The following is a 112,753-nucleotide window of genomic DNA, read 5'->3' as shown; positions in this document are numbered from 1 at the left end:
TGTCGACCTTACGGCGCAGGTAGGACATGTACGACTCGACCACGCCGGCGTCTCCGGCGAAGTCGTAGTTCCAGACCGCGGACAGGATCTGGCCCTTGGACATCACCCGCTCGGCGTTCTCCAGCAGGCAGCGCAGCAGCTTGAACTCGGTCAGCGAGAGCTGGACCGCCTGACCACCCTTGAACACCTCGTAGCTGTCCTCGTTCAGTTCCAGATCGGCATAGCGCAGTACGGCGGCCTCGGTGGTGGTCTGCTCGCGGTGACCCGACCGGCGCAGGAGTGCCCGCACCCGGGCGACCAACTCGTCCAGACTGAACGGCTTGGTGACGTAGTCGTCGCCACCGGTGTGTAGGCCGAGGACCTTGTCCTCGACCGCGTCACGGGCGGTGAGGAACAGCACCGGCACATGCCTGTCCTCACCGCGCAGCCTGCGGACCACTTCGAATCCGTCCAGGCCCGGCATCATCACGTCGAGGACGACCAGGTCGGGCTCCACCTCACGAGCCTTCCGCAGCGCCTCGGCGCCGTGGGTCGCCGTGGTCACGTCGTACCCGGCGAAACGCAGACTCGCGGACAGCAACTCGACGATGTTCGGCTCGTCGTCGACCACCAGCAGATGCGGACTCATGCCCCACAGTCTGCCGCTGGTACCCGTGTGAACCCTGGAGGGTTCCTGGCAATCAGCTGTGAGTTGTCAGCGCGGCCCGTGCTTGAACCCCCATTTCTGACCCGCCGCGTCGCGGGCGGTGCCGTCGTTGATCGTGGTCGCGGTCGCGGTGTTGTTCGCCACCACGGCACTGACCGACACCTTGCTGCCGGTCTTGATCGAGGCGATGCCGTCGCGGGCCGAGTTCACCAGGGTCTCCGCCGCGACGGTGTAGGTGCGGCTGTACCCGTCCGCACTCTTCACGGTGATCGAGTCCGTGCTGACCGCGGTCACGTCACCCTGCTGGGTGGCGATGGTCTGATAGCCGCCGCCGTCCTTCGGGACCACGAACTCGCCGTGCAGCGCCCCACCGTCACCGAACTCGCCGCGATGCCCGAACCCGCCCTTGCCCGGTCCGCCGGGCTGCTGCTGGTTCGGCGTGGACGGTGTCGACGGCGACGCCGAGGGGGACGGCGTGGGGTCCGCGTTGGTCGCGGCCCAGGCCACCCCGCCTGCGGTGGTGGTCACGGCGACCGCGGCGACCGTGCCGAGGATCCGCCACCGCTTCTCTGATAGCTTCATCCTGCTCTGCCTTCCGAACTGCGTGCCAGGCTGACCTGCCACTTGGTCTTCCCACGCTGCACCGCCGAACTGAGACGGGGCTCCGGTGCGGCTGAGAAAACCCTGGCAATTCAGACGACGAAGAGTACGGCGGCCAGCCAGACCGCCGCAGCCAGCGACGTGCCGATGAGCTCGATCAGGATCGACACCCCGGTCTGCCGCAGCGCATGCTTGGTCGACGTCCACGCGCCGGCGTGCGTGCGCTGCCGCTGGACCTCGGACAGGTAGACACCGATCGGGAAGCCGACGAACATGCCGACCACCGGGATCACGAAGAACCCGACGATCCCGAGCAGGACGCCGACGAGCATGGACCGGCGGGGCACTCCGGCTTCCCGGAGCCGTCGCTCCGGTACGACGTACTTCACCACCTGACTCGCACCGATCAAGGCCCCGGTGATCGCGAACACGATCCAGCCGGTCGCGCTGTGCGTCAGGATCGCCCAGACCAGGATCGCCGCCAGACTCAGGAGGGCCCCGGGCAGGATCGGCACGACGATCCCCACGATCCCGACGAAGATCGCGACGCCGACCAGGAGGGTCACACCAGTTTCCACACCGACACTCTGCCGCAAAAGCAGCCCTTTAGGGTGGAGCCATGTCCCAGCTGCACGAACTGGTCACCGCACTCGCTGCTCCCTGGGTGGTCCTGTCGCCACGATCCGGGCAGCTCACCGGCTCCGGCGCCGAGGGGGTGTACGCCCGCGACCGGCGCATCCTGTCCCGGCTCAGGGTCACGATCGACGGCCGGGAGCCGATCCCGGTGCACGCCGTCGAGCGCTCCGCGGCGGCCCACGAGTACGTCGCGATGGTCGAAGGACTCGGTGACACCCGGCACGATCCGACCGTGATGCTGTACCGCACCCGGGAGGTGGACAGCGAGGGCCTGACCGAGCGGATCACACTGGTGAACCGTTCCCGCGCGGCGATCGCGTGCCGGCTGGATGTTGCCCTGGGCACCGATCTCGCCGGGACGGCCGCGGTCCGGAGCGGAGCGGCCGCCGAGCTGCCCGACCTGACGCCACTGCCGACCAGGGCGGGGGAGTCGGGTTGGCTGCACTGGGAGAAGGCTGGGACCCGGGTGAGCGTGAGTGCCGATCCCGGAGTCGCCACCATGCCCCGGCTCGAGCCGGGGGAGGAGTTCACTATCACCCTGCGCGTCAGGGCTGACTTCCCGACATCGACCACCGGCTTCTCGATCGAGCCGCCCGCGGACAGAGCGCCGTACGGCGTCGGCCTGAGCTGTGACGACAAGCGGGTCGAGCGTTGGCTGCAGCGCTCACTCGACGACGTGCTCGCGCTGCAGTTGGCCGTCGGCGCCGATCGCTATCTCGGCGCCGGCCCGCCGTGGTATCTCACGCTCTTCGGCCGCGACTCGCTGATCTCGTCCGGCATGCTGATCCCGGTCGACCCAGGACTAGCCGCCGGAACCCTGCGAGCGCTCGCCGCCTGGCAAGGCACCAAGGTCGACCCGGACTCCGCCGAGCAACCCGGCAAGATCCCGCACGAGCTCCGCGCCGAGGTCGCCGACCACGGCGGCGGTCTCGTCCTGCCCGCGGCGTACTACGGAACGCATGACGCGACCCAACTCTGGATCACCACCCTCCACAAGGCTTGGCGCTGGGGCATGCCGGCCAAAGAGGTCAGCGACCTGCTACCGAACCTGCGCCGCGCACTCGGTTGGATGAAGGACTACGCCGATCCTGACGGCGACGGCTTCCTCGAGTATGTCGACGAGTCCGGCCACGGACTGGCCAACCAGGGTTGGAAGGACTCCGCCGACGCGGTGCAATGGCCGGACGGCACGCTCGCCACCGCACCCATCGCGCTGTGCGAGGTGCAGGGCTATGCGTACGCCGCGGCGGTCAGGGGAGCCGAGCTCCTCGAAGCGCACGGTGAATCCGGCGACGAATGGCGGCAGTGGGCGGCCGCTCTGCAGGAGCGGTTCCGCTCCGCGTTCTGGGTCGACGGTTACCCGGCGATCGCGCTCGACGGCGCCAAGGACCCGGTCGTCGGGCGCGCGTCGAACATGGGTCATCTGCTCGGCACCGGTCTGCTCGATGCGGACGAGGAGCAGGCGGTCGCCGACGTCCTGGCCGGCGCGGAACTGAACAGCGGCTTCGGGTTGAGAACGTTGTCCACGGCAATGACTCGGTTCAACCCGCTCGGCTATCACACCGGCAGTGTCTGGCCGCACGACACCGCGATGACGATCCAGGGCCTGTACGCATCAGGTCACGGGGCGGTGGCTTCGTCGTACGTGGACGGTCTGATTCGTGCCGCGGAAGCCTTCGGCTATCGGTTGCCCGAGTTGTACGGCGGTCGCGGTACGGACGAGGAGAACACGCCGACGCCGTACCCGTTGTCCTGCCGGCCGCAGGCGTGGGCCGCCGCATCGGTCGTCGCGGCGGTGGTTGCGGCACTGGGCATCGAGCCGGATGTTCCTGGTGAGACGCTGATCGTGAACCCGGCTGAGGCGCCGTGGAATGCACTCGAGGTCAGAGGGCTTCGGCTCGGTGACGAAGTACTGTCCGTGCGCGTCGACGACGGCGTCCTGACCGTGCTGGAAGCGCCTCAGAACACGCTGATGAGGGCGAATGCCGACAGCGCGAAGTAGATCGTGGCAACGACCAGGTTGCGGCCGCGGTTCGTGGTACGGACCGAGCGGAAGCGCCGGCCGATCGCGTCCGCGCCGACGGCGTAGCAGAGGTCCAGTGCCAGACCGATCAGCATCGCGCCGGCGCCGAGCAGCAACATCTCCCTGCGGAGCTGGTCGGGTCCGGCGTCGCGGGTGGTGAACTGCGGAAGGAACGCCAGGAAGAACAGCGCGGCCTTGGGGTTGAGCAGGTTCACCAGGACGCCGTCGCGGAAGACGCGGCCGAGGGGTGCCGCCGGGACGCCACCGGAGTGCTCGGTCGCGCGGACCTTGACGAGCTTGAGCCCGAGATAGGCGAGGTACAGCGCGCCGGAGACGGTGATCGCGGTGAACAACGCGGGGGAGGCCTGCACGAGCGCCGCAAGGCCGAGCGCGGTGACGACGATGTAGACGAGCGTGCCGGTCTCGATCGCCAGCGCGGAGACGACCCCGGCGCGGCGTCCCTGGGTCAGGCTGCGCAGCGAGATGTAGAGGTTGTTGGGCCCGGGCATGCCGACCAGCACCACCGTCGCACCGGCGAACCCCAACAGCTGCCCGATCCCCATGATCCCGCCTTCCACTCGAACTGGACTGGTTGCCGGTACTAGCCTGGCGGCGCGAGAAGCAGTCCACCCGAGCCAATAAGGGGAGAAGTGGACCGTTCCGGAGACCCAGCCGCTTTGGCCGACCTGATCGGTCACCGGCTGACCGGCCGCGCCGGCGGCTTGTACCGGCGATTGGCCGACGCGATCGCGGCCCTGATCGGCTCGGCCGAGCTCCCGGTCGGCGCCCGCCTCCCGGCCGAACGCCGGCTCGCCGAGTCCCTCGCGATCAGTCGCTCCACGGTCGTCGCGGCGTACGACGAACTCCGTGCCCGCGGGCTCGTCGAGAGCCGGCGCGGCAGCGGTACGACCGTCGCACGGGCGGCGGGGCGTGGTCGTTCACGAGCGGACAAGCAGGTGCCGGCCGGGTACGGCGAGTCGTTGTTCCATCGGATCGCGGTCGGCCCAGGAGAGGTCATCTCGCTCACGTACGCCGTCGACCCGGGATTGCCCGAACTCGCCGAGGAATTGATCGACCTGGCGTCCGGCGACCTCCCAGCGTTGCTCGACGACGTCGGCTACCACCCGCGCGGGCTGTCGGTGCTGCGGGAGCGGATCGCCGAGCACTTCACGTCGTCGGGGTTGCCGACCGAGGCCGACGAGGTGGTGGTCACCACGGGTGCACACCAGGCGATCGCTCTGGTGACGCAGATGTATCTGCGCACCGGGGCCACGGTGGTGATCGAGCAGCCCAGCTGGCCCGGGTGCTTCGACCTGTTCGGCGCGGCCGGCGGGCGGGTGGTCGGCGTACCGCTGGATGACGCCGGCATCCGGCCGGACCTGCTGACGGCAGCGTTCGCCGAGCATCAGCCGGCGATGCTGTTCGTGATGCCGACGTTCCACAATCCGACCGGTCGGCTGATGTCAGCGAACCGGCGACGGCAGGTCGCCGAACTGGCGGCCAAGTACGGCGTTGTGGTGGTGGAGGACAACGCGTATTCGGCCTGGGATCCGGCCGGACCGTCGATCCCGCCACCGTTGGCTGCTTACGCGCCGGACGGGGCCGAGGTGCTGACGATCGGGTCGGTGTCGAAGGCGGTCTGGGGCGGACTGCGGATCGGGTGGATCCGTGCGTCACGACCGCTCGCGGAACGGCTGGCACGACACAAGGCGCTGGCTGACCTCGGGAGTCCGGTGATCGATCAGGCACTCACGGCTCGGCTGCTGCCGCGGCTGACCGAACTGACCGCGCAGCGAGCGCGGGTGTCGACTGCGCGGAAGAAGCTGATGGGGCAGTTGCTGACGGAGCGACTGCCCGACTGGGAATGGTCTCCACCGGTCGGTGGGTCCGCGCTCTGGATCCGGCTGCCAGAGACCGACGCCCGGGTGTTCGCCCAGGTCGCACTGCGGCACGGTGTCGAGGTGGTGGCGGGTCATGCGATGGATCCGACCGGCGAGCACGACGACTATCTCCGGGTGCCGTTCGCCTACTCCGAGCAAGTGCTTGATGATGCGGTCGCCCGGCTGGCCCGGGCCTGGCACGAACTCCGCCGGCACGGCCCGGCTCCCGCCGTACCTGTCGTGTGAACGGAAGGATGGCGGCCACCCTTGCGGGTGACCGCCATCGAAGCCTGTATGACTTTGGCGCCGCCGTTGGCGCGTTTAGGAAGTCAGGTCCTTACCGATCCTCGTCCGTGGCGATGGTCGGGGTCGCTTCGAGCCGTCCCGTCTCGTCGTGGATCGTGATCGCGATATTGCGCAGCTTCTCCGCGTGCTCCCGGCCGTGGTGGGCGCAGAACAGAAGCTCCCCACCGCTGGTCAAGGTGACACGAACGTAGGCCTGCGCGCCGCAGCGATCACAACGGTCCGCAGCCGACAGGGTCGAGCTCGGGGCGAGTGCTGTAGTCATTGAGGCCTCATCTCATCTAGTTCCGTACTCACCAGATACCAACATCCTGACAGACGGATCGCTTCCCGGGTGGGGCAACGTGTCCGTATGTGAGACGAACCACCTGTTCCCGTATGACGCATCTTGACGAGGAATCGTTTCGGGGAGGGTCGAATTGTTGTTTCCGGCGGGTATCGGGCGTGTCTTCTCTCACTGTGCGCCATGGTGCGGTCACAGTGCGCTGAAGATCGGAGTGTCGAACACCACTCCCGGATCGAGTCCAGATCGATACCTGCCGCAGCACGTATCTCCAGTACCCATCACCGTCCACGCACAGCCCTGCCTGCCACGATTTGGGGGTGTGGCCGCATAGGCTGTCAGCATGCGTTCGGAGCCGATCCGGTCCCGGACGTGTGCAGGTGGATTGTGAACCAGTGAAGGAGCCAAGTGGCCGCCCCGACGCCTCGCAGTACCGAGCTCGACCCGACGTACAACGCCCGCAACCTGCTCGTCCTCGAAGGTCTCGAGGCCGTCCGGAAGCGCCCCGGCATGTACATCGGGTCCACCGACAGCCGCGGCCTGATGCACTGTCTGTGGGAGATCATCGACAACGCCGTCGACGAGGCCCTGGCCGGGCACGGCGAGCGGATCGACGTGGTGCTCTACAAGGACGGGTCCGTCGAGGTCCGTGACCGCGCCCGCGGCATCCCGGTCGACATCGAGCCGAAGACCAAGCTCAGCGGCGTCGAGGTCGTGTTCACCAAGCTGCACGCCGGCGGCAAGTTCGGCGGCGGGAGCTACAACGCCTCGGGTGGTCTGCACGGTGTCGGCGCCTCGGTGGTGAACGCGCTGTCCGCGCGGCTGGACGTCGAGGTCGACCGCGGTGGCGTGATCTGGACCACGTCGTTCCGGCGCGGTGCCGCCGGTGAGTTCGACGGCGAGGGCGCGAACGCGCCGTTCACGCCGGCCAAGGGTCTGCGCAAGGCCGGCCGGGCGAAGAAGGGCGTCACCGGCACCCGGATCCGGTACTGGGCCGACCGGCAGGTCTTCACCCGCGACGCGACCTTCAACTACGACGAGCTGGTCACCCGGGCGCGGCAGACGTCGTTCCTGGTGCCGGGGCTCGAGCTGGTGATCCGGGACGAGCGCGGCGACGAGATCACCGAGGAGACCTTCAAGCACGACGGCGGGATCAGTGAGTTCTGCGAGTTCCTCGCCACCGACCAGAAGGTGACCGAGGTGGTCCGGCTGACCGGCACCGGTCACTTCACCGAGACCGTGCCGATGCTCGACGACGCCGGGCACATGACGCCGACCGACGTCGAGCGCGATCTGGAGGTCGACATCGCGGTCCGCTGGGGCGACGGGTACGAGACCGAGGTCCGCTCGTTCGTGAACATCGTGGCCACGCCCAAGGGCGGCACCCACGTGGCCGGCTTCGAGCGCGCGCTGTCGAAGAGCTTCACGAACGCACTCGACGGGACCCGCCTGCTGAAGAGCGGCGAGGAGATCATCAAGGACGACGTCCTCGAAGGCCTGACCTCGGTGGTGACGGTCCGGCTGGCCGAGCCGCAGTTCGACGGCCAGACCAAGGAGGTGCTCGGCACGCCGGCCGCGTCGCGGATCGTGGCGAAGGTCGTGCAGAGCGAGCTGGAGGCGTTCCTCACCTCGAACAAGGCTGCCCAGAAGGCGCAGGCGCGCGCGGTGCTGGAGAAGGTCGTCGCCGCGTCCCGCACGCGGGTGGCGGCTCGTCAGCACCGCGAGCTGCAGCGGCGGAAGACCGCACTGGAGTCGTCGGCGCTGCCGGCCAAGCTGGCCGACTGCCGCAGCAACGATGTCGACCGCTCCGAGCTGTTCATCGTCGAGGGTGATTCGGCTCTGGGTACGGCGAAGCTCGCGCGGAGCTCGGAGTTCCAGGCGCTGCTGCCGATCCGGGGCAAGATCCTGAACGTGCAGAAGGCGTCGGTCGGCGACATGCTGAAGAACGCCGAGTGCGCGTCGATCATCCAGGTGGTCGGCGCCGGGTCGGGCCGGACGTTCGACCTCGAGCAGGTCCGCTACGGCAAGATCATCTTCATGGCCGACGCCGACTCCGACGGCGCCCACATCCGCTGCCTGCTGGCGACGCTCTTCTTCCGGTACATGCGGCCGCTGGTCGACGCCGGTCGCGTCTACACCGCCGTACCGCCGCTGCACCGGTTCGAGCTGACGAACCCGAAGAAGGGCCAGGAGAAGTACCTCTACACCTACAGCGACGCGGAGTACCAGCGGAAGACGGCCGAGCTGATGAAGAAGGGCGTCCGCTGGAAGGAGCCACCGCAGCGCTACAAGGGCCTCGGTGAGATGGACGCCGACCAGTTGGCCGAGACCACGATGGACCCGCGGCACCGCACGCTGCGCCGGATCACCGTCGACGACGGCGAGGCCGCCGCGAACGTCTTCGACCTCCTGATGGGCAACGACGTCGCCCCCCGCAAGGAATTCATCGTCCAAGGCGCCTACGACCTGGACGAGAACCGCATCGACGTCTGATGCCCCGGTTGGCGTGCTTCGATCTCGACAACACGTTGATTGATCGGGACGGGGCGTTTCTGGCGTGGGCTCGGTGGTGGGTCGGTCGCGCGGGGCTCGGGGCGGACGCGGTCGACTGGTTGGTTGCCCATGACAACGGTGGGTTCACGCCGCGGCCGCAGTTGTTCGCCGGATTCCGCGAACGCTTCGGGGTTGCTGTCTCCGTCGACGAGTACGACCGGGAGCATCCGTCGTTCACCTGGGTCGACCAGCCGGTGCTCGACGGGCTCGCTTCCTTGCGTACGGCGGGTTGGCGGGTTGCCGTGGTCACGAACGGCGGCGTGGTCCAGCAGAGCCGCAAGCTCGAGCACACCGGGATCGCCGAAGCGGTCGACTACTGCTGCATCTCGGAGGCAGCCGGCGTGCGGAAGCCCGACGCGCGGATCTTCGCGATCGCAGCCGAAGGCGCGGGGGCGACCCTGGTCGATGGGTGGATGGTGGGGGACCATCCGTCGTACGACATCGCCGGCGGGATCAACGCCAACCTGAGCACCATCCGGATCGGCCACCGCCACGACGCGCCGACGCCGATCGCGGACCACGACCTGAATTCGGTCCAGGGCGTATTCCCCATCATTCTCGCCAGCTGAATCCAGGGGTTAGCTCAGGGCGTCGACCAGCGCTTCCGGGCCGCCGACCACCGGGATCACCAGTGAGCTGTGGGCAAGGTCGAGGGTCAGCCGCGTGCCGGCGGGAGGCCGGATCGTGAAGTCGCGGTCGCTCGACACGACCATCAGCGCGAGCCTGTTCCCAGCCGGTACGACGGTGTCCTTCGGCTGCAGGTCGACGTTCATCCGGTACAGCTTGCCCGGCTGGACGGGAGCGTCGGCCCAGTCGGAGAGACGGTTGGCCGGGTCCATCCAGCCACGCGTGAGGATCGTGCCGTTGCCGGTCGGTGGGTAGCTGACCAGCGCCACGGTCAGGTTCGCTTTCGACGCGCTGAAGGCGATCTGCAGCGCGGCCGACGGCGTACCACTGATGCGGACGGGCTTGGTGAGCGGCGGCGTCTGGTAGACCAGCCGCACGTCCGAAGTGGCAGCGTTCGCCGACGTGACGGCGGCGATCGACGCGTCATCGGTGAGCGTCTCCGTCGCGGTGCCGGCCGCGGTCGGAGCGAAGGTCAGGCCACCGCGTGCCGGGGCTCCCGGCGTGAGGTGGAGACCGGCCTGACCCGAGGCGGGATCCGGCCACTCGGCGTACGGGGTCGGGTTGGCGTTGCTGCATTGCAAGCTGACGGTCGCGCCATCGGCCACCTTCTGACCGGTCGCGGTAGCCACCGCTGACGCCAGCACCAGATGGGTCGGGTCAGGGATCCTCGCGATCAGCCGGGTGGTGGTGGTGATCGTGCCGTCGGCGTTGGTCTGCGGCACGGTGAGGGAGAAGCCGATCCGGAACGGGGTGGTGTCGGCCACGGCCAGCGTTGCCGTGTTCGACTGGTCTCCGCTGACAGCGGTCTGGCGAGGTGGACAGGAGGCTGCCTCGCGGACGACCCACGACCGTGGCAGCCGCTCGACTCCGTTGGGTACGCCGTACAGGTACCGCGTGAACCAGTAGTTCACCAGCACGTCCGGCGGTGGGCCGCCGTGGCCACCCTGGTGGAAGTAGAACATATGCGGCACGTGCTGCTTCTTGAGCGCCGCGTAGAACTGCGCCGCGTTCTTCGTCATGACGTTGAAGTCGTTATTGCCATGGGCAAGCAAGGTTGCGGCGTGGACGTTGCGCACGTCCTTCATGTAGTTGCGCTCCTGCCAGAAGCCGCTACGGTTCCCGGTGGCGCGATCGATGTGGTGCTCGAGGTCGTCGATCACCGGCTGGCAGATCTTCCGTTCGCCGGTCTCGTCGAGCCGCGAGTACACGACGTCGGCCAGCACGTCCAGGTCCTCGCCCTGGAAGGCATTGTTGTTGCCGGACGGGTTGGATGACGAATGCGGTGCCCGCACCATGCCGTTCGCCCGGTAGTAGTCGTACCAGTCGGAGATCGCCGAGATCGGTACGATCGCCTTCAGGCCGTCCACCCCGGTCGTCGCGACAGCCTCCGGCAGGGTGCCGTTGTACGACGTGCCGATCATGCCGACCTTGCCGGTGGTCCAGCCGGCCACGGCCCGGGTCGAGCCGTCCCTGGACGTGTACGCCCGGGCGCGACCGTTGAGCCAGTCGATCACCGCCTTGCCGGCCAGCGTCTCGTTCCTGCCGCCCGACGTCGGGCAACCGTCGGAGTGGCCGGTGCCTGGTGACTCCGCATGGACGACGGCGAATCCGCGCGGCACCCAGGTCGACTCGAGGCTGGTGCTGATCACCGGGCTGGTGTCGAAGGCCGTCCAGAACGGCGCCCGCGGCCGGAGCAGGGGCGGCGAGCCGAGCGGGTGATCGACGGCCCAGTTGCTGTACGCGTCCGCCGTACCCGCGTAGTACGGGCTGTCCTCGAAGACGACCGGTACTTTCAGCCCCTCGGTGAGCACCTCGCGCGGCGCGGAGAAGTCGGTGTGGATCCGGTCGAGCTCGCCGTCGTGGTCGCTGTCGAACGGCGCCTGGACCCAGACCTCACCGCTGTACCAGTCGGTGGGGTTGGTGGAGAAGACCGCCTGGGCAAGACCGTCGACGAAGGTCGGCGCCACCGGCGCTGGAGTACCGGTCGTCGCGGGTCGTGCCGAGGCAGGACTGGCAACTGCCGCGACCACCAGAACGGTCGTCGCGGCAGCGCTCGCCAGAAGTCGGATTCTCATGTCTGGTCCTCTCCGAGCGTTCGCCTGGCAGATCAAACCTCTGAATCATGCGGCGGGACCTCCCGAATCGCAACAGCTAGGACCGCGGAGGTACGGCGAGGATGGTGCCGTCCGGGCCGGGTGACAGCCGGCGGCCGTCCACGGAGACCTGGCAGTTCTCGGTCGTGATCGTGACGTCGACGGTGTGGCCACGGTAGTTGAGGCCGTGGACGCTGATGTTGCCCGCGGCAACGGGGTGAGGGTGGATGGTGAGGGATCCGTCGGGGTGCGGGCGGATCCCGGCCAGGCCGGTGAGGATGGCCTCGGCGCCGCCCGGCGGGAGGCATCGTTCGGCCGGTCCTTCATGAACACAATACTGATCACCTGAGGCACGGTAGTGAGCACTTTAGTCGTCACGTCCTGCGCCGGATATGCACTTGCCTGCACACGCTTCCCGGGCGGAGGCTTCTGTCTCGGGCTGGTGTCGGCGACGTTGTTCCTGCCGCACGGCTACACGATCATTCCGGTGGCATCGCGACAAGGCGAACTCGGGCGGCCTGATGGTGCACAAGGCCAGCCACCACTTCGATCTGGTGAACTGGTGGCTCGGCGCCGAACCCCGGATCGTCGATGCACAAGGACAGTTGGCCTTCTACGGTCCGGGGCGCCGGCACGGGTACGCGCGGGACTACGTCCGTGCCCATGGATCCGGGGCCGCCCTGGACGATCCGTTCGCGCTGCACCTGGCCGACAACCAGACCTTGCGTGAGCTGTACCTGGACGCGGAAGCGGAGGACGGCTACTACCGCGATCGCAACGTGTTCGCGCCAGGGGTGTCGATCGAGGACGACATGGCGGTGCTGGTGGCCTACGACTCCGGGGCGACCATGACGTATCACCTGACCGCGTACTCACCGGCCGAGGGCTACCGCGTGATGTTCAACGGATCGCGGGGACGGCTGGAGCTGCATGTAGAAGAGTCGACATTTGTCCTGCCACACCGGCGGGTCGAGTCGGCCAGGGGAGCGGTACATGGCGACCTCGCCGCGCCGACGGCCGGACAGACAAGCATCACCCTGCGGCCGCTGCGGTCAGCGCCTGTTGACCACACCGTCGAGCACGATCACGCCGGCCATGGTGGCGCCGACGCCCGCGTACTCGCGGCGCTGCTCGACGACTCGCGGACCGAGGGAGCCGAGGTGGCTGATGCCCGGCAGGCCGCGCTGGCGCTGGTGACCGAGCTGGCGGCGAACCGCTCCTTCGAGACCGGACTGCCTGTTCGAACGGCCGACGTACTGGCTCTTTGAGTGTGCGTCGCCACGCCCTGCCTGATCAGAAAACTGTGCCGAGCGTGGCGATGAATAGTCTTCTGGCTGTCCTGTCGTTTCCGCGAGTACCGGCGGGGACCAACCCCTTCCCGCGGACGCCACTTGGTCAGCCTCATCGCTGGTCGCCACCCCCGGCCGCCTCGCTACCCCGCCCGGCTGCCTGGGTCGGTCACTTTGTGCACGAGATCCGTACGGCGCCGGCCCTCCGCGTACGGATCTGGTGCACAAGGTCGAGCTCTGCTGTGGCCGAAACCGGTTTGGCCGGGTGAGTGGCTCAGGTCCGAACCCGCAACGGTCCCGGGCGAGCGGCGTCGTTTGGCGGGCGGGGGCGCGGACACCGTGTCGGGACCTGAGACACCTCGTGAGCTGTCCTAGGTCCCGACATCTTGTCCCAGGTCCCACCCGCCGTCCGAGAGCCGGCTTTCTGTACTAGCTGAGCGCTGCGCGGAGGATCGCGTGGGCGCCGGTGACGATCGCCTCGCGGTTGGCCTCGTACGTCGGGTCGGTGATGTCGGTCTTGTTGGCCGGGTCGAAGGACAGCACGGGGACGTGCAGGTGACCGGCCGGCATCGACGGGTCGAGCAGGTCGCGCTGCAAGGTGTTGCGGTAGGCAACCTCATTGGAGAGGTACCCGCCGCCGGTGCCCTCCGCGGCGATCGAGCCGGGCGTCGGGCCGAGCGGCTGACGGACCGGCTGGGTCTGGCCGGCCGGGATCTCCAGCACCGACGTGTTGACGCGCGTGCGGAACGGCGTCACGTCGGCCTGCGACATCCGCGCCAGCGGCAGACTCGACGTGATCCACTCGGGTCCCGGCGGCATGCTGGGGGAGACGATCGGAGCGGAGATCGTGCCGCCGCCCCAGAGGCTGTTGTTGTCGCCGATCGAGCTGACCGAACGACGCCGGCCGTTGAACACCTCGAGGTCGAAGATTCCGACGCGCCCCTGGCTGGCCGTCATGACCAGGTCCGCGTGCTGTGGGCCGGGGCGGTAGTGCGGTGCGAGTGCGTTCTCGACCATGTTCTCGTCGAAGTCGGTGTAGCGGACCGGGAACACGACGGTCTGGATCTCGTACGTCGTGCCGTTGATCGTCCAGCGCTGCCCGTCCAGCGTGAGCGCGTTCGCCCCGGACGGGTTGCCGATCCGGATGTCCGCATCGAGCGTGAACGGGTCGAAGCCGGTCACCAGGATCTTCCGTACGCCGGGCGCGAACCGGGTGCTGGTGATGCCGCGCGAGGTGTACTCGAGGGATCGGATCAGTCCGGCGCGTTCCGTCGTACCGAGGCCGAACCGGGGGTGCCATTGTCTCAATGCGAGCGCCATCGAGAGGCGGGCCCAGTACAGGCCGCGGTCGTCGGTGGCGGGTAACGCGTCCGATCCGTTCGGCGTCTGCTGGGCTCGGTGGGTCGCCGTACGCCAGAGGGCTTCGCCTTGCGCGTGCACGAGGGCCGCAGCGGCTTGGCGGTTCGGGATCGAGCAGAGCAGGCGGGTGAACAGGGCGACCTGGCGGTCGAAGCCGGAGCGGCGAAGGATCTCGGCCGGGACCGATGGACCGCCGGCGACGCCGTTGTCGAGACGTTGCTCCTCGACCGTTCCGGTAGCGGACTGGTCGAGGCATCCGGTGACAGGCGGGATGGCGTGGACCGTCGGAGCGCCGGACAGGACTGTCGTGAGGGCGAGGGCGCCGACGAGCAGGGAACGCGAAAATGAGCTGGGGCGGAGTCTCATACGTGGTGTCTACCAGATCCCGGCGCGAGTTCCGAGAGATTCCGAACAACCCCGGGTGATCATCTGGCCGTCACGCGCAGAGTTGGGTGTGGAGGGTTTGGGTGGCCCAGGTGAGCCAGCGGTCGTGGGGCCAGGCTCGGTCTCGGGTGAAGAGGAGGTAGAGCTCGGGGCTCAGGATGCCGTAGAGGAGATCGGCGGCTTCGTCGGCCGTCAGTCCATCGCGAGCGCCGGGCTTGGTGACGAGGGCGTCCGCGGCTGCGCGCTGGACGACGTACCGCAGGTCCTCGTCCTGGGGCCAGAGCGCGGCGACCTCGGGGTCGTTCGCGACGGCCGCTTCGAGGACCCGCATGATCGGGGACACCCGGGCGAGGACGGCGCTCGAGCCGGGGACGTACGCGGCCAGCATCTCCCCGGCGGTGGCGGCGGCGACCGCGTCGGTGAACCACGGGCGGTCCATCGTGGCGACCGGTTCGCTGTCGCCGGCGATCGTCACATCGACCAGCTCTTTCAGGAGAGCCCGTTTGTTGCCGAAGGTGAAGTAGATCGTCTGCACCGCGACGCCGGCCCGGTCGGCCACGTCCTGCAGGTTGGTCGCGCCGTACCCGTCGGCGACGAACAGCTCCCTCGCGGCCTCGATGATGCGCCGCCGGGTCTCCTGCGCCTTCTCCGCTCGGCGGTTGGGCCGCTTGACAACAGTCATGACTAGAGTCTATCTCTAGATTCGTTCGCTATAAGTCAACTCTAGTGAAAGGCGATAGTCATGTCGCTCATCGCAATCACCCGCTTCGAGGCCACCACCGACGACGCCTCCGACATCCGCGGCAAGCACAACGCCCTGGTGGACGCGGTCCGCGCCGCCATCCCAGGCCTCACCGAGGCCCGGCTCGGCCGGCTCCAGAACCAGTGGGTCGGCGTCTGGCGCTGGGAGTCCGCGGACGACCTGAAGGCAGCCCGTGAACTCGCCCCGACCCTCGCAGAGACCAAGGCGGCGTTCGCCCTGGTCCGCGAGGGTACGGCGGCCGTCGACGAGATCGACGTGACCGACGAGCGCTAAGCGCCGGGGAGCGATCGCGGCAGACCGAAGGCCGGGAACACGCTGTTCTCGAACCGGGTCATGGCGGAGATCCGGTCGCCGCTGAGGGTAAGGACGTACAGTCCGGTGCCGTGCCGGACGCCGGCGGCGCCGCGCAGGTAGGCGCCGAACGCCGGCTGACCGTTGGCTCGGGTCGGGACGAGGTCGAATCTCCGGCCCGAGCCGAACAGCATGGCGCAGAAGCCGGCCACGATGTCGCGGCTCTCGTACTCGAACGGCAGCGGCGGCATGGACATGAAGACGTCGTCGGTCAGCAGGGCGAGCAGTCCGTCGATGTCGGCGGACTCCCACGCGCTGACGAACTTCGCCACCATCGCATCCTCGGCGGGTGAGTCGGCGGCGGGAGGCGGTTCGGCGGCCGCCGACTGCCGGCGCTGCAGGCTGACGCGGGCCCGTTTGAGGGCGCTCTTCACCGACTCGATGGTCGTGTCGAGCATGCCGGCCACCTCGTTCGCGCGGAATCCGAGGACGTCGCGCAGGATCAGTACGGCGAGTTGGCGAGGCGGCAGGACCTGAAGGGCGGTCACGAAGGCCAGGGAGATGGATTCGGTCTGCTCGTAGCGGGCCTCGGGGCCGAGCGGCACGGTGATCGCGCCGTCGAGAAGCGCGTCGGGGTATGGCTCGAGCCAGACGACCTCGCCGAGCCGAGTCGGCTCGGGCGGCTCGACCCCGGGGATGTCCCATTCCTTGGCGGGACGCCGGCTGGCTGACCGCAGCGTGCTGAGGCACCGGTTGGTGGCGATCCGGTAGAGCCAGGTGCGGAGCGAGGCGCGCCCCTCGAACCCGCTGAGCCCCTGCCAGGCAGCCAGCAGGGTGTCCTGGAGGGCGTCCTCGGCGTCCTGGAACGATCCGAGCATGCGGTAGCAGTGCACCTGGAGCTCCCTGCGGTGCGCCTCGGTCAACGCCCGGAACGCCTCCTCGTCGCCGGCCCGCGCCCTGCTGATCAGGTCGGCTCTCACCAACTCCACTCCGGCCACCTCTCTGTCGTGTCGCGCTTCCATCCTGTATGGACGCCGGCCGAGGAGCGAAGGGGGCGGTCTGCGGACGCCCCGTTTCCGGACACCGCGGAGTCTCCATCAGCAGTAGTCGCCATCACGACAAGGGAGAACCGACATGGGAAAGCTCATCGTCACCGAGAACATCACGCTCGATGGAGTCATCCAGGACCCGACCGGTGAGGAAGGTCTCGGCCGCGGTGCCTGGAGCCAGATGGGGCCCCTGGATCAGGCTGCGTGGGCCGAGTTCTTCACCGACGAGGCGCTGGACGTCGAGGCGATGCTGCTGGGGCGACGGACCTACGAGTACTTCGCCGGACGGTTTCCGTCCCGGACCGGCGTCTGGGCGGAGAGGTTGAACAGCATGCCGAAGTACGTCGTCTCCGCCACCCTCGAGGCCGCCGAGTGGAACAACTCGACCGTGCTGACCGGCGACATCGTGGACGACGTCTCGAAGTTGAAGGAAACGCTCACCGGAGACCTCGTCGTCTACGCGAGTGGCCGCCTCGTGCCGACACTGCTGGAGCACGATCTGGTCGACGAACTGCGGCTGATGACGTTCCCGTGCGTACTCGGCGCCGGGCAACACCTCTTCGGCGAGACCGGCGAGCAGAAGCCTCAGCGCCTCGTCGGCAACCGGACCATCGGCGACGGTCTCGTTCTGCTCACCTACCAGCGCGCCAACTGAACAGGCGGTAGGCGTCAGTCGATCTGGGTGAGTTGCCCGGTGTCGACGTCGTACATGAAACCGCCGACGAGGATGTCGTCGCCGATCAGCGGATGTTCGCGGACGGCGGCGACATCGCGGCGGAGGGCCTCGAGCTGGTCGGGGATGACCGGGATGGGCAGGTAACCCGCCGGTTTCCCGGCAGCCGCCTCGACCTTCGCGCGCAGGTCGTCCTCCGACATCGCGGCCATCGCGCAGCGGGTGTGCGGGATGATCATGATCCGGCGGACGCCGAGCAGCTGGACGCCCAGGACGAGCCCGGTCAGCGTGACCTCGGTAACCCGGCCGCCGGCGCTGCGCAGCACCTTCGCGTCACCCGGCTTCAGCCCGAGCATCTCCAGCGGCGGGATCCGGGAGTCCATGCAGGTGACCACGCCGATGCCGGCGTGCGCGATGCCGTCGAACCCGCCGTAGTGGAAGTCGGCGACGTAGTCGGCGTTGGCGGCCAGGACATCCTCGAAACCGGTACTCAACGGACCTCACCAGGCTCAGGGGTTCCGGGGTGCAGGATCGACATGGCGAAAGGCTCCTTTCCGCAGGACTCCGGACGGGGTGGATCGGCGGGTGCGCTGGTCACCGGCACGGTCCAGGACCGGCCGTCGACATGCCGTACGGCGACGGCCTCGAGGTCTTCGCCCACGACACTGAGGGCATCCAGCGCGAGCTCACCGACAAGACGGCGTACGGCGATCTCCGCGGCCTGACCGCGTTTGGTCCAGGTCGAGCGGCCGCGCAGCCCGGTCAGCACGATGTCACCACGACCGGCCGCGTCCAGCACAGCCGTGGCGGTCTCGACAGTCAACTGGCCGTGCATGGTGCCGGCCGGCAGGAAGGTCGCGGTCGGCGCGAACCGGTGACCGCCGAGGTGGTTCGCCTCCCAGACCCGGCCCGGCGCGAGCTTCTCCAGCGCGGAGACGAGCGGGCGGCCGAGGAGTGCGCAGCACTCGTCGCGCTTGCCGTTCGTGCAGACCAGCACAACGGGCTCGTCGATCGGGGCCAGCGACGGCAGCGACGCGAGTACGGCGGTCCGGTCGCCGCGACCGACCGCGTCGAGGTCGAGTTCCTTCAGTGCGGCGGGATCGTCGACACAGGCACCAAGCAACCACGTGCGCCCCGGGAGGGTCGAGGCGACGTACACCTGGTGCGAGCGCTCGACCTCATCCGGGTGGCGGCCGGGGGAGCGGATCAGCCCGAAGCGGACATCCACCTTCTTGCACGCCTCGTCGAAGGCGCCGCCGAAGGCCGGGTCCAGGTGACTCTGCGTCGGCGCCTTCGCGCCCCACGGCCCCGGCTGCTCGACAACCACCCAGCCCACGGCCACAACCGCCGTACCGGCGAGGGGCTCACGCAACTCCCGGCAGAAGGTCGAACACAAACCGGCACGACCGGTGGCGTCGAGACGATGGGTCACAGCATCACCGTACGCGAGGTGAGACGGCTGTCCCTCATGATGATCAGGATGTGTGCACAACGCCACGTCGGCCGAGCAGGAGCGCGGCCAGGAGGGCGGCCAGGAAGGCGCTGACGGCGGCGCCGGCGAAGATGGTGTGAACTTGTGAAACGGCGGCATCGCGGAGCGCGTCGACGAACGGACGGCAGTTGCCGGGGGACTTCGGGCAGAGTTCGTTCGGCGAGGGGATGTCGTCGGCAAGCGCGAAGTACCGCCGCAGGCCGATGGCTGTGAGGGCGGACACTCCTACCAGCATGCCGACCATCCGCGCGACCACGACCAGCGCGCTGACCAGGCCGTGACTGTCGGCCGGCGTGGCACCGAGCATGGCGGTGTTCACCGGAGACAGCGCGAGCCCGAAGCCGAAGCCGCAGAGCAGGAGTACGACGGTCGCCGGCCAGTGATCGAGCGCAGTACGGCTCCAGAACGCCATCAGCACGAACATCGCGCCGGACAACGCGAGCCCGGCACCCGTGATGAGGCCGAGGCCATAGCGCCGAGTCAGCCAGCCGCCGACGACCGCACCGACCGGCAGGGCGATCAGGAACCGCAGCAGCACCAGAGCGGCGGCCAGTTGCCCACCGCCCTGGGTCGTGCGGGCGAACACGGGTACGTCGACCAGCGCGGCGATCAGCGCACATCCGACGAGGAAGCTGACGACCAGCGATCCCCAGGCCGGCCGCGCACCGAGGAGACCGTGCGGCACGATCGCCCGCGTCGTACGGCGCTGCCAGGCCGCGAACGCGATCGCGAAGACTGCGGCGGCGACCAGGAGCCATGGGCCGGCCGGCGACATCAGCTCACGCTCGGGGTCGGCGGTCGCGAACGCCAGCACCACGCCGGCTAGGGCGAGCGCGAGGAGGACTGCTCCGACGAGGTCGACCTGGGCCAGCACAGTCCTCATCCGGCCGCGGCTGCGCCACGCGACCAGACCGAGCCAGAGCAGACCCAGCACGAGGGTGGCGACTCCGATCGGGGTGAGCAGCCGGGAAGACCCGGTGAACGGCACGAATGGCAGGCCGAGCGTTACGCCAGTTGCCAACCGCTCGGGCGCGGTGAGAGTCAGCCCAAGTGCGATGCAGGCGAGCACCCCGATGATCGCGGACAGAGGCGGTGGTCGCCGTCCGCGCAACAACAGGGCCAGCACGACAGCGACGGTGAGATTGAGCCAGAAGATGTACCGCCAGTCCGCGATCGCCAGTACGGCGGCGCCGAGCAGTGGGCCGAGCACCGAGCCGAGCTCCTGCACCGCACCAACAACACCCAGCGGAAGGCCCCGCCGCTCAGCCGGCCACAGATCCGCCACCAAGGCCAGCGTGGCCGGGACCAGCCCACCACCGCCGACACCCTGGAGAAACCGACCGGTCACCACCAGCGGCAGGTCGTACGCCCCGGCTGTGATCAGCGAGCCGACCGCGAACAGCAACAACGCACCGACCAGCACCGGCGTCCGCCCGACCACATCGGCGATCCGCCCGATCAGCGGGAGCACCGCGATGTACCCGAGCAGGAACCCGGAGATGATCGGCGCCGCCCGCTGCAGCTGGTCGGCCGACAGCCCGACCCCGGCCATCATGTCCGGCAGCGCGAGGACGACGACGTACGTGTCGGCCGCCGCGAACGCCACCGCGATGGAGGCCAGGGTGAGTTGGGTCCTCGGGTTGCTCACCGGCGCCGGGCGGCCGACGGACGAGCTCACGGCTTGGTGATCTCGATCTTCTCGCCGTACTTGTCGAGGGTGACGTCGTAGCTGCTGGTGGCGTCGCCGTAGAAGGGACCGGTGATGGTGGCGGAGACGAGTTGCTTGGAGTCCTTGTCGATCTTGAACGAGCTGGGGAAGTCCTTGTCCGCGGGGGCCTTCGGGAAGATGCCCTGCAGGGACTGGCCCGGGGTCGAGCCGGTGACCTCGGTCAGGACCTTCGCTCCGTCCCGGCTCTCACCTTTCACCTTCGGGTCCTTCACGGCCGTCAGCAGCGACGACAAGCCCTTCGCCGGGTCCAGCAGGACCGCTGGGTCGGGCGCGCCGAGACCGGCCAACTGCGACGGCGGGAGCTCGATGTAGCTCGGGGTGAACGACAGCTTCGCGTAGACCTTGCTGCCGACCGACACCACCTGGGCGTCGATCGGGGCGCCGTTCGAACGGACCGTCAGCTTGCCCTTGAATGCCGGGGCATGTGTCGCGACTCCATCACCACTCGCCAGCGTCTGTGCGTTGTCCGGCAGGTCCCGCCCGGTCAGCACAATGTGCACGCTGGCCGCGTCGTCGATCGACTTCTTGGCCGCGGTCAGCATCGCGACCGCGTCGTCGCCCGACTGACCGTCGCCCCCGCCGGAGTCCTTCTTGTCGCTGCAGCCCGCCAGCGCTATCACGAGCACCGCGCAGAGCGCGAGCAGTCTCTTCACAGGGGTCAGCCTGCCAGATCAGGAGCGCAGGCTGCGATCGGCTGAGCCACCGGTACGCCGGAACCGTCGCGCCGCATGTCGATCGGCGGCAACTCGACCGGAGCACCACTGCTCGCGCTCGCCCGCACCGGCGCCGAACCGATGAACCCGAGCAGCAGCCCGTCCTCACCCTTCAGCAACCGCTGGCACCGCACACCACCGGTGCCACGGCCCTTGCCCGGGTACTCGTTGAACGGCGTCACCTTCACCGCGCCGACCTCGGTCCCCGGTAGTGCCGACGACGAGCCTGCGATCGTCACGACCTGCGCCTCGCGACCGGTGTTCACGGCACCGAAGAAGACCACCTTCGCGCCGGCGGTCAACCGGATGCCGGCCATGCCACCCGCGGTCCGCCCCTGCGGCCGGACCACCGACGCCGGGAAGTGCAGCAGCTGCGCGTCCGACGCGATGAAGCACAGCTCCTCGTCGCCGGTGGTCAGCTCGACCGCGCCGATCACCTCGTCGCCGTCGTTCAGCCGGATGATCTCCCACGAGTCGCGGTTGCTCAGGTGGTCGGGTACGACGCGCTTCACCACGCCGCCCGTCGTCCCCAGGGCGACGCCGATCGAGTCGGGATCCATCGTGGTCAGCGCGAGCGCCTTCTCACCCGGCTCCAGCGAGACGAACTCCGCCACCGGCGCGCCACCCTGCAGGTTCGGCGCGTTCGCGGTCGTCGGTACGGCGGGCAGATCGAGCGACTCGAGCCGGATCAGCCGGCCCGTGCTGGTGATCAGCCCGTACTGACCACGCGCCGTGCTCTTCACCGCGGAGACGATCGCGTCGTGCTTCGCCCGGGTGTCACCGGTGCCGAACGGCTCGACGCCGTTCGTCCGCGCGAGCAGGCCGGTCGAGCTCATCAGGATCCAGCACGGGTCGTCGCTGACCTCGAGCGGCACGGCCGCGGTCTTGGTCGCACCGGACGACTCGAGCAGCACGGTGCGCCGCGGGGTGCCGTAGGTCTTCGCGATCTCGGCCAGCTCGTCGGACACCGTCTTGCGCAGCAGAGCCTCGTCCTCGAGGATCGCGGTCAGCCGCTCGATCTCACGCTCGAGCTCACCCTTCTCGGTCTCCAGTTCGAGCTTGGAGTACTTCGTCAGCCGGCGCAGCGGCATGTCGAGGATGTAGTTGGCCTGCACCTCGGACAGGTCGTAGATCTCGATCAGCCGGCCACGGGCCTCGGCCGCGTCGTCGCTGCCGCGGATGATCTGGATGACCTCGTCGATGTCGAGGATCGCGATCAGCAGACCGTCGACGATGTGCAGCCGGTCCTGCGCCTTCTGCCGGCGGAACTCGCTGCGCCGCCGGACCACGTCGTACCGGTGGTCGAGGTAGACCTCGAGGAGGTCCTTGAGCCCGAGGGTGCGCGGCTGGCCGTCGACCAGGCAGACGTTGTTGACGTGGAACGCGTCCTCGAGCGGGGTCAGCTTGTAGAGCTGCTCCAGCAGGGCCTCGGGGACGAAGCCGTTCTTGACCTCGATCACCAGCTGGGTGCCGTGGGTGCGGTCGGTCAGGTCCTTGACGTCGGCGATGCCCTGCAGCTTCTTCGCCTGGACCAGGGTCTTGATCTTCTCGATCACCTTCTCCGGGCCGACGGAGTACGGCAGTTCGGTGATGACGATGCCCTTGCGCCGGGGGGTGACGTTCTCGATCCGGGCGGTGGAGCGCATCTTGAAGCTGCCGCGACCGGTCGCGTAGGCGTCCTTGATGCCGTCCAGGCCGACGATCTTGCCGCCGGTCGGCAGGTCCGGGCCGGGGACGAACCGCATCAGGTCGTCCAGGGTCGCGGTCGGGGTCTTGATCAGGTGCCGCAGCGCCTGGATCACCTCGACCAGGTTGTGCGGGGCCATGTTGGTCGCCATCCCGACCGCGATCCCGGTGGCGCCGTTGACCACCAGGTTCGGGAAGGCGGCCGGCAGCACCGCCGGCTCTTCCTCCTGGCCGTCGTAGTTCGGCCGGAAGTCGACGACGTTCTCGTCCAGGCCCTGCGTCATCGCCATCGCCGGCGGCGCCATCCGGCATTCCGTGTAACGCATCGCCGCTGGACCATCGTCCAGAGATCCGAAGTTCCCGTGGCCGTCGATCAGCGGGACCCGCATCGACCACGGCTGCGCGGTCCGGACCAGCGCGTCGTAGATCGCGCCGTCGCCGTGCGGGTGGTACTTACCCATCACCTCACCGACGACGCGGGCCGACTTCACGTGCCCGCGGTCGGGGCGGATGTTGTTCTCCGCCATCGAGAACAGGATCCGCCGCTGGACGGGTTTCAGCCCGTCCCGAGCGTCCGGCAGCGCCCGGGCGTAGATCACCGAGTAGGCGTACTCCAGGTAGCTGGAGCGCATCTCGTCGGAGACATCGACGTCGAGGATGCGCTCCTCGAAGTCCTCGGGCTCGGCGGTGGTGCTGCTACGGCGTGCCATGCGGGTCTGCGAACTCCTCGATCAAAACCGGTACGACGCCGCGACGGTCCGGCGCCGCACCCATTGTCCCTGGTGAACGGTGATTTCTGTACGAACGGCCACGCCTGCGGCGCGGCGGGTCATGGGGCTGTGACTCTCGTCCTTCCTTCGTCGCTTCAGTCGCTTCGCTCCCTGCGCTCCTCAGTCCAGGCCGGGAGGCCCCATGACCGGGGCCACGACCCGCCCGCGTGATGGTCGAAGCGCCCGATACCGGTCTACTCCACCGCCGCGGACGGCTGCGACCGGCGCAAGATGTACGTCGTCGGGGCCAGAGCGGACCCTACCGCCAGGCCCAGACAGATTCCCGCGATCCCCAACAGAACCGCCCACGGCACGGTGACGGGTACGTCGGCCACCCCCGACGTCATCGCGTGCCGGATCAGGATCCCGACCGTCACGGTGATCGCCGTACCGAGCGTGAGCGCCACCGCACCGACCAGCGACGACTCCCACAGCACCATCCGGCGAATCTGGGCCGGAGTCGCCCCGAGCAGCCGCGACGTGACGAACTCGTGTCGCCGCTGCAGACTCCCCATCAGCAGCGTGTTGGCGATCGCGATCGCGCTGTAGAGCGCGGCCGGGCCGAGCAGCAGGATGAGGCCGAACTGGTTCCCCTTGCGGACACCATCAGCCTGCTCCGCCTCCCAGTCAGCGGCCGGTACGGCGTGGTCGATCGTACTGACCAGCGACGCTGGGTCCAGACCATCGGCCGGGAGGACGAACAGGTGATCGGGCTTGGCGGTCGGGGCGTGCTTGCGGGCAAGGTCGATCGGGATCAGCAACGACGGGTTCACGCCCAAGGCGTCCGGGACGATCGCGACGATCTTCAGCTTGGCGGCGGTCTTGTCCAGGAACGTCACCGACATCTCGCCGCCGACCCGGTAGTGCTCGAGGCTGGACATTTCCTTGCTGATGGCAACGGTATTGCCGGTCAGGTGGTCGAGGTCGCCGGACAGCGGCGTCAGGTCGCGGGTCCTGGTGGCGATCGCCGGATCGATACCCTCGGCGTCCTCGAGTTGGGCGTCATCCCGGCTGATCCGGACCAGCTGCAGCGGCAGCCCGGCGTCGACCGTACCCACACCAGGGACTCTGGAGAGATCTGCCGCCTCAGTCACGACGACGGGGGCGCGGAGGGTGTCGCGGATGGTGGCGGCGGCGCTGTCGGCAGCGAAGCTGAGGCTGAGGACCATCGAGCCGGCGATCGCCGAGATGGACAGGATCGGTGCCGCGAGCGATGCGCTGCGCCTGGGCGCGGCGACCACGTTGCTCCGGGCGAGCCGCCCGGACACGCGCGTCCAGGCGACCAGCGGCAGCGCCCACAGCCGGCTGATCCACGGGACCACGAGGGGCGCGAGCAACGTCAGCGCGATCACCATCACCATCGGCGTGAACATCGCCAGCGGTACGACGCCCTCACCGGTCGACGGCCGGATGAGCGTCAGCATCACGATCGCCCCGCCCATGAACAGCAGCCCGAAGACGACCCGCACCGGCCCGATCCGCGGCGGCTCCAACGCCGCCTCTCGCAGCGCATCGATCGGACCGACCCGGCCGGCCCGCCGAGCTGCGGAGCGGGCGCCGAGCATCGCGACCAGAAGCCCAGCCCCCACCGCGATGGACAACGGCACCCATGGTGACGCCGGCTCGAGCCTCACCGGTGCCAGCTCCGTGTACGACGCCTTCCGCAAGAGCAACGGTGTCGCCAGTTGGGCCATGACCGCGCCCGTGAGCGACGCCGCCAGCGCGACGACCAGCGCCTCGCCGAGAACCATCCGCCGGATCTGTCCCGGTGTCGCGCCGAGCAGCCGCAGCAGCCCGAGCTCGCGTCGCCGGGACGCTACCGCGAAGGCGAACGTACTCGCGATGACGAAGATCGTGATGAACCCGCAGATCACACCGACCAGACTGAGTACTGTCTGCAGCCCGGACACGTCGGCGTCGGACATCGGCACGCTGACCTGCCGGGGCGCAGCGTCGTCACCGCCGAGTGTGGTCACGACGATCTTCGCCGCGGCCGGCCCGTGGTAGGCGATCGTGGCGGCCGTGGCTGTCGCCGCCAGACCGAGCAGGAACACGCCGACGGCCAATGCCACGAACGAGCCCGCGTACAAGGACCGATGGCGGCTGACGGTCTGCCGGCTGAGATAGAACATCACCGCTCCAAGTCACTCATGGCGGCGGCGATCTGGGCCGGCGTACCGCGGTCGAGGTGGCCCGCGAGCAGGCCGTCGGACAGGAACAGCACACGCTCGGCGTACGCGGCCGCGACCGGGTCGTGGGTGACCATCACCACGGTCTGCCCGGCGCGGTCGGTTGCCTCACGCAACAACGTGAGGATCTGCCGGCTGGTCCCGCTGTCCAGGGCTCCGGTCGGCTCGTCGGCGAAGAAGACCGACGGCCGGGTGATCAGGGCCCGCGCGATCGCGACCCGCTGCTGCTGACCGCCGGACAACTCGGCGGGCCGCCGCTTGGCCTTGCCCTGCAGCCCGATCTGGTCCAGCACGCGGTTCACCTCGCCGCGGCTCGGCCGGCGACCGGTCAGCCGCAGCGGTAGCGCCACGTTGTCGTACACGGTGAGCGAGGGCAGCAGGTTGTAGGCCTGGAACACGAAGCCCATCTCAGCCCGGCGCAGTTTGGTGAGTGCGACCTCGTTGAGTCCGCTCAGGGTCACACCGCCGAGTACGACGGTGCCGTTGGTCGGTTGGTCGAGTCCGGCGGCGCACTGCAGCAGAGTGGACTTACCGGAGCCGGACGCTCCCATCACGGCCGTGAACGAGCCCCTGGCGAAGTGGTAGGTCACGCCTCGCAGCGCGTCGACCGCTCCGGCCTTGGAGCGGTAGGTCTTGGTGATGCCGTCCAGCAGCAGAGCCGGCGGCTCGGTGGGTACGACGCTCGGGTACGTCGGCGCGGTAGCGGTCATGGTCCCAGCCAACCGCCGTACACCGCTCCGCACCCTGGCCTACGGAGGACACCCGGAGTAGCGCGCACGCTACCGTCCCGCGCGCCGCCCGCCACCTAGGGTTGGCACGTGAACAGCTCCCCAACGACGCGGCCAGTGACGTCGTGGGCCGCGTTGGCGTCGCCGCGGTTCCTGGTGTCGTCGTGGCCGTGGCGGAGCTACGCCTACCTGTTCACGTCGGTGCCGGTGGGTGTGCTGACGATCGGCGTTCTGATCGGTGCCGCGGCGGCCGGCGCCGTACTGAGCCCGATCCTGATCGGCGTCCTGCTGCTCACCGCCTTCCCGCTCCTCGGCGTCCTGATCGGCCGGGTCGAGCGGTGGCGCGCCCGCCTGGTACTGATCGACGGCATCAGCAGTCCGCACGCGACCATGCCGTCCGCGCTCAGACCGCGGGAGAAGCTGAAGTTCCGGCGCCGTGAGCAGGCGTCCCTGCGCGCCCTCGGGTACGGCTTCGTGCTGGGCGTCTTCATCTGGCCGCTCAGCGCGTTGATCGCCGGGATCTGCGCGACGACCCTCGCGATCACCTTGGCCGCGCCGGTCATCGCCAACAGCGAGCAGATGGGCATGGGTCCGTGGACCCTGGATACCGCAGGGGAGGGTCTCATCTTCCTGGTCGCCTTCGGTCCGCCGTTCTTCGTGGTCAGCTCCTACCTGGTCGGCGTCGTGGCCGGTGCCGAGGCGTCACTGGCGAAGACGATGCTCGGTCCCCGGCAGGAAGAACTGCAGCGCAACGTCGCCGAGCTGCGCAGGTCCCGGCTCGATCTGGTCGACGCGTTCGAGACCGAGCGCGTACGGATCGAGCGGCATCTGCACGACGGCGTCCAGCAGCGCCTGGTCGGACTCACGATGACGCTCGGGCTGGCCGAGCTCGACCTGCCGGAGGGGGAGGGCCGGCGGTTGGTGGTGAAGGCCCACTCAGAGGCCGAGGCGGCGCTGGCAGATCTGCGCGAGGCGGTCCGGGGGATCCACCCACGCGTGCTCGTCGACCACGGGCTGGAGGCCGCCGTACGCGAGGTGGCGGATCGGAGTCCGTTGCCGGTGACGGTGCAGCTGGCGTTGCCGTCACGGTTGCCGCCGCCGATCGAGGCGGCGGCGTACTTCGTCGTCAGCGAGGCACTGACCAACGTGGCGAAGCACGCCCAGGCTTCGAGCTGCGGGGTGACCGGCCGGGCGGAGCGGGATCAGCTGATCGTCACCGTGACGGACGACGGGATCGGCGGCGCGAGGGTCGGTGCGGGGACGGGACTCACCGGCTTGGTCACCCGGTTGGACGCCTTGGGAGGCACACTCGTCGTCGACAGCCCGCCCGGTGGGCCGACCCGACTGCGGATGGAGTGCCCGTGCCGACTCGGCGACTGAGCATCGTGCTGGCCGAAGACTCGCTGTTGCTGCGGGAGGGACTGGCCAGCATCCTGGACCGCGCCGGGCACGAAGTACGCGACACTGTCGGGGATGCGGACACACTGCTGGCCGTCGTACGCAAGGAGCCGCCGGACGTCGTGATCACCGACGTGCGGATGCCACCGGGGCACAGTGACGAGGGCCTGCGGGCCGCCGCGGCGATCCGGGCCGAGCTGCCGTCGATCGGGATCCTGGTGCTGTCGCAGTACGTCGCCGACGCGTACCTCTCGTCGTTGCTCGAGACAACGACCGGTGGGATCGGGTACCTGCTGAAGGACCGGGTCGGTCACGTCACCGAGTTCCTCGAGTCGCTGGACCGGGTCGCGGGCGGCGGGACGGTGGTCGACCCCGAGGTGGTCCGGCAGCTGCTCGCCCGGCGGCGGAACGACGGGCCGCTCGCCGCGCTCACCCCGCGTGAGCTGGAGGTGCTCGCGCTGATGGCCGAGGGTCGGGTGAACGCGTCGATCGCAGCGCAGTTGGTCGTGAGTGAGGCCGCCGTACGCAAGCACGTGGGGAACATCTTCGCGAAGCTGCAGCTGGACGACGGGCTGGATCGCAGGGTCTCGGCCGTCCTGACCTACCTGCGCAGCTGACACCTGTCGCTTGCGTCCGAAGAACTGTGGCCTATAGCGCTCGGATCTTCGGACGTAACTGCTTGGGTGGTGGGGGAGGGTAGAGGCATGGACAGTGATATCCGGAAGATTCTGGCGGACTGCCAGACGTGGGCTGTCGTCGGGCTGTCGAACAACACCAGCCGGGCGGCGTACGGCGTGGCGCGGTTCCTGCAGGGGCACGGGAAGCGGATCGTGCCCGTGCATCCGTCGGCGGAGTCCGTGCACGGCGAGCAGGGGTACGCGACGCTCGCGGACATCCCGTTCCCGGTCGATTGCGTGGACGTGTTCGTCCGGTCCGACCTGGCCGGCGACATCGCGGACCAGGCGGTGGGAATCAACGCGAAGGCGGTGTGGTTCCAGCTCGGTGTAGTGGATCCGGACGCCTACACACGCACGACCGCGGCAGGCCTGACCATGGTGATGAACCACTGTCCGGCGATCGAGTGGGGGCGGCTGGGGCCTTCCTGAGACCTTAAGGGGCCTGATGTTCACGATCGACACGTCAAGCGACTTCGGCAAGCGGATCGCCCGGCAGCTGGACGACGAGAAGGTGCTCTGGCTGACCACGGTCGCCAAGTCCGGTACGCCGGCCCCCAAACCGGTCTGGTACCTCTGGCGCGACCGCCAGATCCTGGTCAGCAGCCAGCCTGGCACCGCGAAGGTGCAGCACGTCGTCTCGCGCCCGCGAGTCTCGCTGAACTTCAACGCGACCCACACCGGCGGTGAGGTCGGCGTACTCACCGGCGACGCCGCGATCGCCGACAACGGTCTGACTCCCGAGGAGCTCGCGGCCTACAACGCGAAGTACGCCGACGACATCAGCCGGCTGGGGATGACCCCGGACCAGTTCCACGCGAGCTACTCGGTCCTGGTCCGGATCACCCCGGACAACCTCCGCGGCTTCTGACCACCCGCTGGCCCAGGTGCATTCGAGGGGATATCCGTGCGACTGGCGGGTTCTCCCTTGGTGTACCAGCAGAGAACCCACAACTCGAGGGGATATGCGTGCGACCGGCGGGCCCTCGGGACCTGCCCTGGCCGCCACACAGCGCCGGCCAGGGATCGGAACCGGTGGGCTGGGGCCGGTGGGCCGGTCGTGGTGGGTTGGGACAGGTGGGACAGGTCGTGGTGGGTGGGGACAGCTGGGCTGGGGCCGGAAGCGGTGGGTTGGGACAGGTCGTGGCGGGCGGGGACAGGTCGTGGTGGGTGGGGACAGGTCATGGTGGGTGGGGACAGGTCATGGTGGGTCGGGACAGGTGGGCTGGGGCCGGAAGCGGTGGGTTGGGACGGTTCGTGGTGGGTGGGCACAAGGTATTGCCTGTCTTGGCCCACCACGACCTGTCCCAGGTCACCAGACGTTGACCGATCCGCGCAGAACAAGCGCGCCGGTACCGCCCGGCCCAGCCTCGGCACACCTCCCGCCCGGCCCAGCCTCCGCCCTGCCCACCCCGGACATCGCCCCTATCCCGACCAGCACACCCTGCCGACAATCACCCGCAGATCGAGCGAGAGAGCCCTTCTCTCCCTGAATCACGAGGGGAGAGGGACGATTTAGCGGAATCCCGGGATGGTCTTGTGGGTCAGTTGAGGTAGCCCTCGACGGTGTCGGCCGAGCGGGCTTGGGCGGTGTCGGGGTTCTCGCCGTACTCGCGCTTGGCGCGGCGCTGGCGGAGCAGGTCCCAGCACTGGTCGAGCTCGACCTCGAGGGCCTGCAGGCGCGCGTGCTCGTCGGTGTCGGTGATCTGGCCGGCGGCATGCCTGGTGCGCAGCTCCTTCTCCTCGGCGACCAGCTCGTCGATCCGGCTGAGGAGGCTCTTGTCATCGGTCATGAGGAAACGGTACGCCCGTGCTCCAGCCCGCCATGGGTCAGGCTTCCTTGAAGTCGGCCTCGTCGTACGCGTACTGGGTTTCGGAGCCACTCGCCACCTTCGCGGCCTCGTCCGCGCGCAACTCGACCCGCCGGATCTTGCCGGAGATCGTCTTCGGCAGCTCGGCGAACTCGATCCGCCGGATCCGCTTGTACGGCGCCAGGTGGGCACGGCAGAACTGCAGGATCTCGCCGGCCAGCTCGCGCGACGGTTCGTGGCCGGCCGCGAGGACGACGTACGCCTTGGGGACCGCGAGCCGGACCGGATCGGGCGATGGTACGACGGCTGCCTCGGCGACCGCCGGATGCTCGATCAGCACCGACTCGAGCTCGAACGGCGAGATCCGGTAGTCGCTGGCCTTGAACACGTCGTCCGAGCGTCCGACGTAGGTGATGTAGCCGTCCTCGTCCCGGCTCGCGACGTCGCCGGTGTGGTAGAAACCGCCACGCATGACCTCCTGGGTCAGCTCGCGGGCGTCGCGGTAGCCGCGCATCAGCGGGACCGGCGCGGGCGCGAGCTCGATACAGATCTCGCCGTCGTCGCCGATCTCGTCGGTGGCCGGGTCGAGCAGCGCGATCGAGTATCCGGGCAGCGGTCGGCCCATGGATCCGAGCTTGACCGGCTGACCCGGCGGATTGCCGATCTGGGCGGTCGTCTCGGTCTGGCCGTACCCGTCCCGGATGGTGATGTCCCAGGCGTTCCGGACCTGCTCGATCACCTCGGGGTTGAGCGGCTCACCGGCCGAGATGCACTCCCGGATCTCAACCTTCACCGCGGACAGATCGGCCTGGATGAGCATCCGCCAGACAGTCGGCGGTGCGCAGAAGGTCGTCACGCCGTACGTCTGCAGGACCTGCAGCATCTTCTCGGCGTCGAAGCGCGTGTAGTTGTACAGGAAGACGGTGGCTCCGGCGTTCCACGGCGCGAAGACGTTGCTCCAGGAGTGCTTCGCCCAGCCGGGGGAGGAGACGTTCAGGTGGACGTCGCCGGGCTGGAGACCGATCCAGTACATCGTTGACAGGTGGCCGACGGGGTAGCTGACCTGGGTATGTTCGACCAGCTTGGGCTGGCTCGTCGTCCCCGAGGTGAAGTACAGGAGCAGGGAGTCGTCAGCGGCGGTATCCACTTCCGGCACGGGTCCGTCGTACGAAGCAAAGTCGTCGTAGTGCAGCCAGCCCTCGACCGGAGTGCCGATGGCGACGCGGATGCAGTGGTCCGCGATCCCGGCGTACCGGCCGGCCTCGGAGCTACTCGTGACCACGGTCCGGACGCCGCCGCGGGTGATCCGGTCCGCCAGGTCGGCATCGGTGAGCAGCGTGGTCGCGGGGATCATCACGGCGCCGGCGCGGATGCAGCCGAGCAGGACCTCCCAGAGCGGGACGGTGTTGCCGAGGACGATCAGCACCCGGTCGCCCGGCTTCAGCCCGGCGGCGGTGAGCCAGCCGGCGACCTTGCGGGACCGCTCGGCCATCTCGGCGTACGTGCGCGAGCTGACGTCGCCGTCCTCCTCGACGATCGTCAGCGCGGCGACCTCGGGCTGCTCGACCGCAAGTGCGTCGAACCAGTCGCGGGCCCAGTTGAACCGGTCGAACGACGGCCAGTTGAAATCCCGGTACGCCGTCTCGTAGTCCTCCCGATGCGCGACCAGGAAATCCCGCGCCTCCCGAAACTCCCGCGTGACGTCCGAAGTGCTCTGCTCCGTAGCCATGTCCCGCACATTACCCATTCAGTACGAGAACGGACCCCGCGACGACGAGTGGCGTCAGGATCATGCCGCGCCACAGGAAGGACCACCACGAAATGTCGACGCGGGCGGCGTCGCAGCGGGACCGCCAGAGCAGCGTCGCGAGCGACCCCCACAGGGTCAGAAGGCAGCCGCAGTTCACGCCGATCAGCAGAGCCATCATCCGGTGCGGGTCGCTGGAAGCGACCGGCTCCATCGCCAGGTACGCCGGGAGGTTGTTGAACAGGTTGCTACCGACCACCCCGGTTGCACTGAGCCGCAGGTCCGAGGTCGTCCCGGCGACTCGGCGGAGCAGATCCTCCAGGCCGTGATCGGTGAGGAACGCGACGAGGGCGAACAGCACGACGACTCCGATCACCAGCTTGGCCGGGATCAGCGACCACCGCAGCGCGCTCCGCCGCCGGATCGCGAACAGCACGACCAGGATGATCGCGCCCACACTGGCCGGCCAGGCGACCTCGATCCCGGACACGAACGCCGGACCGAGCAGCACGCAGACACCTGCCGAGCCCCAGAACAGCACCTTGTCGTCCACCTCCGGAGTCGGCGGTACGACGTACGTCCGGCGCAGATCGCGGTGGAACAGGACGGCCAGCACGGCGACCGTGATCAGGATCGCGGCGATCGCGGGTCGCCAGCTCACCGCGAGGTACGAGACGTCCAACCGGTGGAACTGGTGCAGGGCGAGCAGGTTCGTGAGGTTGGACACCGGGAGTAGCAGCGATGCGGTGGCGGCCAGCCAGACGGTGGTGAACGCGAACAGCTTCGGCGGGATGTCGAGCTGCCGGGCCATCGCGAGCACAACGGGGGTCAGCAGGACCGCGCAGGTGTCCAGAGACAGCACGATGGTGAGCCCTGTCGCCAGCGCGACTACGAGGAGCCACAACCGCCAGACCCGGCCGCGCGCGAGGTGAGCGGCTTCCCGGGCGGCGACCTCGAACAGCTTGGCCTTGTCGGCCAGTTCGGCGATGACGGTCACGGCGATCAGGAAGACCAGTACGGGCGCGATCCGCGCGACCAAAATTCACCACCTTCTACCAGACGGGTTTGAGTAGGCTGACCAGGTGACCCTGCCGGATGAGGAGCCGCAGCAACCGGCCCAGTATGACCCGCACCACCCGTCCGGCTATCCGGGCGACCTCGAGGCGGACGTCGTACTGCGGGACGGTGCTACCGCGCATCTCCGGCCGATCGCGCCCGCCGACGCGGACCTGATGGTGGCCTTCTACGCCCGGGTGTCCGAGCAGTCCAAGTACTACCGCTTCTTCGCCCCGTACCCACAATTGTCCGATCGGGACGTGGCGAGGTTCACACAGGTCGATTACCACGATCGGCTGGCGCTGATTGTGACCGTCGGTGACGAGATGATCGGCGTCGGGCGGTACGAGCGGACCGGACGGCGTACGGCGGAGGTCGCGTTCCTGATCGAGGACGCGCACCAGGGCCGCGGGCTGGGGCAACTCCTGCTCGAGCACCTGGCGCAGGCGGCCCGGGAGAACGGCATCGCCCGGTTCGTCGCCGAGGTACTGCCGGACAACCGGAAGATGATCACGGTCTTCACCGAGGCCGGCTACAAGGTCGCCCGCGAGTTCGAGGACGGCGTGATCGTGGTCGAGTTCGACATCGCGCCGACCGACACGTCGTTCGGGGTGATGCAGGCCCGGGAGCAGCGGTCCGAGGCGCTCTCGATCGCGCGGTTGCTGACGCCGTCGAGCGTCGCGCTGATCGGTGCGAGCCGGCGTGAGGGCACGATCGGGAACGCGCTGCTGCGCAACCTGCGCGACGGTGGCTTCCCGGGCCGGTTGTACGCCGTCAACACCGATACGAAGGCGGACGAGATCGAGGGCGTACCGGCGTACCCGACGATCCGCGAGGTCGAGGACACGGTCGATCTGGCCGTGGTCGCCGTCCGGGCCGAGATGGTGGCCGACGTCATCCTGGACTGCGCGGCCAAGGGCGTGCGCGGGCTGGTCGTGATATCGAGCGGGTTCGCCGAGATCGGGGACGAAGGGCGTAAACGGCAGCGGTACCTGGTTGGCCTGGCCCGGTCCTACGGGATGCGGGTGATCGGGCCGAACGCGCTCGGGGTGATCAACACTGCGCCGGGAGTCGAGCTGAACGCGACGCTCTCGCCGGTGATGCCCAGCCGCGGCCGGGTCGCGTTCTTCTGCCAGTCCGGTGCGCTCGGCGTGCCGATCCTGGCCGACATGGCCGGGCGTGGCCTGGGGTTGTCGAGTTTCGTGTCGGCCGGGAACCGGGCCGATGTCTCGGGCAACGACCTGATGCAGTACTGGTACTCCGACGAGGCGACCGAGGTCGTGCTGCTGTACCTGGAGTCGCTGGGCAATCCGCGCAAGTTCAGCCGGGTGTCGCGGCGGCTGGCCGGGCGGAAGCCGGTGGTCGCGCTGAAGTCGGGCCGGGCCACGCAGGGCGTGCCGGTCGGGCAGATGGTCCGGCGCAGTCAGTTGCCTCCGGCATCGATCGAGTCGATGTTCCGGCAGAGCGGGCTGATCAGGGTGGACACCACCGGCGAACTGTTCGACGTCGCCCAGTTGCTCGCGCACCAGCCGCTGCCGAAGGGACGCCGGGTCGCGATCGTCAGCAACTCCGACGCCTTGACCCTGCTCGCCCTGGACACGATGGCCAGTTGCGGCCTGGAGGTCGCCGGCGAGCCGCGGAACCTCAGCGCGGACGCGACCGCGGCGGACTTCGGCGCGGCGCTGTCCGAGGTGTTCGGCGACGATCGGGTGCACTCGATCGTGGTGATCTACACGCCACCGGTGCAGTCGAACGGCGCGGAGGTCGCACAGGTCCTGGCCGCGGCGGCCGCCGGCTCGAAGAAGCCGGTCGTGTCCACGTTCCTCGCGTCCCGCAGCGTGCCCGCGGAGCTGCGAGTGCCGGACGCGGACGGTGGCGCGGCGCGTGGATCGATCCCGTCTTTCCTGAATCCGCAGTACGCCGTCGGCGCACTGGCGAAGGCGACACAGTACGCCGAGTGGCGGCGGCGGTCGGTCAGCCGGATCCCCGACCTGCCGGAGATCGACACCGCGGGCGCCGAGGACTTCGTCGCGGAGTACCTGCAACGGCACCCGAGTGGCGCCGACCTGGAGGACGCCGACCGGCATCGGCTGCTCAGCTTCTACGGGATCCCGGTGCTGCCGGCGTTCCCGGTGCTGAGTGCGGACGAGGCGGTCGCACGGGCCGCGGACCTCGGCTACGAGGTGATCCTGAAGGCGACCGCCGAGCAGTGGCGGATGCGGCCGGACCTGGCCGACATCTGGCGGCACATCCACGACGAGGACGACATGCGCGCGGCCTGGGCGGAGATGACGCAGATGTTCGGTGTCGCTTCGGATCCTGCCCGGGCGCAGTTCGTCGTCCAGAAGATGGCGCCACCCGGCGTGCCGGTGGTCATCTCGGCGTTGGAGGACGTGTCCTTCGGTCCGGTCGTCACCTTCGGCCTGACCGGTGTCGCGACCGACTTGCTGGGCGACCGCTCGTACCGGATGCCGCCACTCACGACCCGCGATGCCGCGGAGATGGTCCGCGAGGTGCGCGCGGCTCCGCTGCTCTACGGCTACCGGGGCTCGGACCCGGTGGACATCCCCGCGATCGAGGCCCTGCTGCACCGCGTCTCCCGGCTGACCCTCGACCTCGAGGAAGTCGTCCGGCTGGACCTCCGTTCGGTGCTGGCCGCCGCGCAGGGCGCGACAGTGCTCGACACGAGCATCCGGATCGCTCCCAACGAGAAGCCCCGCCAGGACACGTCCGCCCGCCGACTCACCTGACGGCAGCGCGCGACACTACCGGCGCGTGTAGATGCTGCTGGCGCGATCGAGCAGGCGCGCCTCGACGAGCTCGCGCCTGAGGGCGGCGTGGTCCGGGTGCCACCGGTTGAGGATCTCGTTCACCTCCGGCTCCGGGTAACGGCGCCCGGGCTCGAAGCTGGTGACCAGGTACTCCAGGAGGATCCGGAGCTTCTCCGGATAGGTCGGGAAGTGCGTCAGCCGGCCGTCCCGGATGAACGACCTGAGGACGCCGTCGCGGTCCGGATCGGGGTCGAGCGGCACCCGCTCCGGGCGACTCTCCCGCACCGCGTCCTTGAACGCCGCCTCGTCGGCCTGCAGACCGTCGCCGGCAGCCGTGATCAGCCCACCCTTGGTCAGCCGCTGGAGCGCCTTGACGACGACCGGCGCGGGGAGTCCGGTGCTGCCGGCAACCTGATCCGGAGTCGTCGCGCCGAGGACGACGGCGGAATACGTCCGCAGCCTCGACGGTTCCGCGAGCAGACCACAGAGCTGATCGGCGTTCATGCCATCCACGCTAATGTCGCCCGCAACCGGATTTCGCCCGGGTGTTAAACATTCACCATGACGATGCAGCCGGGTCCGCAGAACGCGATCACCGATGTCCCTGGAGTCCTGGTCGGTCAGGTCGAGCGCGTCGACGCGCCGTACCTGACTGGTACGACGGTCGTCCATCTGCCGGCCACAGCGGTCGCCGGTGTCGACGTCCGCGGTGGCGCGCCCGGGACGCGGGAGACGGATCTGCTCGAGCCGGTGAACTCCAACGCCGGGGTGAACGCGATCGTGCTGACCGGCGGCAGCGCGTACGGGCTGGACACGGCCGGCAGCGTGATGCGCTGGCTCGAGGAGCGCGGTGAGGGCGTCCGGGTCGGGCAGGGCGACAAGGACGTGGTCCCGATCGTGCCGACCGCGGTGATCTTCGACCTCGGCCGCGGCGGGGACTTCCAGGCCCGGCCCGAGCCCGACTGGGGCGCCCGGGCGATCGCGGTCGCCACCGACGGTCCGGTTGCCCTAGGCAACCATGGCGCCGGCGCCGGGGCCCGCGCCCGGTCGCTCAAAGGCGGCGTCGGCTCGGCCAGTGTCCGGCTGGATGACGGTACGACGGTCGGCGCGCTGGTGATCGTGAACGCGGCCGGCTCGACGGTCGATGCCGACGGCAACCTCTACGGCGCCCGCTACGGCCTCGCCGACGAGTTCGCCCACCTGCGGACTCCCGCCGAACCGCCTCCGCCGGCCGCCCCCGGACGCAACCTGATCCCCGGGCCGCCGATGAACACCGTGATCGCGGTGCTGGCGACCGACGTACCGCTGGACAAGGCGGCGACCCGGCGGATGGCGATGGTCGCGCACGACGGGCTGGCCCGGGCGATCGACCCGATCCACACGCTGGTCGACGGCGACAGCATCTTCGCCTTGTCGACCCGTACCGACGACGGGCCGCGGCTGAGTGTCACGGATCCGACGGCGATCGGGCAACTGGAGATGGTCTACGCGGCCGGTGCCCGGACGCTGTCCCGCGCGATCGTGCACGCGATGCTCAACGCCGAGTCGGTGGAGACCCCGGCCGGCACGATCCCCAGCTATCGCGACGCCTATCCCTCTGCCTTCCGGACCGACTGACGTACGACCCCGGTCGTACGCGCGGATGGCGAAAGGCGCCGGAAGGCGACGGTAAGACCGGTCCGCGGGCCGATGATCCGAGGCGCCACCCGCGACAGGCTCTGCGGTATGAGCTTCCAGAGTCCCCAACCACAGGTCGTCCTGAGCGGTCACGCCCTGGTCAAGTACTACGGCGACGTCGTCGGCCTGGCCGGCGTGGATGTCGCGGTCCGGTCCGGTGAGGCGCTCGCGGTCATGGGCCCGAGCGGTAACGGCAAGACCACCTTGCTGCACGTCCTTGCCGGCATCCTCACGCCGGACCAGGGCGAGGTCTGGCTGGGCGGCGAACGCGTCGACCAGCTGAACGACGCGGCCCGCACAGTGCTTCGACGTCGCCGGCTGGGCTTCGTCTTCCAGGACAACCAGTTGCTCGCCGAGCTGCCCGCCGACGAGAACGTCGCCCTGCCGTTGATGGTGGACGGACTGAGCCGGCGAGACGCGATCGGCCGGGCCCGGAGGATGCTCGCCCAGGTCGGGTTGGCAGCGGAAGCCGGGCGGCGCCCGGGCGAACTGTCCGGCGGTCAGGCACAGCGCGTCGCGATCGCCCGCGCACTGGTCGGCGAGCCGCAGGTGGTGTTCGCCGACGAACCGACCGGTGCCCTGGACGCGACCACCGGCTCGCAGGTGATCGACCTGCTCGTCGGCGCGGCCACGCATCGCGGCGCGGCGGCAGTCGTCGTCACTCACGACAACGCGGTCGCCGCCCGCTGCCACCGAGTCCTGCGCATCGTCGACGGCCGGGTCAGCGACTCGTCAGGTGCCGGAGCGCCGACCAGCTTGGGGCCGGGCCGATGAATCCGATGACCGATCTCGGGCTGCGGTTCGTACGCCGCCCGGGTCCCGGCGGACGCGCCGCCAACCTCGCCGCGCTCGGCGCGACCGCGGTTGTTGCGCTCCTCATCACCTTCCTGATCGCCGGTTCGCTGGGCCTGGCCCATCGCTCCGACCGGATCGGCTGGCGCAGCTCCGACAAAGCCGACCCGGCGACGGCGATCGGAGCCATCGACCAGACCGACGAGACGGTCGACGGTCACCCGATGATCCGCCTCGACCTGGCGACGCTCCGCCCCAACGAACTCCCGCCACCACCCGGCCTCGACCACACCCCGAAGCCGGGCGAGGTCTTCGTCTCGCCCGAGGTCGCCAAGCACTGGTCCACGCTGAGCAAGCAGTACGGCGTGGAGAACCCGGCCGGCGTGATCAGCGACAAGGGGCTGTCTTCGCCGGAGGAGTTCGTCGTCATCCGTGGCGTCGACTCACTCCGGCCCGACGACCATCCGCAGTACGTCAGCAGCTGGAACGACGACGTCTGGGACAGCCGCATGGTCGGTCTGCTGTTCGCGGTGGCCTTCGGCATCATCCTGGTGCTGTTCCCGATCCTGAGCCTGGTCGGTCAGGCCGCCGGCGTCGCGGCGAAGCGCCGTGAGCATCGCCTGGCTGCACTCCGCCTCGCCGGAGCGACCAGGACACAGGTGCTCTGGCTGAGCGCGGTGGAGCAGGCGGTACTCGGTCTGGCCGGTGCAGTCATCGGTCTGGTCGGCTACACACTGCTGAGTCCCCTCATCGCCCGCATCCCGCTGGGCGGCGGTCGCTGGTACGTGCACGACATCACGGTGAGCTGGTGGAACGTGCTTGTCGTACTGGCCGCCGTACCCGTCCTGTCGGTGGTTAGCGCGTTGATCGGGCTCGGCCGGGTCAGCATCACCCCACTGGGCGTCGTACGCGGTCAGACTCGCAAGGGGATCAGCGTGCTGCGGCTTGGCCTGTTGCTGATCGGTCCGATCGTTCTCGCGTACTACGGGATGCAGGCGGCTCTGATCCCGCTGCTGATCGGTGTGGGCTTCGCTGCGCTCGCCGTACGGGTGATCGGGCCGTGGGCGGTGCAGGTGATCGGCAAGATGCTGGCGAGCCTGGCCAACGGTCCGGTGGCGCTGCTCGCGGGACGGCGACTGGCCGACGACCCGAGGGCCGCGTTCCGTCCGGTGGCGGCGCTGGTGCTGAGTGGGTTCGTCACCGGCTTCATCTCGGTCTTCATGCCGCCGGGGAAGGACGACCCGACGTTCCACGATCTGCGCATCGGAGTCGCGCTGCTGCTGGCCCTGGTGTTCATGACCGTGGCTGCGTCGACAGCAGCAGGAGCGGTGGGTACGGCGCTTGACCAGGCCGCGCCTGCCCGTGCGTTGCGGCGCTCTGGTGTGCCGTTGCGGGTGATCGAGCGGTCGGCGCGACTCGCCGCCGTCGTACCGGTCATCGGGGTCGGATTGCCGGTCGTCGGGTTCGGTGCGCTGTGCGGGCTCGCGCTCAGTGGTGGAAAGGTGATCACGCAGGGGAGTTCCGGGGTACTGCTGCTGATCGGTCAGGTCGTCGCCGGGCTCGTGCTGGTCGCGGTGGCAGGCGCCGCGGGTGTACCGGTGCTGCGGAAGGCAAGCGCGAACTGATCACCGTCGTCCACTGTGCTCGTCCACAAGGGGAAAACGGCGCGGCCGCGTCCGTGGCAGGATGAGGGCATGCGTGACCTGAATGCCCCGGAACTCGCGGACGCGTCCGCAGCCCTGCGCGAGGCGATCGACCGGTGCGGCTACTACCCAGACGTCGTGACGGATTCGCTCGCCGTGGCGATCGCCGGCGAGCCGATCCGCGCGTTCATGCTGCAGCACGAGCCGACGTTCGACCGGGACGAAGTCCGGCGGCACATCACGATCCTGGCGCTGACCCCGACCCGGCTGATCGTCGGGCACACCGACGAGCACGCGGCCGACGAGCTGATCCGCGCGCCGTACGCGTCGACCTCGACCGAGGCGATCCCGCTGCAACGGGTCAACGCGGTGGTCGTGAACCGGGTGGTTCCCAACCCGGCCGGCTACGCGTCCGGCAAGTCCGACCCGGCGGTGGCGGGCGGCGGTGAGGTCGTGCTCACGATCGGCTGGGGGATGGTGAATCGGATCGACCTGGAGCCGGCCGTCTGCGCCGACCCGAACTGCGAGGCCGACCACGGCTACACCGGATCCGTCGCGGCCGACGACATCTCGCTGCGGATCAGCGCCGCCGCGGACGGCCCGGCCGGGATCCAGCAGGTGCTCGAGTTCGCGCAGGCCCTCTCGTTCGCGACCAGTAGGTAGTGCGGTGATCGTGCCGGTGGAGCCGCAGTACGGCGGTGGCTCGCTCGCCGACGTGCTCCCATCGGTCGCCGGTGCGCTGTCGGTCCCCGGCGAGCAGAACGCCCTCGGCCTACCGCCGTCACCGCGGTACGCCGTCCTGCTGCTCGACGGACTGGGGTGGAACCTGCTGCAACGGCACGCGGATGCCGCGCCGTACCTCGCGTCGTTGCTGCCGACCGGTCGCAGCCTGACGGCCGGAGTGCCCTCGACCACCGCGGTGAGCCTCACCAGCCTTGGGACCGGGTTGCCGCCTGGCGCCCACGGCATCGTCGGCTACACCTCGATCGTGCCGGAGACCGGCGCCTTGCTGAACGCCCTGTCCTGGGACGCACCGGTCGACCCGCGCCGCTGGCAACCGCATGGCACGATCTTCGATCGCGTCGCCGCTGCCGGCGTTGCCACGCGCAACGTGAGCAAGGCACGCTTCGACTCGTCGGGTCTGACGGCCGCGGCGTTTCGGGGAAGTGCCCACCGTGGCGCGGACACCATCGAGGACCGGCTGGACGCGACCCGGTTCGCGAGCCGTGAAGGTAGCTCGTCGTTGGTGTACGTGTACGACTCCCAGTTGGACTACACCGGTCATCAGCAGGGGAGCGAGTCGTGGCAGTGGCAGAAAGAGCTGGCCGCAGCGGACATGTTCGCGCAGCAAGTCCGGTCCGCGTTGCCGCGCGACGCCGTACTGCTCGTCGTCGCCGACCACGGGATGGTTGACGTGGCGCCGGAGCACCGCCTCGACCTCGATGCCGAGCCTGCTTTGACCGACGGCCTGCGACTCATCGGGGGCGAGTCACGCTTCCGGCATCTGTACTGCCTCGCCGGGGCAGAGGCCGACGTCATCGCGAAGTACCGCGAGCGGCTGGGGGACAAGGCGCTCGTGCTGAGCCGGGAGGATGCGGTCGCACGTGGATGGTTCGGTGCCGTCGAGGACCGGGTTGCGCCGCGCTTGGGCGACGTCGTGGTCGCCGCACTCGGACCGGTCGCGCTGGTCGCGAGCCGCCGGTACCCGCACGAGGCCGGACTGATCGGGCTGCACGGCTCGCTCACCGACGACGAGATGTTGATCCCACTGCTCGTCGACGCCGGCCGCTAGCTCCGGTCCGCGGCTAGAAGCTCCAGACGTCCCAGAAGAAGCTGGTCTGCGCCGTCTTCGCCTCGCCGTCCCGGGCGACGACGGTCACCTTGTAGCGTCCGGAGCCCGGGGTGAGGACTCCGGTGATCCAGCCGCGCTCGGGGTCGATGCTGAGCCCCGGCGGCAAGCCCGCCGCCGAGTAGCTGATGTCGCCGGTGCCACCGGTCCCCTTCATCAGCAGCGGAATCGCCGGCACTCCGCCGAATCCGAGCTGCTCGGACGGCTCGGTGATCGCCACCGCACCCTGCGGCTGCGCGGCGGCGGCACCGACCGCCTCCGCCGCGTCGACCATGCCCTCGCCGTAGAAGGAGTTGTTCGCCGCCGAGCCGACGCACTGACCGGACGAGCCGGCCGGGCAGGCCAGGTCGTTCGCCTGCTGCGCGAGCCGGGCACGCACCTGCGCGGGGGTCAGTCGAGGATCCACGCTCCGCAGCAGGGCCGCGACGCCGGCGACATGCGGCGACGCCATCGACGTACCCTCGAGCACCTTGTAGGCGCCGCCCGGAACGGTCGAGTAGACGCCCTGACCGGGGGCGGCCAGGTTGATCTTGTTCTCACCGAAGTTGGAGAACTGCGACTTGGTGCTGGTCGAGTCGACGGAGGCCACCACGACCACGTTCGGCAGTTCGGTCGGCAGGCTGATGCAGTCGTCGGCGACCGTGCGCGGGGCCGGGGTCGAGTCGTTCGGGCTGGACTCGTCGGTGCTCTTCTCCGCCAGGTCGTAGTCCTCGTTGCCGGCCGCGGCGACGTTCACCACGCCTTTCGTGTCCGAGTACGCGACCGCCCGGCGGACCGCCTCGGCGATCGCGTCCTGGTCCTGGTCCGTCGGGCACAGGAACAGCCACGGGTCGACGTAGTAGCTGTTGTTGGTGACCGAGACACCCTTGTCGGCGGCGAACATGAACGCGCAGACCGTGTTCTCCGGGAAGAACAGCTGACTGTCTGGCTCGGCGATCCGGATCGACGAGATCTTCACGCCAGGGGCGACGCCGATCATGCCGATCCCGTTCCGGGCCGCGGCGATGGTGCCGGCGACGTGCGTACCGTGCTCGCCGACCGGCCGCCAGGCGCCGGGCCGGGTGTCGGCCTTGCCGTAGGCACAGGACGCCGACTTGCTCGTGTCGAAGTTCGCCTTCAGGTCGGGGTGCTGGTCGTCCACGCCGGTGTCGAGCACGCCGACCGTGATGCTCTTGGAGCCAGGGTTCTTCTGCCAGGCCCGGTCCGCGCCGATCTGGGTCATGTCGCCGCGATCGATCTCGGGCGAGGTGGTGGCCGCCTCGGGCACCACGGGCGGGATCGCCGGGTTGCCGACCTCTGCGGGCAGGTCCGAGGTGCGGGTGGCGCCGGCCTTCTGGACGCCGTCGACGCCACGCATCTTGGCGGCGAAGTCGGTGGCCGTCGAGTGCGCCACGATCACCCCGATCGCGTCGTACGTCGCGTAGACGGTGCCGCCGTTCGAGCCGACCGCGCCGGTGACCTTTCCGGTCTGGCCCGGCTCGGTGATGACGAAGTACGCGCGGAGCCCGGCCTGCGCCCGGACCGGCGTCGCCGCGGCCGGCAGGGTGGCGGTGGCGGCGATGAGACAGGCCGCGAGGAAGAGGACCAGAGCTTTGCGCACGTTCCATTCAAACCGCCCGGAGGCCCAGAACCCAAGCCGGACCCTCCGGCCCACCCCGGCGTGCGAGGTGATCCGCTGACTTGGCAGGATGTGCGCCCGTGGCTGAGCTGCTCTATTTCACCGGGACCATGGACTGCGGCAAGTCCACGCTGGCGCTGCAGATGGACCACAACCACAAGGCCCGGGGCCGGCTCGGGCGGATCTTCACCAGCCACGACCGCGCCGGTGAGTCGGTGCTCTCGTCCCGGCTCGGACTCGCCGCCGAGGCGGTCGAGGTGCGGCCCGAGTTCGACTTCTGGGACTACGTCGTGAACGAGCTGACGCAGGGCGGCCGGATCGACTACGTGGTGTGCGACGAGGCGCAGTTCTACAGCCCGCTGCAGATCGAGCAGCTGGCCCGGCTGGCCGACGAGCTGCAGATCGACGTGTTCTGCTTCGGCATCCTGACCGACTTCCGGGCGACGCTGTTCCCGGGATCGGCCCGGTTGGTGGAGCTCGCGGACCGGATGGAGCTGCTGCAGGTCGAGGCACTGTGCTGGTGCGGTGAACGAGCCACGCACAACGCCCGTACGATCGGTGGGGAGATGGTGACCGAGGGCGAGCAGCTGGTGGTGGGTGACATGGTGACGCTGGACCACGAGGTCTCCTACGAAGTGCTCTGCCGCCGGCACCACCGCCGCCGCCTCACCCAGGCCCGCGCCCGCGCCACCTTGTCACCCGAGGTACTGCCTTTCGGAGGAGCCGCGTCATGAGTCCCTTGATCACCATCGACGAACTGCGTGCGGCGGACCCGAAGCCGGTTCTCATCGACGTCACCTGGAACCTGGCCGGTCCTCCAGGCAAGGAGGCGTACGACGCGGGTCACCTGCCGGGAGCACACTTCGTCGACCTGGACACCGAGCTGGCCGGTCCGCCCGGACCCGGTCGCCACCCGTTGCCCGAAGCAACCACCGTGACGGCCACGTTGCGCCGGGCTGGGGTGTCCGCGAACAGCGCTGTGGTGGTCTACGACACCGCCAACGCGATGGCGGCCGCCCGGGCCTGGTGGATCTTCCGGTACTTCGGGCTGTCCGACGTACGCGTCCTGGACGGCGGCCTCGCCGCCTGGCAAGCCGCCGGGGGAGAGGTCACCACCGACGTCCCTGCCGACGGCGCCGGCACCTACATCGCCACCGGCGGCCACCTCCCGCTGCTCGACGCCGATGGTGCGGCCGCCATAGCGGCGTCCGGCGTACTCCTGGACGCCCGAGCCCCCGAGCGCTTCGCCGGCGAGGTCGAACCCATGGACCCGGTCGCCGGCCACATCCCCGGCGCCACCAACGCCCCCACCACCCAGAACGTCGACGAGACCGGCCACTTCCTCCCCGCCGCCGAACTCCGTGAACGCTTTGAAAAGCTCGGAGCGACCGCCAGTACCGAAGTCGGCGTCTACTGCGGTTCCGGCGTCACCGCCGCCCACGAGGCCCTGGCCCTCGACGTGGCCGGCCTCCCCGCCACCGTCTATATCGGCTCCTGGTCGGAATGGATCACCGACCCCTCCCGCCCGATCGCCACCGGCAAGCACTAAGCCGTTGTACGGCGGCTATGTACGGGCAGGCGCGCGCCCTGCTCGACGAGCACCTTGGTCCTTCTCGGTGGCAACGGCGGTGGCGGAGAGGAGCGTCGCACCGGCGAGGCTGCCCCAGAGCGCAGCCGCGCCGTGGGAGGCGAGAGCGGTGATGACCGCCGGGGAGATGGCGAGGCCGAAGCCTGTGGAGAGCTGGAAGCGGGCGAGGGTGCGTCCCAGGACATGCGCCGGGGTGAGGGCGGTGACGAGCGCGGTAGCGCTGCCGGCATAGATGATCTCGCCGATCGTGCAGACCACGGATGCCGTCGCGACGGCCGGGGCACCCCAGCCGTGTCCCAGTGAGGTGGCTACGAGGAAGCCGAGGTAGGACGCGGCGAGTATCACGCCGGCGAGAGCCAGCACGGTTCGCCGGGAGAACCTGGACATCAGGACGGTGACCGGAACCTGCAGGGTGACCACCAGCACCGTGTTGCCCACCAAGATGGCGGCCGGCCACACCGGGGATGCGTGCAACTGGGTCACCAGGACCAGAGGGACCGGGATTTCGAAGACGTTGAGGCAGAAGACGTAGACCACGTTCGCTGCCAGCAGCGCGCGCATCCGAGGTGCGGGCCTGTCGGCCCTGTCCTTGGCCGAAGTAGCGGCCGGATGCGTGTGGAGGTGGACCGACCATGCCAAGGCTGCCGCCGCGAGATAGGCGAGCCCGCTGACCGCCGCCATCGCCTGGAACGCGGTGGTGCCTCCTGCCAGACATGCGGTGGCGAGGAGCGCACCCGCGCCCAGGCCGGCGTTGCGCACGGCGCGGCCGGCCGCGAGAGCGGCGTCGCGTTCGCGGCCGTGGGCGACCGTGGCCACGAGGGCTGCATGGGCGGCCGGCCAGGACTGGTTGCCGATGCCGAGGAAGAGTGCCGCCGTCGCGAACAGCCAGACGTGCCCTGCCGGTGCGGCCAGCAGCAGCGCCACGCCCACCACACGCACCAGCATCGACGCCGCCACGACCGTGCTGCGTGCGCCCCGGTCCAGCCATCGGCCGACCGCGGGCGTGCATACCAGCGCCACGACGACGCCGACGGTCATGGCGATGCCGGTGGTCGGCGCGGACAGCCTCAGCACCGTCACCCCGTAGAGCAGCAGAAAGGGCCGCAGCAGGCCGGTGCCGAGCGAGTCCACGGCCACGGCCACGGCATAGCGGGGGCCTCCGGAGGCCCGGACGAGGGCGCGCGGCTGGATCTTGGTGCTGGTTCCCATGGCGTCAACGGTGCGTGAGGCCGCCGGGCCGGCCATGTCGGTTGACGGACACCGTCAATCGACGCGTTCGCCGGCCGTCCGACCAGCGATGATGAGGAGATGACGTTGAGGATCGACATCGGCGGCCTGCCGTCCGGGCGAGTACGGTTCGCTGCCTCCCCGCTGGCCGAGCTGACCGCGATGCTGCACGTGCTGGCCGAACCCGGGCATCACCCGCAGCTCGCCGGCTGGGCCGGGGACGTCTGGGCCGGGCTGCCGCCGGAGCTGGCCGAGCGGCTCAGGGAAGCGGAGTTCCTCTGGCGTTCCTCACGAGCCGACTTCCTGGTCCCCGCGCGTCCCGGGCCCACCCTCGCCGACGAGTTGGACGACGTGGACCGGATCGACGATGAAACCTATGTGACCGCCGCGCTCGTCACCACATGCGGCAGCAACCGGGTCCACTTCGCCGGGCCGTCACCGCTCGCCGACGCGACGGCACGCGAGCGTGCCTTGGACCTGGCCCAGGCTCGCGGCGCGGTCCAAGAGGCCTTCGCGGAACGGCTCCTCGCGGACCCGGCCGCAGTGCGGGCGCGGGTGCGCCACACCCTCGAACAGTGTGCAGAGGCCTTCTTCGACGCCGCCTGGACAAGCGTCGCCGTGCAGCTTGCCACCGACCTGCGGCTGAAGAACGATCTGCTCAAGCGCCAGGGCGTCGGGGCAGCACTCGCCTCGGTCTCCAGCGCCGTCACCCTGGCACCTGACGGCGACTGCATCATCGTGGACAAGCTGCAGGACAAGGCGACCTCCGCCCACGGTGCCGGGGTCACCTTCGTCCCCAGCGTCTTCGGCCGCCCGCACCTGGTGGCGGTCCACGCGCCCGGGTGGCATCCGGTGGTGCAGTACCCCGTCGCCGAGCAGAGTCCATCGGAGCCGGTGTCGCTGGAAACAGTCACCCTCCGGCTGGAGGCACTCGCCAATCCGATCCGACTGCGGCTACTGCGTACGCTGGCCCGCGGCCCGCACACCACCGGCGAGCTGGCCGACGCCTGGGAACTTTCACCCCCGGAGGTCTCCCGCCACCTCGCCGTCCTGCGCCGCGCGGGCCTGCTCTCAACCCGGCGGCACGGGCGCTACGTCCACTACACCCTCAACCTGCCCGATCTGACGGCGCTCGGGGCTGACCTGCTGGCGGCGGTACTGCGCTGAGTAGCAGCGGGGCTAGTGCGGGCCGGCGACACCGATCAGGTTGCCTTCCGGATCGGTGAACTGACCGACGACCAGCTTCCCCGGTACGCCGTCCGGTCCGAAGACCCGCTGTCCGCCGAGTGCCTCGGCCTGGTCCAGCGCGGCTCCGACATCATCCACACCGACATAGAACAGCGCCTTGGGCCGAAGTGTCGCGCCACCACCGACGCCGCCGTTCAGGCCGGCGATGCTCGCGTCCACGAAGCCGTACGAGCCTGCTTCGGAGACCTGTCCGGAGACGGTGTCCCCGAGCTCGTAGGTCCAGCCGAAGAGCTCTCGGTAGTAGGCGTGCAGGCGGGCGGGATCGGTCCCCGTGATCTCGAAGTGCACGACATGATTCGGCATGATGCCCCTTCTCGATTGGCTGTCATCGGGAACGTCGGAGCCTGCTCCGGGCGTTCGACAATCATGTACGTCGATGCGCGGGGAGTCCGAACGTATTACGAGGAGCTCGGCGCGGGTGAGCCGGTCCTGCTGATGCAGGGTGACGACGACTGCGTCCGGATCGAGCACACCGCCGAGGTCGCCCGGGCGATTCCGGACGCCCAGGTGGCCGTCGTACCGGGGACCTCGCACGGACTGCCGCTGGAGAAGCCCGGGCTGGTCAACAGTCTGCTGCTCGACTTCCTGGCCGATCCGCAGCCGCCCAAGTTCATGCCGCTGGGCGACCTCAACCCCTGAGCGAAAGCGCTGCAGCAATTGACCCCCTTCTAGGCATTGAATTAGTAACACGCTTGGTTTAACTTACTCGGGACCTGGCCGGTGTGTAGCTCAGAGCACATCGGCGGCATCCGGAAACCTGAGGAGTTCCGATGACGAGAGTGAGCAGGTGGGGCGCCGCCCTGGGGGTTGCCGGGCTGGTGCTCGCGGCCGCGGGCTGTGCGAAGGGCACGACGCCGTCGGCGTCCGGCGCCGGTGGCGAGATCGACCAGAACGCCCCGGTCACCATCACGATCGGGGACCGCCCGACCCCCGACAAGCCGAACGACCTGAAGGCGTTCAACCAGAAGATCGCCGACTTCACCGCGAAGAACCCGAACATCACGGTGAAGTCGACCGAGACCAGCTGGCAGGCCCAGACCTTCCAGGCCCAGGTGGCCGGCGGGACGCTGCCGACGGTGATGAACATCAGCTTCACCGAACCGGCCAACATGATCCCGAACAAGCAGCTGCCGGACATCACCGACGAGCTGAAGCTGGTCGACCTGACCAAGGACCTGAACCCGAACGTCCTGAAGATCGTCCAGGACGCGAACGGCCGGATCTACGGCGTACCGATCGACGTGTTCTCGGTCGGCATCGCCTACAACCGCGCGCTGTTCACGAAGGCCGGCCTGGACCCGGACAAGCCGCCGACGACCTGGGACGAGGTCCGCCAGTACGCCAAGCAGATCTCCGAGAAGACCGGCAAGGCGGGGTACGCGCAGCTGACCACGAACAACACCGGTGGCTGGATGCTGACCACGATGACCTACAGCATGGGCGGCACGGTCGAGAGCGCGGACGGCAAGAAGAGCACGTTCAACGACGCGCCGACCAAGAAGGCGCTGCAGCTGCTCAAGGACATGCGCTGGACCGACAACTCGATGGGCAGCAGGTTCCTGTACACCCAGGAGGAGGTCCGCCAGGACTTCGCGGCCGGCAAGATCGGCATGGTCCTGCAGGCCCCGGACGCCTACGACATGAGCGTGAAGCAGTTCGGCATGAAGCCCGCCGACTTCGGTGAGGGCGCGCTGCCGCAGGACGGTGGCCCGTACGGCACGCTGACCGGCGGCTCGCTGAAGATGATCAGCCCGAAGGCGACCAAGAACGAGATCGTCGCCGCGCTGAAGTGGATCAAGTTCGACCAGTTCGACAAGTACACGACCGAGTCGGTCGCGGTCCAGGACGCCAAGAACACGATCGCCGACAAGGGTTTCGTCGGCCGTCCCGGCATCAGCCCGCTGAGCCAGGAGACGTACGACCAGTTCAACAAGTGGCGTGAGCCGTACGTGAACGTCCCGGTCAAGCAGTTCCAGGGCTACATCGACTCGACCACGTCGCTGAAGCTGCTGCCCGAGCCGTCGAACAAGGGCCAGGAGGTCTACTCGCTGCTCGACCCGGTGGTCCAGCAGGTGCTCACGAAGAAGGATGCCGACATCGACAAACTCTTGAGTGACACCGCTTCGAAGATCGACGCACGCCTGGCCCGGTAGCCGATGTTCCAGCTACGTACGCCGAAGCGGAGCCGGAGCAGTGCCAGGTCCGTCGCGACCTGGTACCGCTCCGGCGGGCTCAGCAGCATCTTCTTCGCCCTGCCCCTGGTGCTGATCTTCCTGTACTTCTCCTGGGGACCGATCGTCCGCGGCCTGGTGCTCAGCTTCCAGAAGAACAACCTGGTCCTGCCCGCCGAGTGGGTCGGGATGTCGAACTTCAGTTACGTGCTGACCGATCCGCAGCTCCCGCAGGCGGCGCTCAACACGCTGTACTTCGCCTTCCTGGCACTGCTCTTCGGCTTCCCGGTGCCGCTGTTCCTGGCCGTGTTCATCAGTGAGCTGCGCAAGACCGGATGGCTCTACAACGTGTTCTCCTACTTGCCGGCCGTGGTCCCGCCGGTGGCCGCGATCCTGTTGTGGACGTTCTTCTACGACCCGAGTGGTGCGGGCGTCTTCAACTCGATCCTCGGCTGGTTCGGGATCGGGCCGTTCGCCTGGCTGAACTCGCAGACCCTGGCGATGCCGGCCATTGTGCTGGAGGCGACCTGGGCCGGCGCGGGCGCCACGTCGATCATCTACCTGGCGGCGCTGACCGGCGTACGCACGGAGTTGTACGAGGCGGCCGAGCTGGACGGCTCGGGGATCTGGAGCCGGGTCTGGCACGTCACCCTGCCGCAGATCCGCGGAATCATCCTGATCATGATGCTGCTGCAGCTGATCGGGACGTTCCAGGTGTTCACCGAGCCGTTCCTGTTCACCGGCGGCGGCCCGAACAACGCCACCATGACGGTCCTGCTGCTGATCTACCGGTACGCGTTCGTCAACGGAGACTTCGGCGCCGCGACCGCGCTCAGCGTGCTGCTCGCCGGGGTGCTGTGCGTGCTGTCGGTCGTCTACCACTTCGTCACTCGCCGCTGGAGTACCACATGAGCTACGAGCGCGGAATCATCTCGACCAAGGACCGGCAGCGCAGCGTGGTCCGCGTCGGCCTGCCGGCGATCCAGGTGCTGATCTTCATCGGTGTCCTGATCGCGGGCGTCGGCCCGCTGCTCTGGCTGCTCAAGTCCGGCGTCTCCACCAGCCAGGACATCCTGAGCGGCCCGATGCAGCTGTGGCCGTCGGGGATCCAGCTGAAGAACATCCCCGACGCCTGGAACCGGGTCCAGATCGGCGCCTACCTGGGCAACACCGCGTTCATTGCGATCGGCTCGATGATCTCGACGCTGTTCGTGTGTACGACGGGAGCCTTCGTACTGAGCATCCTGCGGCCGAAATGGGGACCGATCGTCACCGGAGCCGTCCTGGCTACGCTGTTCCTGCCTGGTGTCATCTCACTGGTCCCGCTGTACATGACTGTGCTGAAGATGCCGCTCCTCGGGATCAGCCTGCAGAACACGTTCTGGGCGGTCTGGCTGCCGTCGGCGGCCAGCGCGTTCAACGTCCTGGTGATGAAGCGGTACTTCGACTCGATCCCGCGCGAGCTGATCGAGGCCGCCCGGATAGATGGGGCGAGCAACCTGCGGTTGTTCACGGCGCTGATCCTGCCGCTGTCCAAGCCGATCGTCGGCGTCGTCGCACTACTGACGGTGATCGGGTCCTGGAAGGACTACCTCTGGCCGCTGCTCGTCCTGCCCGACCCGCGGCTGCAACCGATCTCGGTCGCCCTGCCACGGGTGCAGAAGACCACGGAGATCTCCCTGCAGATGAGTGCCCTGTTCCTCGCGGTTCTGATACCTGTCGTGTTGTTCTTGTTGTTCCAGAAGCAATTCCTGCGAGGCGTGGGGATGGCAGGGGGTATCAAAGAGTGAGTCCACTCAACGGCCGGCGGGTGCTGGTGACGGGGGCGGCCGGGCGGATCGGCCTGGCGACGGTTGAACACCTGAACGAGCTCGGGGCCCGGGTGACGGCGTTGACCAACGTCGAGCACCCGGACCTCAAGGCCGACCGCGTGCTGATCGGGGACACCCGGTCCGAGCCGGACGTCGCCCGGGCGCTCGAGGGCGCCGAGTACGTCGTCCACCTGGCGGCACTCGCTCACCCGTCGGCGGGTACGCCGTACGACGTCTACGCGATCAACGTGGTGTCGACGTTCAACGTGCTCGCCCAGGCCGGAGCGCTCGGGATCGAACGGGCCGTGATCGCGAGCAGCATCAACGCGACCGGGATCCCGTTCAACCCGCACGAGATCAAGCCGGCGTACTTCCCCTGGGACGAGAAGGCGCCGGCCGACGTCGGCGACCCGTACTCGCTGTCCAAGCAGAACGACGAGAACACCGCCAGAATGGCTTGGCGGCGCTGGGGGATCGATGTGGTCGCGTTCCGCTTCCCGCACGTGAACTCGGCCGAGGTGCTGCAGCGGCTGGCCGGCAACGCCCGGGAGACGCCGGCCGCCGGACTGCGGGAGGCCTGGAGCTACCTGGACACGCGGGACGCGGCGTACTCGATCGAGCTCGGGCTGACCGCGCCGGCGTCCGGGGCGCATACGTTCTTCGTCGCCGCGGGCACTACTCTCGCGCCGTACGCGACCGAGGACCTCCTCGACGCGTTCGCGCCGGACGTGCGGCGGTCGCGCCGGTTCATCGGCCGCGAGGTGCCGATCGACCTGACCGCCGTCCGGACCGTGCTCGGCTTCCAGGCCCGGCACGAACTCGACCTACCGACCCTTCCCCTGGAGCTCTGAATGCCCTCGAACTTCGACCAGCCGTGGCCCGTCCGGGACGACGTCCGGATCCGCGAGGTCAAGGCGATCGTGACCGCGCCGCAAGGCATCCCGCTGGTGGTGGTGAAGATCGACACCACCGAGCCCGGCTTGTACGGGCTCGGGTGCGCGACGTTCACCCAGCGGTGGAAGGCGGTCCAGACGTTCGTCGACGAGCATCTGGCCCGGCTGCTGGTCGGCCGCTACCCGGGTGACATCGGCGACCTGACCCGCCTCGCCGGGTACTCCGGCTACTGGCGTGGCGGACCGGTGACGAACAACGCGATCTCCGGCATCGACCAGGCCCTGTGGGACATCGCCGGCAAGCGGGCCGGCATGCCGGTCTACGAGCTGCTCGGCGGCAAGGTCCGCGCGGCGGCCGACACCTACATCCACGCCAGTGGCAAGACGATCGAGGAGACCCTCGACCACGCGCAGAAGCTGATTGCACAGGGCTGGCGGCACATCCGTCTGCAGGTCTCGACGCCTGGCGGCGGCGGGTACGGCGCTCCGCGGGTGCCGACCCTCTATCCGGACGCGCCGTACCACAACGGCTGGTCCGCGCGGGACTACCTGCGGACGACGCCGGAGCTGTTCGCGGAGGCGCGGCACGTGCTGCCGGACAACGTCGAGCTGCTGCACGACGTGCACTCCCGGCTCACGCCGAAGGATGCCGTGCTGCTGGCCCGGTCGCTCGAGCCGCACCGGCTGTTCTTCCTGGAAGACGTGCTGGCGCCCGAGCTCTGGGACCGGCTGCCTGAGGTGCGGGCGGCGTCGCCGGTGCCGCTGGCCGTCGGTGAGCTGACGACGTCCTTCGGTGACGCGGTCCGCCTGATCCGTGACGGCGGCGTCGACTTCATCCGGTCGCACGTGTCCGACATCGGCGGTCTCACGCCGGCCCGGAAGCTGGCCGATCTCGCCGAGATCTCCGGCGTCCGGACTGCGTGGCACGGGCCCGGTGACACCTCGCCGATCGGCGCGGCCGCGAACGTCGCCCTCGACGTCAGCTCCGTTGCCTTCGGCATCCAAGAGGGTCATCTCTACAACGAGGCGACGTACGAGGTGTTCCCCGGGACGCTGCGGATCGAGGATGGCTGGCTGCGTCCGAACGAGGCTCCCGGCTGGGGGATCGACCTCGACCTGGAGGCGGCGGCCCGTTATCCCGCGCAACTGTCCGGACACGACGAGTGGGCGGCCGGCGTACGACGCATCGACGGAGCGCTCGAAGCACCGTGATCAAGCACCTTCGGCAGTACGATCGCGGCTAATCGGGAAGAGCGGGGAGGTGGCGATGGACGACTCGGGTGAGGAATCGGAGCTGCGGCGCGCGGGCGCGAACCAGTACGACCTGGGGTCGTTCAACGAGGCGGTGATCATCGAGACGATCCGGCTGGCCGGGATCATCAGCCGGACCGAGATCTCCCGCCGGACCGGTCTCACCCAGCAGTCGGTGTCGCGGATCCTGCGCATCCTCCTGCAGCAGGGGCTGCTCGTCGAGGAAGCGCAGGAGCGCGCCGAACGCCTCGGCAAGCCACGCACCCCGGTGCGGCTGCGCTCGAACGCGGCCCACGCGGTCGGCATCCACATCGACCCCGAACTGCTGACCGTCGCGGTGGTCGACCTCGACGGCACGATCGTGCGCCGGGAGACCGTGGACCTGGCCGACGATCTGGAGGCGACCAAACTGGTCGACCTGGCCGCCGCGACCGTCACCGCGGCGCTCAGCATCAGCCAGATCGACCTCGCCTCGATGCTCGGCGTCGGCGTCGCCGTACCGGGGCCGATCGACGCGGACGGCTCGCTGCTCGCGCTCCCGCTGCAGCCGGCCTGGCGTGGTCTGAAGATCCGCCAGTTGCTGCAGGAGAAGCTCAACCATCCGGTCCTGGTCGAGAAGGACGGTACGGCGGCCGCGATCGGTGAGCGCTGGATCGGCCGCTCGGCCCGCTCCCGCGACTTCGCCTACCTCTACCTCGGCACGGGCGTCGGCAGCGGCCTGATCCTGAACGGTTCGGTCTACCGCGGCGGTACGGCGAACGCCGGCGAGTTCGGCCAGATCGCAGCACTGCGGATGGGGGAGTGGACTCCCGAGGACGGTCCGCGGATGGTGCCCGAGTGCAACCCGACCGCCTCGCTGCCCGTGATCGCCGCCGACTTCGGGTACGTCGAGACCGACCCGAGCGCGACCGACGAGGCGAAGCGCTACAAGGCCGTCTGCAAGGCGGCCTCGGACGGGGACGCGGCAGCCGTCAAGGCGGTCACCCAGGTCGCGCGGGTGATCGGGCAAGGGGCGGTCGGCCTGGTCGACCTGCTGGACATCGACCTCGTCGTACTGGGCGGACCCGCGTTCGGGAAGGAGATCTCGGAGATCTTCCTGACCGAGATCGGCCGCGCGGTGAACGCGCATCCGGTCGCCCGCGAGACCCGGCCGGTCGTGGTCGAGGAGTCGATGCTGCAGACCGACGCAGCCGCGGTCGGCGCCGCGTCGACGATCTTCCACGACGCCTTCACGCCCCGGGTCAGCGGATCCTCCCAAGCACGTAGGCTGCCCAAGTGATCGAATCCCGCCCGCTGACGACCGACGTTCAGCTCCGCATCGCCACCCTCGACGACGCCGCCGCGCTGGCCGACGAACAGATCCGCAGCAGACAACACCTCCGGCCCTGGGAGCCCGAACGGGTGGAGAAGTGGTTCACTCCGGCCGGACAGGCGGAGCGGTTGACCTACCAGCTCGAGCGATACAAGAACGGGCAGGTCGTGCCGTGGGTGCTCGACGCCGGCGACCGACTCGTCGGCCAGATCACCCTGAGCGACCTCGTGCCCGGACCGTTCCGCAGCGCGAGCCTCGGCTATTGGCTCGCCGTCGACGTGCTCGGCCGGGGTCTGGCGACCCGCGCGGTCGAGGCGGTAGCGGAGATCGCCGACGCCGAGCTCAAACTGCACCGCATCGAGGCGAGCACGCTGACCGGCAACACCGCGTCGCAGCGCGTCCTCGAGCGCACGGGCTTCCGGCAGATCGGCACGGCGCCGACGTACCTGCACATCGACGGGTACTGGCAGGACTGCAACCTCTACCAGCGCATCCTCAACGACCGCGCGCCCGGCGCCTGACGACCGTGTTGCGTCCGAAGAAGTGTGGGTCATAGCCCTCACTTCTTCGGACGCAACGGCCTAGTTCGGTGGGAGGCGGATCCCGCGGGAGACGTCCACGTCGTCGTAGCGGCCTTCCAGTACGTCGATGAACTTGACCGGACGCTGCAGGGTCGACGCGATGTAGACCGCTCGGACCGTGGCCAGGGCGTCGATCGCGTCGTGGACGGTGATCGCCGGCTGCTGACCGTCGGCGATCGCTGACAGGATGTCGTCGTACTGCGCCTTGTGGCCGCCGGGCGGACCGACGTCGATCGGGGCGTCGTCCTTCGCACCGTCGACGTTCAGGCGGCTGAGCAGATCGTCCTCCACCTCGGCGCCACCCGCGGTGCCGTGCACCGACAGCCGCGTCCGGCCACCCGGGAAGGCCGCGGTCGTCGCGTGCAGGGTGCCGACGGCACCGGACTCGAAGGTGATCGTCGCGACCACGGTGTCCTCGACCTCGATCGCGTGATGCGCCGCCCGCAGTGCCTGGGCCTGGATGTTCACCGGTCGGCCCATGAACCACAGCATCAGGTCGACGGTGTGCACACCCTGGTTCATCAGCGCGCCGCCGCCGTCCAGTTCCCAGGTACCGCGCCAGCCGGCGGAGGCGTAGTACTCGTCGCTGCGCCACCAGGCAACCGTCGCGACCGAGGACGTGAGCTCGCCGAACCGGCCGGCGTCGATCGCCTGCTTGATCGCCGCGCTGCCCGCGTCGAACCGGTGCTGGCTGATCACGGAGGAGAGAACACCCTGGTTCCCCGCCCGGGTGGCCGCCGCGCCGAGGCGACGGGCCCGGGTCAGATCGACGTCGATCGGCTTCTCGATGACGACGTGCTTCTTCTCGTTCAGCGCCTGCTCGGCCAGCTCGGCGTGGGTCCCGCTCGGGGTGCAGATCGCGACCAGCGTGATGTCCGATCCACTCAGCGCACCGGCCAGATCGTCGTACAGCTTCGGTTCGGGCCGGCCCGCCTCCGTCAGCCGCGCCGCCAGCGCCTCCCGCGCGCCGGCGTCGATGTCGACGAGGGCGGTCACGGTCGCATCCGGCCGTGCCGCGATCGTGTCCGCGTGGGTGCGGCCGATGATGCCGCAGCCCACGATCGCGACCTGCTGCTGGTGTGTGTCAGCCATCTCGCTCCTACTTCGCCTGGAAGTTCGCGGTCAGAACCTGGTCCGTGCTGACGGTAAAGGTGTACGACGGCTCGGTCGAGACCACCGTCCCGTTGACGGTCCAGTTCTGGAAAACGCTATCCGATGTTGGCGTCGCCGTCACGATGACCTGCGCGCCGACTTCGTAGGTGCCGGGTTCGGATTCGTTGCCGCTGATCTTCGCGGTGCCATCACCACTGACCTTCACTGAGACGCTGCGCTGGACGACGTTGATCACCATCACGTTGCGTAGCGTGGCGGGGCCGCTGAGGGTGGCGCCGTTGTACCGGGCGAGGTTGGTCGCCTCGACGTCGCCGTTGACCACCTTCACGGTATGACCGTCGGTGCCGAGGTTGTCCGTGCCCAGGTTGAACGCGTCCACCTGACCGGAGTTCACCACGAGCCCGTCGTGGAAGCCGTACGCGAAGACATTGAGCAAGGTGAGTCCGCGGGCGCCGTCGACGGTGACGATCTTGGCGGTCTTGCGCATGTACTTGTCGATGACGAGCTCGAAGATGCTGCCCTCGTTCATCCAGTACGGCTGCTGGTAGCCGACCCGGGTCACCGCGTTTCCGTTCGACAGCACGCCCTCGATCCGGCCGTCGCGGCCCGGGCCGATCGCGATCGCGTGGTCGAAGAACGCGCCGGCGACCTTGCGGACCACGACGTCGTCACCACTGAGGTCGATCCCGTTCCACGCGTTCGGGAAGCCGGCGTTGATGACGTAGTTGCCACCGGCGTGCCCGCGGACGGCGTACGGGTACGGTACGACGCCGTCCGCCGAGCCGGGGTTGTTCTCGGGGTAGAACACCCGCAGCCCACGGACGCCCGCACGGTTCTGCAGGGTGAGCAGCGCTGTCTCGGTGTTCTTCTCGAAAGCCTGCAGAACGGTCCCACCACTTGCGCCGCCCTGGTCCCGGTTCGGCACCGCGGACGCGCCGCGCAACTCGACCTTCGCGGGGACGGTGAGATGCGTGCCGATCCGGTACCACCCGGCGGGCAGATAGACGATGCCGCCGCCGTCGCGCCCCGCCTTGTCCAGCACCTTCTGTACGGCGCTCGTCGCGTCGGCGGCCGGGAGATATCCGACTCCGTGCGCCGCGTCGACGACGTACAGCGACTGCTTCGGCTTGGGCAGCGGCTTGGTCTGGTACGTCGGTGCCGTGCCGGACATCCGGTGCACGATCCCGTCGACGGCGCCGGTCAGCGAGGTGCCGGTGACCTTGACGTAGCCACGCGAGTTGTTCTGGATCGCGTGGTCACTGCCCTCGATCCGGCCGGCCGCGAGCGTCATACCCCACCGGTCGTCCATCACGTCGACGAGCAGGCCGGTCCCGGTCCGGCGGATGTCGGGTTCCAGGAAGCTGCCGGTGAACTGGGCCCGCTGGCCGGCGACCACATGGATGCCGACCGCGTAGTCGGCCAGTGAGATGCGGTGGAACTGATCCCACTCGAGGTCGCCGAGGACCAGGCCGGTGCCGTGCGCGCGGGTCCACGCGTCCAGCGCCGTACGGGCCGGTGGGTGGTAGGCGGCCGGAGCGGACGCCCAATAGGAGTTGCTGAAGGCAACGTTCTCCCAGGTGCCGACGTCGGCGCCGTTGTAAGCACGGGCACCCTCGAACAGCGCCGTACCGCTGATGTTGCGGATGGTGGTCGACTCGTGCACCTGGCCGGAGCTGGGGGCGTTGCCTTGGTCGTTCGGCATCGTGCTGACGCCGATGCCGCGGTACGAGTTGAGCATGGTGACGTCGGAGACGGTCGCCATCATGTAGTTCTCGTTGCCGATCCAGGCGCCGCCGGGGATCTCGAACGTGTAGTTGTACGGGACCGGGTCGGTCGCGTTCTGGTTCGGGTAGTACGTCGTGACGCCGAGGACGCCGGCGCTGCCACCGATCCGGAAGAGGCTCGGTCCGTCGTCCCCTGACGGCAGGTCGGCGATGACCACGGTGCCGTAGCCGGGCGCCTGGCCGTGATCACCGCGGAGCGTGCAGAACGCGTGCACCTCGATCGTGTCGGTCACCTTGTACTTGCCGGCCGGCAGCCAGATCGTGCCGCCGCCCGCGTCCTGGCAGGCGTAGATCGCCTGCTGGATCGCCTGGGTGGAATCACGCCGGCCGGTGCGGTCGGCGCCGTACTGGGTGGCGTCGAAGTCGGCGACGACGCCGTCCTCGGTCGGGCTGATCGTGTCGACCAGGCGCGGGTTCGGTGTCACGACCGGGGACTGCCGGAGCTCGAGTTCTTTGACGATGAAGGAGTCGGCTCCGGTCATCGCGACCCGGACGTATCGCGCGGAGGTGGTCGCGAATCGCGTCTTGCTGACCTGGTTGCCGCCTGGTGAGCCGATCCGGCCGACGCTGGTGAACTTGGTGCCGTCGTTCGAGACCTGGACGGTGTAGTCGGGGGAGTAGGCCTCGGCCCATTCGACGCGGACGTCGTTGACCGGTCGCGGCTTGCCGAGGTCGAGCTGCAGCCAGGAGTCGCCCGGGCCGCTGGTCCAGGCGGTGTTGTGGTTGCCGTCGTTGACGTTGGTGACCCCTGTGCCGCTGCTGGCGGTCGCCGTACCGGATCCGGCGAAGTTGGTGTTCACCGCCGACGCGGTGAACGCGTCCAGCTTGGCTTGCAGGTTCTGCAGTGCCGCCTTGACCTGTACGTCGGTCACGCCTGGCGTGGCCGCGACAGCGCGGGCGTCGTCGATCGCGGCGCGGAAGGTGGCGCGAGAGCCGACCGGGTACTGGCCGTCGCGGGTGCCTTCGCGGGCGGCCGTCTCAGTGCGCGCGGCCTGGTCGATCAGGTCGAGGAGGCCCTCGGTGACGTTGAGCGTGGTCGCGACCTTGGCGACGCGGACGGCGGCGACCTTGAGGTCGACCGAGCCGTCGCCGTTGTGGATGCGGAAGTCGCCGCCGTTGGAGCGGTTCGTCATCACCGCGTCGGGCAACGCGAAGGTGTATGTCTTCCACGTCTTGGTGTCGCCGTAGCGAACGACTTCGGAGTTCTTGAACTTCTCCGGGATCGTCTCGCCCGGGGAGTCGTAGTGCAGGCCGAACTGACCGTTGCCCTCGTCGAAGTAGTCGATGCTGATCAGCACCAGGCTGTGGTTGTCGTAGAGGTAGGTGTCGGCAACGTTCATGTAGAAGAAGTTCGTGCCTGGTGCCGGAGCGGTGTGATCGGTCTGCCAGTACGGCCGGCCGTCCTGCACTCCGGTCACGAGATGCGCCGCGTCGTCCCCGGCGCGCGGACTGATACCGCTCTGGATCGGCGACGCACCCAGCTGCACCGAGGCGCCCGCCGTGCTGATCCGGAGACCGGCGACGGTGATGTCGGCGCTCCCGAAGAGCCTCAGGTCGGCGTCGCCCAACCAGTTGGTGAACCCGATGTCGGTGAGCTCGAAGACGCCGGTCTTCCACTGGCCGGTGTTGGTCAGCTGGACGTCCGTCGTGTCCGCCTGCGGATTCGTCTTGGCGTCGTACTGCAGCTCGAGCGTGCCGGTACCGGCGTCGAGATAGGTCACCGTCACCAGGACGTCGTCGGTGCCGATCTCGTCGACGTAGTCACGGTCGACGTCGAACTCGAGGTAGCCGGTGTTCGCGGCCTGGTTGGTCTGCCAGTAGGTCCGGCCCTGTTCGGTGCCGGTTCGGAGCCCAGCGGGATCGTCGCCGGCCGCGGGCTTCACCCCGAGCGTGGTCGGCGTCGGTCCGAGATCGGTGCCGACCCCGCTCGGGTACATCGTGGCGGCGTGGGCCGTTGGTACGGCGATCACGCTCGAAAGAAGGAGAGCGGGGAGGACCCGCGCGAGCAGGCGTCTGGACATGCTGAAAACCTCCAGGTGGCGGGCCGGAGTACATGCGACAGCAGGTGCGCGGATAAGTTAAACCAAGCGTGTTACTTATTCAAGACCCGGCCTCCGGCGCAGCAGAACGGCCGGAACGGCCGCGATCACTGTGAACGCGATCGCCCAGGCGAAGCTGTGCGCGTAGGCGATCCGCGCGGTGTGGCCGGTCAGCTGGTCCTGCAGGACCACGGCCAGGGTGGCTGCGCCGAACGCACCGCCGAGCTGCTGCATGATCCGGGTCGTGCTGCTGGCGTCCGGGATCTGCCGCGGCTCCAGCTCCCGAAAGGCGCCGACCAACACGGCCAGGTTGACCGCACTGAGCCCCGCGCCACGCACGACGAGAGCGATCGCCAGCAGGACGTACGTCGTACCCGCGAAGGCGAACGGGATGGTGCCGATCGTGGTCAGCGCGATGCCTACGAGGACCATTGGGCGCGCGCCGAGCCGATCGGTGATGCCGCCGGCGGGGTGCCGAGCTGGAGGCCGTGCTGCTCGACGCCGCCTGGGACGAGCTGATGGAGTCCGGGTACGCACGGCTGACGATGGAGGCGGTCGCCGCGCGGGCCCACACCGGCAAGCAGGTGCTGTATCGGCGGTGGAGAAACCGGGCGGAGCTGGTGGTCGCGGCGATGCGGCATCGCACCGGCTCGATCGTCGAGGACATCCCCGACATGGGGAGCCTGCGTGATGACGTCCTCGCCGTACTGCGGCGGATGGCCGACCGGTTCGCATCGGTCGGGCCCGACATCGTCCACGGTCTGCTGGCCGAGGCGCCGGATCTGGATCCGGAGGTCTACAGCCGGATGTCGGGCGTGATGGCGACCATCGTCCAGCGGGCGGCGGCCCGCGGTGAGATCCCGACCGGGGACGTTCCCGCCCGGGTCCTCACCGCACCCACCAACCTGCTGCGCCACGAGATGGTGTTCGCCCGCGAGCCCGTCGCCGCCTCGACTCTCACGTCACTCGTCGACGACGTGTTCCTGCCGTTGGTCCGGACTACTTGAACGCGGGGAGGTTGCGGGTGACCCAGTCCGTGAAGGTCCGCGCGGGTCGGCCGAGCACCTTCTCCACGTCGGGGCTCACCTCTTGCTCGGCCGCGGTCGGCGTACCGAGTGCGCCGAGGGTGGCCTCAACGACCGGCTCGGGCATGTAGGCCAGCATCCGGCTGCGGGCCTCGTCGCGGCTGAGTTCGACGAACTGCACCGGCTCGCCGACAATCTGTGCGATCGCTTCGGCCTGCTGTCGCGGCGAGATCGCCACCGGTCCGGTCAGCGTGTAGACGTTGCCGGCGTGACTCTGGTCGCGGAGCGCAGCGGCGGCGACCTCGGCGATGTCGTCAGGATCGACGGCCGGCAGGGCGATGTCGGCGAACGGGGCCGCCATCAGCCGCTGGGTGCGGATCGACTCGGCCCACTGGAACGCGTTGCTGGCGAAGTTGCCAGGGCGCAGCATCGTCCAGCCGAGGCCGGACTGCGTGACCGCGTCCTCGATGTCCGACGGGTGCCGCTTGGTGCCGACGCCTTGCGAAGACAGCAGGACGACGCGCTCGACACCTGAGGCTTCGACGACCTCCATGACGTCCTTCATGTTGCCGTTGGCCAGGAACTCGGCGGCCGTCAGCAGGAAGACCGCCTTCGCGCCGTCGAGTGCGGGCTCGAGAGTCTTTGGCTGAGCCAGGTCGGCCTGCAGGCGCCGTACGCCGTTCGGTACGTCGCTCGGTACGTCGGAGATCCGGCGGGAAACTGCGGTGACCTGCTCGCCTGCGGCGGCCAGGGACTGGATGAGCGGGCGGCCGACGTTTCCGGTCGCTCCGGTGACCACGATCATGTTCTCTCCTCGTTCGGTTGATCTGACGAGGACGCTACTTACCGTGGGATAGTAGGTACCTAGAGGAAAGTATTGGCTGGGAGGCGGGTTTGTGAGCGAGAGCACAGCGGTGGATCCGGTGCAGGCCTGTCCGATCGCGCCGGTGGTGGATCTGGTGTTCAGCCGGTGGACGACGCCGATCCTGTGGACGCTGAACGAGTACGGCCGGCAGCGGTTCGTGGAGCTTCAGCGTCGGATCGGCGTGATCACGCCGAAGGTCCTGACGCAGCGGCTCCGGCAACTGGAGCGAGACGGACTGATCCTCCGCACGTACCACGCGGAGGTCCCGCCGCGCGTCGAGTACGAACTCAGCGACCTCGGCCGCAGCCTGGCCCCGCTGTTCCATTCACTCGCCGACTGGTCCCCCAACCTGACCAAGGTCGAGCAGGCCCGCAACCACTTCGACACCCACGAACCAGCCCACCGCCGCCCCTGAACCCCGCCCGGTCCCGGCCGCCCCGAACAGTCGAGGGGATCCCGTGGGTCGCCGGTTCCGCCCGACCACGTGCACCGATCAACCATCGACCCACCGCTGCAACGCTCGACCGGTGCACAAAGTCGGGCGAACGACAGCCCTCACCGACCGCCGCCGTACGGAGCAGCGTCGGGCCCGCACCACGTACACCGCGGCCGGACTTCGGACAGAAGCAGGCGTTGTCGACCAGTCCGTACGGCGGGGGCGCGAGCTGACGGACCTAGGACAAGGTGTCGGGACCTGCGATAGGTCATGAGGTGTTCCAGGCCCCGGCATGGTGTCCGCACTCCCGCCCTCCAGACGGCGCCGCACACGCCACTGGAAACCGCGCCGGAGATTGGCAGCGTCGATGCCGCCTGAAACCGCGCCGGAGATTGGCGGTGTCGATGCCGCGGTTGCGGGATCCGTGCGGGTGCGGACCTGAGACACTCACCAGCCCCCATCGTCAGCTCACCGCCGGCCCGGATCGGAGCGTGACCGGCCAGGACCGCGCCTGCCTGCTGAGTCTGCCAGCACCGCGGAATCGAGCCCGGACCCTGGCCGAACCGGCTTCGGCCACGGCAGAGATCGACTTTGTGCACCAGATCCGTACGCGGAGTCCGGTGCCGTACGGATCTGGTGCACAAAGTGACCGACCGAGGCCCAGCCGGGCGGGGGTAGCCAGGCAGCCGGGCGCCGGGTGGCGGCGAGCAGCGACGGGGCTGGCGCCGGGGTGTCGGCCGGGATGGGGTTGGTCGTCGGGTGGGGTCACGCAGGGCACCGTCCGCCACGGGGCGGTCTCGGTCATGCGCGCCCGCCCCATCGTCAAGGTGCGGATACACCGAGTAGGCGTCCCCGGGGCACCCACGGACGACAGGACAGCGGCCACCCCCTGGGATGCCCGCAGGGTCGGGTGGCGCGGGGTGGTCGGGGTGTGTGGAGCTCTCGGTTGCCGGGGATCGGGCAGTTCAGGCTCCCACGATCAGGCGTCCAGACCTCCGGGCCGTGGCCGGTGTCATCACGGCGTCCGCAAGCAGGCACACCTCCTCGAAGGTGCTGCTCCGGTGCTCGTCCCGGGAGCGCCGCCAGACGGCGCCGCCGCCGCACTCGGCTCGACCCCACCCGGACACCTCCGTTTACGGAGTCCGTTTCCGGTCAGGCGACGCCGACTAGTTGGCGAGCGGGGGAGTGGAGTTGGTCGAGGAGGGTGAAGAAGTGGGTGGCGGCGTCGGGGAGGCGGAGGAGGCCGGCTTCGTGGTGCCGCCAGCCGAAGAGGAGCTCGCCGTCGATGGTGCGTTCGTCGAGGGGTACGGCGTACCGGCTCAAGGCGACGCGGGTGGGCCCGGTCTGGGGGTGGTGGTCACCGCAGCCGCACTCGGCTGCGATGGTGATGGCGGTCAACGCGTCGGGGGAGTAGCGGCGCAGGCGCAGCGTCGTGCCGCGGGCGGTGAACCGGGCGATTGTTGCGTCGGGCAACTGAACGAGCAGCTCGACCGGGACGGCGTGCGAGCCGGAGAGCAGTCGGAGACCACGAGACGCGAGCAGATCGGCGAAGGCCGGGAGATTCATGCGAAGTCCCTGTGAGTGCTGTGTCGGCGGGCGGGCCACGGAAAGGGGCAGGGCCTCGTGCGCCGGAGACGGCGCGCGTCAGCGACAACAGCAACAACACAGCAGGATCTGCATGCCGAAGATCATGACAGACCTCCCCACGCGCGCCAAACACCGTCCGCCATCTGGGACAACTGTCCGTGATGTGTCAGCAAGCAGCCGCCGAGTCGTGGATCGGGGTCGCCGAACCGCCCGGGGGAACAGCCGCAATCCACGACTCGCCGAATCAGGAGCTTGTGCAGCACCTGAGTCAATCTAGCCAGCACGGGCTGACTCAGCGGCAACGTCGGCCAGTCGACACGGCGGGATGGCCGAGAGGCGATGGTCGCCGCGACGGGGTGGCCGAGGTCGACGGGAGGCCGAGTGGTGGATCAGTCGGCTTTCTTGCCGAACATGATCTCGTCCCAGCTCGGGACGCTGGCCCGCTTCGAGGCGCGGCGGGCCGGCTTCTTCTTGGGCTCGGCAGCTTCTTCCGTGGCGGTCGGCTCGGCCGATGCGGCCGGCGCCTCCGTATCGGGCTGCGGAACCGACGGCTCAGCGGCTGGGTCCACGGTCGGCTGCGCCGGCTCGGTGGGAGCGGCCGACCGGCGGTCTGCCGGGGCAGCGTCTGGGCGCTCGACGGTACGAGAGTCCGGTGCAGGGCGCTCGGCGGGGCCGCGGGACTCGGGGGCCTGGCGGACCGGGGCCGGGCCGCGGTCAGGGGTCGCTCGGCGTTCGGTGAAGGGGTTCTCGGGCGCGGCCGAGCGCTCCTCCGGGGGTGCGAACGTCGCGGTCTCTGCCGGGGGTTGCGCCGAACGCTCGACGGCGCGCACCGACGGCCGCAGCGCCGGCGGCTGATCGATCGGTACGTCGATCAGCGTCGGCTCGTCGTCCGGGTTCGGGACCGAGTGGACCCGGCGCGGACCACGCTCCTGGTCGCGCGTCTGCTCGCGGGAAACCGGGTGGTTCCGGCGGGGGAGGCTGACGGTGTCCTCGAAGCCGGCCTCGTAGCTGTCGGCACCGTGATCGGGAGCAACGGACAGGTCGATGTCGGCGACCGCGGTCAGCCGGCGCTCGCCCGGCTGATGCGTGGGTTGGATCGGAGGCGCCTGCACCTGGGCCTGCTCGCCGACCAGCCAGCGGGCCTCGTCGTCGTCGGGGACCGCGTACCGACCGGGAGCGTCGTACGCGAACATGGCGATCTTCTCGTCCTTCTGCTCCGCCTCGTCGTCGGCCTCGACGAAGTAGGAGACCCGGACCGCCCAGCGGCCGTCCTCGCGGCGCCACGCGTCCCACTCGGCCGACGCCGGGTCGACCTGGCGGGTGCGCAACCGGTCGGTCACCCAGGCGCCGAGGTTGCGCGCCGGGGCGTCGGCGCCACCCCGGCGACGGACGGACGCGCGCTGCGCCAAGCTGGCGATGTGGTCCCGCTCGGCCAGGACCGGGCCGGCGAACGCCATCACGCGTTCCATCGGCATCTGGGCGACGGCTGCGACCGCCTCGGGACTTTCGCCGGCGCGGATACGAGCCTGGATGTCTCGTGGGCGCAGCGCGCTCTCCATTTGAATCTCCAGCTGGCCGAGTCGGGCACGGTCGCCGCGGAGGGCCGCACGCAACCGGTCGTCGACCGGGATGGCGAACTCCTCACCCGTCTCTGCCATCGCCAGGATGACTTGCTTGCCATCCTGGCTCAGACCGACGAGCCTCGCCTCGCGCATTGCCTTTGTTCTCCTGTGCGGTTCTTGACAGTCTCTCCCGGGACGTACGGCCTGACCAAGACCGGCGCGCCGTGCCGCCCGGTCATTGTGGAGGTTACGTCACGAAATCACATCTTGCCTGGTCATCAGGGTCCTCCTGATCACACCAGCCACAGTAGTCACAACACGGTGTGACCGCGACTCACGTGTCAGCTGCCGAACGCCGAACGCACCGCAAGAGCACGCTTCAGGTCGTCCACACTGTCGCCGATCGACCGCCGGATTCCGGCCGCGACCGATTCGTCCGCGACCAGGTCGGCGGCCCGGTCGACGACCCGCTGCTCGACGGCGTACCGGGGGAACGCGAGCTTCGCGCTCTGCGCCACCACCCAGCCGGACCGCAGCTTCTCGGTGCCCGCGATCTCGGCGAAGTACCGGTCGACGTACGGCGCGGTGAGCTCGACCTGCGTGGGATGCCAGAACCCTTCACACGCGGCGTAAAGCTCGTAGTTCGCGATGTCGGCGTCGGTCATGATCTGCGTCCACGCCCGCTCCTTGGCCTGCACCGTCGGCAGCGAGGCCCGGCAGCGGACCGCATGGACGACGCCCTCCGACGAGGTGTCCCGCTCCAGCTCGGCGTCGATCTCCGCGTCCCCGATCGCACCGAGCCGCGCGAGCCGCCCGGTCACCAGCCAGCGCAGGTCCGCATCCATCGCGAGCCCTTCGGGTACGCCGTCATCCGCGAGCCAGCCCTTGAGCAGCTCGACGTCGTCGCTGAAGCGCGCCACCCCACGGGCCGCCGCGAGCTGCAGGCTCGAACCGGCCGGCGCGGTCTGGAGCCGGGCGGCGATCGCGTCGGCCAGCCGGCCGCGATACGGCTCGTATGGCAGGTAGACACCGAGCAGGTGGGTGTTGGCCCAGTTGAGCATCGTGCCGACCGCGATGTCGCTGGTCTCGGTCGGCAGCAACCCGAGCACGACCTCGAACCCGAGCTTCGGATCGAGCTCGGCTTCGGCGACCGAGTCCCGCAGGCTGTTCAGGACGACGGCCCGCGTCACGCCGTCCTCGATCTTCGGCAGCACCGACGGCAGGTTCGCCAGGCTCTCCGCGTCGAGCCGGATCTTGGCCCAGGTGTCGTCACCGGCGTCCGGGATCACGACCGCGAGCGACGGATCGAGGGCGACCTCCACCTCGTCCGCGTCCAGCAGTACGTCGACCGTCGTACCGCGACCGTCCGCGTCGTACCCGCCGACGGTCAGCTTGTGCGGCCGGGACGCCGGGTAGGCCGTGGGCACCGTGCGGTGCAGCTTGATGCCGGTCGCCGTCCGGGAGGCGCTGATGGTGTCGAGGCCCGGAGTGCGCAGCCAGTTCTGTGCCCATGTCTCGAGGTCGACGGCGCCGGCCTCGGTCCACTTGGTGACCAGATCGGCGAAGGTCGCGTTGCCGAACTCGTTCGCGCGGATGTGGGCGTTGACGCCGGCCAGGAAGACGTCGTCACCGAGGTAGGCGGCGAGCTGCTTGAGGACCGCCGCGCCCTTGGCGTAGGAGATGCCGTCGAAGTCGTCGAGGGAGGATGCTGCGTCCTTGACCGCGTCGGCGGCGACCGGGTGGGTGGAGGACCGCTGGTCGGCCTGCAGGCCCCACCACTTGCGGATGAAGGCGAAGTCGATCCAGTTGTCCTGGTAGTTCGTCGCGGCGGTCGAGACCCGGTGGGCCATGTACTCCGCGAAGGACTCGTTCAGCCAGAGGTCGTTCCACCACTTCATCGTCACGGTGTCGCCGAACCATTGGTGCGCCATCTCGTGGACGATCGTGCGGGCCCGGTTGCCGCGCTCGGCGTCGGTCGCCGCGGACCGGAACACCATCGAGTCGCGGAAGGTCACGCAGCCCGGGTTCTCCATCGCGCCGGCGTTGAACTCCGGCACGAACGCCTGGTGGTACTCACCGAACGGGTACCGGTAACCGAACATCCGGTGGTACTCGTCGAAGGACTGCTTGGTGACCGTGAACATGTCCTCGGCCTCACGGTCGAGCGCGTCCTTCAGCGACTGCCGCGACACCACGCTGAGCGGGATGCCGTCGTGGGAGTCGGTGATCTGGTGGTACGGCCCGGCCACCACGGTGACGAAGTACGTCGACAGCGGCAGCGTCTCGGCGAGCTCCCAGCGGCCGGGGGAGACCTGGGTGGCGGCCCCGTTGCCGAGCACCAGCCACTCCGGCGGCGCGGTGACCTTCATCCGGTACGGCGCCTTGAGGTCGGGCTGGTCGAAGCACGCGAAGATCCGCGGCGCGGCGTCGAGGAACGACATCGCGTAGGTGTAGACGAGACCGTCGGCGGCATCGACCGCACGATGCAGTCCCTCGCCGTCGTGGGAGTACAGCATCGACGCGACCACGACCAGTTCGTTCTCCGGCTGCAGGTCGGTCAGCTCGAGCCGTCCGTCGTTCAGGCCGGCCACGTCGACCGCCGTACCGTTCAGCGTGACCGAGGTCAGCTCGTCCGGTTTGACGTCCAGCCAGGTTGTCGGACTCGAGGCCGTGAACCTGATCGTGGTGGTGGATCCGAACGTTCGCTCGCCCTGGGTGAGGTCGAGGTCGACGTCGTACGACTGGACGGAAAGCGCGGCGGCCCGAGTGCGGGCCCCGTCGACGGTGAGACTCGGCATGTCGGCAACTCTATGCCGTGATTAGGGTGAGCACATGAGCGAGATGGAGTACCGGCAGCTGGGCGACTCTGGGCTTACCGTCAGCACGGTCGGGCTGGGGTGCAACAACTTCGGGCGGCGGCTGGATGCGGCCCGGACCGACGCGGTGGTGAACGCCGCGGTCGACGCGGGGATCACGCTGTTCGACACCGCGGACGTCTATCACGGCGAGCACGGGTTCAGCGAGGAACTGCTCGGCAAGGCGCTCGGGGACCGCCGCGACGAGGTGGTCATCGCGACCAAGTTCGGCGGCGACATGCACGGGGCGAACGGGCCGGACTGGGGTGTCCGCGGCTCCCGCCGGTACATCCGCAAGGCGGTCGAGTCGAGCCTGCAGCGGCTCGGCACCGACTGGATCGACCTCTACCAGCTGCATGTCCCGGACCCGGTCACGCCGATCGAGGAGACCCTCGCCGCGCTGACCGAGCTCGTTGCCGAGGGCAAGGTCCGGTACATCGGCAGCTCGCAGTTCGCGGCCTGGCAGGTGGTCGACGCGGACTGGGCCGCGCGGACCGCGGGGCTGGAGCACTTCGTCAGCGCGCAGAACCGGTACTCCCTGCTCGACCGCGAGGTCGAGGACGAGTTGGCGCCCGCCTGCGAGCACCTCGGTCTCGGCATCCTGCCGTTCTTCCCGCTGTCCTCGGGCCTGCTCACCGGCAAGTACAAGCGCGGCGAGACGCCTCCGGACGGCACCCGCCTGGCGACCCAGCCGGACCGGCTGGCCAACGCGGACTTCGACAAGATCGAGGCCCTCGAGACGTTCGCGGCCGAGCGGGACCTGAGCCTGATCGACGTCGCGATCGGCGGCCTGGCCGCGCAGCCGGCGGTCGCCTCGGTGATCGCCGGCGCCACCACGCCCGAGCAGATCGCACAGAACGTCGCAGCCGGCCTGTGGGACCCGACCGCATCCGACCTGGCCGCGCTCGACGAGCTCACGTGACGCTGATTGTTCTGCCGCCGTCGGAGGGCAAGAGCGGGCGATCCCGCGGGCGCGCCGTCGACCAGTCGACGCTGTCGTTTCCCGATCTCAATCCCGTCCGTGAGCAGGTCCTCGAGACGCTGGCGAAGGTCTCCGCTTCCTCCGACGCGTACGACGTCCTCGGGGTCGGCGCATCACTGCAGCACGAGGTGGACCGGAACACGCGCTGGCGCACCGAGCCGGCCGTACCGGTGGCGGAGCTGTATTCCGGCGTGCTGTACGACGCGCTCGGCTACGCGACCTTGTCAGCAGGAAGCAAGCGGCGTGCAGGGAACCGTCTGCTCGTGGTGTCCGCCGCGTGGGGGGCGCTGCGGATGGCCGATCGCGTCCCGCCGTACCGGTTGTCCATGGGTACGACTCTTCCCGGTCTCGGGCCGCTCGCATCGGTGTGGCGCGACCCGCTCAACGCTGCCCTGGCCGAGGCCGACGGTGTGATCGTCGACTGCCGGTCGTCGACGTACGTCGCTGCCTGGCGACCCACTGGCGAGCGGGCAGCCAAGTGGGTCTCGGTGAATGTTGTGCGCGAGCGCGACGGCGTCCGCACGGTCGTGTCGCACAACGCGAAGCACACCCGCGGCCTGGTCGCGCGGCACCTGCTCGAGTCCGGCAAGGACCCCGGTACGCCGAAAGCCCTGCACAAGCTCGTGGCCGAGCGGTGGAGCGCCGAGCTCGATCGGGCCGCCGGTGGCTGGACGCTGACCGTGGTGGAGCACGACTGACCGTTCACATGGCTTTCACCGGTGAGTGGTTTCTCACCGCGCGTGACCGGGGAAGGCTTGAGGGCAGCACGTCAGGGGGGATCCGCCCTACCCTCGGAGGCCTGACCGATGCGACGTTCGATCATTGCTGCCATCACCACAGTCGCCGCGACCGCGGCGTGGACCCTCAGCGCCGGTCCGGCGCTGGCCTACCCACCGACCCCGCCGTCGGCCACGACAGCGGCCACCGAACTGGCGAGCCTCACCGTGAAGACGGAGGGCTCGACGAGCGGCTACAGCCGGGATCTCTTCCCGCATTGGATCACCCAGTCCGGCACCTGTGACACGCGCGAAGTGGTGCTGAAGCGCGACGGCACCGGTGTCACCGTCAACAGCAGCTGCCAGCCGACAGCAGGGAGCTGGTACAGCGTGTACGACGCCACCTGGGTGGCATCCTCCTCGTCCATCGACATCGACCACATCGTGCCGCTCGCCGAAGCATGGAAGTCCGGTGCGAACGCCTGGACCACCGCTCGCCGCCAGCAGTTCGCCAACGACCTGAGCATCGCGCAGCTGATCGCCGTGTCCGCGTCGAGCAACCGGTCCAAGGGCGACTCCGACCCGGCCTCCTGGAAGCCGACGAACACGTCGGTGCACTGCATCTACGCCCGCGAGTGGATCTGGGTGAAGTACACGTACGGTCTGTCGCTGCAATCGGCGGAGAAGACCGCTCTGCAGCAGATGCTCGGCACCTGCTGAGTCAGCCGGCCTGATTCAGTCGTCGAGAAGTTGGCGTCGCTGGGCGTGGATACCGGCCTGGAACCGGGTCCGCGCACCCAGCGCCTCCATCAACTCGGCCACTCGCCGTCCGACCGTACGACTACTCAGGCCGAGTTGCCGCGCGATCGCGTCGTCCTTGAAGCCGGCCGCGAGCAACGTCATCAGTCGCGCGTCCGTGGGGTCCGTCATGGGCGACGGTACGACGGGCACGGCCTGGTCCCAGAGCAGCGAGAACATCTCGATCAGCGCGTCCAGCAGCGCACAGGGATGAACGACGAGGGCACTGTCGACCAGCTGATCGACCGACAACGGCAGGAGTGCGATCTTCCGGTCGAACACAGCCAGTTTCATCGGGACCTGCGGATGGACCCGCGAGGTCTCGCCGGCGTCGGCCGCGCTGTAGGCCTCGTCGACGCCGCCCGGAACGTTGAGGGAGTCGGGAGAGTAGATGCCCTGGACAACCACACCCTCGTTGAGCAATCCGCGGACCCGGGGGTCGGTCTCGCCGGGACGGGAGGCGTACGGCGGCCGGTCGAGCACCAGCAACTGGTGACGTGTGCCGTTGAGCAACTGGGCGAAGCGGGCCGCGATCGCCTCTTGCCCGACGATCACCTCGACCAGATTCTCCGGGCGGTGCTGCTCCTGCGCCCGGACCTCGGAGAGCAGCACGCGAGCCTCGGCGCGTACCCGGTCGAGCTCGGCCCGCCGTACGGCGACCAGCGCGTCGACCGCGACATCCGGTCGGGTCGGCAGCAGCCGCACGGGGTGGTCCGCGGTGGTGGTCAGCAGGCCGAGCCGCTCGAGCCGCTCGACGGTCGTGGCGACTTCGCGCTCGTCGCGGTCGAGGTGTTTGGCGAGCTCGGCGATGGTGCAGCCGGGCGCCGACAACAGCACCCGATATGCCTCTTCGTCGGGTGGCTCCACCCCCACCGATTCCAGCATTCGATCAGGTTATCTCGTCTCCTGGAACCAGGTGGACTCCTTTTCGGTTGGTGGCGACTTCGCGCCATGTCCGGGATACGTCAGGGTTCCGTCAGGTGCGATTGGCCCCTGCTTGGGGTAATCCTGTCTCTGCCGGGCGCGCGCGGACCGGACAGGGGACGCCCGGTCAAGCCTCAACGCGCGCGCCCGCCCTGATCCTCGGATACACCCGCCAGATCATCCGCTGTGCGAGCAGGGTGAGCACGCCGGCGATGGTCATCCCGACGAGATTGATCCCGAGCTGCGCGGCGGCGCCCCCGATCTGGCCAGGTACCCAGAGCGCGAGACACAACGCGAGGTCGCCGGCGGCCGGCACCGTGGTCACCGAGATGAACACGCCGACCAACGCATTGGCCCGCCCGGCGGTCTGTGACAGCACCCCGGCACATCCGGCCAGTACGGCGACCACCACCGACCACCTGTCCGGCCGCCAGATGAAGCCGGTCAGGGGACGATCAGCGGTGACGTCGCCGACGTCGATCCATCCCACCGCCCGTGCGAGCAGCGCCGCGATCGTGGTCAGGGCGATCGCGAGCAGGAAGCCCCAGACCAGCAACCGGAGCGCTCGCCAGGTCAGCCCGGCGTTGCGCAGTGCCAGCCCGACCGCGATGGCGGCGACGACGCCGAACTCCGGACCCACCACCATCGCGCCGACGACGAGGATCGACGAGTCGGTGACGACGGCCACGGCGGCGATCATCGTCGCCAGCGTGAGGAAGGCGTAGTACACCCACGAACCGCTGGCCTCGGTGTAGGCCTGGTCGACGACCGCGTCCCAGATCACGGCGTCGTCGGGCGCGCCGAGTGCGGCCTTCTCGGTCGCGCGAGCGTTCCGCGACGGGGCTGCGTCGACCGCGCTCACCGCGACCGCGCCGTCGTCGTACAGGCCCTCGTGCTTCAGGAAGGTGAGGATGTCCGAGGTCGCCTCGCGCGTGACATCGCACTCGATCACGTCCCCTTCCGGCCGGTGTGCGGCACCTGGCAGGCGGACGACACTGGTCACCCGGGGGTCGGCGACGAGTTTGTCCAGGACGCGCTCGCTGCGATCCGAGGGAGCGATGAGTCGAAGATGCATCACGGCCCACATCCTCCCAGGCCACGCCGGGTGTTCCAGACGTCACTGTGTGCTGTCGCCGCGCCCGACCTTGGGCTGACACTTGGGGCGATGCGGCATCGTTGGGTTATGAGCTCCCAGACTCCGGCGCGGCGGACTGGGCGGTCCGTGGAGACCGCCCGGATCGCGAGTGGCGTGAAGCTGCTCGTCGCTCTGGTCGGCCTGATGTGGCTCAGCGAGGTGGTCGACACCGCGCTGCACGGGCGACTCGATCAGTACGGGATCATCGCCCGCGATCCGCAGGGCCTGGTCGGCATCATCACCGCGCCGTTCCTGCACCTCGGCTTCGGCCACCTGATCTCGAACACGCTGCCCCTGGTCACCCTCGGCCTGATCATCGCCGTCAGCGGCGCGCGCCGGCTGTTCGCGGTCACCGCGATGGTCGTCGTGATCGGCGGGTTCGGGACCTGGCTGATCTCCCCGCCGAACACGATCACGATCGGCGCCAGCGGCCTGGTCTTCGGGTACGCCGCCTACCTGATCACGCGGGGTCTGTTCAACCGGCGACTCGGCCAGGTGCTGATCGGCATCGTGGTCGTGGTGGTGTGGGGGAGTGCGCTGCTCGGCGGCCTGCTACCGCAGGACGGGATCTCTTGGCAGGGCCACCTGTTCGGCGGTATCGCCGGCATCCTGGCCGCATGGGTCCTGGCCGACGACAAGCCGAAGCGGTCTCCGGTCAGCTAAGCGTGGCGGGATCGGTGTTGGCCCCGCAGATCACGACGACCACCCGCTCGCCGGCCGCCGGTCGGTAGGCGCCGGACGTCAGCGCGGCGTACGCGGCCGCCGCACCGTGCTCGACGGCCAGGTGGTGGTCGTGCCACAGCTCATTGCGGGCGGCAATGATCGGCTCATCGTCGACGAGCAGCGAGCGCACGCCGTGCTGCCGCACCGCCGCGAACGCAAGCTCTCCCAGCCGACGGGCACCGAGCGAATCCGCCGCCACGCCGCCGACCGAACCATCGACGGGCCGGCCGGCCTCCAGAGCCCGATGGAGCGTCGGCGCCAGTACCGGCTCCACGCCGATGACGCGGGCGTTGTCGCCGATCGCCGTCGCGATGCCCGCGATGAGCCCGCCACCGCCAACCGCGATCAGGACCGTGTCGAAGCCATCCACCTGCTCGAGGAGCTCCAGCCCGACGGTGCCCTGACCGGCCACGACCTCCGGCTGGTCATAGGCGTGCACCAGCAACGCGCCCGAGCCGTCCCGCGCCTGGACGGCCGCCTGGTACGCCTCGGCGTACTCGCTGCCGACCTGGACGACGTCCGCCTCGAGCGTCCGGAGTTTGGAGAGCTTCGCGATCGGCGTCGTTTCCGGGACGAAGATGCGGGCCGGTACGCCGAGCTCCCGGGCCGCGTAGGCCGCGGCGAGACCCGCGTTGCCACCCGATGCTGCGACGATGCCCTGGCCGCTCAGTTCACCGCTCTCCTTCGCGGTGAGCAGCCGGTTGAACGCGCCACGTGGCTTGAAGGAGCCGGTGTGCTGCAACAACTCCAGCTTGAACGTGAGCCCGGGCGCCACCTCGATCACCGGAGTACGCCGTACCCGTCCGGCGATCCGCTCCGCCGCCGCCCGCACCTCGTCGAGACTTACTGTCATGCCCCAACCCTGCCACGATGGAACGGAGCCGACTGAAGGAGGCCCAGAAATGGGTGCGTACGACGAGAGCTACCACCGGAGTCTCGCGGATCCGGAAGGGTTCTGGCTCGAGGCCGCGGCCGCGATCTCCTGGATCCGGCCACCTACGCGGGCGCTCGACTCCGCGAACGCTCCGCTGTACCGCTGGTTCCCCGACGCCGCTCTGAACACGTCGTACAACGCGCTCGACCGGCACATCGAGGCCGGCCACGGCGAACGGACCGCGCTGATCTACGACTCACCGGTCACCGGGACAGGACGCGAGTACACCTACTCGGAGCTCCGGGACGACGTGGCGGTGTTCGCCGGCGCGCTCGCGTCGCTCGGCGTCGGCAAGGGCGATCGTGTCATCGTCTACATGCCGATGGTCCCCGAGGCTGTCATCGCGATGCTCGCGTGTGCCCGGCTCGGCGCGATCCACTCCGTGGTGTTCGGCGGGTTCGCGCCGAAGGAACTCGCCGCGCGGATCGACGACGCGACCCCGAAGGTGATCGTCGCCGCGTCGGCCGGGATCGAGCCGGCCCGCGTGGTCGAGTACAAGCCGATCATCGACGCCGCCCTCGAGCTGGCCCAGCACCAGCCGGACCACACGATCGTCCTGCAGCGCGAGGGCACCCTCGCCAAACTCGGTGAGCGCGATCTCGACTGGGCCGCACTGACCGCCTCGGCGGAGCCCGTCGACCCGGTCGAGGTCGCGGCGACCGATCCGCTCTACATCCTCTACACCTCGGGTACGACGGGGAAGCCTAAGGGCGTGGTCCGCGACAACGGCGGGCACGCGGTCGCACTGGCCTGGTCGATGCGGGCCGTCTACGACATCGGGCCGGGCGACGTGTGGTGGACCGCCTCCGACGTCGGCTGGGTCGTCGGCCACTCCTACATCGTCTACGCGCCGCTCCTGGTCGGCGCGACGACAGTTCTGTACGAGGGCAAGCCGGTTGGCACTCCGGACGCAGGCGCCTTCTGGCGAGTCATCTCCGAGCACGGCGCGAAGGCGCTGTTCACCGCACCGACCGCGATCCGGGCGATCAAGAAGATCGACCCCGAGGCCGCCGAGGCGGCGAAGTACCCGCGCGATTCGTTCCGCACGCTGTTCCTCGCGGGCGAGCGGCTCGATCCGGAGACGTACCACTGGGCGCACGAGCATCTCGGCGTACCGGTCGTGGACCACTGGTGGCAGACCGAGACCGGTTGGCCGATCGCGGGCAACCCCCGCGGTCTCGAGCCGTTGCCGACCAAGCCCGGATCGGCGACGGTCCCGATGCCGGGCTGGGACGTGCAGATCCTCGACCCTCTGGGCAAGCAACTCCGCGCGCACGAGGAGGGCGCGATTGCGATCAAGCTCCCGCTCCCGCCGGGTGCGTTGCCGACGCTGTGGGGTGACGACCAGCGCTACATCGACAACTACCTCAGCCGGTACGACGGCTACTACCTGACCGGTGACGGTGGTTACCGGGACGAGGACGGCTACCTGTTCGTGATGGGCCGCACCGACGACGTGATCAACGTGGCCGGCCACCGCTTGTCGACCGGAAGCATGGAGGCCGTACTCGCGGCGCACCCGGCGGTGGCCGAGTGCGCGGTCATCGGCGTCTACGACCCGCTGAAAGGCCAGCTGCCGCGCGGTCTCGTCGTACTCAAGGCCGGTGTCGACATCCCCGAAGAGGTGCTGCGGGAAGAACTGGTGGCCGCGGTACGGCGGGACATCGGGCCGGTGGCGTCGTTCCGGGACGTGTCCGTGGTGGACGGCCTTCCGAAGACCCGGTCGGGGAAGATCCTGCGCAAGACCATGCGCGGCATCGCCGACGGCCGGGACGAGGCGATCCCGTCGACGATCGAGGATCCCGCCGTACTGGACGCGCTACGACCGATCCTGCGCCGTCAGGAAGTCGAGGACCAGCGGCCCGGCGACTGACCGGAACTCGTGGAAGTAGGCGTGCCGGGCCCCGTCGATGAGCTCGGCACGCGCTCGAGGGATCCGGTCGGCGAGGAGTTGCGCGTTGGCGGGCGGGCTGAAGACGTCGTCCGTCCCGTGCACGACGAGCGTCGGCGCCGTGATGTGGGGCAGGCCGTCCCAGGCGTCGTGCCGGTTGCTCGCGACCAGGTGCCGGCTCTTCGCGTACGACGGCATGCTCGTGTCACCGAGGACCGGATACGGGCCGGGGTTCGCGGCCAGCCAGGCCGGGGTGTACATCAGGTCGAGGAGCACGCTGTCGGTTCGCTCCGGGTCGGCGAGAGCGCGGCGGATCTCTCGGCTGCGCTCGTACCCGTGTGCCGCGCCCGGTGACGTGCAGCCGAGGACGAGGGCGTCCACGCGGCCGGGATGGTTGATCCCGATCCACTGCGCGACCCGGCCACCCATCGACGTGCCGTAGACATGCGCCTTCGCCAGCCCCAGTTCGTCGAGCACCGCCACGACATCGTCGGCGAACCCAGGCGTGCTGTAGACCTCGTCGGGTTTGTCGCTGTCCCCGGTCCCACGCCAGTCCAGCGTGATCGTCCGGTACGTCCCCTCGAAGTCGGCGTGGACAGGGTCCCACCAGTGGTGATTGTTGGACTGACCGGCGAGGAGGACGAGGGGCTTTCCCGCGCCGCGAACCTGGTAAGCGATCCGGGTTCCGTCGGCGGTCGTTGTGTGCGGCACGGGTGCAGTCTGCCTGATTCTCCCGAGGGTTAGGCTCGGGGTATGCGAGTCGTGATTGCGGGTGGACACGGACAGATCGCGCTGCGGCTGACGAAGCTGCTGGCCGGTGACGGCCACGAGGTCGTCGGGCTGGTGCGCAACCCCGATCACGAGGCCGATCTGGCCGCGGCCGGCGGGCAGGCCGCCGTACTGGATCTGGAGCAGGCCGACGTCGCGGCGGTGGCCGGCGTACTGGCCGGTGCGGATGTCGCGATCTTCGCGGCCGGAGCCGGACCGGGCAGCGGGAAGGACCGCAAGGACACGGTCGACCGGGGAGCCGCCGCGCTGCTCGCCGACGCGGCCGGGCAGGCCGGCGTACGACGCCACCTGCAGGTCGGATCGATGGGCGCGGACCGAGCGGACTCGCTGCACGACGACGAGGTGTTCACCGTCTACCTGAAGGCGAAGTGGGCCGCCGAGGAAGACCTGCGGTCCAGGGACCTCGACTGGACGATCCTGCGGCCGGGCGGGCTGACCAACGACGCCGGCACCGGTCAGGTGAGGCTGGCGGACAAGACGGGCAACGGCAGCATCAGCCGCGACGACGTGGCGCTGGTGCTGGCCGGCCTCTGCGACACCCCGGCCGCGATCGGCCGGACCCTCGAGCTGATCGCCGGGGACACCCCGGTGGCCGAGGCACTGACGAATCTCTGACGTTGCCGCTGGCAACAGATTGTGACGGCTATGGGCGACACACTGCGGCAGGTGCACTTCGAGCGCCTGGCCAACAGCAGCTACCGGGTCGAGAACGCGCGCGGTGGCAGCATCACCGTCGGCTCCGGTGGCGCCGACACCGACTTCACACCGGTCGAGCTGCTGCTGGCCGCGATCGGCACCTGCTCGGCGATCGACGTCGACATCGTGGTCAGCCGCCGGGCCGAGCCGACCGAGTTCCGCGCGGTGGTCCGCGGCGACAAGGTCCGCGACGCCGAGGAGGGCAACCGGATGGAGAACCTCGCGGTCGAGTTCACCGTCCGCTTCCCCGAGGGCGAGGACGGCGACAAGGCCCGCGAGGCGCTGCCGCGGTCGGTCAAGATGTCCCACGATCGGCTCTGCACGGTCAGCCGCACGGTGGAACTCGGCACCCCGGTCACCACGACGGTCAACGACGATGTATCCGGCTAGATGTATCTAGCCTGATGTAGATTGGCGGGCGTGAACGGAGTCGACCTGTTCCTGCTCGGGCGCGCGTTGATGAAGATCGGCGAGGATGCGCTGCCCGGGGCGCCCGGCGGAGCGGGGAAGTACGCCGGGAGCGCTCGGATGGTCCTGATCGTGGCGAGCGACATCGCCGAGCACCCGGGCAGCGCGGTGGGGGAGATCGCCACCCGCACCGGACTCCCGCAGAGCCAGGTCTCCACGGCGATCGCCCGCCTGAAGGAATCCGGCGCAGTGCAGACGGTGCCGGATCCCGCGGACCGGCGGCGTGCGTTGGTCAGCCAGACGCCTGGTGTGTCGGACCGGTTGGCCCAGGTCCGTGCGACTGGCATCGAAGACGCACTCGCCACCGCTCTCGGCACGGACGACCCGGCTCGAGTGGCCGAGCTGACTCGAGCCCTCGAACAACTAGCGCGCGCCCTCCTGCCCGACCGCAAGGTGTAGACCTCGGCCGGCGAGGAACTCGGCGGGTGAGCGGAGGCGGGTCGTCAACAGTTTCCCGGTACGGCGGCTGTCGAGGCGGACGTCCGACGGCAGACCGGGAGTGAACGGCAACGTGTCCGGGTCGAGTCCGTCCCGGATGGCAATGAGACGGCCGAGCTCCAGACGGTTGAGTGCTTGGGGTCCGGCCACATGGGCGACCCCGGTGACGTCGGACGTGAGGAGTTCGAGGAGCGCCGACGCCAGGTCGGTGACGTGGACCGGGCAGCGAATGTTGCCGGTGAAGAAGGCGCCGGGCTGACCGGCGGCGACCGCGTGCACCAGGCGCTCGGTCGCCGACCGTCCGTCGTGCCCGACGATGATCGACGTACGCGCGATGACGGCAGACGGAGCGATCGCCCGGATGGCTGTCTCGGCAGCCGCCTTGGCCGCGCCGTACGGCGTGACCGGGCAGGGTGGCTCGTCCTCGTCGTACGGCGCAGCCCGGCCGGCGAACACCACATCGGTCGAGACGAACACCAGCCGCGCATCCGCTCCGGCGACCGCGATGTTGGCCGCACCATCGGCCGTCGTCACCCAGTCGGCCTGGTCGAACGCGGTGTGAATGATCCCGTCCGGCCGGACTCTGCGGAGGACGTCCAGCACATCGTCCTGCCGCCGTACGTCGAGCCGAACTCCACCCGGTATTTGCTGGGAGTGGTAGGCCGGTATCACTTCGTGCTCGGCCAACCGCAGCAGCTCGCGCCCCAGGAGTCCAGTGGCCCCAGTGACGAGCAGCCTCACAGCCCCACACTACGACGTTGCAGCCGCCATCCGGCAGTCCGTGTGCTCCGCTTGACCTCGCCGACGGTCCGCACCTTCCGCGGGCTCATCCACGACTGCGACGGCTTGTGCAGCATCCACCCGTCCCCGAGCGTGATCGCCGTGTGCTGGACCGCCTGGCCGGCGTCCCGCCACACGAAAACCGTGCCCGGTGCGTCATCGCGCCCACCTGGCGTCGTGTGCCCCGCCAGCCACTGCTCGAACGGCTCACGCTGCATCCACACCTCCTGGGCACCATCGACCCCACAGGCCGCCATCACCGTCCCGAAGCAGTTGGGTCCGCTGCCGTCCGGGAACGTGCCGGCCAGTTCACGAGCCCGTGGCAACTCCGCCGGCCAGGTGCGGACCTCAGCGTGCCGGCTCGGTCCGAGGTCCCGGCTCACGATCGGTGGTAGCACGACATCGGCATCGGGCAGCAGCGACTTCCACCAGACGAAGCGATGCCCGTCGGCTTGCTGTCGAGCGTCGAGGACGCTCGACCATCCGCGGACAGTCGGGACGGCGTCGCGGCCGTGGCTCACCTGGGCGCGGACCAACGCCGCCCGGGTCGCCTTCGGCAGGTCCGCGTACGTTGCCTCGTCCAGCCAACTGATTCGGGCAGCCTTCCGGTCGACGTAGTACGTCCGATAGGTGTCGCGCTGCTCCGCGGTGGGCTCGCGTACGTCGTCCACTGGCAGCCCCCACTGGGAGGCCTGCTTCTTGGTGAGGAAGAAGGGTTGCTCATCGGGTGCGAGCCAGTCGACCCATCGCTCCAGCAGGCCGGGGGAGACGGTGACGCCCAGGACGGTCAGCATCCGGCAACGCTTTCATCCTCAGGGGCGATCGGTCACCGGCTTTTGTGGACCCCGGTAGGGCTGGGTCTGGGAGTAGACCAGGTTGGTGGTGGTGCTGCCGAACTCGGTGAGTTCGTTGACGAGTTCCTCCAGGTGCGGCATCGAGGCCGCGGCGACCTTCAGCGTGTAGCAGTCGTCGCCCGTCGTCCGGAGGCACTCGAGGATCTCCCGCCGGTCCGCGAGCAGCCGGTGCAGCGGCTCGTGCTTGTTGCCCGGGTACTTGAGCCGGACGACGGCCAGCACCGGGTAGCCGACCTTCGTCAGGTCGACGTCCGCGCGATACGCGGTGATCACGCCGATCGACTCCAGCCGCCGAACCCGCTCGGTGGTCGCGGAGGCGCTCAGGTTGACCCGGCGGCCGAGCTCGGTCAGCGACATCCGGGCCTCGTGCTGCAGCTCGGCCAGGATGGCCCAGTCGGTCGGATCGAGAGTCTCGGTCATACCGGCAATCTACCGGTGAATCCCCGGCGACGGGCGCCGGATGCCGGGAGGAATCCCTTCAAGACCGGCAGCCTGCCTGGATAGCCTGGCTCCCGTGGAAATCGGTGTGAACGTCCCGAACTTCGGCCCCGGCACGAACCCGGCGCGACTGCGCGAGTGGGCGCGGGTCGTCGAGGGGCTGGGCTATGACCTGCTGATGGTGTCCGACCATGTCGCGATCACTCCCGATGTCGCGGAGAAGTACCCCGCACCGTTCTTCGAGCCGTTCACCACCTTGAGCTGGCTCGCCGGGGTCACCGAACGGGTCCGGCTCGGGACCACGGTGCTGATCGCGCCGTACCGGCACCCGTTGCTGGTGGCAAGGATGGCGGCGAACCTCGACCAGCTCAGCGGCGGCCGGCTCGTGCTCGGCGTCGGGGTCGGCTGGGCCCGCCAGGAGTTCGAAGCCCTCGGCGCCGACTTCACGAAGCGTGGAAGCCAGACGGACCACCTGCTCGCCGAGCTCCGGCGCGCCTGGGCGGACCAGAAGGACTACGGCGCCGGCAACATCCCGATCTGGATCGGCGGCCACAGTACGGCGGGGATGCGCCGGGCGGTGCGGTTCGGCGACGCGTGGCACCCGCTCCGGGAGCGGCTCGACTGGATGCGCACGGCAACGGATCGGCTGCGTGCGATCGCCGCCGCGGAGGACCGGCCGGCGCCGGACTTCGCGCCCCGGATCCTGCTCCGGCTGACCCCCGAGCCGCTGCGCGACGACGAGCGGGCCGCCGGTGAAGGCTCGCTCGAGCAGGTGCTGGCAGACCTCGACGCACTGCGTGAGCTCGGCGCGCGGAGCGTCGTACTGGATCCCTTCCAAGGGGATCCGGCCGAGACCGAACGGCCCGAAGTGGCCTGGCAAGCGCTGGCGACGATCGCCGCGCACCGACGACAGGAGACGATGTGACCCCCGAAGCAGAAGGCTTCCTCCGCCGCGCGATCGAGCTGGCCGCGGCCGCGCGGCAGGCGGGCAACCCGCCGTTCGGCTCGCTGCTGGTCGGGCCGGACGGGACCGTTCTCGCCGAGGAGCAGAACTCGACCATCACCGACGGCGACATCAGCTTCCACCCCGAGCTGAAGCTCGCGGTCTGGGCAGCGCGGGAGCTCTCACCCGAACAAGCCGCCGGCACGACGATGTACACCAGCTGCGAGCCGTGCGGGATGTGCGCCGGCGCTCTCGCCCGCTCGGGACTCGGCCGTGTGGTCTATGCGCTGTCGGGCGAGCAGCTCGGCGGACTCAAGCCCACCGGCGGCTTCCCCGCCGTACCTCTGGAAGGCCCGGCGCTGTACGACGAGGCGCGCGTGCCGGTCGATGGCTACTACGCCTAGATCGGCACGCGCGCGTCGTCCTCACTTCGGGGCGAGGCAGAGTACGTACTTCGTGGAGCCGCTGTCGTAGACGTATGACGCCTCGGAGCCGGCGAACTGCTCGCACTGGGTGTCGTCGGTCGAGTCGTCCACCTTGCCGACGATCTTGTACTCGGCGTCCGACGAGCTGCAGTCGACGACCTTCACGTTCGGGTCGCTGGACGTGCCTTTGTTCTGCACGCATTGCCCGACGTCGGCGTTCGAGGTGGAGTTGATGTTCGCGAAGATGATCAGCGCGAGCAGCGCCACCGGGATCAGCAGACCGAGGATCGCCGGGCGCTGGAACAGCGGCTTGCCCGGATCCATCGGCCGGCCCGGACCCGGGGTAGGCTCGGGCAGGCGCTTGAACTTCTGCATCGGGCCGATGTTCATCAGCATCATGATCGGGTTGATGATCGACGACCCGATACCCCACCAGCCCTGCCACAGGCTCTTCGAGGTCATGTCCCGGACCGATGCGATACCGCAGGTGCGGCAGAACGGTCCCTGCAGCGTCAGCCACTTCATCAGGATGATGAGGCCCCGGTGCCCGCGCACGGTCGCGTCGACCGCCGGGAACCCACCACAGAACCGGCACTGCTGCTGGCCCTGCGCCGCGAACGCCTGCTGGCCGTGCGGGAACGCCTGCCCCTGCTGCGGGTAGGACTGGCCGTACGGCGCCTGCTGCTGGAACGACTGCTGCCCGTAGGGCTGGCCGTACTGCTGATCAGGCTGGCCGTACACCTGGCCCTGGTGCGGTTGGCCGGGCTGCTCGCCGTACCCCTGGCCAGGCTGCTGAACCGGCCCGGGCTGCTGCTGAGGCTGGGCGTACTGCGGGAACTGCTCCGGGGGCGGACCGTAATCGCCCGGCTGGCCTGGGTAGGGGTTCTGCGGTGGCTGGGGAGGGGATGTGGTCACGGACGATTCCCTGAAACTCGATGTCGGATCAAGCTGAACCACCGCACCCTACTCACCCCAATGGGCCACCGCGGCCTCCGATATGGCACCGTGCCGTGCATGCTCACCATCGGCCGCCTGGAACCTACCGACCGTGACGCCTGGCAGGCCTTGTTTGCCGGCTACAACGAGTTCTACGGCCGCACGATGCCGGACGACTTCTTCGATCACGCGTGGTCCAGATTCCAGGACGACGTGGAGATCCACGCACTGGGTGCGCGCCTGGACGGGCAGTTGGTGGGCATCGCACACTTCCTGACCCACGCGAGTACGACCGCGCCCGACTCCTGCTATCTGCAGGACCTCTTCACCGCACCCGAGGCCCGGGGCCAGGGTGCTGCGCGCGCGTTGATCGCCGCGGTCACGGACTGGGCTCGCGAGCGTGGGTGCGGCCGGGTGTACTGGTCGACGCACGAGACCAACGCGACCGCCCGACGGCTCTACGACCAGGTCGCCGAGAACCGGGGCTTCATCCTCTACCTGATCCCGCTGTAGCGGTCGGCGAGTTCGCGGCCGAGGCGGGCGAGCTCCGCCTGGACCGAGGGCGGGCCGACCACGTCGATCGAGCCGCCCCAGCCGGCCAGGTGCTGGGCGATCATCAGCGGAGTGGGCGCGGTGATCCTGAGCCGGACCCGATCGCCCTCCGTCCCGTCGACCTCGCAGTTGCGGCCGAGCCGGTCCTGCATCACCCACACGAACCGCTCGTCCATCAGCACGGTCGCGGTCGGTCCGGAGCGCCGTTCCTCCATCCGGTCGACGATCTCGCTCCACGCGGCGGACAGGTCGAAGTCGGCCGGCCGCTCGAACGAGTCCTCGGTCAGTTCGGCCGACACCACCCGCTCGACCCGGAACGTCCGTTGCCCCTTCTCGGTCTGCGCGATCAGGTACCAGATGTCGTCCTTGTCCACGAGCCCGAGCGGATCGACCAACCGCTCCGACTCCTCCCGGCCTCGTCCTTGATAGAGCAGTCGCACTCTGAGCCGACGTACGACGGCATCCTGCAGCCGGCGGACCAGCTCGGGACGGTCCTTGACGTGCTCGCCCCAGCGGGCCGGATCGATCACGACCGCCTCGGCCGCTGCCTGTGCGTGTTCACGGAAGGTGTCGGGCAACGCGCGGACGAGCTTACGCAGCGCGGCCCTGGCGTCGGGAGCAATGGACGCCGCCGGACCGACCAGGAGGAAGAGGGCCTGCGCCTCGGTGGCGGTGAGGCCGCTGAGGTCGGTCCGGGCGCCGCCGACGAGTTGCCAGCCGCCGTTGCGTCCGGCCTGCGGGTAGACGGGGATGCCGGCAGTCGACAGCGCCTCGAGATCGCGGCGCGCGGTGGCGACGGAGATCTCCAGCTCCTCCGCGACCTGGGCCGCGGTCACCCGTCCGCGGGCCTGCATGAGCAGCAACACCGCCACCAATCGATCCGCCCGCACCTCGTCATCGTCGCAGACAAACCGCTCATCCAGTGCGCACTTAACTCGCCGGCACCTCGCGTGGTGCGTCCTCGCCCACCAGGCCGTCGATGGACTCGCGGATCAGGTCGGCGTGACCGGTGTGCCGCGCGTACTCCTCGATCATGTCCGCCAGCATCCGGCGCAGGTTCGGCGACTGACCGTCGGGCCAGACCAGGTACCCGACGGTGCCCAGGCCGCCGTTGTCCAGGGCCTCCGCGATCGAGGCTCGCGAGCGCTGCACGGCGCTCTCCCACAGCTGCATCAGTTCCTCGGGGGAGTCGTCGGCTGCGGTGCGCCACTCCCAGTCGGGATCCGAATCCCAGTCGATTCGGTTCCACGGCTCGCCCGGGTCGCGCCCGTACAACCGGTGCGAGAACATGTCGTCCTCGACCAGGGCGAGGTGCTTGACGAGACCGCCCAGCGTCATCGTCGACGGGCTGAGCCGCGCGCTCATCCCGGCCGCGTCCAGGCCGCCGCACTTCCATGCGAACGTCCGGCGATTGCGCTCAAGCACGCCGAGCAGCGTCTCGACCTCGCCGCCCGCGGCCGGCAACTCCACCACAGTGTTCTTGTCCATGCCCGGGACGCTACGCTCGGTTCCGGACGGTTCACTTCCGGATTGATGGAGGGGCTGTGGCGTACGACGTGAGTCCGACCGCGCGGACGTTGATGGTGCTGGAGCTGATCCAGAACAGCCCGGGTATCACGGCCGACCAACTGGGGGACAAGCTCGGGGTCTCGGAACGGGCGGCCCGGCGGTACGTCGCGATCCTGCGGGAGGCCGACATACCGATCGAGTCGGTCCGCGGTCCGTACGGCGGCTATCGGGTCGGCCGCGGGTTGCGGCTGGCACCGCTGATGTTCAGTGCCACCGAGGCGCTCGGCCTGGTGATGGCGGTGCTCGAAGGACCACGCGGCGCCGACGACCCGGTCGAGAACGCACTCGGCAAGATCATCCGGGTCCTGCCCGAACCGATCGCCCGCTCGACCGACGCCATCCGCCGGGTCAGCGCTCGCGGTCCGGACCCCGGTGCCCGCACGCCGGACCCCGAGATCACCGCCGCGCTCGTCTCACACAGCACCGCGCGCCGCCGCATCGTCATCCACTACCGCCGCCACTACGGCGAGGAGTGGCCGATGGACGTCGACCCGTGGGCGGTCGTCGTACGCCGGGGGCGCTGGTATCTGCTCTGCTGGTCACACACGAAGAACTCGCAACGAGTCCTGCGCGTCGACAAGGTCACCAAAGTCGAACCACAGTCCACTGAATTCATCCCACCTGCAGACCTTGACCCGCTGGCCGCCGTCGAAGAACACCTGGCAATGGGCTGGAAATACCCCATCGAGGTCACCATCGACGCCCCTCGTGACGAGGTCGCGCGCTGCATCTCCCGCAGCATGGGCCGCCTCGAATCCATCGACGAAACCCACACCCGCCTGCTGGCCAGCACCGACGAACCGTACTGGTACGCGAGCCAGTTGACCTCACTGCCATGGCCCTATCGCATCCTCCAATCCCCGGAGCTGAAGACCGCGGCCCGGAACCTCGCCCAACGCTTGCTGGAGGCAAGTAACAGTGAATGAGATCGAGTTCGACGGGGAGATCTGGTTCTGGCGCGGGCCGGCGCCGTGGTATTTCATCACGGTGCCGGAGGAGGAATGCGCGTATCTGGAGGCGGAGTCGGGCTTCGTGAGTTACGGGTGGGGGATGATCCCGGTCACCGCGGAGATCGGCGACAGCGTCTGGGAGACGTCGTTGTTCCCGAAGGACGGGCGGTACATCGTGCCGGTGAAGGCGGCGGTGCGGCGGGCGGAGGAACTGGACGACGGGGATGCCCCGACGGTGCGCTTGCGGATCCGGACCTGAACTGTCGGCGGGCGGGTCTAGCGTTCGTCGTACATCCGGCACAGGGAGGAAACGGCATGTCCACGCTGGCAGATCGGCCGAACACGGCACTGATGGTGATCGACGTCCAGAACGGCGTCGTCGGCGGCGCGCACGAGCGGGATCAGGTGGTGGCCAACATCAGCACTCTGGTCGGCAAGGCCCGGGCCGGCGGGGTGCCGGTCGTCTGGGTCCAGCACTCGAGCGACAACCTGGTGAAGGACAGCGACGAGTGGCAATTCGTTCCTGAGCTCAAGCGGGACGACTCGGAGCCGCTGGTGCACAAGACGTTCGCGGACTCCTTCGAGGACACCGATCTCGAGGACGTCCTCGCCGCCGCCGGGATCGGCCGGGTGTTCGTCAGCGGCGCCCAGACCGACGAGTGCATCCGCTCCACGATCCACGGCGCCATGGTCCGCGGGTACGACGTGACCCTCGTCGGCGACGCTCACACCACCGAGGACCTGTCCGAGTACGGCGCGCCCACGCCGGACAAGGTGATCGCCCACACCAACCTCTACTGGCAAGATCACCGAGCCCCGGGGCGGACCGCCGCCGTCCAGGAGACCGCCGAGGTCACCTTCACCGACTGATGACGCATCGGATTCTGCATCTGTCCGACACCCATGTGAGTCGCACCGGTCCGGATGAGGACGGCGTCGACGGGCTCGCTGCCTTACGGGGTCTGCTGTACGACGTACGCCGGGTGCAGGAGCTGGATCTGGTGGTTGTCAGCGGGGACGTCGCCGATGACGGGTCCGAGGCGGGCTGCCGCGCGGTCCGCTCGGTTGTCGGCGAGTTCGCGGCGGAGCGGAGCATTCCGCACGTGTACTGCACGGGCAACCACGACCGCCGCGACGGCTTCGCGGCGGCGCTCGGCTCCGGGCATCTCGCTGCGGATGGCTCACCCCTCGGCCGCGCCGCCGACGTCGACGGGGTGATCGCCGCGGTCAGTGACGTCGCCGGCCTGCGGGTGATCACGCTCGACAGCCTCGTCCCGGGCGAGACGTACGGCGTCCTGGGTCGGGCCCAACTGGACTGGCTGGCCGCGGAGCTCGCGTCGCCGGCGCCGGCCGGGTCGATCGTCGTACTCCATCATCCGCCGATGTCGATGGATGCGATCCCGTATCTGAAGTCCGTCGTACTCCAGGATCCTGAGGAGTTGGGACGCGCGCTGGCCGGGACCGACGTACAAGCCGTGCTGTGCGGTCACCTCCACCACCAGTTGGCCGGGCAGCTGAGCACGAAGCCCGTGTGGGTGACGCCTGGCGTCATCACGCGGATCGACCTCACCGCGCCAAGCACCTTGGTCCGCGGCGTCCTCGGAGCCGGCGCGACCGTGGTCGACCTCGGCGGCCCGTTCGGCCCGATCTTCCACACCGTCCACGCCCGCGACCCCCAAGCCGGCACCGAGGTCTACGTCTACGACCCCGTCACCGGCGACGACATCACCGAAGACTGATTCGAGGTAGAGCTGCGCTGCCTCGGCGAGTGCGGTCAGTAGCGCCGCGATCGCGGGTGGGTCGGGTGGTTCGCCGTACGTCGCGGCGTATACGTGGCGCTGCGAGCCGGGCAGTTCGGTGGCGACGATGCCCTCGGCGCGGTGAGTGCGCAAGGCGAGGCCCGGCATCGTCGTCACGCCGAGTCCCGCCGCGACCAGCGCCTGCATCACCACCATGTCGTCGGACGTGTAGCCGATCCGCGGTTCGTAGCCCTCGGCGGCGCACAGCGAAACCAGGTGACTACGGCAACGATCGCAGCCGGCGATCCAGGTCGCGTCGCGGAGCCCGGCCAACTCGGTCTTCCGATCCCGGGACAGGACGTACAGCGGATCGTCCAGCAGGTGATGCAGTCGTACACCGGACGGCTCCGGCTCGGTCTCGTCGTACCGGAAGACGATCGCGACATCGATCTTCCCGGTCCGCAGCAGCTCCAGCGCCTCGGGCGGATGCGTGTCGAGGAGGCTGATCCCGAGACCCGGGTGCTTGCCGGCGAGCACCGCGAGAGCGCCCGGGACGAGCGACCCGATCGCCGACGAGAAGCCGGCCAGACGGACCCGGCCCGCGCTCAGGCCGACGTGGGCGGCGAGTTCCGCGTCGACGGCGTCGATCCGTCCGATGATCTCGGCGGCACGGTCGGCCAGCAGCCGGCCGGCCTCGGTCAGCCGGATGCCGCGGCCGGCACGTTGCAGCAACTGCGCCCCGGTCTCGGCCTCGAGGCGCGCGAGGTGGTGGGTGACGGACGGCTGCGAGTAGTGCAGCTCCCGCGCGGCGGCGGTGACCGATCCGTTCCGCGCGACCGCGTCGATCACACGCAACCTCGTGACATCGAGCATGTATCAAACCCATCTATGGGTGAGCACGAAACTTGGCATTAGACGTTATGGGTTGCCGGGCGCAGGCTCAAGACATGACCACAACACAGCTCGCCACCAGCCACCTGACCGCCCTCGTCGACGGTGTCCGCACCGCGATCGGCAAGCACGCCGACTGGCACGCCACCGCCGGGCTGGTCGCCGACGAACTCCGCCGCCACCTGCCCAGCCCGGACGAGATCATGACCGCCGAGGAGCGTCTCGGCTCCGCAGAGGGCTACCGCAGCCGCACCCTGTACGTCGAACCGGACGGCTCGTTCTCGATCATCGCGCTCGTGTGGCGCCCCGGCCAGGTGACGCGAATCCACGATCACGTGACATGGTGCGTGTTCGGCGTCATCCAGGGCGTCGAACACGAGGACTTGTACGACAGCGACCTCCGGCTGATCGGCCGCAGCGACAACCACGTCGGCGAGGTGAGCGGATTCGCGCCACCCGGGGACATTCACCGGGTCCACAACACGTCCGACAGCACGGCGATCTCCATCCACATCTACGGGACGGATGTCACCCGCATCGGCTCAAGCGTGCGGCGCTACTACGACTGAGCCTCCTCCATGCTGTCGAGTACGCCGAGTTGCCCGGGGGAGAGGTGGATCGCACCGGCCGCCAGGTTCTCCTCCAGATGCCGAGGGCTCGACGTACCAGGAATAGCCAGGACGTGGTCGCCCCGGCCCAACGTCCAGGCGAGCCGGATCTGCGCCGGCGTCGCGTTGTGCTGGTCGGCGACTTCCTGTACCGCGTCATTGCTGGAGACGCCGCCGACTTCCCGCGACGCCGCGGTCAGTGCGAAGAAGGGCACGAAGGCGATTCCCTGCTCGCCGCAGACGCGCAGGATGTCGTCATTCACCCGGCCGAAGCCGACGCCGTACCTGTTCTGCACAGCGACGATCGGCGCGATCTCCTGCGCTTGCGCGAGGTGTTCCACCCGGACGTTCGACAGGCCGAGGTGTTTGATCATGCCCTTGGCCCGCAACTCGGCCAGGACTCCGAAATGCTCGGAGACGTCGTCGAGGCCCGCCTGCCGGAGGTAGACGAGGTCGAGTGTCTCCACCCCGAGCGCGCGCAGGTTGCCTTCGACCAACGCCGGCAATCCATCCGGCCGGGCCAGCCCGCTCTCGGTCGGTCCGACCTTGGTGGCGACGACGAGATCGTCCGGGTACGGCGCCAGCGCGCGGCGGATGGCGTCGTTCGCCCACCGGAGTTCTTCGAACGAACGCGTCTGCCCGCCCTCGGCGTACGTCGGATAGAAGTCGGCGGTGTCGAGGTGGTTGACACCGAGCTCGACCGCTCGGCGCAACAGCGCGACCGCCCGCTCCTGCACGTCCGGCCCGCCGCCGGTGCTGCCCGCGAGCCGCTTCGTCCCGAACCCGACCCGACGGATGGTCGCGTCCCCGAGGTGCCAGAATTCCGCCGACTTGCTTTCCGGAATTACTGATGATAAGTTTGTTTGTAGGGTCGCATTCTCTTGCATATTCTGCATTCGGCCAGGATAAATCCTTGAATCATTTTCGTCCACCCTTTCCGCGCGATTTCTTCAGCGCTTCGCTACGCTCGTCGGGTGGATCTCACTCAGCGCCAACGGGACCTCTTGCAGGAGTGGCTGCCGAACGCCGAGGTCGTGACCGACCACAGTTGGGGCCTGGTGGGGACCGTCGTCCTCGAGCTCCGGCTCCGCGGCGAGCGCTACATCGCCAAGGCCGGTGACACGGCCGACCACCATCTCGCGCGAGAAATCCAGGCCCACCGCAGCTGGCTGACGCCATGGACGTCGCGGGGGAGCGCGCCGCAACTCGTCCGCGCGGATGACGAGGCCAAGCTGATCCTCACGCGCTATCTGCCGGGGGAGTTGGTGGAAGGCACCCCGGCGGAATGGGTGCCGGAGACCTATCGCCAGGCCGGTGAACTGCTCGCGGCATTTCACGGCCAATTCGCCGTACCGGACGAAGCCTATGAGGCCCGGGAGAATCGGCGGACGCTCGACAATCTCGGCAAGTCGCACACGATCTCGCCGGCGCTCACGGATCGTTTGCGTTCGGAGATTGAATCATGGCCGACCCCGACGGCCTCGCTGGTGCCGACGCACGGCGACTGGCAACCACGCAATTGGCTGATCGACAACGGCATCGTCGGCGTCATCGACTTCGGTCGCGCGGCACTCCGGCCGGCTGCTACCGATTTCGCCCGGCTGGCCGCGCAGCAGTTCCGATCCGACCCGGCCCTCGAGCCTGCCTTCTTCGACGGCTACGGCCCGGATCCACGGGACCCGGACACCTGGCACCGCGCCCAACTCCGCGAAGCCGTCAACACGGCCGTATGGGCACATCAGGTCGGCGAGACTTCCTTCGAACAACAAGGCCACCGCATGATCGCAGACGCTCTGCGATCATGAGCTGAAACCTGCGCCCGCACCTCACCAGACTCGTAGCCAGGCTCAGCTGACAGTGCCCGGAAGAATTTTCGTGGTGGGATGTCGAGAACCCGTGGGTGGCTTCGTCCCCGGAGTGATCGCGGCCAGAATGGGCCGTACCGCACCAAGGAGAACACGATGGCCAAGTACCTGCTGCTCAAGCACTACCGAGGCGCACCGGTAGCGGTGAACGACGTGCCGATGGACCGGTGGACGCCGGAGGAGGTGTCGGACCACATCCAGTACATGCAGGACTTCGCCACCCGGCTCGAAGGCACCGGCGAGTTCGTCGACGGTCAGGCGCTCTCCCCGGAGGGCACGTTCGTCCGGTACGACGGCGAGGGCCGGCCGCCGGTCACCGACGGCCCGTTCGCGGAGACCAAGGACCTGATCGCCGGCTGGATGGTCATCGACGTCGACACCTACGAGCGCGCGCTCGAGCTGGCCGGCGAGTTGTCCGCGGCTCCGGGTGCCGGTGGGAAGCCGATCCACGAGTGGCTCGAGGTCCGCCCGTTCCTGACCGAGCCCCCGACCATCACAGAGTGACCTCCGTGGACGAGGCCCTCCTGCGGTCCCTCACCCCCACTGTGCTCAGCATCCTCGTCCGTCGCGGAGCCGACTTCGCGGCGGCCGAGGATGCCGTGCAGGACGCTCTGGTCGAGGCCGTGCGGGTGTGGCCCGACGACCCGCCGCGGGACCCGAAGGGCTGGCTCGTCACCGTGGGCTGGCGGAAGTTCCTCGACGCCACCCGCGCCGACACCTCGCGGCGGAACCGCGAGGTACGCATCGAGGGCGAGCCCCAGCCGGGCCCGACTGAAGTCGTGGACGACACCCTCCAGCTGTACTTCCTGTGCGCGCACCCGTCCCTGACACCGGCCTCGGCCGTCGCGCTCACGCTACGCGCGGTCGGCGGCCTGACCACGCGACAGATCGCGCAGGCCTACCTCGTGCCGGACACAACCATGGCGCAGCGGATCAGCAGGGCCAAGCGGACCGTCTCCGGCGTCCAGTTCAACCAGCCTGGCGACGTCGCCACCGTGCTGCGCGTGCTCTACCTGGTCTTCAACGAGGGCTACTCGGGCGACGTCGACCTCGCCGGCGAGGCGATCCGGCTGACTCGCCAACTGGCGACCAGGATCAACCATGAGGAGGTCGCGGGTCTGCTCGCGCTCATGCTGCTCCACCACGCCCGGCGCCCCGCCCGGACCGCTCCCGACGGCAGGCTCGTGCCGCTCGCCGAGCAGGACCGCAGCCTGTGGAACACCCGCATGATCGCCGAGGGCGTCGCCATACTCCAGGCAGCCCTGGCCCGCGACCGCCTGGGCGAGTTCCAGGCCCAGGCCGCCATCGCCGCACTCCACGCCGACGCGCAGACGGCCGAGGAGACTGACTGGGTGCAGATCGTCGAGTGGTACGACGAACTCGTGCGCCTCACCGACAGCCCGGTGGCCCGCCTCAACCGGGTCGTCGCACTGGGCGAAGCCGACGGTCCACGAGCCGGCCTGGCCGCCCTGGCCGCACTCGACCCGGCCTTACCCCGCTACACCGCAGTCGCCGCCTACCTCCACGAGTGCGACGGCGACCCATCCACCGCAGCACGCCTGTACGCCGAAGCCGCCCGAGCAGCCACCAGCCTCCCCGAACGCGACCACCTGACCCGCCAAGGCGCCCGCCTCAACAACCTTTGATGCGGTGTTATCTGGGGGCCAGTACGCAGAACTCGTTGCCGTCCGGATCGGCCATGACGACCCAGCTGACGTCGCCCTGGCCGATGTCGATGTGGGTCGCCCCGAGCGCGACGAGGCGGTCGACCTCCGCCTGCTGATCGCCGTCGGCCGGGGGAGCGAGGTCGAAGTGCAGCCGATTCTTGCCGGTCTTCGCGCGGACGGGCGGACCGCCCCACGTGATCTTCGAACCGCCGCGCGGCGACTGGATCGCGGTCTCCTGATCCTGGTCCCAGACCAACGGCCAGTCCAGCGCCTTGCTCCAGAAGTACCCGACCTCCTGCGAACCGTCGGACGACAGCGCCCCGATGAAGCCGGTGTCAGCCAGGAAGTTGTTGCCCGGCTCAATCAAGCAGAACTCATTGCCTTCGGGATCGGCCAGCACCACGTGCAGTTCCTCCGGGAGCTGACCGATGTCGATATGCCGGCCACCGAGCTCGAGCGCTCTTGCCACCGTCTCCTGCTGCTCCTCCAGCGACGCACTCGTCAGGTCGAAGTGCATCTGATTCGGCACAGTCTTCTGCTCGTGCGTCGGCGCGAACCGGATCCGAAACCCGGTGTCGTCACTAGGCAGCAACACGAGGCCGTCGTCAGCAACTTCCCGCCCCAGCACCCCAGCCCAGAAACGCGCCAGACGGAGCGGGTCATTCGCATCGAAGCAGAGTGCCTCGAGTTCAGAAGTCATGCCGCTCCTCATCCCCACAGTGCCTACCCGGGCCAGCAACGCTAAGTGCCCGCGACACACCACGCAACGCGATTAGGATCGCTGCCATACTCGAACATATGTACGACGTGATCGAAGAGTCATCCTTCGAGGTCGACCGCGGCCAAGGCCCCATTGGTGCTGTCCTGTGGCAGGTGCCGACCGCCGAGACCGCTCGTCCGCTGGTCTTGCTCGGTCATGGCGGAAGTGGCCACAAGCGGAGCTCGCGGCAAGTAGAGCTTGCCCATCGGCTCGCGCGATCCGGACTGGCGGTTGCGGCAATCGACGGGCCGTTTCATGGCGAGCGGGTTGCGGAGCCGCTGAGCCCAGCGGCGTACCAGCAACTCATTGTCGACAGGGGAGTCGAGCGTGTTCTGGACGATCTGACCGAGGACTGGCTGGCGCTGATCGCCGCCGTCAGCCGGCACGCGCAGGTTCGCACCGACAGGCTGGGCTACTTGGGCATGTCTATGGCAACAAGATTCGGCCTGCCCTTGGCGGCCGCACTCGGCGAGCGACTTCATTGTGCTGTGCTGGGCAAGTTCGGCCTGGAGCAGAGCCCCGCACTGCACCCCGGCGTGCACACACCTCAGCGAATCATGAGCGACGCGTCGTGTGTCGTCGCGCCCGTGATGTATCACGTCCAATGGAACGACGAGATCTTCCCGAGGTCCGGCCAGTTCGCGTTGTTCGACGGTCTGGCGTCCTCGGACAAGCGCCTCGTTGCCTTCCCCGGACCACATGCGGGCTCCACTGACGCCGTACTCACGACGTGGTGCCGGTTCCTGACGGAGAAGCTCCTGGATTCGAGCGGGCGCTAGCCCAGTTGGTCGCGGCGGCGGGTGAGGTAGGCGGTCTCGGCGGTGTTGCCGGCCAGTTCGATCGCTTTGTCGTACGCCGAACGCGACTGCTGACTGCGGCCGAGCCGGCGCAGCAGGTCGGCGCGCGTCGCGTGGTAGGCGTGATAGCCGGCCAACTTGTCCTCGAGACTGTCGACGGCCGCCAGCGCCACGTCCGGGCCGTCGAGCTCGGCGACCGCGATGGCGCGGTTGAGGGCGACGATCGGGGTGGGGTCGAGGCGGACCAGCTGGTCGTAGAGGGCGACGATCTGCGACCAGTCGGTGTCGCGGATGTCGCGGGCGGAGGTGTGTACGGCGTTGATCGCGGCGAGGATCTGGTAGCGCCCCGGAGCCATCCCGGTGGCCAGGCGCTCGCGCACCAGACGGTGGCCCTCGGCAACCATCGTCGCGTCCCAGGCGCCACGGTTCTGCTGGTCGAGGGGGACCAGTTCGCCGCTCGCCGACACCCGGGCCGTGCGACGTGCCTCGGTGAGGAGCATCAGCGCCAGCAGCCCCGCCACCTCGCCGTCCTCCGGCAGCAGCGCGCGGATCAGGCGCGTGAGCCGGATCGCCTCGGCGGTCAGCTCATGGCGGACGGAGTCGGTGTCGGGCCCGGTCGCCAGATAGCCCTCGTTGAAGACGAGGAAGAGGACGGTGAGTACGCCGGTCAGGCGGGCCGGGAGATCCTCCGCGGACGGCACCCGATAGGGGATGCGAGCGGCCTTGATCTTGGCCTTTGCGCGGGTGATCCGCTGTCCCATGGTGGTCTCCTGCACCAGGAAGGCACGGGCGATCTCGGGCACCGTCAGACCGCCGACCATGCGCAGCGTCAGCGCGATCCGGGTGTCCATCGCGAGTGCCGGGTGGCAGCAGGTGAAGATCAGCCGGAGCCGCTCGTCGTCGACCGCACCGAGAGGCTCGGGCGGGTCGTCGTACACCATCTGAGCCTCCTTGTGTTTGTCGTCCCGCTTGCTCTCGCGCCGGATCCGGTCGATGGCCTTACGGTTGGCGGTGACGGTCAGCCACGCGCCTGGATTGGGGGGTACGCCGTCGGCCGGCCACCGCTCCACGGCGATTGCGAACGCCTCGGCCGCCGCTTCCTCGGCGATATCGAGGTCACCGAAACGCCTGGCCAAGCCGGCGACCACCCGCGCCCACTCCTCGTGGTGCGCCTGGGTGATCGCCTCCGGGACGTCGGCCACACTCACAGGAACGGCCGCACCTCGATCTTCCGATCGCAGACCTTCGACGCCTCGGTGGCGAGTTTGAGCGCCACATCCAGATCGGGGGCCTCCCACACCCAGACACCGGCGAGGTACTCCTTCGACTCCACGAACGGCCCGTCGGTCACCACCGCCTGCTCGCCCCGGTTGTCGATGACCGTTGCCGCGTCGGTGGCCGCGAGTCCGCCCGAGAACACCCAGTAGCCCTCGGCCATCAGTCGTTCGTTGAACGCGCTGATGGCAGGCTGCCTGTCCGTGCTGCCGGGCTTGCTCTTGTCGTCGATCACGGAAACCAGATATTGCATCTCGACATCATCTCCTGTGCTGTCAGGCGCCCCTCGCAGGCGCCCACTCACCCTTTCAACGAACACCCACACCCCGATCCGACACCACTTCCCGAAGATCTTCCAACCTCCCAGGGGAGTGCCCCGAAACCCACAAGTTGACATAATGTCGCTTATCGGCGCTCTATCAAGAGGCGGCGGAGGCTCGGAACGTACGTCGATACACCACCAATACTCACTCGGGTTCTCTCTGGAGAAGTTGGCGGGAGGATGCGAAACCGAGTCTCTCGTAGACCGGCACCGCCTTGCGGCCGGAGTGAACTGTCACTCGACTCGCGCCAAGGCGAAAGGCGTGTTCTGATGCGGCCTGTACGAGCGCCGAGCCGATGCCGTTCCCGCGCTGCTCCGGTACGACGAAGACGCTTTGGATGTCCGCCGAACGGCGACTGGTGGTGCCCGGCCTCGGCGCCCGTGGAACGAGCGCCAGCCACGCCATCCCGACGACCTCGGACTCGGTAAGTCGAGCGACGAAGGCGAGATGCGAGTCGTCGTGCTCGGTCCACCACGCGGCAAGGTCAACCACGAATGAGTCGACCGACTGCTTGGCCTGCTCGTCAGGTGCGGCATTCAACCAGAGCAGACGAGCCAGGTGCTCCAGGTCAGCCTGCCCTGCGATGCAAATGTCCATGCGACCAGTGTTTCGCGCGACGGGGCCAAGCTGTGTCCCGCAAGGGTTTCTGGGTCCCTTGGGTTTCCCGCGCGGTCGCACGGATCGGCTCGTGGGTGCTAGTAGGGCTGCTGGCGCTTGGAACACTGGCGAACTTCTTGTCCCAGAGTTCGTGGGAACGGTTCCTCTTCGGCCCGGTGACGTTGGTACTGGCGGGACTGTGCTTCGTTGTCGCTCGTGCCAGTACCGCTCCCGTTACCGCGTCGGCTTCTCGGCGGTCATGGTTGCGGCGACCCCGTGCTTCGACATGAGCTCGAGCAGCAGATCGTGGCCCTGCGTGAAGTCCCATTGCTCGGCGAGCATCCCGGCCTCCCGGGCACCTTCGACGTTTCGTGCGTTGTCGTCGATGAACAGGATCGTCCCGGCATCGGCACCGATCCGGCGAGCCGCCTGGACGAAGAAGGCCGGGTCGGGCTTGGCGACGCCGAGGTCGTACGAGTAACAACTCACGTCGAACAGATCGTCGTACCCGAGGGCCGTCCGCATGTGACCGCCACGGTAGCGTTCCTGATTCGTCCCCAGGTGGACGCCGTACCCGTTCCGCTTGAGTACTCGCACGATGCCGATCGATTCCTCGATGACCGCGATGTTCTTCCAGACCGCGTCGTACACCTCGGCCACCGGCGTGACCACTCCGTAGTTCTGGAGTGTCGCCGCGAGAACCGGCATGTAGTCGCCGCGACCGGCGAGCATCGGCAGTTCGTCAACCCAGGTCTCATGGAGGAAGTCACGGGCCCTGTCACCGAGATACGGCTCCATGGCCGCGTACCAGCCCCCGGGCAGATCCTGCAGGACGCCGTCGGCATCCAACAGCAAGTGGCGAACACTCGACTCAGCGACCGCCGGCCGGCTGTTCCTCCAGGCGGCCACGGCGATGTCGATGATGTCGGCGCGAGGAGTTAGGGATGGGATGTCGGTGAGTGGGATCCAGCGGGCGAAGGCTGTGGTGCCGTTGACTTCGGTGGTGCCGAGCGAGCCGCCGGTGATGGTGGCCGCGAAGATGACTCGGACGGATTTGTACGGGCGTCTGTCACGCCCGGGGTCCAAGAGGGTGAAGTGATTCGTCGCGATGGGATTGCCGACCGAGACTGTGTAGCCGGTCTCCTCGATCACCTCGCGGACGACGGCGTCCGGCAGAGACTCGTCGTACTCGACGCCGCCGCCTGGCATCGTCCAGCCGGCCGGTGAGTTCTCATTGCCGACGAACCAACTCAGCAACAGCCGGTCGTGTTCGTCGACGATCACCGCGTACGCCGCCAACCGGGTGTCGTATTCGCTGAAGTGCACCGACCGACGATAGCGAGAACCAGGGTCACAAGCAGAACAGCGCGGGGAACGGGCCACGCTCAGGGGAGACACGTAGGTCTCCCCCGGGCCCGCTCCCCCGTGCGGTCGACTACTCAGCGTGTTCGATTCGTCAGCGGTCCTGGATCAGGCCGAGGACGTTGCCGTCGGGGTCGGTGAAGGTGGCCACCAGGCGGCCGCCGCCGACGTCCTTCGGGGCGTCCTTGAGCGCGCCGCCGGCGGCGGTCACCTCGGCGAGCTTGCCCTCGATGTCGTCCACATGCCAGTAGGCGATCGGCGAGGTCATGTCGCTGTTCGGCACCAGGCCGATCTGCTGCCCCTCGGCCTCGAACCCGACGTAGTACGGCGAGTCCGCCGTCGGCTCCATACCGAGCAGCGCGATGTACGTCGCCTTGGCCTTCTCCAGGTCCGCCACCGGGTGCAGAACCGTCTTGATGCCTTGCGTGGAAGTCATTGTCACTCCTGAACTCTTGGGCCTCGCAGCCCTTGATGTGTACTGACTGTCACGCTATTCCCCTCACCACACCAGCGCTTCTCGATTCCTGACCGCTTCGCGCGACACCCGGTCCAAGGTTGTCTGAAGGGCGCCGAACCCGGTTGGACCGCTGCCTGGCTACCCCCGCCGGCTGGCTTGGTCGGTCACTTTGTGCACCAGATCCGTACGGCGCCGGCCCTCCGGGTACGGATCTGGTGCACAAAGTCGATCTCTCTGCTGTCGGATATCGGCTCCACCGTCCGAGGCGCCGTTAGGCGGGTGGGGGCGCGGACACCATGGCGGGACTTGGGACACCTCATGACCTGCCCCAGGTCCCGACATCTCGTCCCAGGTCCCTGCTCCGGCTCGAAATAGCTGGATCCGCGGATCGAAGCGCTGGCCGCGTCCGGCTGGTGCTGAAGGCCGCGCCCATCGGTGGCGCCCCACGCCCACCGCCGCCGGCAACCGATCCCTGAAGGCCACCGCCACCCACCGGCGCCGGCTGGCGGTGGTGGTTGTCGTTCCGCCCGGGTGTGCACCAGTCGAGCGTCGCGGCGGCGCGGTGCTTGGTCGGTGCACAAAGCGAGGCGGGGCCGACAACGCACGGAAACGACAGGAGAGCCTTCACTGAACAAGTCAAGCCGGACTGATGATGGGCGTTGTGTCGTGGTCTCCGTTTGATCGCGGCGTCATTCGCCCGGCCGCGGTAGCTCCGGTGCCAGGGGCGGCCACCAAAGATAGGGGCACCGGCCCTCCCATCGCGTCCGCTCTTCGGCGGGGGAAAATGGCAAGCGCTGGGGCGTGGAAGGGTGCCAGGATGCCGGCATGGTTGCGCGCGCGTTGAGCTTCGGGTGGGTCATGAGTTCGGGGTTGGTGGTCCGACCGAATGTGGTGGTCGAGGTCGACGCCGTGGAACACATTGGTCCTCTCGGAAGGTCACCAGGTTGGGGCCTGGCTCCACACTGCTCGGCGGGACCAGCCATCCGAGCGGTGATCGGCACTTCGAGCCGATGAACCAGGGCACCCATCCCGAAGAGCTGCCAGCAGAGGTTCTGGCCGACGTGGCAAGCGTGGTCGGGGCAGAGGTCACTCTTCTCAGTCGCCTACCCGGAGGCTTCGATGTGGGTGCCATGCGCGTCCAGTTGGCCGGAAGTGCAAATGCAGTGCTCAAAGCATGGCCCCGGGCACGCCCCAACCAGCTGGACGAGACGTTGCGAACCCAGAGAGTCGTCGAGCACATGCGTAGGCGCGGCTATCCCACCCCGGCCTGGCTCGGAGTGGGCGCCACAGCCACTCATGTATGGCATCTGATCGACTTCGTTGACGCGGCTCCCGCGCCAGAGCTGACCCCGTCCCTCGTTGAGCAGCTGATGGAGATCAACGAACTCCAGGCCGGCCAAGCCTCCGAGCCCTACGACCACTGGTCGTACGCCTGGCGGCTCGCCACCGGTCAAGAATCCGGTCAAGACTTAGCTCCGAGTTTGTCGAGGGCTGTCGCCGGGCTTTCGGGGTATTCCTCCGTGGTGTCGGCATTGGTCGAGCGCCTGCGGCTCGTGTGTGGCGACGTCCCACCACCGCGAGAGGCACCCGACATGGTCCATGCCGATTTCAAGCCCGACAATGTCTTGGTCCGTGACGGAGTGGTGGTGGCGGTCGTTGATATCGGGAACGCCGGTAGCGGCACGCGGGCGACTGATCTCACCACTCTCCAATGGCACACCTTCCAGGATCCGCTGGACGGTGTCCGAAGGCGGCTGTGGACGAGAATCCTCGATCTGGTCGACTGGGAGGGGGCGGCGGTGCTCACAGCGACACAGATCCTCGTGATGCTCGAGTTCCCCATCCGTCACGGGCGCCACGATATCGTTCCGGGGGTGGTCAAGCGCGGCCATCGCGCCCTCGACGAGCTGAACGCGCTTCGCTAGCTGTCGCCGGTGGAGATGGTGTGCGAAAGGGGGACCTCCGACTTGCTATCAGCCGGCACAACGCGCGACGCGGCGCTTCAGGCTGGCCACTATCGCCGCGTCGCTGCGGTTCGTTCGGCACCGCAGCGACCTCGACCGGCTGATGTCGAAGACGCTGCCGAGGTCGTAGGCGCGCGTCTTCACGATCCGGCCGGAGGCGTCGACGCGCGGATCTGGCACGACGCTGTTCAGTGACAAGAGCTTGGTCGACGGCCCTTACTTGGCGACGTATTCCTTGAGGTGTTTGCCGGTGAGCGTGGTGGGCTTGGCGATCAGCTTGGCCGGAGTGCCTTCGAAGACGACCTTGCCGCCGTCGTGACCGGCGCCCGGGCCGAGGTCGATGAGCCAGTCGGCGTGCGCCATCACGGCCTGGTGGTGCTCGATGACGATGACCGACTTCCCGGCGTCGACGAGGCGGTCGAGTAGCGCCAGGAGTTGCTCGACGTCGGCCAGGTGGAGGCCGGTGGTCGGCTCGTCGAGGACCAGGATCCCGCCCGGCTCCCCCATGTGGGTCGCCAGCTTGAGCCGCTGCCGCTCTCCCCCGGACAGCGTGGTCAGCGGCTGGCCGAGACTCACGTAGCCGAGTCCGACATCCGCGAGGCGATCGAGGATCTTGTGTGCGGCCGGCGTACGCGCGTCGCCCTCAGCGAAGAACTCGAGAGCCTCGGCCACCGGCAGCGCGAGTACCTCGGCGATGTTCTTCCCGCCGAACGTGTACTCCAGCACGGCCGCCTGGAACCGCTTGCCCTCGCACTCCTCACACGGCGACTCGACGGTCGCCATCACACCGAGCTCGGTGTAGATCACGCCGGCACCCTTGCAGGCCGGGCAGGCACCCTCGGAGTTCGCGCTGAACAACGCCGGCTTCACGCCGTTCGCCTTCGCGAACGCCTTCCGGATCGGCTCGAGCAGTCCGGTGTACGTCGCCGGGTTACTCCGCCGCGATCCCCGGATCGCGCCCTGATCGATCGCCACCACACCATCGAGGTCGGCGATCGAACCGTCGATCAGGGAACTCTTCCCCGAGCCCGCCACCCCGGTCACCACCACGAGGACACCGAGCGGTACGTCGACATCGACGTTCTGGAGGTTGTTCGTCGAGGCGCTCCGGACCTCGAGCGCACCTGTCGCCGAGCGCACCGACTCCTTCAACGTCGCCCGGTCATCGAGGTGCCGCCCGGTCAGCGTCCCGCTGGTCCGCAGCTTGTCGACCGTGCCCTCGAAGACCACCTCGCCACCACCGGACCCAGCGCCCGGACCGAGGTCGACGACGTGGTCGCCGATCACGATGGTCTCCGGCTTGTGTTCCACGACGAGCACGGTGTTGCCCTTGTCGCGCAGTTGCAGCAGCAGTTCGTTCATCCGCTGGATGTCGTGCGGGTGCAGACCGATGGTCGGCTCGTCGAACACATACGTGACGTCGGTCAGCGACGAACCGAGATGACGGATCATCTTGGTACGCTGCGCCTCACCACCGGACAGCGTGCCGGCGGGTCGATCCAGGGACAGGTAGCCCAGCCCGATCTCGACGAACGCGTCGAGCGCGTCCCCCAGCGCCCCGATCAGCGGCGCCACCGACGGCTCCTTCAGGTCACGCACCCACGCGGCCAGGTCGGTGATCTGCATCATGCACAGGTCGGCGATGTTCTTGCCCTTGATCTTCGACGCCAGCGCCTCCTGGCTGAGCCGGGTCCCGCCGCAGTCCGGGCACGTGGTGAACGTGATCGCACGCTCCACGAAGGCACGGATGTGCGGCTGCATCGCCTCGACGTCCTTGGACAGGAACGACTTGTGGATCTGCGGGATCAGCCCCACGTAGGTCAGGTTGATGCCCTCGACCTTGATCTTGGTCGGCTCCCGGTAGAGCAGGTCGTGCAGCTCCTTCTTGGTGTACTTCTTGATCGGCTTGTCCATGTTGAAGTAGCCGCTGCCTCGGAAGATCCGCCCGTACCAGCCCTCCATGCTGTAGCCGGGGATCGTCAGGGCGCCCTCGTTCAGCGACTTGCTGTCGTCGTACAGCGCGGTCAGGTCGAAGTCGGTGACCGCGCCCATGCCCTCGCAGCGCGCGCACATGCCGCCGGCGTAGACGGCCTCGCGCACGACCTTCTTCTCGCCCGCACCCTTGTCGGCGACCATCGACCCGGTCGCCGTCCGCTTCGGGACGTTGAACGAGTACGCCGTCGGCGGGCCGGCGTGCGGCTTCGCGATCCGGCTGAACAGGATCCGCAGCATCGCGTTCGCGTCGGTGGCGGTGCCGACCGTGGAGCGCGGGTTCGAGCCCATCCGCTCCTGGTCGACGATGATCGCGGTGGTCAGGCCGTCGAGTACGTCGACCTCGGGGCGCGCCAGCGACGGCATGAACCCCTGGAGGAACGCGCTGTAGGTCTCGTTGATCAGCCGCTGCGACTCGGCCGCGATCGTGCCGAACACCAGCGAGCTCTTGCCCGAGCCGGACACTCCGGTGAAGACCGTCAGCCGGCGCTTCGGGATCTCGACGCTGATGTCCTTCAGGTTGTTCACCCGCGCTCCGGTGACGCGGATCAGGTCGTGGCTGTCGGCAACTTGTTCGCCGGCCGACCTCGGGGCCTTGCTCATGGGTGTCTCCATCTTATTCAGGACAGCTCATCGCGTCTGCTGTCGGGCGGAGCCGCGGGCGCGGTCTCCGTTCGGCACGGTCGGGGTCGGCTCAGGAAACCTGGTTGATCCGGATGTGGTTGCCCGCGGGATCGCGGAACGCGCAGTCGCGTACGCCGTACGGCTGGTCGGTCGGCTCCTGGATGACCTCGGCGTCGGTGGCCTGCAGCCGCTCGAACACGCCGTCGATGTCCTTGGTCGCCAGCACCAGGGTGGCGTAGGTGCCCTTGGCCATCATCTCGGCGATGGTCTGGCGCTCGTCCTCGGTGATGCCCGGGTCGGCGCCCGGCGGGTAGAGGACGACCGACGTGTCGGGCTGGCCGGCCGGGCCGACGGTGATCCAGCGCATGCCGCCGTACCCGACGTCGGTGCGGATCTCGAAGCCGAGGACGTCGCGGTAGAACGCCAGCGACGCCTCCGGATCGGTGTGCGGGAGGAAACTCGACAGAATCTTGATGTCCATGGACGTCACGCTACGTGCCGCTCGCCGGAGTTGCTTCTCGATTCCTGATCGGCCGGGTCACCTGTTTCGCGACGCACGACGGGATGCCCACGGTCGCGTCGGCCGCCCGCTCGCGGTAGACGCTCGGCGGCATCCCGACCAGCTCGGTGAACCGGGTGCTGAACGTGCCCAGCGACTGGCAGCCGACCGCGAAGCAGACGTCGGTCACGCTCTGGTCGCCGCGGCGCAGCAACATCATCGCCCGCTCGATCCGCCGGGTCATCAGATACCCGTACGGCGACTCTCCGTAGGCACGCTTGAACTCACGGCTGAGGTGGCCGGAGGACATGTGGGCACCCCGGGCGAGCGCCTCCACGTCGAGCGGCTGCGCGTACTCCCGATCGATCCGGTCCTTGACACGCCGCAACCGCGCGAGGTCCCCCAGGCGCTGCGCATCGGCCGGACTGTTGCTCATCCCTGAAATCGTGCCACGTCCCACCGAAGAAGTCATACACGCCTAGGGTGCTCCCCCGAGCAGTTCGGGGGTCAATGGAACCGGGCACCCCGACAGCCCGTGGTGGCCCGGACCTGAAACTGCCCGCCGGTGCGGGCTGGTCGGAGGCTGGGTGGGCAGCTCGACAGGAGGTGTCCGCCCTGGCCCCGGCCGGGCCGGCCGGGGCCAGGCGTGAATGCCTCGCCGACCAGCATCCGTGGACCGACACGTCCTGTCGAGCTGCACGCCCAGCCGGCCCGCTCGCACTGACCGCGCGCAACTAGCGGCCGGTGGTGCCGTCGAGTTGTTCGCGGATGATGTCGGCGTGGCCGGCGTGGCGGGCAGTTTCCTCGATGACGCCGAGCAGGACCCAGCGAAGGTCATGGGTCTTGCCGTTGCGGGTTACGGGGTGATCGGGGTCGCCGACGGTGGTGATGATGTCGTTCGAGGCCGCGCAGGCGGCGCGATAGTCGGCGCGGAGGCTTTTCAGGGTCACCGCGGGATCTACTTGCATCGAACGCTTGCCCCGGCTCACCTTGCGGCCGGCGACGATCTCCTCGAACCAGAGGGACTCGGCGAACGTCAGGTGCTGCACCAGGCCGGCGATGTTGGTGCCCGAGTCAACCGTGCTGCGGCGCGCGTCAGCCTCGCTCAGACCCGACAGCTTCTTCAGCACACCCGCGCGCAGCCCATCGAGCGCGGCGCGCAGCTGCTCGAGCTCGGTGGTCATGACGAGCTGCAGGGGCCGACCGTGGAGATGATGCCGCGGTGATCCGACACGGGAATTGTGTACCAGCCGGCGTCGTCGGCGCACCAGCCGGGCTTCACGAACATGTGGTCGATCCGCACCAGGAACGCCGTCCAGTTGCCGATCTCCGACGGCCGGCCCCAGGTGTCCAGCATGGCGTCGTCGAGGTGCTTGCTGAGCACCCGGTAGTCCCGGCCGCGGTCGGGGGTGTTGAGGTCTCCAGTGACCACGACCGGGTGGTCGTCGCGCTCGGTCCTCGCCGCGATCTGCTCCATCAGCCGGTGGTGCTCGGCGACAGTGGTCTGGTACGACGCTCCGTCGTCCGGAGGCGACTGGTACGTCGCTCCGCCCGACGTCCACCACGGACGCGGTACGTGCGCGGCGATCAGGTCGAACTCACCCGATGGCGCCTGGACGCGGATCACGAAGCCGGGCAGATCCGGCCCGGGTCGTTCGACCACCGTCAGCGGCCACCGGCTGAAGATGCCGACCGCTGGTCCGTTCCAATCGGCCACGTGCGCCGGGTACGACTCGGACAGCCGAGCGGTCAGTGGAGACCCGATCTCGGAGACGACGAGCACGTCGGCGTGCAGCGCGAGCAGACTCTCGGCGCCCTCGAGCTCGCCACTGCCGATGTTCGCCGCCGCGATCCGTACGGCGCGAGTCCGGTCGACGGTGCCGGCTCCGTCTGGTATCCACGGCAGCACGGTCGCCACGATTCCGACCAGCAGCGTCGACACGGCAAAGACGATAGCGGCCTTGTGCCGCCGACCCAGCAAGCCCACGGTCAGCGCTGTCACCAACGTCAGCATCGGCAGCCCGATCGCCAGCACATCGGTCACCACACCGAGCCGGTCGTGCAGCAAGAACCATGCCCAAGGCAACAAGGCGGCCACCGCAACCCCGCCGGAGCGCCGGACGCGCGTCGGTCCGCCACGCACTTCCACCGCAGCCCCCTGCACCTCGGCTCCCCCCACCCCGGATCCCCTCCACCAGCCAGGCTAGGCCCCCTTCCGGCGGTCCGGTACCGACATCACGTGAACAAATCGGCTCAGCGGCGGGCACCCCAGTTGAGATAGGCGACGTTGGCGAGGAGCCAGCCGAAGTCGATCGCCTGGTGACCGTCGACCTCCGGCGTCGGCTGGTAACGGTTGTAGAGCGCTAGGCAGGCCTGGACCGCCCTACGGCAAGTCGACTTCCAGCGGCAGGTTCTTCAGGAAGTCGGTCGCGTCGAACATCGCCCCGGCTGTCGCCACGCCCGTCGTCCGCGTCTCGCCGGCGAGGATCCGTCGTACGGCCTCCACCGCGAGCGGAGCCGTGATCGCGTAGATGTCCTGGCCACGTGCCGTCGCCCGCTGCTCGACCCCATCGGTGCGGACCAGCACGTCGACGACGAAGGACTGGTCGGAGCGGCCCAGCGCTTCGACGGCTACCGGCGCGGGGGTGTCCGCGTTGAACAGGTCGACCGCCGCCTCGACGGTCATATAGGTGCGCACCTCGGATACGGCGAGGTGGCTGGGGACCGTGACGACGTCGGCCATGGTGAACTCGGGGATCACGCGCCGCAGGCCGAGGGGCTCGGGGAAGATCCAGTCCTCTTGGACCGGCTTGTCGTCGTGGTACTGCAGCTCGCCGCCCGTGAACCGCAACCGGCGTCCGGCCCGGCGGTCGTGCGAGACCTGTCCGGCAGCGCGCGTACCCGGAGTGGGGTGCCAGCTGCTGAGGCCGTAGGCGACGTGCACCTCGTCGGTGGTGGTCCGCTCCCCCAGCACGGCGGTTGTCAGCAGGTCGCCGAGGCCGCCGTAGAACGCCATCGCCGGGACGACTGGCGTGTCCGCGTGCCTGTCGAGTGTTGACAAGTTCGCCTCGATCTCGGCCGCGACATCGACGTACGGGATCCTCGCCCGGACTGCCGCCTCGACCACCGGCGTGGCGGTCGCCACGAAGGGGCCGGCGCAGTTGATCACGGCCGCGGCCTTGGCGAGCGCCTGGTCGAGCGCGTGGGGATCGTCGACCGCTGCCGGGCGTACGTCGACGTCGCCCCACTTCGACGCCAGCGTCTCGAGCGTGGTCGCGTCGCGTCCCGCGATGACGGTCGGGAGGCCGCGCCGCAGCAACTCCTCGACGACGAAGCGGCCCGTGTGCCCGGTCGCTCCGTAGACCACTACTGCATTCATTGTCTTCTCCTCCGATTGTCGACGATCGACACGTCCAGTCTCGCCGTCCGACGCACCCGACCGTGAGAGTCCGGAACGACACCATGCGTACACTTTCGGACATGCACACTGTCGCGCTGGCGACCGCCGGGCATCTGCTGCACCTCGAGCTCGGGATCGCGTACGAAATCTTCGGCAATCCACCGCTCGGTCACGTCGACGACTGGTACGAGGTCGTCCTCTGCGGACCCGGAACCGTGCAGGTCGGTCCCTTCCGGGTCGAGCCCGATGACGGTCTCGATCGGCTGGCCCGCGCGGACACCGTGATCGTGCCGGCGTGTGTGGACGTCGACGAGCCGCCGCCGGCTGAGCTGGTCGAGGCAGTCCGAGCGGCGCACGCGGCGGGCGCTCGGATCGCGTCCCTGTGCACGGGTGCGTTCGTGCTTGGTGCCGCGGGGCTGCTGGACGGTCGGAGGGCGACCACCCATTGGGGGCACGCCGCCGCGTTGAGTGCACGTTATCCACAGGCGGAGATCGATCCGGACGTGCTCTACACCGACAACGGGAGCGTGCTGACCTCCGCGGGCAAGGCGGCTGCCATGGACCTGTGCCTGCACCTGATCCATCTCGACCATGGCGCGACGATCGCGAACTCCGTCGCGCGGCGCCTCGTCGTACAGCCGCATCGGGCCGGTGGTCAGGCGCAGTTCGTGGACACACCGGTGCAGGTCAGCGGCGACCACACCCTCGCGGATCTCCTGGCCTGGGCGCAGGAGCGACTCGACCAGCCGCTGACCGTGACCGACCTCGCCCGGCAGGCGAACACCAGTCCGCGCCACCTCGGCCGAACCTTCCGCGCGGTGACCGGCCAGACACCACTCCAATGGCTGCTGACCCAGCGCGTCCGGCGCGCCCAACAGTTGCTGGAGGCTACGAACGACGGCATCGAGACAGTCGCCGTCGCGACCGGAATGGGCACCGCCACGACCCTGCGACGCCAGTTCAAGCGTGTCGTCGGCGTACCGCCCGACACCTACAGACGCACCTTCCACAGCACGTAGGCTGCGACCATGGCGACCTACCCGCGACGGATGCACACGGCGTTGGAGGCCACGGATCCGCGCGGGCTGGCGGAGTTCTATCGCGTGTTGCTGGGGTTGCGGTACCGGGCGGGCGACGAGCCGCCGAGTGACGGTACGGCGGATGACGCCGATTGGCTCGTGCTCGTCGACGACGACGGGAATCGGCAGCTCGCGATCCAAGGGGTGGATGTGCTGCCGACGTCCACCTGGCCGTCTCACGACGTACCGATGCAGCTCCACATCGACTACGCCGTACCTTCGGTCGAAGAGTTGCATCGGCACCGGCAGCGGGCCGAAGAGCTCGGCGCCAGGCTGCTCCTGGACCGTACGTCGGAGGATTCCGAGCCGCTCTATGTCCTGGCCGACCCGGCCGGGCATCCGTTCTGTCTCCTCGTGGGGCTCTTGTGAGCAAGCAGACTGGGTACGCCGACGTCAACGGACTGCGGATGTACTACGAGCTCCACGGCTCGGGCGGGACCCCGCTGCTGCTGTTGCACGGCGGGCTGTTCAACATCGAGCTGCAGTTCGGTGCTTTGCTGCCTGGACTGGCCGAGAGGCGGCAGGTGATCGCGACCGACTTCCAGGGACACGGCTACACCAATGACATCGATCGTCCGTTGGGCACCGTCGGCCTGGCGTCGGACGTGGTCGGGTTGTTGAAGGAGCTCGACGTACCTCAGGTGGATCTGTTCGGGTTCAGCGTGGGCGGTGCGGTCGCGCTGTACCTGGCGATCAAGCACCCGGAGCTGGTCCGGAAGGCGGTCATCTCGTCGGTGCCGTTCAGCACGGAGGGTGAGCGCCCGGAGAACGCCGCGGTGGGCGAGATGAAGGTGGAGATGATCGCCGGTACGCCGATGGAAGCGGAGTACCTCGCGAAGTCGCCGCACCCGGACCTCGAGCACCTGCAGACCCTACTCACCAAGCTCGGCGGCTACGACCGCGGCACCGCCGGCTGGACCGACGACGACATCCGCGGCATCGCCGCTCCCACCCTCATCACGGTCGGCGACTGCGACGCCGTCAAACTCGACCACGCCGTCCGCTTCCTCCAACTCCGCGGCGGCGACGTGAACGGCGACTTCACCGGGGTCCCCACCTCCCAACTAGCCGTCTTGCCCGGCACCACCCACTTCAACGGCCTGTCCCGCACCAACCTCGTCCACGACGTGGTCACCACCTTCCTCGACGCCGACTAGCCGGCGGCCAGGTCGACGGCCGGGAGATCGAGTGGGCGCACCCGGCCCGTACGCCGGTGGGGCGGCGACCGGGTGGTAGACGACGACCGTGCCGCGGCCGGGGCACGTTGAAGGGGATCTGCAGGTTGGAAGAAAGTTTCAGCCGTCTCGGCCCTGCCAGGTGGTCACGCAGGCTTCGTTCCCCTCCCGGTCGGCAAGCACCCAGAAAGCGGGGGCACGCGTCGCGGACACCAGTCGGCCCCCAGCCGCCAGTGCGGCCTCGACGCGCCGTGGTGCCTCGTCATGCGGAACACAGATATCGAAGTGGATGCGATTGCGCTGCGGACGCGGCCGGTCCATCTGCTGGAACCAGATGGCCGGGCCCTGCCCGACCGGGTCGACGAGCGGATCCTCCGGCCCATCGGCACCCGCCTCATCGGTATAGCCCAGCACCGCTTTCCAGAACGCCCGAATCCCGGCAATGTCCAGTGCATCAATCGCGATCTCCACTATCTGGACGGACCGCGGTGCCCCCGTTCCGATTTCGGGCTCCGCCAGAAACCCGGAACTGTCCGCGGTGGCAGAGATCCGAAGCGCGAGTTCGACATCCCGGGTGGTAACCGCTGCGCGCTCCAACGACTGCAGAGTGAAGACGACCCGATCAGGGCGGGCATCGACCCGAAGGTGCCGGTCGGCGTCGTCGCCGCACACCGCGACAGCGTCCGCTGCCAAGCCGATCGCCCGAGCCAACGACCCGACCGGGACCGACGTTCGCAAAGTGCCCAGCAAGAAGCGCCACCCAGAGTCCTGGACCGCCTCCGACGCTTCCTGCCGACTCAATGTCTGTTCCATGGCCGCATCCTTGCAGCCCCCACGGTCAGCCCCGCCTGCCGCTACTTCCTGAACGGTCCCTGGTAGCTCAGGCGAAAGACCGGCCAGGCGATCTCCGTGCGCCACGATGTTGGGTTCGGGTCGTCTCGGGGCCCGACGGTGTAGGTCTCCTGGACTGGGCCGGTGACGGTCAGGGTGTGGTTGTGCGCCCAGGTGGCGAGGCGGCCGTAGGTTACGTCGATGTCGTCGTGTGCGCCATGGTGGATGGTGGCGGCCAGGTCGACGGCGGGGAGTTCGAGTGGGCGCACCCGCCCGTACGACGGTGGGGCGGCGACCGGGTAGTAGACGACGACCATGCCGCCGCCGGCGGTGAAGAGCTCGTTGTCGTACTGGCCGCCCGGTGGACCTAGCCGCTGGTGACTGGGTACGGCGGAGTCCAGCTCGGCCATGGCGCCGTCGTACCAGGGCAAGACGTCGTCCAGGTCGACCACATCGGTGATCGCGGCAACCATTCGGGCCGGTTCGGAACGCAGCTCGACGGCCAACTCGCCAGGGGCGGGCCGCAGCAGGCGTTGCAGCGACGTCACCGCCGCGCGGGTCCGATCGAGTGAGTCCTGCAGCCGGTCGAGGTGCGTGGCGATCAACTCGGCGCGGATCTCCGGATCGTCGGTCGCGAGGATCTTGCCGACCTCGGCCAGCGGTACGTCGAGCTCACGCAGCCGATGGATCACTTGCGCGGAGGGGATCTGCCCGGTCGTGTAGTACCGGTAGCCGCTGGACGGATCGATCGACGCCGGCTCCAGCAGACCGCTCTCGTGATACCGCCGCAGTGTCCGCACACTCAGCTGCGTCGCCTGCGCGAACTCGCCAATCGTCAGTCCCCGACTCACCCCGCCACTCTGCACCCTCCCCCTGCGAGAGAGTCAATTCCTTGCCCCTCTCCCACCGAGAGGCACCAGGCTGACCGGCATGAACATCTCCCTCGACCGACTGCCCACCACGATCACGGCGTACCTGATCAGCCACACAGCCCGCGATCTCGACGCCGCGATGCGGTGGTACGCCACCGACGCCGAAGTCACCGACGAAGGCAAGACCTACCACGGCCGCGACGAGATCCGCGCCTGGATGGCTCGGTCTGCCGGCGAGTACACCTACACCACCGAACTGACCGGCGCACGCCAGGTCGACGACCACACGTACGTCGCCACCCATCACCTCGAGGGCAACTTCCCCGGCGGAAACGTCGACCTCGACTTCACCTTCACCCTCGAGGACGACGTGATCACCAGGCTCGTCATAGCCTGAACCTGCTATGGAGAAGGCACTGGCGGAGTTGCGAGCCCGGATCGTTGCCGCGGCCGGGCGCGAGCATGCGGTCGACGGGTTGCTGTTGTCGATCGTCGACGCGCCGACACCGCCGATGTCTTCCCTGGCGACGCCGACGTTCGCGCTGGTTGCGCAAGGCCGGAAGCGGCTCGCGGTCGGCGACCAGGTCTTCGAGTACGGCGCCGGCGACTACCTCGTCGTTTCGGTGGATCTGCCGGTGACCGGCCACTTCGTCGAGGCCTCCAAGGACCAGCCGTGCCTCGGGGTCGGGTTGTCGCTGCGGGCCGAGCTGATCGCCTCGCTGCTGCTGGATGCGGCGGACAGTCAGGTGCCTGGTGGCTCGGTTCAGGCGCTGACCGTCAGCCGTGCGCCCGACGAACTCGTCGACGCCGTGGTCCGCCTGCTTCGGCTTGTCGACGAACCCGAGGATGCCCGGGTGCTCGCGCCACTTGTCGAGCGCGAGATCCTCTGGCG

At 68.9% G+C, this 112,753-nt stretch carries 113 protein-coding genes and 1 pseudogene (2 of these 114 cut by a window edge); 57 read left to right on the top strand and 57 right to left on the bottom strand.

Translation table 11 applies throughout. The features are described 5' to 3' along the window. From OG555_RS35845 to OG555_RS35835, 3 genes are all read right to left on the bottom strand, one after another. Positions 1-628 carry the 5' portion of a response regulator transcription factor gene (locus tag OG555_RS35845; RefSeq protein ID WP_328520914.1) on the bottom strand. Its footprint begins 74 nt before the window's first position, so only the first 628 of its 702 coding nucleotides appear in the window; its start codon is at positions 626-628; its stop codon lies beyond the left edge, outside the window. Positions 629-694: 66 nt separating this feature from the next. Continuing rightward, the gene (locus OG555_RS35840) at positions 695-1,228 is read right to left on the bottom strand and encodes a hypothetical protein (RefSeq protein ID WP_329477340.1); all 534 of its coding nucleotides are present in this window, start codon (positions 1,226-1,228) and stop codon (positions 695-697) included. Positions 1,229-1,338: 110 nt separating this feature from the next. Next, the gene (locus OG555_RS35835) at positions 1,339-1,824 is read right to left on the bottom strand and encodes a DUF456 domain-containing protein (RefSeq protein ID WP_329477338.1); all 486 of its coding nucleotides are present in this window, start codon (positions 1,822-1,824) and stop codon (positions 1,339-1,341) included. 41 nt (positions 1,825-1,865) lie between these two features. Here OG555_RS35835 and OG555_RS35830 point away from each other — a divergent pair, with 41 nt between their 5' ends. Then, positions 1,866-3,884 carry an amylo-alpha-1,6-glucosidase gene (locus OG555_RS35830; protein WP_329477336.1) on the top strand — a complete coding sequence of 673 codons (2,019 nt, stop codon included), beginning with the start codon at positions 1,866-1,868 and terminating at the stop codon, positions 3,882-3,884. On the opposite strand, the gene OG555_RS35825 is transcribed toward OG555_RS35830, so the two are convergent. Then, a complete protein-coding gene (locus OG555_RS35825; RefSeq protein WP_329477334.1) occupies positions 3,842-4,468 on the bottom strand; it encodes a LysE family translocator in 627 nt (208 codons plus the stop codon). The two genes, OG555_RS35830 and OG555_RS35825, sit on opposite strands and share 43 nt — an antisense overlap. An 87-nt stretch (positions 4,469-4,555) precedes the next feature. Here OG555_RS35825 and yczR point away from each other — a divergent pair, with 87 nt between their 5' ends. Next, positions 4,556-6,031, top strand: a complete 1,476-nt coding sequence (yczR, locus tag OG555_RS35820) for an aminotransferase-like domain-containing protein (RefSeq protein ID WP_329477332.1) — start codon at positions 4,556-4,558, stop codon at positions 6,029-6,031. 91 nt (positions 6,032-6,122) lie between these two features. Here yczR and OG555_RS35815 read toward each other — a convergent pair whose 3' ends face one another. Beyond that, positions 6,123-6,353 (bottom strand): DUF7455 domain-containing protein, encoded by a 231-nt coding sequence (locus OG555_RS35815; protein ID WP_329477330.1) that lies wholly within the window; start codon positions 6,351-6,353, stop codon positions 6,123-6,125. 426 nt (positions 6,354-6,779) lie between these two features. Between OG555_RS35815 and OG555_RS35810 the strand changes: the two genes are divergently transcribed. Then, positions 6,780-8,864 (top strand): DNA gyrase/topoisomerase IV subunit B, encoded by a 2,085-nt coding sequence (locus tag OG555_RS35810; protein WP_329477328.1) that lies wholly within the window; start codon positions 6,780-6,782, stop codon positions 8,862-8,864. Next, positions 8,864-9,493 carry an HAD family hydrolase gene (locus OG555_RS35805; RefSeq protein ID WP_329477326.1) on the top strand — a complete coding sequence of 210 codons (630 nt, stop codon included), beginning with the start codon at positions 8,864-8,866 and terminating at the stop codon, positions 9,491-9,493. The genes OG555_RS35810 and OG555_RS35805 overlap by 1 nt, the downstream gene beginning before the upstream one ends. Positions 9,494-9,502: 9 nt before the next feature. Here the strand turns inward: OG555_RS35805 and OG555_RS35800 are convergent, their stop codons facing one another. Further along, a complete protein-coding gene (locus OG555_RS35800) occupies positions 9,503-11,626 on the bottom strand; it encodes a Xaa-Pro dipeptidyl-peptidase (RefSeq protein ID WP_329477324.1) in 2,124 nt (707 codons plus the stop codon). A 184-nt stretch (positions 11,627-11,810) separates the two neighbouring features. Between OG555_RS35800 and OG555_RS35795 the strand changes: the two genes are divergently transcribed. Further along, positions 11,811-11,993, top strand: a complete 183-nt coding sequence (locus OG555_RS35795) for a hypothetical protein (RefSeq protein ID WP_329477322.1) — start codon at positions 11,811-11,813, stop codon at positions 11,991-11,993. A 172-nt stretch (positions 11,994-12,165) separates the two neighbouring features. Continuing rightward, entirely contained in the window at positions 12,166-12,912 is a 747-nt protein-coding gene (locus tag OG555_RS35790) for a Gfo/Idh/MocA family oxidoreductase (protein WP_329477320.1), read from the top strand. Positions 12,913-13,362: 450 nt separating this feature from the next. Here the strand turns inward: OG555_RS35790 and OG555_RS35785 are convergent, their stop codons facing one another. Both OG555_RS35785 and OG555_RS35780 read right to left on the bottom strand, forming a co-directional pair. Beyond that, positions 13,363-14,658: a hypothetical protein gene (locus OG555_RS35785; RefSeq protein WP_329477318.1), complete on the bottom strand. Its 1,296-nt coding sequence runs from the start codon at positions 14,656-14,658 to the stop codon at positions 13,363-13,365. Between the two features lie 70 nt (positions 14,659-14,728). Beyond that, complete coding sequence (locus tag OG555_RS35780; protein WP_329477316.1) at positions 14,729-15,358, bottom strand: TetR/AcrR family transcriptional regulator; 630 nt, start codon at positions 15,356-15,358, stop codon at positions 14,729-14,731. 60 nt (positions 15,359-15,418) lie between these two features. On the opposite strand from OG555_RS35780, the gene OG555_RS35775 reads away from it, so the two are divergent. Further along, positions 15,419-15,712: a hypothetical protein gene (locus tag OG555_RS35775; protein ID WP_329477314.1), complete on the top strand. Its 294-nt coding sequence runs from the start codon at positions 15,419-15,421 to the stop codon at positions 15,710-15,712. Here the strand turns inward: OG555_RS35775 and OG555_RS35770 are convergent. Continuing rightward, positions 15,709-16,719, bottom strand: a complete 1,011-nt coding sequence (locus tag OG555_RS35770; RefSeq protein WP_329477312.1) for a sigma-70 family RNA polymerase sigma factor — start codon at positions 16,717-16,719, stop codon at positions 15,709-15,711. The genes OG555_RS35775 and OG555_RS35770 overlap by 4 nt on opposite strands. 145 nt (positions 16,720-16,864) lie before the next feature. Here OG555_RS35770 and OG555_RS35765 point away from each other — a divergent pair, with 145 nt between their 5' ends. Then, the gene (locus OG555_RS35765; protein WP_329477310.1) at positions 16,865-17,434 is read left to right on the top strand and encodes a dihydrofolate reductase family protein; all 570 of its coding nucleotides are present in this window, start codon (positions 16,865-16,867) and stop codon (positions 17,432-17,434) included. Between the two features lie 14 nt (positions 17,435-17,448). Here the strand turns inward: OG555_RS35765 and OG555_RS35760 are convergent, their stop codons facing one another. The 7 genes from OG555_RS35760 to OG555_RS35730 all read right to left on the bottom strand — a co-directional run bounded on the left by OG555_RS35760 (position 17,449) and on the right by OG555_RS35730 (position 26,741). Continuing rightward, positions 17,449-17,946, bottom strand: coding sequence for a beta-class carbonic anhydrase (locus OG555_RS35760; protein ID WP_328520893.1), 498 nt, complete (start codon positions 17,944-17,946; stop codon positions 17,449-17,451). After that, positions 17,943-18,884, bottom strand: coding sequence for a sucrase ferredoxin (locus OG555_RS35755; protein WP_329477308.1), 942 nt, complete (start codon positions 18,882-18,884; stop codon positions 17,943-17,945). Before OG555_RS35755 ends, OG555_RS35760 begins: the two co-directional genes overlap by 4 nt. Before the next feature lie 43 nt (positions 18,885-18,927). Next, positions 18,928-20,622, bottom strand: a complete 1,695-nt coding sequence (locus OG555_RS35750; RefSeq protein ID WP_329477306.1) for an MFS transporter — start codon at positions 20,620-20,622, stop codon at positions 18,928-18,930. Beyond that, positions 20,619-21,326, bottom strand: coding sequence for an LppX_LprAFG lipoprotein (locus OG555_RS35745; RefSeq protein ID WP_329477304.1), 708 nt, complete (start codon positions 21,324-21,326; stop codon positions 20,619-20,621). The genes OG555_RS35750 and OG555_RS35745 overlap by 4 nt, the downstream gene beginning before the upstream one ends. Positions 21,327-21,331: 5 nt before the next feature. Continuing rightward, the gene (locus OG555_RS35740; RefSeq protein ID WP_329477302.1) at positions 21,332-23,782 is read right to left on the bottom strand and encodes a DNA gyrase/topoisomerase IV subunit A; all 2,451 of its coding nucleotides are present in this window, start codon (positions 23,780-23,782) and stop codon (positions 21,332-21,334) included. 254 nt (positions 23,783-24,036) lie between these two features. Then, positions 24,037-25,974: an FtsX-like permease family protein gene (locus tag OG555_RS35735; RefSeq protein ID WP_329477300.1), complete on the bottom strand. Its 1,938-nt coding sequence runs from the start codon at positions 25,972-25,974 to the stop codon at positions 24,037-24,039. Then, entirely contained in the window at positions 25,974-26,741 is a 768-nt protein-coding gene (locus OG555_RS35730) for an ABC transporter ATP-binding protein (RefSeq protein ID WP_329477298.1), read from the bottom strand. Before OG555_RS35730 ends, OG555_RS35735 begins: the two co-directional genes overlap by 1 nt. A gap of 108 nt (positions 26,742-26,849) precedes the next feature. Between OG555_RS35730 and OG555_RS35725 the strand changes: the two genes are divergently transcribed. The 4 genes from OG555_RS35725 to OG555_RS35710 all read left to right on the top strand — a co-directional run bounded on the left by OG555_RS35725 (position 26,850) and on the right by OG555_RS35710 (position 29,702). Next, the gene (locus tag OG555_RS35725; protein ID WP_329477296.1) at positions 26,850-28,139 is read left to right on the top strand and encodes a sensor histidine kinase; all 1,290 of its coding nucleotides are present in this window, start codon (positions 26,850-26,852) and stop codon (positions 28,137-28,139) included. Next, positions 28,121-28,774 (top strand): response regulator transcription factor, encoded by a 654-nt coding sequence (locus OG555_RS35720; RefSeq protein ID WP_329477295.1) that lies wholly within the window; start codon positions 28,121-28,123, stop codon positions 28,772-28,774. Before OG555_RS35725 ends, OG555_RS35720 begins: the two co-directional genes overlap by 19 nt. Positions 28,775-28,861: 87 nt before the next feature. Continuing rightward, positions 28,862-29,263: a CoA-binding protein gene (locus tag OG555_RS35715; protein WP_329477293.1), complete on the top strand. Its 402-nt coding sequence runs from the start codon at positions 28,862-28,864 to the stop codon at positions 29,261-29,263. 16 nt (positions 29,264-29,279) lie between these two features. Continuing rightward, positions 29,280-29,702 carry a TIGR03667 family PPOX class F420-dependent oxidoreductase gene (locus OG555_RS35710; RefSeq protein ID WP_329477291.1) on the top strand — a complete coding sequence of 141 codons (423 nt, stop codon included), beginning with the start codon at positions 29,280-29,282 and terminating at the stop codon, positions 29,700-29,702. A 673-nt stretch (positions 29,703-30,375) separates the two neighbouring features. On the opposite strand, the gene OG555_RS35705 is transcribed toward OG555_RS35710, so the two are convergent. From OG555_RS35705 to OG555_RS35695, 3 genes are read right to left on the bottom strand one after another with little or no spacing between them, the layout of a single operon-like run. Beyond that, entirely contained in the window at positions 30,376-30,624 is a 249-nt protein-coding gene (locus tag OG555_RS35705) for a DUF2630 family protein (protein ID WP_328520882.1), read from the bottom strand. A gap of 37 nt (positions 30,625-30,661) precedes the next feature. Further along, positions 30,662-32,371: an AMP-binding protein gene (locus OG555_RS35700; RefSeq protein WP_329477289.1), complete on the bottom strand. Its 1,710-nt coding sequence runs from the start codon at positions 32,369-32,371 to the stop codon at positions 30,662-30,664. Between the two features lie 10 nt (positions 32,372-32,381). Beyond that, entirely contained in the window at positions 32,382-33,428 is a 1,047-nt protein-coding gene (locus OG555_RS35695) for an SLC13 family permease (RefSeq protein ID WP_329477287.1), read from the bottom strand. Between the two features lie 43 nt (positions 33,429-33,471). Here OG555_RS35695 and OG555_RS35690 point away from each other — a divergent pair, with 43 nt between their 5' ends. Further along, positions 33,472-36,195, top strand: coding sequence for a bifunctional acetate--CoA ligase family protein/GNAT family N-acetyltransferase (locus OG555_RS35690; RefSeq protein WP_329477285.1), 2,724 nt, complete (start codon positions 33,472-33,474; stop codon positions 36,193-36,195). A gap of 15 nt (positions 36,196-36,210) precedes the next feature. Here OG555_RS35690 and OG555_RS35685 read toward each other — a convergent pair whose 3' ends face one another. Then, positions 36,211-36,720: a DUF2087 domain-containing protein gene (locus OG555_RS35685; protein ID WP_329477283.1), complete on the bottom strand. Its 510-nt coding sequence runs from the start codon at positions 36,718-36,720 to the stop codon at positions 36,211-36,213. A gap of 57 nt (positions 36,721-36,777) precedes the next feature. Between OG555_RS35685 and OG555_RS35680 the strand changes: the two genes are divergently transcribed. The 5 genes from OG555_RS35680 (at position 36,778) to OG555_RS35660 (ending at position 42,120) form a co-directional block, all read left to right on the top strand. Further along, positions 36,778-37,833 carry a P1 family peptidase gene (locus tag OG555_RS35680; RefSeq protein ID WP_329477282.1) on the top strand — a complete coding sequence of 352 codons (1,056 nt, stop codon included), beginning with the start codon at positions 36,778-36,780 and terminating at the stop codon, positions 37,831-37,833. 108 nt (positions 37,834-37,941) lie between these two features. After that, on the top strand, positions 37,942-38,667 hold the full coding sequence (locus tag OG555_RS35675; protein ID WP_329477280.1) for an ABC transporter ATP-binding protein: 726 nt from the start codon (positions 37,942-37,944) through the stop codon (positions 38,665-38,667). Between the two features lie 5 nt (positions 38,668-38,672). Then, on the top strand, positions 38,673-40,310 hold the full coding sequence (locus OG555_RS35670) for an FtsX-like permease family protein (RefSeq protein ID WP_329477278.1): 1,638 nt from the start codon (positions 38,673-38,675) through the stop codon (positions 40,308-40,310). Positions 40,311-40,379: 69 nt separating this feature from the next. After that, positions 40,380-40,991: a DUF5998 family protein gene (locus OG555_RS35665; protein WP_328520874.1), complete on the top strand. Its 612-nt coding sequence runs from the start codon at positions 40,380-40,382 to the stop codon at positions 40,989-40,991. Positions 40,992-40,995: 4 nt separating this feature from the next. Further along, positions 40,996-42,120: an alkaline phosphatase family protein gene (locus OG555_RS35660; protein WP_329477276.1), complete on the top strand. Its 1,125-nt coding sequence runs from the start codon at positions 40,996-40,998 to the stop codon at positions 42,118-42,120. 13 nt (positions 42,121-42,133) lie between these two features. Here the strand turns inward: OG555_RS35660 and OG555_RS35655 are convergent, their stop codons facing one another. Further along, positions 42,134-43,777 (bottom strand): S8 family peptidase, encoded by a 1,644-nt coding sequence (locus OG555_RS35655; protein ID WP_329477274.1) that lies wholly within the window; start codon positions 43,775-43,777, stop codon positions 42,134-42,136. Between the two features lie 98 nt (positions 43,778-43,875). Here OG555_RS35655 and OG555_RS35650 point away from each other — a divergent pair, with 98 nt between their 5' ends. Together OG555_RS35650 and OG555_RS35645 are read left to right on the top strand one after the other, a co-directional pair. After that, on the top strand, positions 43,876-44,529 hold the full coding sequence (locus OG555_RS35650; protein WP_328520871.1) for a thymidine kinase: 654 nt from the start codon (positions 43,876-43,878) through the stop codon (positions 44,527-44,529). Then, complete coding sequence (locus OG555_RS35645) at positions 44,526-45,344, top strand: sulfurtransferase (protein WP_329477272.1); 819 nt, start codon at positions 44,526-44,528, stop codon at positions 45,342-45,344. Before OG555_RS35650 ends, OG555_RS35645 begins: the two co-directional genes overlap by 4 nt. Positions 45,345-45,359: 15 nt before the next feature. Here the strand turns inward: OG555_RS35645 and OG555_RS35640 are convergent, their stop codons facing one another. Continuing rightward, entirely contained in the window at positions 45,360-46,592 is a 1,233-nt protein-coding gene (locus OG555_RS35640; RefSeq protein WP_329477270.1) for an MFS transporter, read from the bottom strand. A gap of 99 nt (positions 46,593-46,691) precedes the next feature. Between OG555_RS35640 and OG555_RS35635 the strand changes: the two genes are divergently transcribed. Continuing rightward, positions 46,692-47,777: a DUF5937 family protein gene (locus OG555_RS35635; RefSeq protein ID WP_329477268.1), complete on the top strand. Its 1,086-nt coding sequence runs from the start codon at positions 46,692-46,694 to the stop codon at positions 47,775-47,777. A gap of 12 nt (positions 47,778-47,789) precedes the next feature. Here OG555_RS35635 and OG555_RS35630 read toward each other — a convergent pair whose 3' ends face one another. Beyond that, the gene (locus OG555_RS35630) at positions 47,790-48,161 is read right to left on the bottom strand and encodes a VOC family protein (RefSeq protein ID WP_329477266.1); all 372 of its coding nucleotides are present in this window, start codon (positions 48,159-48,161) and stop codon (positions 47,790-47,792) included. A 63-nt stretch (positions 48,162-48,224) separates the two neighbouring features. On the opposite strand from OG555_RS35630, the gene OG555_RS35625 reads away from it, so the two are divergent. The 8 genes from OG555_RS35625 to OG555_RS35590 all read left to right on the top strand — a co-directional run bounded on the left by OG555_RS35625 (position 48,225) and on the right by OG555_RS35590 (position 55,817). After that, positions 48,225-48,497, top strand: coding sequence for an alpha/beta fold hydrolase (locus OG555_RS35625; protein ID WP_329477264.1), 273 nt, complete (start codon positions 48,225-48,227; stop codon positions 48,495-48,497). 131 nt (positions 48,498-48,628) lie between these two features. After that, positions 48,629-50,011, top strand: coding sequence for an ABC transporter substrate-binding protein (locus OG555_RS35620; RefSeq protein ID WP_329477262.1), 1,383 nt, complete (start codon positions 48,629-48,631; stop codon positions 50,009-50,011). A 3-nt stretch (positions 50,012-50,014) separates the two neighbouring features. Continuing rightward, positions 50,015-50,941, top strand: coding sequence for a carbohydrate ABC transporter permease (locus tag OG555_RS35615; protein WP_329477260.1), 927 nt, complete (start codon positions 50,015-50,017; stop codon positions 50,939-50,941). Continuing rightward, positions 50,938-51,819 carry a carbohydrate ABC transporter permease gene (locus OG555_RS35610; RefSeq protein WP_329477258.1) on the top strand — a complete coding sequence of 294 codons (882 nt, stop codon included), beginning with the start codon at positions 50,938-50,940 and terminating at the stop codon, positions 51,817-51,819. The genes OG555_RS35615 and OG555_RS35610 overlap by 4 nt, the downstream gene beginning before the upstream one ends. Beyond that, positions 51,816-52,691 (top strand): NAD-dependent epimerase/dehydratase family protein, encoded by an 876-nt coding sequence (locus OG555_RS35605; protein WP_329477256.1) that lies wholly within the window; start codon positions 51,816-51,818, stop codon positions 52,689-52,691. Before OG555_RS35610 ends, OG555_RS35605 begins: the two co-directional genes overlap by 4 nt. Next, positions 52,692-53,945, top strand: coding sequence for an enolase C-terminal domain-like protein (locus OG555_RS35600; RefSeq protein WP_329477254.1), 1,254 nt, complete (start codon positions 52,692-52,694; stop codon positions 53,943-53,945). Between the two features lie 55 nt (positions 53,946-54,000). Next, on the top strand, positions 54,001-55,263 hold the full coding sequence (locus OG555_RS35595; RefSeq protein ID WP_329477252.1) for an ROK family transcriptional regulator: 1,263 nt from the start codon (positions 54,001-54,003) through the stop codon (positions 55,261-55,263). Further along, on the top strand, positions 55,260-55,817 hold the full coding sequence (locus OG555_RS35590) for a GNAT family N-acetyltransferase (RefSeq protein ID WP_329477250.1): 558 nt from the start codon (positions 55,260-55,262) through the stop codon (positions 55,815-55,817). Before OG555_RS35595 ends, OG555_RS35590 begins: the two co-directional genes overlap by 4 nt. Before the next feature lie 60 nt (positions 55,818-55,877). On the opposite strand, the gene OG555_RS35585 is transcribed toward OG555_RS35590, so the two are convergent. From OG555_RS35585 to OG555_RS35575, 3 genes are all read right to left on the bottom strand, one after another. Further along, the gene (locus OG555_RS35585; protein WP_329477248.1) at positions 55,878-56,969 is read right to left on the bottom strand and encodes a Gfo/Idh/MocA family protein; all 1,092 of its coding nucleotides are present in this window, start codon (positions 56,967-56,969) and stop codon (positions 55,878-55,880) included. Positions 56,970-56,976: 7 nt separating this feature from the next. Further along, positions 56,977-60,795 carry a discoidin domain-containing protein gene (locus OG555_RS35580; RefSeq protein ID WP_329477246.1) on the bottom strand — a complete coding sequence of 1,273 codons (3,819 nt, stop codon included), beginning with the start codon at positions 60,793-60,795 and terminating at the stop codon, positions 56,977-56,979. 75 nt (positions 60,796-60,870) lie between these two features. Further along, entirely contained in the window at positions 60,871-61,245 is a 375-nt protein-coding gene (locus OG555_RS35575; RefSeq protein WP_329477244.1) for a hypothetical protein, read from the bottom strand. Between the two features lie 56 nt (positions 61,246-61,301). On the opposite strand from OG555_RS35575, the gene OG555_RS35570 reads away from it, so the two are divergent. Further along, the gene (locus OG555_RS35570) at positions 61,302-61,820 is read left to right on the top strand and encodes a TetR/AcrR family transcriptional regulator (protein WP_329477242.1); all 519 of its coding nucleotides are present in this window, start codon (positions 61,302-61,304) and stop codon (positions 61,818-61,820) included. Here OG555_RS35570 and OG555_RS35565 read toward each other — a convergent pair. Beyond that, the gene (locus tag OG555_RS35565; protein WP_329477240.1) at positions 61,813-62,643 is read right to left on the bottom strand and encodes an NAD(P)H-binding protein; all 831 of its coding nucleotides are present in this window, start codon (positions 62,641-62,643) and stop codon (positions 61,813-61,815) included. The genes OG555_RS35570 and OG555_RS35565 overlap by 8 nt on opposite strands. 91 nt (positions 62,644-62,734) lie before the next feature. Between OG555_RS35565 and OG555_RS35560 the strand changes: the two genes are divergently transcribed. Beyond that, positions 62,735-63,118, top strand: coding sequence for a winged helix-turn-helix transcriptional regulator (locus OG555_RS35560; protein WP_329477238.1), 384 nt, complete (start codon positions 62,735-62,737; stop codon positions 63,116-63,118). A gap of 1,173 nt (positions 63,119-64,291) precedes the next feature. Here the strand turns inward: OG555_RS35560 and OG555_RS35555 are convergent. The 3 genes from OG555_RS35555 to pepN all read right to left on the bottom strand — a co-directional run bounded on the left by OG555_RS35555 (position 64,292) and on the right by pepN (position 69,086). After that, entirely contained in the window at positions 64,292-64,705 is a 414-nt protein-coding gene (locus OG555_RS35555) for a hypothetical protein (RefSeq protein ID WP_329477237.1), read from the bottom strand. Positions 64,706-65,115: 410 nt separating this feature from the next. Next, on the bottom strand, positions 65,116-66,441 hold the full coding sequence (gene sepH / locus OG555_RS35550; RefSeq protein ID WP_329477235.1) for a septation protein SepH: 1,326 nt from the start codon (positions 66,439-66,441) through the stop codon (positions 65,116-65,118). Between the two features lie 188 nt (positions 66,442-66,629). Next, entirely contained in the window at positions 66,630-69,086 is a 2,457-nt protein-coding gene (pepN, locus tag OG555_RS35545) for an aminopeptidase N (RefSeq protein WP_329477233.1), read from the bottom strand. 34 nt (positions 69,087-69,120) lie between these two features. Between pepN and OG555_RS35540 the strand changes: the two genes are divergently transcribed. The 3 genes from OG555_RS35540 (at position 69,121) to OG555_RS35530 (ending at position 71,561) form a co-directional block, all read left to right on the top strand. Then, complete coding sequence (locus OG555_RS35540; protein WP_329477230.1) at positions 69,121-70,065, top strand: aldo/keto reductase; 945 nt, start codon at positions 69,121-69,123, stop codon at positions 70,063-70,065. Next, positions 70,062-70,823, top strand: a complete 762-nt coding sequence (locus tag OG555_RS35535; protein ID WP_329477228.1) for a YaaA family protein — start codon at positions 70,062-70,064, stop codon at positions 70,821-70,823. Before OG555_RS35540 ends, OG555_RS35535 begins: the two co-directional genes overlap by 4 nt. A gap of 108 nt (positions 70,824-70,931) precedes the next feature. Next, a complete protein-coding gene (locus OG555_RS35530; protein ID WP_329477226.1) occupies positions 70,932-71,561 on the top strand; it encodes an HNH endonuclease family protein in 630 nt (209 codons plus the stop codon). Between the two features lie 15 nt (positions 71,562-71,576). On the opposite strand, the gene OG555_RS35525 is transcribed toward OG555_RS35530, so the two are convergent. Next, a complete protein-coding gene (locus tag OG555_RS35525) occupies positions 71,577-72,524 on the bottom strand; it encodes a helix-turn-helix transcriptional regulator (RefSeq protein ID WP_329477224.1) in 948 nt (315 codons plus the stop codon). A 166-nt stretch (positions 72,525-72,690) separates the two neighbouring features. Further along, positions 72,691-73,638, bottom strand: a complete 948-nt coding sequence (locus tag OG555_RS35520; RefSeq protein WP_329477222.1) for a DUF389 domain-containing protein — start codon at positions 73,636-73,638, stop codon at positions 72,691-72,693. A gap of 108 nt (positions 73,639-73,746) precedes the next feature. Here OG555_RS35520 and OG555_RS35515 point away from each other — a divergent pair, with 108 nt between their 5' ends. Beyond that, complete coding sequence (locus tag OG555_RS35515) at positions 73,747-74,361, top strand: rhomboid family intramembrane serine protease (RefSeq protein WP_329477220.1); 615 nt, start codon at positions 73,747-73,749, stop codon at positions 74,359-74,361. On the opposite strand, the gene OG555_RS35510 is transcribed toward OG555_RS35515, so the two are convergent. Then, a complete protein-coding gene (locus tag OG555_RS35510; RefSeq protein ID WP_329477218.1) occupies positions 74,354-75,274 on the bottom strand; it encodes a threonine/serine dehydratase in 921 nt (306 codons plus the stop codon). The genes OG555_RS35515 and OG555_RS35510 overlap by 8 nt on opposite strands. Before the next feature lie 49 nt (positions 75,275-75,323). On the opposite strand from OG555_RS35510, the gene OG555_RS35505 reads away from it, so the two are divergent. Continuing rightward, the gene (locus tag OG555_RS35505; RefSeq protein WP_329477216.1) at positions 75,324-77,228 is read left to right on the top strand and encodes a propionyl-CoA synthetase; all 1,905 of its coding nucleotides are present in this window, start codon (positions 75,324-75,326) and stop codon (positions 77,226-77,228) included. On the opposite strand, the gene OG555_RS35500 is transcribed toward OG555_RS35505, so the two are convergent. Continuing rightward, entirely contained in the window at positions 77,175-77,957 is a 783-nt protein-coding gene (locus OG555_RS35500) for an alpha/beta fold hydrolase (RefSeq protein ID WP_329477213.1), read from the bottom strand. The two genes, OG555_RS35505 and OG555_RS35500, sit on opposite strands and share 54 nt — an antisense overlap. A 42-nt stretch (positions 77,958-77,999) precedes the next feature. On the opposite strand from OG555_RS35500, the gene OG555_RS35495 reads away from it, so the two are divergent. From OG555_RS35495 to OG555_RS35485, 3 genes are read left to right on the top strand one after another with little or no spacing between them, the layout of a single operon-like run. Continuing rightward, positions 78,000-78,650, top strand: a complete 651-nt coding sequence (locus OG555_RS35495; protein WP_329477211.1) for an SDR family oxidoreductase — start codon at positions 78,000-78,002, stop codon at positions 78,648-78,650. Between the two features lie 30 nt (positions 78,651-78,680). Beyond that, positions 78,681-79,121, top strand: a complete 441-nt coding sequence (locus OG555_RS35490; protein ID WP_329477209.1) for an OsmC family protein — start codon at positions 78,681-78,683, stop codon at positions 79,119-79,121. A gap of 30 nt (positions 79,122-79,151) precedes the next feature. Further along, complete coding sequence (locus tag OG555_RS35485; RefSeq protein ID WP_329477207.1) at positions 79,152-79,598, top strand: MarR family winged helix-turn-helix transcriptional regulator; 447 nt, start codon at positions 79,152-79,154, stop codon at positions 79,596-79,598. Here the strand turns inward: OG555_RS35485 and OG555_RS35480 are convergent. Genes OG555_RS35480 through OG555_RS35470 form a run of 3 tightly spaced genes read right to left on the bottom strand, consistent with a single transcriptional unit; the run spans position 79,563 to position 81,691 of the window. Next, positions 79,563-80,378, bottom strand: coding sequence for an SDR family oxidoreductase (locus OG555_RS35480; protein WP_329477204.1), 816 nt, complete (start codon positions 80,376-80,378; stop codon positions 79,563-79,565). The two genes, OG555_RS35485 and OG555_RS35480, sit on opposite strands and share 36 nt — an antisense overlap. Next, positions 80,375-81,211: a hypothetical protein gene (locus OG555_RS35475; protein WP_329477202.1), complete on the bottom strand. Its 837-nt coding sequence runs from the start codon at positions 81,209-81,211 to the stop codon at positions 80,375-80,377. Before OG555_RS35475 ends, OG555_RS35480 begins: the two co-directional genes overlap by 4 nt. Before the next feature lie 18 nt (positions 81,212-81,229). Continuing rightward, positions 81,230-81,691 (bottom strand): Lrp/AsnC family transcriptional regulator, encoded by a 462-nt coding sequence (locus OG555_RS35470; protein ID WP_329477200.1) that lies wholly within the window; start codon positions 81,689-81,691, stop codon positions 81,230-81,232. A 94-nt stretch (positions 81,692-81,785) separates the two neighbouring features. Between OG555_RS35470 and OG555_RS35465 the strand changes: the two genes are divergently transcribed. Continuing rightward, entirely contained in the window at positions 81,786-82,634 is an 849-nt protein-coding gene (locus tag OG555_RS35465; RefSeq protein ID WP_329477198.1) for an LLM class flavin-dependent oxidoreductase, read from the top strand. Then, positions 82,631-83,056: a nucleoside deaminase gene (locus tag OG555_RS35460; protein WP_329477196.1), complete on the top strand. Its 426-nt coding sequence runs from the start codon at positions 82,631-82,633 to the stop codon at positions 83,054-83,056. Before OG555_RS35465 ends, OG555_RS35460 begins: the two co-directional genes overlap by 4 nt. A 21-nt stretch (positions 83,057-83,077) precedes the next feature. Here OG555_RS35460 and OG555_RS35455 read toward each other — a convergent pair whose 3' ends face one another. Further along, positions 83,078-83,992: an LppU/SCO3897 family protein gene (locus tag OG555_RS35455; protein WP_329477194.1), complete on the bottom strand. Its 915-nt coding sequence runs from the start codon at positions 83,990-83,992 to the stop codon at positions 83,078-83,080. A gap of 99 nt (positions 83,993-84,091) precedes the next feature. Between OG555_RS35455 and OG555_RS35450 the strand changes: the two genes are divergently transcribed. Continuing rightward, positions 84,092-84,526: a GNAT family N-acetyltransferase gene (locus OG555_RS35450; protein ID WP_329477192.1), complete on the top strand. Its 435-nt coding sequence runs from the start codon at positions 84,092-84,094 to the stop codon at positions 84,524-84,526. On the opposite strand, the gene OG555_RS35445 is transcribed toward OG555_RS35450, so the two are convergent. Beyond that, positions 84,508-85,455, bottom strand: coding sequence for a helix-turn-helix transcriptional regulator (locus OG555_RS35445; protein WP_329477190.1), 948 nt, complete (start codon positions 85,453-85,455; stop codon positions 84,508-84,510). The two genes, OG555_RS35450 and OG555_RS35445, sit on opposite strands and share 19 nt — an antisense overlap. Positions 85,456-85,495: 40 nt before the next feature. Beyond that, positions 85,496-86,053 (bottom strand): DinB family protein, encoded by a 558-nt coding sequence (locus OG555_RS35440; RefSeq protein ID WP_329477189.1) that lies wholly within the window; start codon positions 86,051-86,053, stop codon positions 85,496-85,498. A 56-nt stretch (positions 86,054-86,109) separates the two neighbouring features. On the opposite strand from OG555_RS35440, the gene OG555_RS35435 reads away from it, so the two are divergent. The 4 genes from OG555_RS35435 to OG555_RS35420 are packed head-to-tail and all read left to right on the top strand — an operon-like array spanning position 86,110 to position 88,823. Beyond that, on the top strand, positions 86,110-87,060 hold the full coding sequence (locus OG555_RS35435) for a helix-turn-helix transcriptional regulator (RefSeq protein WP_329477187.1): 951 nt from the start codon (positions 86,110-86,112) through the stop codon (positions 87,058-87,060). Next, positions 87,053-87,343 carry a DUF1905 domain-containing protein gene (locus tag OG555_RS35430; RefSeq protein ID WP_329477185.1) on the top strand — a complete coding sequence of 97 codons (291 nt, stop codon included), beginning with the start codon at positions 87,053-87,055 and terminating at the stop codon, positions 87,341-87,343. Before OG555_RS35435 ends, OG555_RS35430 begins: the two co-directional genes overlap by 8 nt. Positions 87,344-87,399: 56 nt before the next feature. Beyond that, positions 87,400-87,954 carry an isochorismatase family protein gene (locus OG555_RS35425; RefSeq protein WP_329477184.1) on the top strand — a complete coding sequence of 185 codons (555 nt, stop codon included), beginning with the start codon at positions 87,400-87,402 and terminating at the stop codon, positions 87,952-87,954. Next, positions 87,954-88,823, top strand: coding sequence for a metallophosphoesterase (locus OG555_RS35420; RefSeq protein ID WP_329484919.1), 870 nt, complete (start codon positions 87,954-87,956; stop codon positions 88,821-88,823). Before OG555_RS35425 ends, OG555_RS35420 begins: the two co-directional genes overlap by 1 nt. 75 nt (positions 88,824-88,898) lie before the next feature. Here OG555_RS35420 and OG555_RS35415 read toward each other — a convergent pair. After that, positions 88,899-89,696, bottom strand: a pseudogene (locus tag OG555_RS35415) (LysR family transcriptional regulator); the annotation flags it as partial. Between the two features lie 74 nt (positions 89,697-89,770). Here OG555_RS35415 and OG555_RS35410 point away from each other — a divergent pair. Beyond that, complete coding sequence (locus tag OG555_RS35410; RefSeq protein WP_329477182.1) at positions 89,771-90,283, top strand: cysteine dioxygenase family protein; 513 nt, start codon at positions 89,771-89,773, stop codon at positions 90,281-90,283. On the opposite strand, the gene OG555_RS35405 is transcribed toward OG555_RS35410, so the two are convergent. Continuing rightward, positions 90,274-91,059: an aldo/keto reductase gene (locus OG555_RS35405; protein WP_329477180.1), complete on the bottom strand. Its 786-nt coding sequence runs from the start codon at positions 91,057-91,059 to the stop codon at positions 90,274-90,276. The two genes, OG555_RS35410 and OG555_RS35405, sit on opposite strands and share 10 nt — an antisense overlap. Positions 91,060-91,296: 237 nt before the next feature. Between OG555_RS35405 and OG555_RS35400 the strand changes: the two genes are divergently transcribed. From OG555_RS35400 to OG555_RS35390, 3 genes are all read left to right on the top strand, one after another. Then, positions 91,297-92,127, top strand: coding sequence for a phosphotransferase family protein (locus OG555_RS35400; RefSeq protein WP_329477178.1), 831 nt, complete (start codon positions 91,297-91,299; stop codon positions 92,125-92,127). 156 nt (positions 92,128-92,283) lie between these two features. Beyond that, the gene (locus OG555_RS35395; protein WP_329477176.1) at positions 92,284-92,691 is read left to right on the top strand and encodes a YciI family protein; all 408 of its coding nucleotides are present in this window, start codon (positions 92,284-92,286) and stop codon (positions 92,689-92,691) included. A 5-nt stretch (positions 92,692-92,696) separates the two neighbouring features. After that, positions 92,697-93,833 (top strand): RNA polymerase sigma factor, encoded by a 1,137-nt coding sequence (locus OG555_RS35390; protein ID WP_329477175.1) that lies wholly within the window; start codon positions 92,697-92,699, stop codon positions 93,831-93,833. Between the two features lie 7 nt (positions 93,834-93,840). Here the strand turns inward: OG555_RS35390 and OG555_RS35385 are convergent, their stop codons facing one another. Continuing rightward, positions 93,841-94,554: a VOC family protein gene (locus OG555_RS35385; RefSeq protein ID WP_329477173.1), complete on the bottom strand. Its 714-nt coding sequence runs from the start codon at positions 94,552-94,554 to the stop codon at positions 93,841-93,843. A gap of 98 nt (positions 94,555-94,652) precedes the next feature. On the opposite strand from OG555_RS35385, the gene OG555_RS35380 reads away from it, so the two are divergent. Continuing rightward, on the top strand, positions 94,653-95,393 hold the full coding sequence (locus tag OG555_RS35380) for a dienelactone hydrolase family protein (RefSeq protein WP_329477171.1): 741 nt from the start codon (positions 94,653-94,655) through the stop codon (positions 95,391-95,393). Here the strand turns inward: OG555_RS35380 and OG555_RS35375 are convergent. From OG555_RS35375 to OG555_RS35355, 5 genes are all read right to left on the bottom strand, one after another. Beyond that, positions 95,390-96,619, bottom strand: a complete 1,230-nt coding sequence (locus tag OG555_RS35375) for an RNA polymerase sigma factor (RefSeq protein ID WP_442914458.1) — start codon at positions 96,617-96,619, stop codon at positions 95,390-95,392. The genes OG555_RS35380 and OG555_RS35375 overlap by 4 nt on opposite strands. Then, on the bottom strand, positions 96,616-96,939 hold the full coding sequence (locus OG555_RS35370; RefSeq protein ID WP_329477169.1) for a YciI family protein: 324 nt from the start codon (positions 96,937-96,939) through the stop codon (positions 96,616-96,618). Before OG555_RS35370 ends, OG555_RS35375 begins: the two co-directional genes overlap by 4 nt. Positions 96,940-97,153: 214 nt before the next feature. After that, positions 97,154-97,606, bottom strand: a complete 453-nt coding sequence (locus tag OG555_RS35365; RefSeq protein WP_329477167.1) for a GNAT family N-acetyltransferase — start codon at positions 97,604-97,606, stop codon at positions 97,154-97,156. Positions 97,607-97,840: 234 nt separating this feature from the next. Next, positions 97,841-98,932, bottom strand: a complete 1,092-nt coding sequence (locus OG555_RS35360) for an HAD-IA family hydrolase (RefSeq protein WP_329477165.1) — start codon at positions 98,930-98,932, stop codon at positions 97,841-97,843. A 130-nt stretch (positions 98,933-99,062) separates the two neighbouring features. Continuing rightward, the gene (locus OG555_RS35355) at positions 99,063-99,404 is read right to left on the bottom strand and encodes a VOC family protein (RefSeq protein WP_329477163.1); all 342 of its coding nucleotides are present in this window, start codon (positions 99,402-99,404) and stop codon (positions 99,063-99,065) included. A 1,031-nt stretch (positions 99,405-100,435) separates the two neighbouring features. On the opposite strand from OG555_RS35355, the gene OG555_RS35350 reads away from it, so the two are divergent. Further along, positions 100,436-101,350 (top strand): phosphotransferase, encoded by a 915-nt coding sequence (locus tag OG555_RS35350; RefSeq protein ID WP_329477161.1) that lies wholly within the window; start codon positions 100,436-100,438, stop codon positions 101,348-101,350. Between the two features lie 48 nt (positions 101,351-101,398). On the opposite strand, the gene OG555_RS35345 is transcribed toward OG555_RS35350, so the two are convergent. The 7 genes from OG555_RS35345 to OG555_RS35315 form a co-directional block, all read right to left on the bottom strand. Then, positions 101,399-101,569 (bottom strand): hypothetical protein, encoded by a 171-nt coding sequence (locus OG555_RS35345; RefSeq protein WP_329477159.1) that lies wholly within the window; start codon positions 101,567-101,569, stop codon positions 101,399-101,401. A 36-nt stretch (positions 101,570-101,605) separates the two neighbouring features. After that, the gene (locus tag OG555_RS35340) at positions 101,606-103,984 is read right to left on the bottom strand and encodes an excinuclease ABC subunit UvrA (protein WP_329477157.1); all 2,379 of its coding nucleotides are present in this window, start codon (positions 103,982-103,984) and stop codon (positions 101,606-101,608) included. Positions 103,985-104,075: 91 nt separating this feature from the next. After that, positions 104,076-104,486: a VOC family protein gene (locus tag OG555_RS35335; RefSeq protein WP_329477155.1), complete on the bottom strand. Its 411-nt coding sequence runs from the start codon at positions 104,484-104,486 to the stop codon at positions 104,076-104,078. Positions 104,487-104,496: 10 nt separating this feature from the next. Further along, positions 104,497-104,940, bottom strand: a complete 444-nt coding sequence (locus tag OG555_RS35330; RefSeq protein ID WP_328520806.1) for a helix-turn-helix transcriptional regulator — start codon at positions 104,938-104,940, stop codon at positions 104,497-104,499. Positions 104,941-105,238: 298 nt separating this feature from the next. Then, positions 105,239-105,688, bottom strand: coding sequence for a DinB family protein (locus OG555_RS35325; protein WP_329477153.1), 450 nt, complete (start codon positions 105,686-105,688; stop codon positions 105,239-105,241). Beyond that, positions 105,685-106,683: an endonuclease/exonuclease/phosphatase family protein gene (locus OG555_RS35320; RefSeq protein ID WP_329477151.1), complete on the bottom strand. Its 999-nt coding sequence runs from the start codon at positions 106,681-106,683 to the stop codon at positions 105,685-105,687. Before OG555_RS35320 ends, OG555_RS35325 begins: the two co-directional genes overlap by 4 nt. 204 nt (positions 106,684-106,887) lie before the next feature. Next, positions 106,888-107,883, bottom strand: coding sequence for a saccharopine dehydrogenase family protein (locus tag OG555_RS35315; protein WP_329477149.1), 996 nt, complete (start codon positions 107,881-107,883; stop codon positions 106,888-106,890). A gap of 101 nt (positions 107,884-107,984) precedes the next feature. Between OG555_RS35315 and OG555_RS35310 the strand changes: the two genes are divergently transcribed. From OG555_RS35310 to OG555_RS35300, 3 genes are read left to right on the top strand one after another with little or no spacing between them, the layout of a single operon-like run. After that, positions 107,985-108,923, top strand: coding sequence for a helix-turn-helix domain-containing protein (locus OG555_RS35310; RefSeq protein ID WP_329477147.1), 939 nt, complete (start codon positions 107,985-107,987; stop codon positions 108,921-108,923). 9 nt (positions 108,924-108,932) lie between these two features. After that, positions 108,933-109,352, top strand: coding sequence for a VOC family protein (locus OG555_RS35305; protein ID WP_329477145.1), 420 nt, complete (start codon positions 108,933-108,935; stop codon positions 109,350-109,352). Further along, a complete protein-coding gene (locus OG555_RS35300) occupies positions 109,349-110,140 on the top strand; it encodes an alpha/beta fold hydrolase (RefSeq protein ID WP_329477143.1) in 792 nt (263 codons plus the stop codon). Before OG555_RS35305 ends, OG555_RS35300 begins: the two co-directional genes overlap by 4 nt. 138 nt (positions 110,141-110,278) lie before the next feature. On the opposite strand, the gene OG555_RS35295 is transcribed toward OG555_RS35300, so the two are convergent. Beyond that, positions 110,279-110,971 (bottom strand): VOC family protein, encoded by a 693-nt coding sequence (locus OG555_RS35295; protein WP_329477142.1) that lies wholly within the window; start codon positions 110,969-110,971, stop codon positions 110,279-110,281. A gap of 41 nt (positions 110,972-111,012) precedes the next feature. Next, the gene (locus tag OG555_RS35290; protein ID WP_329477140.1) at positions 111,013-111,840 is read right to left on the bottom strand and encodes a MerR family transcriptional regulator; all 828 of its coding nucleotides are present in this window, start codon (positions 111,838-111,840) and stop codon (positions 111,013-111,015) included. Between the two features lie 79 nt (positions 111,841-111,919). Between OG555_RS35290 and OG555_RS35285 the strand changes: the two genes are divergently transcribed. Together OG555_RS35285 and OG555_RS35280 are read left to right on the top strand one after the other, a co-directional pair. Next, the gene (locus OG555_RS35285; protein ID WP_329477138.1) at positions 111,920-112,258 is read left to right on the top strand and encodes a nuclear transport factor 2 family protein; all 339 of its coding nucleotides are present in this window, start codon (positions 111,920-111,922) and stop codon (positions 112,256-112,258) included. Between the two features lie 7 nt (positions 112,259-112,265). Continuing rightward, on the top strand, positions 112,266-112,753 hold the 5' portion of the coding sequence (locus tag OG555_RS35280) for an AraC family transcriptional regulator (protein WP_329477136.1). The gene runs 394 nt beyond the window's last position; only the first 488 of its 882 coding nucleotides appear in the window; its start codon is at positions 112,266-112,268; its stop codon lies off the right edge, out of view.

The organism is Kribbella sp. NBC_01484, from assembly GCF_036227145.1.
Taxonomy (GTDB): domain Bacteria; phylum Actinomycetota; class Actinomycetes; order Propionibacteriales; family Kribbellaceae; genus Kribbella.
Note: the sequence above shows the minus strand (reverse complement) of the source record. Positions and strands in the feature narration are given on the sequence as shown.

Excerpts from the sequence above, each read along its gene's own strand:
- OG555_RS35840 (WP_329477340.1), bottom strand. The coding sequence starts at position 1,228 with ATGAAGCTATCAGAGAAGCGGTGGCGGATCCTCGGCACGGTCGCCGCG.
- OG555_RS35830 (WP_329477336.1), top strand. The coding sequence starts at position 1,866 with ATGTCCCAGCTGCACGAACTGGTCACCGCACTCGCTGCTCCCTGGGTG.
- OG555_RS35825 (WP_329477334.1), bottom strand. The coding sequence starts at position 4,468 with ATGGGGATCGGGCAGCTGTTGGGGTTCGCCGGTGCGACGGTGGTGCTG.
- OG555_RS35815 (WP_329477330.1), bottom strand. The coding sequence starts at position 6,353 with ATGACTACAGCACTCGCCCCGAGCTCGACCCTGTCGGCTGCGGACCGT.
- OG555_RS35805 (WP_329477326.1), top strand. The coding sequence starts at position 8,864 with ATGCCCCGGTTGGCGTGCTTCGATCTCGACAACACGTTGATTGATCGG.
- OG555_RS35800 (WP_329477324.1), bottom strand. The coding sequence starts at position 11,626 with ATGAGAATCCGACTTCTGGCGAGCGCTGCCGCGACGACCGTTCTGGTG.
- OG555_RS35790 (WP_329477320.1), top strand. The coding sequence starts at position 12,166 with ATGGTGCACAAGGCCAGCCACCACTTCGATCTGGTGAACTGGTGGCTC.
- OG555_RS35785 (WP_329477318.1), bottom strand. The coding sequence starts at position 14,658 with ATGAGACTCCGCCCCAGCTCATTTTCGCGTTCCCTGCTCGTCGGCGCC.
- OG555_RS35780 (WP_329477316.1), bottom strand. The coding sequence starts at position 15,358 with ATGACTGTTGTCAAGCGGCCCAACCGCCGAGCGGAGAAGGCGCAGGAG.
- OG555_RS35775 (WP_329477314.1), top strand. The coding sequence starts at position 15,419 with ATGTCGCTCATCGCAATCACCCGCTTCGAGGCCACCACCGACGACGCC.
- OG555_RS35765 (WP_329477310.1), top strand. The coding sequence starts at position 16,865 with ATGGGAAAGCTCATCGTCACCGAGAACATCACGCTCGATGGAGTCATC.
- OG555_RS35740 (WP_329477302.1), bottom strand. The coding sequence starts at position 23,782 with ATGGCACGCCGTAGCAGCACCACCGCCGAGCCCGAGGACTTCGAGGAG.
- OG555_RS35735 (WP_329477300.1), bottom strand. The coding sequence starts at position 25,974 with ATGTTCTATCTCAGCCGGCAGACCGTCAGCCGCCATCGGTCCTTGTAC.
- OG555_RS35730 (WP_329477298.1), bottom strand. The coding sequence starts at position 26,741 with ATGACCGCTACCGCGCCGACGTACCCGAGCGTCGTACCCACCGAGCCG.
- OG555_RS35715 (WP_329477293.1), top strand. The coding sequence starts at position 28,862 with ATGGACAGTGATATCCGGAAGATTCTGGCGGACTGCCAGACGTGGGCT.
- OG555_RS35710 (WP_329477291.1), top strand. The coding sequence starts at position 29,280 with ATGTTCACGATCGACACGTCAAGCGACTTCGGCAAGCGGATCGCCCGG.
- OG555_RS35705 (WP_328520882.1), bottom strand. The coding sequence starts at position 30,624 with ATGACCGATGACAAGAGCCTCCTCAGCCGGATCGACGAGCTGGTCGCC.
- OG555_RS35700 (WP_329477289.1), bottom strand. The coding sequence starts at position 32,371 with ATGGCTACGGAGCAGAGCACTTCGGACGTCACGCGGGAGTTTCGGGAG.
- OG555_RS35685 (WP_329477283.1), bottom strand. The coding sequence starts at position 36,720 with ATGAACGCCGATCAGCTCTGTGGTCTGCTCGCGGAACCGTCGAGGCTG.
- OG555_RS35680 (WP_329477282.1), top strand. The coding sequence starts at position 36,778 with ATGACGATGCAGCCGGGTCCGCAGAACGCGATCACCGATGTCCCTGGA.
- OG555_RS35675 (WP_329477280.1), top strand. The coding sequence starts at position 37,942 with ATGAGCTTCCAGAGTCCCCAACCACAGGTCGTCCTGAGCGGTCACGCC.
- OG555_RS35670 (WP_329477278.1), top strand. The coding sequence starts at position 38,673 with ATGACCGATCTCGGGCTGCGGTTCGTACGCCGCCCGGGTCCCGGCGGA.
- OG555_RS35665 (WP_328520874.1), top strand. The coding sequence starts at position 40,380 with ATGCGTGACCTGAATGCCCCGGAACTCGCGGACGCGTCCGCAGCCCTG.
- OG555_RS35645 (WP_329477272.1), top strand. The coding sequence starts at position 44,526 with ATGAGTCCCTTGATCACCATCGACGAACTGCGTGCGGCGGACCCGAAG.
- OG555_RS35640 (WP_329477270.1), bottom strand. The coding sequence starts at position 46,592 with ATGGGAACCAGCACCAAGATCCAGCCGCGCGCCCTCGTCCGGGCCTCC.
- OG555_RS35635 (WP_329477268.1), top strand. The coding sequence starts at position 46,692 with ATGACGTTGAGGATCGACATCGGCGGCCTGCCGTCCGGGCGAGTACGG.
- OG555_RS35630 (WP_329477266.1), bottom strand. The coding sequence starts at position 48,161 with ATGCCGAATCATGTCGTGCACTTCGAGATCACGGGGACCGATCCCGCC.
- OG555_RS35625 (WP_329477264.1), top strand. The coding sequence starts at position 48,225 with ATGTACGTCGATGCGCGGGGAGTCCGAACGTATTACGAGGAGCTCGGC.
- OG555_RS35620 (WP_329477262.1), top strand. The coding sequence starts at position 48,629 with ATGACGAGAGTGAGCAGGTGGGGCGCCGCCCTGGGGGTTGCCGGGCTG.
- OG555_RS35615 (WP_329477260.1), top strand. The coding sequence starts at position 50,015 with ATGTTCCAGCTACGTACGCCGAAGCGGAGCCGGAGCAGTGCCAGGTCC.
- OG555_RS35610 (WP_329477258.1), top strand. The coding sequence starts at position 50,938 with ATGAGCTACGAGCGCGGAATCATCTCGACCAAGGACCGGCAGCGCAGC.
- OG555_RS35600 (WP_329477254.1), top strand. The coding sequence starts at position 52,692 with ATGCCCTCGAACTTCGACCAGCCGTGGCCCGTCCGGGACGACGTCCGG.
- OG555_RS35595 (WP_329477252.1), top strand. The coding sequence starts at position 54,001 with ATGGACGACTCGGGTGAGGAATCGGAGCTGCGGCGCGCGGGCGCGAAC.
- OG555_RS35585 (WP_329477248.1), bottom strand. The coding sequence starts at position 56,969 with ATGGCTGACACACACCAGCAGCAGGTCGCGATCGTGGGCTGCGGCATC.
- OG555_RS35580 (WP_329477246.1), bottom strand. The coding sequence starts at position 60,795 with ATGTCCAGACGCCTGCTCGCGCGGGTCCTCCCCGCTCTCCTTCTTTCG.
- OG555_RS35575 (WP_329477244.1), bottom strand. The coding sequence starts at position 61,245 with ATGGTCCTCGTAGGCATCGCGCTGACCACGATCGGCACCATCCCGTTC.
- OG555_RS35565 (WP_329477240.1), bottom strand. The coding sequence starts at position 62,643 with ATGATCGTGGTCACCGGAGCGACCGGAAACGTCGGCCGCCCGCTCATC.
- OG555_RS35555 (WP_329477237.1), bottom strand. The coding sequence starts at position 64,705 with ATGAATCTCCCGGCCTTCGCCGATCTGCTCGCGTCTCGTGGTCTCCGA.
- sepH (WP_329477235.1), bottom strand. The coding sequence starts at position 66,441 with ATGCGCGAGGCGAGGCTCGTCGGTCTGAGCCAGGATGGCAAGCAAGTC.
- pepN (WP_329477233.1), bottom strand. The coding sequence starts at position 69,086 with ATGCCGAGTCTCACCGTCGACGGGGCCCGCACTCGGGCCGCCGCGCTT.
- OG555_RS35540 (WP_329477230.1), top strand. The coding sequence starts at position 69,121 with ATGAGCGAGATGGAGTACCGGCAGCTGGGCGACTCTGGGCTTACCGTC.
- OG555_RS35530 (WP_329477226.1), top strand. The coding sequence starts at position 70,932 with ATGCGACGTTCGATCATTGCTGCCATCACCACAGTCGCCGCGACCGCG.
- OG555_RS35525 (WP_329477224.1), bottom strand. The coding sequence starts at position 72,524 with ATGCTGGAATCGGTGGGGGTGGAGCCACCCGACGAAGAGGCATATCGG.
- OG555_RS35520 (WP_329477222.1), bottom strand. The coding sequence starts at position 73,638 with ATGCATCTTCGACTCATCGCTCCCTCGGATCGCAGCGAGCGCGTCCTG.
- OG555_RS35515 (WP_329477220.1), top strand. The coding sequence starts at position 73,747 with ATGAGCTCCCAGACTCCGGCGCGGCGGACTGGGCGGTCCGTGGAGACC.
- OG555_RS35510 (WP_329477218.1), bottom strand. The coding sequence starts at position 75,274 with ATGACAGTAAGTCTCGACGAGGTGCGGGCGGCGGCGGAGCGGATCGCC.
- OG555_RS35505 (WP_329477216.1), top strand. The coding sequence starts at position 75,324 with ATGGGTGCGTACGACGAGAGCTACCACCGGAGTCTCGCGGATCCGGAA.
- OG555_RS35495 (WP_329477211.1), top strand. The coding sequence starts at position 78,000 with ATGCGAGTCGTGATTGCGGGTGGACACGGACAGATCGCGCTGCGGCTG.
- OG555_RS35490 (WP_329477209.1), top strand. The coding sequence starts at position 78,681 with ATGGGCGACACACTGCGGCAGGTGCACTTCGAGCGCCTGGCCAACAGC.
- OG555_RS35475 (WP_329477202.1), bottom strand. The coding sequence starts at position 81,211 with ATGCTGACCGTCCTGGGCGTCACCGTCTCCCCCGGCCTGCTGGAGCGA.
- OG555_RS35470 (WP_329477200.1), bottom strand. The coding sequence starts at position 81,691 with ATGACCGAGACTCTCGATCCGACCGACTGGGCCATCCTGGCCGAGCTG.
- OG555_RS35450 (WP_329477192.1), top strand. The coding sequence starts at position 84,092 with ATGCTCACCATCGGCCGCCTGGAACCTACCGACCGTGACGCCTGGCAG.
- OG555_RS35440 (WP_329477189.1), bottom strand. The coding sequence starts at position 86,053 with ATGGACAAGAACACTGTGGTGGAGTTGCCGGCCGCGGGCGGCGAGGTC.
- OG555_RS35425 (WP_329477184.1), top strand. The coding sequence starts at position 87,400 with ATGTCCACGCTGGCAGATCGGCCGAACACGGCACTGATGGTGATCGAC.
- OG555_RS35420 (WP_329484919.1), top strand. The coding sequence starts at position 87,954 with ATGACGCATCGGATTCTGCATCTGTCCGACACCCATGTGAGTCGCACC.
- OG555_RS35410 (WP_329477182.1), top strand. The coding sequence starts at position 89,771 with ATGACCACAACACAGCTCGCCACCAGCCACCTGACCGCCCTCGTCGAC.
- OG555_RS35395 (WP_329477176.1), top strand. The coding sequence starts at position 92,284 with ATGGCCAAGTACCTGCTGCTCAAGCACTACCGAGGCGCACCGGTAGCG.
- OG555_RS35385 (WP_329477173.1), bottom strand. The coding sequence starts at position 94,554 with ATGACTTCTGAACTCGAGGCACTCTGCTTCGATGCGAATGACCCGCTC.
- OG555_RS35380 (WP_329477171.1), top strand. The coding sequence starts at position 94,653 with ATGTACGACGTGATCGAAGAGTCATCCTTCGAGGTCGACCGCGGCCAA.
- OG555_RS35370 (WP_329477169.1), bottom strand. The coding sequence starts at position 96,939 with ATGCAATATCTGGTTTCCGTGATCGACGACAAGAGCAAGCCCGGCAGC.
- OG555_RS35365 (WP_329477167.1), bottom strand. The coding sequence starts at position 97,606 with ATGGACATTTGCATCGCAGGGCAGGCTGACCTGGAGCACCTGGCTCGT.
- OG555_RS35355 (WP_329477163.1), bottom strand. The coding sequence starts at position 99,404 with ATGACTTCCACGCAAGGCATCAAGACGGTTCTGCACCCGGTGGCGGAC.
- OG555_RS35350 (WP_329477161.1), top strand. The coding sequence starts at position 100,436 with ATGAACCAGGGCACCCATCCCGAAGAGCTGCCAGCAGAGGTTCTGGCC.
- OG555_RS35340 (WP_329477157.1), bottom strand. The coding sequence starts at position 103,984 with ATGAGCAAGGCCCCGAGGTCGGCCGGCGAACAAGTTGCCGACAGCCAC.
- OG555_RS35335 (WP_329477155.1), bottom strand. The coding sequence starts at position 104,486 with ATGGACATCAAGATTCTGTCGAGTTTCCTCCCGCACACCGATCCGGAG.
- OG555_RS35330 (WP_328520806.1), bottom strand. The coding sequence starts at position 104,940 with ATGAGCAACAGTCCGGCCGATGCGCAGCGCCTGGGGGACCTCGCGCGG.
- OG555_RS35325 (WP_329477153.1), bottom strand. The coding sequence starts at position 105,688 with ATGACCACCGAGCTCGAGCAGCTGCGCGCCGCGCTCGATGGGCTGCGC.
- OG555_RS35315 (WP_329477149.1), bottom strand. The coding sequence starts at position 107,883 with ATGAATGCAGTAGTGGTCTACGGAGCGACCGGGCACACGGGCCGCTTC.
- OG555_RS35310 (WP_329477147.1), top strand. The coding sequence starts at position 107,985 with ATGCACACTGTCGCGCTGGCGACCGCCGGGCATCTGCTGCACCTCGAG.
- OG555_RS35305 (WP_329477145.1), top strand. The coding sequence starts at position 108,933 with ATGGCGACCTACCCGCGACGGATGCACACGGCGTTGGAGGCCACGGAT.
- OG555_RS35295 (WP_329477142.1), bottom strand. The coding sequence starts at position 110,971 with ATGGAACAGACATTGAGTCGGCAGGAAGCGTCGGAGGCGGTCCAGGAC.
- OG555_RS35285 (WP_329477138.1), top strand. The coding sequence starts at position 111,920 with ATGAACATCTCCCTCGACCGACTGCCCACCACGATCACGGCGTACCTG.